Origin of the sequence: Butyrivibrio sp. AC2005, from assembly GCF_000424145.1 — a bacterium.
Classification (GTDB): Bacteria; Bacillota; Clostridia; order Lachnospirales; family Lachnospiraceae; genus Butyrivibrio.
Genome location: NZ_AUJI01000018.1, coordinates 1 through 115,343, shown reverse-complemented (window position 1 = coordinate 115,343; position 115,343 = coordinate 1). Strand labels below are relative to the sequence as shown.

At 38.3% G+C, this 115,343-nt stretch carries 111 protein-coding genes, 3 pseudogenes, 1 CRISPR repeat array and 1 riboswitch (1 of these 116 running past the window's edge); of the genes and pseudogenes, 72 read left to right on the top strand and 42 right to left on the bottom strand.

Annotation, left to right across the window (positions count from 1 at the left end; all coding sequences use genetic code 11):
- The 21 genes from G602_RS30175 to G602_RS28655 all read right to left on the bottom strand — a co-directional run.
- Nucleotides 1–123, bottom strand: partial view of a hypothetical protein gene (locus G602_RS30175; RefSeq protein WP_155829709.1) — the 5' portion only. Its footprint begins 39 nt before the window's first position; the window shows 123 of its 162 coding nt (coding positions 1–123); it begins with the start codon at nucleotides 121–123; the stop codon falls past the left edge of the window.
- A 121-nt stretch (nucleotides 124–244) separates the two neighbouring features.
- The gene (locus G602_RS0106450; RefSeq protein WP_026658257.1) at nucleotides 245–2,401 is read right to left on the bottom strand and encodes a VirD4-like conjugal transfer protein, CD1115 family; all 2,157 of its coding nucleotides are present in this window, start codon (nucleotides 2,399–2,401) and stop codon (nucleotides 245–247) included.
- On the bottom strand, nucleotides 2,401–2,688 hold the full coding sequence (locus tag G602_RS0106445) for a hypothetical protein (RefSeq protein WP_026658256.1): 288 nt from the start codon (nucleotides 2,686–2,688) through the stop codon (nucleotides 2,401–2,403). The genes G602_RS0106450 and G602_RS0106445 overlap by 1 nt, the downstream gene beginning before the upstream one ends.
- A gap of 78 nt (nucleotides 2,689–2,766) precedes the next feature.
- Nucleotides 2,767–3,954: a hypothetical protein gene (locus G602_RS0106440; protein ID WP_026658255.1), complete on the bottom strand. Its 1,188-nt coding sequence runs from the start codon at nucleotides 3,952–3,954 to the stop codon at nucleotides 2,767–2,769.
- A 230-nt stretch (nucleotides 3,955–4,184) separates the two neighbouring features.
- Nucleotides 4,185–4,766 (bottom strand): hypothetical protein, encoded by a 582-nt coding sequence (locus G602_RS0106435; RefSeq protein ID WP_026658254.1) that lies wholly within the window; start codon nucleotides 4,764–4,766, stop codon nucleotides 4,185–4,187.
- Nucleotides 4,767–4,990: 224 nt separating this feature from the next.
- Nucleotides 4,991–7,339 carry a VirB4 family type IV secretion system protein gene (locus tag G602_RS31995; protein WP_081675864.1) on the bottom strand — a complete coding sequence of 783 codons (2,349 nt, stop codon included), beginning with the start codon at nucleotides 7,337–7,339 and terminating at the stop codon, nucleotides 4,991–4,993.
- 202 nt (nucleotides 7,340–7,541) lie between these two features.
- Complete coding sequence (locus G602_RS0106425) at nucleotides 7,542–7,973, bottom strand: hypothetical protein (RefSeq protein ID WP_026658252.1); 432 nt, start codon at nucleotides 7,971–7,973, stop codon at nucleotides 7,542–7,544.
- Between the two features lie 137 nt (nucleotides 7,974–8,110).
- A complete protein-coding gene (locus G602_RS0106420; RefSeq protein WP_026658251.1) occupies nucleotides 8,111–8,794 on the bottom strand; it encodes a hypothetical protein in 684 nt (227 codons plus the stop codon).
- A gap of 8 nt (nucleotides 8,795–8,802) precedes the next feature.
- A complete protein-coding gene (locus tag G602_RS0106415; RefSeq protein ID WP_026658249.1) occupies nucleotides 8,803–11,103 on the bottom strand; it encodes a C39 family peptidase in 2,301 nt (766 codons plus the stop codon).
- On the bottom strand, nucleotides 11,103–14,831 hold the full coding sequence (locus G602_RS0106410; RefSeq protein ID WP_026658248.1) for a hypothetical protein: 3,729 nt from the start codon (nucleotides 14,829–14,831) through the stop codon (nucleotides 11,103–11,105). The genes G602_RS0106415 and G602_RS0106410 overlap by 1 nt, the downstream gene beginning before the upstream one ends.
- Nucleotides 14,832–14,978: 147 nt before the next feature.
- Nucleotides 14,979–15,338 carry a hypothetical protein gene (locus G602_RS0106405; RefSeq protein WP_026658247.1) on the bottom strand — a complete coding sequence of 120 codons (360 nt, stop codon included), beginning with the start codon at nucleotides 15,336–15,338 and terminating at the stop codon, nucleotides 14,979–14,981.
- Nucleotides 15,339–15,503: 165 nt separating this feature from the next.
- Nucleotides 15,504–15,962, bottom strand: coding sequence for a hypothetical protein (locus tag G602_RS0106400; protein ID WP_026658246.1), 459 nt, complete (start codon nucleotides 15,960–15,962; stop codon nucleotides 15,504–15,506).
- A 14-nt stretch (nucleotides 15,963–15,976) separates the two neighbouring features.
- Entirely contained in the window at nucleotides 15,977–16,927 is a 951-nt protein-coding gene (locus tag G602_RS0106395; protein ID WP_026658245.1) for a ParM/StbA family protein, read from the bottom strand.
- Nucleotides 16,928–17,194: 267 nt separating this feature from the next.
- Nucleotides 17,195–18,553: a replication initiation protein gene (locus G602_RS0106385; protein WP_196808603.1), complete on the bottom strand. Its 1,359-nt coding sequence runs from the start codon at nucleotides 18,551–18,553 to the stop codon at nucleotides 17,195–17,197.
- A 1,012-nt stretch (nucleotides 18,554–19,565) separates the two neighbouring features.
- Nucleotides 19,566–20,579, bottom strand: a complete 1,014-nt coding sequence (locus tag G602_RS0106380) for a ParB/RepB/Spo0J family partition protein (RefSeq protein WP_026658243.1) — start codon at nucleotides 20,577–20,579, stop codon at nucleotides 19,566–19,568.
- Nucleotides 20,580–20,632: 53 nt separating this feature from the next.
- Nucleotides 20,633–21,103, bottom strand: coding sequence for a hypothetical protein (locus tag G602_RS0106375; RefSeq protein WP_026658242.1), 471 nt, complete (start codon nucleotides 21,101–21,103; stop codon nucleotides 20,633–20,635).
- Nucleotides 21,096–21,914 (bottom strand): ParA family protein, encoded by an 819-nt coding sequence (locus G602_RS25480; protein WP_049945087.1) that lies wholly within the window; start codon nucleotides 21,912–21,914, stop codon nucleotides 21,096–21,098. Before G602_RS25480 ends, G602_RS0106375 begins: the two co-directional genes overlap by 8 nt.
- Nucleotides 21,915–22,724: 810 nt before the next feature.
- Nucleotides 22,725–23,891 (bottom strand): hypothetical protein, encoded by a 1,167-nt coding sequence (locus tag G602_RS0106365; RefSeq protein ID WP_026658240.1) that lies wholly within the window; start codon nucleotides 23,889–23,891, stop codon nucleotides 22,725–22,727.
- A 236-nt stretch (nucleotides 23,892–24,127) separates the two neighbouring features.
- Nucleotides 24,128–24,634 (bottom strand): hypothetical protein, encoded by a 507-nt coding sequence (locus tag G602_RS0106360; protein WP_026658239.1) that lies wholly within the window; start codon nucleotides 24,632–24,634, stop codon nucleotides 24,128–24,130.
- A 12-nt stretch (nucleotides 24,635–24,646) separates the two neighbouring features.
- Nucleotides 24,647–25,495 (bottom strand): hypothetical protein, encoded by an 849-nt coding sequence (locus G602_RS0106355; protein WP_026658238.1) that lies wholly within the window; start codon nucleotides 25,493–25,495, stop codon nucleotides 24,647–24,649.
- Nucleotides 25,496–25,604: 109 nt separating this feature from the next.
- Nucleotides 25,605–26,369, bottom strand: a complete 765-nt coding sequence (locus G602_RS28655) for a helix-turn-helix domain-containing protein (protein ID WP_049945086.1) — start codon at nucleotides 26,367–26,369, stop codon at nucleotides 25,605–25,607.
- Between the two features lie 266 nt (nucleotides 26,370–26,635).
- Between G602_RS28655 and lepB the strand changes: the two genes are divergently transcribed.
- Nucleotides 26,636–28,624, top strand: a complete 1,989-nt coding sequence (gene lepB / locus G602_RS28650) for a signal peptidase I (protein ID WP_049945085.1) — start codon at nucleotides 26,636–26,638, stop codon at nucleotides 28,622–28,624.
- Between the two features lie 251 nt (nucleotides 28,625–28,875).
- Entirely contained in the window at nucleotides 28,876–30,858 is a 1,983-nt protein-coding gene (locus G602_RS0106340; RefSeq protein WP_081675856.1) for an RsiV family protein, read from the top strand.
- 144 nt (nucleotides 30,859–31,002) lie between these two features.
- On the opposite strand, the gene G602_RS0106335 is transcribed toward G602_RS0106340, so the two are convergent.
- The 5 genes from G602_RS0106335 to G602_RS0106315 form a co-directional block, all read right to left on the bottom strand.
- Complete coding sequence (locus tag G602_RS0106335; RefSeq protein ID WP_026658236.1) at nucleotides 31,003–31,980, bottom strand: hypothetical protein; 978 nt, start codon at nucleotides 31,978–31,980, stop codon at nucleotides 31,003–31,005.
- 39 nt (nucleotides 31,981–32,019) lie between these two features.
- Nucleotides 32,020–33,528: an ATP-dependent DNA helicase gene (locus tag G602_RS0106330; RefSeq protein ID WP_026658235.1), complete on the bottom strand. Its 1,509-nt coding sequence runs from the start codon at nucleotides 33,526–33,528 to the stop codon at nucleotides 32,020–32,022.
- Between the two features lie 61 nt (nucleotides 33,529–33,589).
- On the bottom strand, nucleotides 33,590–34,909 hold the full coding sequence (locus G602_RS0106325; protein WP_026658234.1) for a YqaJ viral recombinase family protein: 1,320 nt from the start codon (nucleotides 34,907–34,909) through the stop codon (nucleotides 33,590–33,592).
- Between the two features lie 185 nt (nucleotides 34,910–35,094).
- The gene (locus tag G602_RS0106320) at nucleotides 35,095–35,670 is read right to left on the bottom strand and encodes a hypothetical protein (RefSeq protein WP_026658233.1); all 576 of its coding nucleotides are present in this window, start codon (nucleotides 35,668–35,670) and stop codon (nucleotides 35,095–35,097) included.
- 55 nt (nucleotides 35,671–35,725) lie between these two features.
- Nucleotides 35,726–36,907, bottom strand: a complete 1,182-nt coding sequence (locus G602_RS0106315) for a DUF3854 domain-containing protein (protein WP_026658231.1) — start codon at nucleotides 36,905–36,907, stop codon at nucleotides 35,726–35,728.
- A gap of 252 nt (nucleotides 36,908–37,159) precedes the next feature.
- Here G602_RS0106315 and G602_RS0106310 point away from each other — a divergent pair, with 252 nt between their 5' ends.
- Entirely contained in the window at nucleotides 37,160–37,876 is a 717-nt protein-coding gene (locus G602_RS0106310) for a DUF6100 family protein (protein ID WP_026658230.1), read from the top strand.
- A gap of 179 nt (nucleotides 37,877–38,055) precedes the next feature.
- On the opposite strand, the gene G602_RS0106305 is transcribed toward G602_RS0106310, so the two are convergent.
- The 3 genes from G602_RS0106305 to G602_RS0106295 form a co-directional block, all read right to left on the bottom strand.
- Nucleotides 38,056–38,301 (bottom strand): hypothetical protein, encoded by a 246-nt coding sequence (locus G602_RS0106305; RefSeq protein ID WP_026658229.1) that lies wholly within the window; start codon nucleotides 38,299–38,301, stop codon nucleotides 38,056–38,058.
- A gap of 59 nt (nucleotides 38,302–38,360) precedes the next feature.
- Nucleotides 38,361–38,627 (bottom strand): hypothetical protein, encoded by a 267-nt coding sequence (locus G602_RS0106300; RefSeq protein ID WP_442855899.1) that lies wholly within the window; start codon nucleotides 38,625–38,627, stop codon nucleotides 38,361–38,363.
- A 228-nt stretch (nucleotides 38,628–38,855) separates the two neighbouring features.
- Nucleotides 38,856–40,454, bottom strand: coding sequence for an AAA-like domain-containing protein (locus G602_RS0106295; protein WP_026658227.1), 1,599 nt, complete (start codon nucleotides 40,452–40,454; stop codon nucleotides 38,856–38,858).
- A gap of 416 nt (nucleotides 40,455–40,870) precedes the next feature.
- On the opposite strand from G602_RS0106295, the gene G602_RS0106290 reads away from it, so the two are divergent.
- From G602_RS0106290 to G602_RS30170, 13 genes and pseudogenes are all read left to right on the top strand, one after another.
- Nucleotides 40,871–41,626 carry a radical SAM protein gene (locus G602_RS0106290; RefSeq protein WP_026658226.1) on the top strand — a complete coding sequence of 252 codons (756 nt, stop codon included), beginning with the start codon at nucleotides 40,871–40,873 and terminating at the stop codon, nucleotides 41,624–41,626.
- Nucleotides 41,627–41,630: 4 nt separating this feature from the next.
- Nucleotides 41,631–41,942, top strand: a complete 312-nt coding sequence (locus G602_RS0106285) for a hypothetical protein (protein WP_026658225.1) — start codon at nucleotides 41,631–41,633, stop codon at nucleotides 41,940–41,942.
- 27 nt (nucleotides 41,943–41,969) lie between these two features.
- Nucleotides 41,970–42,497, top strand: coding sequence for an NUDIX domain-containing protein (locus tag G602_RS0106280; RefSeq protein WP_026658224.1), 528 nt, complete (start codon nucleotides 41,970–41,972; stop codon nucleotides 42,495–42,497).
- The gene (locus G602_RS0106275) at nucleotides 42,494–43,108 is read left to right on the top strand and encodes a pyroglutamyl-peptidase I (protein WP_026658223.1); all 615 of its coding nucleotides are present in this window, start codon (nucleotides 42,494–42,496) and stop codon (nucleotides 43,106–43,108) included. Before G602_RS0106280 ends, G602_RS0106275 begins: the two co-directional genes overlap by 4 nt.
- Entirely contained in the window at nucleotides 43,069–43,938 is an 870-nt protein-coding gene (locus G602_RS0106270) for a hypothetical protein (protein ID WP_155829708.1), read from the top strand. The genes G602_RS0106275 and G602_RS0106270 overlap by 40 nt, the downstream gene beginning before the upstream one ends.
- A gap of 197 nt (nucleotides 43,939–44,135) precedes the next feature.
- A complete protein-coding gene (locus G602_RS0106265) occupies nucleotides 44,136–44,795 on the top strand; it encodes a DUF6796 family protein (RefSeq protein ID WP_026658220.1) in 660 nt (219 codons plus the stop codon).
- A gap of 206 nt (nucleotides 44,796–45,001) precedes the next feature.
- A complete protein-coding gene (locus tag G602_RS0106260) occupies nucleotides 45,002–45,448 on the top strand; it encodes an Hsp20/alpha crystallin family protein (protein ID WP_022762324.1) in 447 nt (148 codons plus the stop codon).
- A 201-nt stretch (nucleotides 45,449–45,649) separates the two neighbouring features.
- The gene (locus G602_RS0106255; RefSeq protein ID WP_026658219.1) at nucleotides 45,650–46,018 is read left to right on the top strand and encodes a hypothetical protein; all 369 of its coding nucleotides are present in this window, start codon (nucleotides 45,650–45,652) and stop codon (nucleotides 46,016–46,018) included.
- A gap of 44 nt (nucleotides 46,019–46,062) precedes the next feature.
- A complete protein-coding gene (locus G602_RS0106250; protein WP_155829707.1) occupies nucleotides 46,063–46,248 on the top strand; it encodes a hypothetical protein in 186 nt (61 codons plus the stop codon).
- A gap of 157 nt (nucleotides 46,249–46,405) precedes the next feature.
- Nucleotides 46,406–46,499: riboswitch (SAM riboswitch) on the top strand.
- Between the two features lie 108 nt (nucleotides 46,500–46,607).
- Complete coding sequence (locus tag G602_RS28645) at nucleotides 46,608–47,360, top strand: N-formylglutamate amidohydrolase (RefSeq protein ID WP_049945084.1); 753 nt, start codon at nucleotides 46,608–46,610, stop codon at nucleotides 47,358–47,360.
- Nucleotides 47,361–47,375: 15 nt separating this feature from the next.
- A complete protein-coding gene (locus tag G602_RS0106240; RefSeq protein WP_026658217.1) occupies nucleotides 47,376–47,861 on the top strand; it encodes a hypothetical protein in 486 nt (161 codons plus the stop codon).
- 139 nt (nucleotides 47,862–48,000) lie between these two features.
- Nucleotides 48,001–48,225 carry a helix-turn-helix domain-containing protein gene (locus G602_RS0106235; protein WP_044931258.1) on the top strand — a complete coding sequence of 75 codons (225 nt, stop codon included), beginning with the start codon at nucleotides 48,001–48,003 and terminating at the stop codon, nucleotides 48,223–48,225.
- A pseudogene (locus G602_RS30170) lies at nucleotides 48,209–48,280 on the top strand (IS200/IS605 family transposase); the annotation flags it as partial. The gene G602_RS0106235 and the pseudogene G602_RS30170, both read left to right, overlap by 17 nt.
- 258 nt (nucleotides 48,281–48,538) lie before the next feature.
- Here the strand turns inward: G602_RS30170 and G602_RS0106230 are convergent.
- Nucleotides 48,539–49,861, bottom strand: a complete 1,323-nt coding sequence (locus tag G602_RS0106230) for a TFIIB-type zinc finger domain-containing protein (RefSeq protein ID WP_026658215.1) — start codon at nucleotides 49,859–49,861, stop codon at nucleotides 48,539–48,541.
- Between the two features lie 568 nt (nucleotides 49,862–50,429).
- On the opposite strand from G602_RS0106230, the gene G602_RS0106220 reads away from it, so the two are divergent.
- The 10 genes from G602_RS0106220 to G602_RS28640 all read left to right on the top strand — a co-directional run bounded on the left by G602_RS0106220 (nucleotide 50,430) and on the right by G602_RS28640 (nucleotide 56,443).
- The gene (locus tag G602_RS0106220; protein ID WP_196808602.1) at nucleotides 50,430–50,984 is read left to right on the top strand and encodes a DNA-directed RNA polymerase subunit alpha C-terminal domain-containing protein; all 555 of its coding nucleotides are present in this window, start codon (nucleotides 50,430–50,432) and stop codon (nucleotides 50,982–50,984) included.
- Between the two features lie 127 nt (nucleotides 50,985–51,111).
- A complete protein-coding gene (locus G602_RS0106215; protein WP_026658212.1) occupies nucleotides 51,112–52,164 on the top strand; it encodes a hypothetical protein in 1,053 nt (350 codons plus the stop codon).
- Nucleotides 52,164–52,613, top strand: coding sequence for a hypothetical protein (locus tag G602_RS0106210; protein ID WP_026658211.1), 450 nt, complete (start codon nucleotides 52,164–52,166; stop codon nucleotides 52,611–52,613). The genes G602_RS0106215 and G602_RS0106210 overlap by 1 nt, the downstream gene beginning before the upstream one ends.
- A 369-nt stretch (nucleotides 52,614–52,982) precedes the next feature.
- Nucleotides 52,983–53,357 carry a hypothetical protein gene (locus G602_RS0106205; protein ID WP_026658210.1) on the top strand — a complete coding sequence of 125 codons (375 nt, stop codon included), beginning with the start codon at nucleotides 52,983–52,985 and terminating at the stop codon, nucleotides 53,355–53,357.
- Nucleotides 53,358–53,389: 32 nt separating this feature from the next.
- The gene (locus G602_RS0106200; RefSeq protein WP_026658209.1) at nucleotides 53,390–53,704 is read left to right on the top strand and encodes a hypothetical protein; all 315 of its coding nucleotides are present in this window, start codon (nucleotides 53,390–53,392) and stop codon (nucleotides 53,702–53,704) included.
- Between the two features lie 10 nt (nucleotides 53,705–53,714).
- A complete protein-coding gene (locus G602_RS0106195) occupies nucleotides 53,715–54,107 on the top strand; it encodes a hypothetical protein (protein WP_026658208.1) in 393 nt (130 codons plus the stop codon).
- Between the two features lie 2 nt (nucleotides 54,108–54,109).
- On the top strand, nucleotides 54,110–54,292 hold the full coding sequence (locus G602_RS0106190) for a hypothetical protein (RefSeq protein ID WP_026658207.1): 183 nt from the start codon (nucleotides 54,110–54,112) through the stop codon (nucleotides 54,290–54,292).
- Nucleotides 54,293–54,308: 16 nt separating this feature from the next.
- Nucleotides 54,309–54,773, top strand: a complete 465-nt coding sequence (locus tag G602_RS0106185) for an HD domain-containing protein (protein WP_026658205.1) — start codon at nucleotides 54,309–54,311, stop codon at nucleotides 54,771–54,773.
- Nucleotides 54,774–55,052: 279 nt separating this feature from the next.
- Nucleotides 55,053–55,523 (top strand): hypothetical protein, encoded by a 471-nt coding sequence (locus tag G602_RS0106180; protein ID WP_196808601.1) that lies wholly within the window; start codon nucleotides 55,053–55,055, stop codon nucleotides 55,521–55,523.
- A 206-nt stretch (nucleotides 55,524–55,729) separates the two neighbouring features.
- Complete coding sequence (locus G602_RS28640; RefSeq protein WP_049945083.1) at nucleotides 55,730–56,443, top strand: helix-turn-helix domain-containing protein; 714 nt, start codon at nucleotides 55,730–55,732, stop codon at nucleotides 56,441–56,443.
- A 378-nt stretch (nucleotides 56,444–56,821) separates the two neighbouring features.
- On the opposite strand, the gene ftsZ is transcribed toward G602_RS28640, so the two are convergent.
- Nucleotides 56,822–58,036, bottom strand: coding sequence for a cell division protein FtsZ (gene ftsZ, locus G602_RS0106170; protein WP_026658203.1), 1,215 nt, complete (start codon nucleotides 58,034–58,036; stop codon nucleotides 56,822–56,824).
- A 167-nt stretch (nucleotides 58,037–58,203) separates the two neighbouring features.
- Here ftsZ and G602_RS28635 point away from each other — a divergent pair, with 167 nt between their 5' ends.
- The 11 genes from G602_RS28635 (at nucleotide 58,204) to G602_RS0106110 (ending at nucleotide 68,729) form a co-directional block, all read left to right on the top strand.
- Nucleotides 58,204–58,647: a helix-turn-helix domain-containing protein gene (locus tag G602_RS28635; RefSeq protein ID WP_026658202.1), complete on the top strand. Its 444-nt coding sequence runs from the start codon at nucleotides 58,204–58,206 to the stop codon at nucleotides 58,645–58,647.
- Nucleotides 58,625–59,050 (top strand): ImmA/IrrE family metallo-endopeptidase, encoded by a 426-nt coding sequence (locus tag G602_RS0106160; RefSeq protein ID WP_026658201.1) that lies wholly within the window; start codon nucleotides 58,625–58,627, stop codon nucleotides 59,048–59,050. The genes G602_RS28635 and G602_RS0106160 overlap by 23 nt, the downstream gene beginning before the upstream one ends.
- Nucleotides 59,051–59,287: 237 nt before the next feature.
- The gene (locus G602_RS0106155; protein WP_026658200.1) at nucleotides 59,288–60,226 is read left to right on the top strand and encodes a zinc ribbon domain-containing protein; all 939 of its coding nucleotides are present in this window, start codon (nucleotides 59,288–59,290) and stop codon (nucleotides 60,224–60,226) included.
- Nucleotides 60,227–60,271: 45 nt separating this feature from the next.
- Nucleotides 60,272–62,656, top strand: coding sequence for an AAA family ATPase (locus G602_RS0106150; RefSeq protein ID WP_026658198.1), 2,385 nt, complete (start codon nucleotides 60,272–60,274; stop codon nucleotides 62,654–62,656).
- Nucleotides 62,656–63,717 carry a 5-methylcytosine-specific restriction endonuclease system specificity protein McrC gene (mcrC, locus tag G602_RS0106145; protein ID WP_026658197.1) on the top strand — a complete coding sequence of 354 codons (1,062 nt, stop codon included), beginning with the start codon at nucleotides 62,656–62,658 and terminating at the stop codon, nucleotides 63,715–63,717. The genes G602_RS0106150 and mcrC overlap by 1 nt, the downstream gene beginning before the upstream one ends.
- An 18-nt stretch (nucleotides 63,718–63,735) precedes the next feature.
- Nucleotides 63,736–64,587, top strand: coding sequence for a GIY-YIG nuclease family protein (locus G602_RS0106140; RefSeq protein ID WP_044931254.1), 852 nt, complete (start codon nucleotides 63,736–63,738; stop codon nucleotides 64,585–64,587).
- A gap of 67 nt (nucleotides 64,588–64,654) precedes the next feature.
- A complete protein-coding gene (locus G602_RS0106135) occupies nucleotides 64,655–65,446 on the top strand; it encodes a hypothetical protein (RefSeq protein ID WP_026658195.1) in 792 nt (263 codons plus the stop codon).
- Between the two features lie 30 nt (nucleotides 65,447–65,476).
- Nucleotides 65,477–66,463 carry a helix-turn-helix transcriptional regulator gene (locus tag G602_RS0106130; protein ID WP_026658194.1) on the top strand — a complete coding sequence of 329 codons (987 nt, stop codon included), beginning with the start codon at nucleotides 65,477–65,479 and terminating at the stop codon, nucleotides 66,461–66,463.
- Nucleotides 66,464–66,571: 108 nt separating this feature from the next.
- Nucleotides 66,572–67,387 carry an ADP-ribosylglycohydrolase family protein gene (locus G602_RS25450; RefSeq protein WP_044931250.1) on the top strand — a complete coding sequence of 272 codons (816 nt, stop codon included), beginning with the start codon at nucleotides 66,572–66,574 and terminating at the stop codon, nucleotides 67,385–67,387.
- A 35-nt stretch (nucleotides 67,388–67,422) separates the two neighbouring features.
- The gene (locus tag G602_RS0106120) at nucleotides 67,423–68,106 is read left to right on the top strand and encodes a tetratricopeptide repeat protein (protein ID WP_026658193.1); all 684 of its coding nucleotides are present in this window, start codon (nucleotides 67,423–67,425) and stop codon (nucleotides 68,104–68,106) included.
- 353 nt (nucleotides 68,107–68,459) lie between these two features.
- Complete coding sequence (locus G602_RS0106110; protein ID WP_026658192.1) at nucleotides 68,460–68,729, top strand: hypothetical protein; 270 nt, start codon at nucleotides 68,460–68,462, stop codon at nucleotides 68,727–68,729.
- 51 nt (nucleotides 68,730–68,780) lie between these two features.
- Here the strand turns inward: G602_RS0106110 and G602_RS0106105 are convergent, their stop codons facing one another.
- Together G602_RS0106105 and G602_RS25445 are read right to left on the bottom strand one after the other, a co-directional pair.
- The gene (locus tag G602_RS0106105; RefSeq protein WP_026658191.1) at nucleotides 68,781–68,972 is read right to left on the bottom strand and encodes a hypothetical protein; all 192 of its coding nucleotides are present in this window, start codon (nucleotides 68,970–68,972) and stop codon (nucleotides 68,781–68,783) included.
- Nucleotides 68,969–69,316, bottom strand: coding sequence for a hypothetical protein (locus tag G602_RS25445; RefSeq protein WP_044931247.1), 348 nt, complete (start codon nucleotides 69,314–69,316; stop codon nucleotides 68,969–68,971). The genes G602_RS0106105 and G602_RS25445 overlap by 4 nt, the downstream gene beginning before the upstream one ends.
- Nucleotides 69,317–69,485: 169 nt before the next feature.
- Between G602_RS25445 and G602_RS0106095 the strand changes: the two genes are divergently transcribed.
- The 3 genes from G602_RS0106095 (at nucleotide 69,486) to G602_RS0106085 (ending at nucleotide 70,737) form a co-directional block, all read left to right on the top strand.
- Complete coding sequence (locus G602_RS0106095) at nucleotides 69,486–69,770, top strand: hypothetical protein (RefSeq protein WP_026658187.1); 285 nt, start codon at nucleotides 69,486–69,488, stop codon at nucleotides 69,768–69,770.
- A 308-nt stretch (nucleotides 69,771–70,078) separates the two neighbouring features.
- Nucleotides 70,079–70,228, top strand: a complete 150-nt coding sequence (locus tag G602_RS30165; protein WP_155829706.1) for a hypothetical protein — start codon at nucleotides 70,079–70,081, stop codon at nucleotides 70,226–70,228.
- 47 nt (nucleotides 70,229–70,275) lie between these two features.
- Nucleotides 70,276–70,737 carry an HD domain-containing protein gene (locus G602_RS0106085; protein WP_026658186.1) on the top strand — a complete coding sequence of 154 codons (462 nt, stop codon included), beginning with the start codon at nucleotides 70,276–70,278 and terminating at the stop codon, nucleotides 70,735–70,737.
- Between the two features lie 342 nt (nucleotides 70,738–71,079).
- Here G602_RS0106085 and G602_RS25440 read toward each other — a convergent pair whose 3' ends face one another.
- Nucleotides 71,080–71,565, bottom strand: coding sequence for a WYL domain-containing protein (locus G602_RS25440; RefSeq protein ID WP_049945082.1), 486 nt, complete (start codon nucleotides 71,563–71,565; stop codon nucleotides 71,080–71,082).
- A gap of 37 nt (nucleotides 71,566–71,602) precedes the next feature.
- On the opposite strand from G602_RS25440, the gene G602_RS0106075 reads away from it, so the two are divergent.
- The 31 genes from G602_RS0106075 (at nucleotide 71,603) to G602_RS0105920 (ending at nucleotide 105,475) form a co-directional block, all read left to right on the top strand.
- A complete protein-coding gene (locus tag G602_RS0106075; protein WP_026658185.1) occupies nucleotides 71,603–72,463 on the top strand; it encodes a DUF7192 family protein in 861 nt (286 codons plus the stop codon).
- Nucleotides 72,464–72,730: 267 nt separating this feature from the next.
- Nucleotides 72,731–72,982: a hypothetical protein gene (locus G602_RS0106070; RefSeq protein WP_026658184.1), complete on the top strand. Its 252-nt coding sequence runs from the start codon at nucleotides 72,731–72,733 to the stop codon at nucleotides 72,980–72,982.
- 29 nt (nucleotides 72,983–73,011) lie between these two features.
- The gene (locus tag G602_RS0106065) at nucleotides 73,012–73,230 is read left to right on the top strand and encodes a hypothetical protein (protein WP_026658183.1); all 219 of its coding nucleotides are present in this window, start codon (nucleotides 73,012–73,014) and stop codon (nucleotides 73,228–73,230) included.
- 53 nt (nucleotides 73,231–73,283) lie between these two features.
- Nucleotides 73,284–73,454: a hypothetical protein gene (locus tag G602_RS30160; RefSeq protein ID WP_155829705.1), complete on the top strand. Its 171-nt coding sequence runs from the start codon at nucleotides 73,284–73,286 to the stop codon at nucleotides 73,452–73,454.
- Between the two features lie 18 nt (nucleotides 73,455–73,472).
- Nucleotides 73,473–73,613: a hypothetical protein gene (locus G602_RS30155; protein WP_155829704.1), complete on the top strand. Its 141-nt coding sequence runs from the start codon at nucleotides 73,473–73,475 to the stop codon at nucleotides 73,611–73,613.
- Nucleotides 73,614–73,669: 56 nt separating this feature from the next.
- Nucleotides 73,670–73,963 (top strand): hypothetical protein, encoded by a 294-nt coding sequence (locus G602_RS0106050; protein ID WP_026658182.1) that lies wholly within the window; start codon nucleotides 73,670–73,672, stop codon nucleotides 73,961–73,963.
- Between the two features lie 351 nt (nucleotides 73,964–74,314).
- Complete coding sequence (locus G602_RS0106045; RefSeq protein ID WP_044931280.1) at nucleotides 74,315–75,409, top strand: RNA-splicing ligase RtcB; 1,095 nt, start codon at nucleotides 74,315–74,317, stop codon at nucleotides 75,407–75,409.
- The gene (gene prfH / locus G602_RS0106040; protein ID WP_026658179.1) at nucleotides 75,410–76,039 is read left to right on the top strand and encodes a peptide chain release factor H; all 630 of its coding nucleotides are present in this window, start codon (nucleotides 75,410–75,412) and stop codon (nucleotides 76,037–76,039) included.
- Nucleotides 76,036–77,121, top strand: a complete 1,086-nt coding sequence (locus tag G602_RS0106035; RefSeq protein ID WP_026658178.1) for an AAA family ATPase — start codon at nucleotides 76,036–76,038, stop codon at nucleotides 77,119–77,121. The genes prfH and G602_RS0106035 overlap by 4 nt, the downstream gene beginning before the upstream one ends.
- Complete coding sequence (locus G602_RS0106030; RefSeq protein WP_026658177.1) at nucleotides 77,105–78,967, top strand: vWA domain-containing protein; 1,863 nt, start codon at nucleotides 77,105–77,107, stop codon at nucleotides 78,965–78,967. Before G602_RS0106035 ends, G602_RS0106030 begins: the two co-directional genes overlap by 17 nt.
- Before the next feature lie 136 nt (nucleotides 78,968–79,103).
- Entirely contained in the window at nucleotides 79,104–80,393 is a 1,290-nt protein-coding gene (locus G602_RS25435; protein WP_081675853.1) for an RtcB family protein, read from the top strand.
- Nucleotides 80,394–80,444: 51 nt separating this feature from the next.
- Nucleotides 80,445–81,041 (top strand): hypothetical protein, encoded by a 597-nt coding sequence (locus tag G602_RS0106020; RefSeq protein ID WP_026658176.1) that lies wholly within the window; start codon nucleotides 80,445–80,447, stop codon nucleotides 81,039–81,041.
- 92 nt (nucleotides 81,042–81,133) lie between these two features.
- The gene (locus tag G602_RS0106015) at nucleotides 81,134–81,355 is read left to right on the top strand and encodes a hypothetical protein (RefSeq protein WP_026658175.1); all 222 of its coding nucleotides are present in this window, start codon (nucleotides 81,134–81,136) and stop codon (nucleotides 81,353–81,355) included.
- A gap of 167 nt (nucleotides 81,356–81,522) precedes the next feature.
- Complete coding sequence (locus G602_RS0106010) at nucleotides 81,523–82,389, top strand: ADP-ribosylglycohydrolase family protein (RefSeq protein ID WP_026658173.1); 867 nt, start codon at nucleotides 81,523–81,525, stop codon at nucleotides 82,387–82,389.
- A 205-nt stretch (nucleotides 82,390–82,594) separates the two neighbouring features.
- A complete protein-coding gene (locus G602_RS0106005; protein ID WP_026658172.1) occupies nucleotides 82,595–84,472 on the top strand; it encodes a hypothetical protein in 1,878 nt (625 codons plus the stop codon).
- A gap of 32 nt (nucleotides 84,473–84,504) precedes the next feature.
- A complete protein-coding gene (locus G602_RS0106000; protein WP_026658171.1) occupies nucleotides 84,505–86,988 on the top strand; it encodes an FtsK/SpoIIIE family DNA translocase in 2,484 nt (827 codons plus the stop codon).
- Nucleotides 86,989–87,014: 26 nt separating this feature from the next.
- Entirely contained in the window at nucleotides 87,015–87,278 is a 264-nt protein-coding gene (locus G602_RS0105995) for a hypothetical protein (RefSeq protein WP_026658170.1), read from the top strand.
- Entirely contained in the window at nucleotides 87,206–88,429 is a 1,224-nt protein-coding gene (locus G602_RS0105990; RefSeq protein ID WP_155829703.1) for a hypothetical protein, read from the top strand. The genes G602_RS0105995 and G602_RS0105990 overlap by 73 nt, the downstream gene beginning before the upstream one ends.
- A gap of 318 nt (nucleotides 88,430–88,747) precedes the next feature.
- Nucleotides 88,748–88,990 carry a hypothetical protein gene (locus G602_RS0105985; protein WP_026658168.1) on the top strand — a complete coding sequence of 81 codons (243 nt, stop codon included), beginning with the start codon at nucleotides 88,748–88,750 and terminating at the stop codon, nucleotides 88,988–88,990.
- Between the two features lie 143 nt (nucleotides 88,991–89,133).
- A complete protein-coding gene (locus tag G602_RS0105980; protein WP_026658167.1) occupies nucleotides 89,134–90,036 on the top strand; it encodes a hypothetical protein in 903 nt (300 codons plus the stop codon).
- Nucleotides 90,037–90,086: 50 nt separating this feature from the next.
- Nucleotides 90,087–91,013: an ADP-ribosylglycohydrolase family protein gene (locus G602_RS25430; protein WP_081675852.1), complete on the top strand. Its 927-nt coding sequence runs from the start codon at nucleotides 90,087–90,089 to the stop codon at nucleotides 91,011–91,013.
- A gap of 124 nt (nucleotides 91,014–91,137) precedes the next feature.
- Nucleotides 91,138–91,731 carry a hypothetical protein gene (locus G602_RS0105970; protein WP_026658166.1) on the top strand — a complete coding sequence of 198 codons (594 nt, stop codon included), beginning with the start codon at nucleotides 91,138–91,140 and terminating at the stop codon, nucleotides 91,729–91,731.
- Nucleotides 91,732–92,172: 441 nt separating this feature from the next.
- On the top strand, nucleotides 92,173–93,123 hold the full coding sequence (locus G602_RS0105960) for a helix-turn-helix transcriptional regulator (protein ID WP_026658163.1): 951 nt from the start codon (nucleotides 92,173–92,175) through the stop codon (nucleotides 93,121–93,123).
- 58 nt (nucleotides 93,124–93,181) lie between these two features.
- Nucleotides 93,182–95,332: a tetratricopeptide repeat protein gene (locus tag G602_RS0105955; RefSeq protein WP_026658162.1), complete on the top strand. Its 2,151-nt coding sequence runs from the start codon at nucleotides 93,182–93,184 to the stop codon at nucleotides 95,330–95,332.
- Nucleotides 95,333–95,345: 13 nt separating this feature from the next.
- Nucleotides 95,346–98,723 (top strand): ATP-binding protein, encoded by a 3,378-nt coding sequence (locus G602_RS31335; RefSeq protein ID WP_049945081.1) that lies wholly within the window; start codon nucleotides 95,346–95,348, stop codon nucleotides 98,721–98,723.
- The gene (locus G602_RS28630; RefSeq protein WP_049945080.1) at nucleotides 98,723–99,559 is read left to right on the top strand and encodes an HNH endonuclease signature motif containing protein; all 837 of its coding nucleotides are present in this window, start codon (nucleotides 98,723–98,725) and stop codon (nucleotides 99,557–99,559) included. Before G602_RS31335 ends, G602_RS28630 begins: the two co-directional genes overlap by 1 nt.
- A 9-nt stretch (nucleotides 99,560–99,568) precedes the next feature.
- Entirely contained in the window at nucleotides 99,569–99,943 is a 375-nt protein-coding gene (locus tag G602_RS0105940; protein WP_026658161.1) for a DUF6985 domain-containing protein, read from the top strand.
- Between the two features lie 57 nt (nucleotides 99,944–100,000).
- Nucleotides 100,001–100,807 (top strand): DUF2971 domain-containing protein, encoded by an 807-nt coding sequence (locus G602_RS0105935; RefSeq protein ID WP_026658160.1) that lies wholly within the window; start codon nucleotides 100,001–100,003, stop codon nucleotides 100,805–100,807.
- Between the two features lie 763 nt (nucleotides 100,808–101,570).
- On the top strand, nucleotides 101,571–103,478 hold the full coding sequence (locus G602_RS0105930) for a tyrosine-type recombinase/integrase (protein WP_026658159.1): 1,908 nt from the start codon (nucleotides 101,571–101,573) through the stop codon (nucleotides 103,476–103,478).
- A complete protein-coding gene (locus tag G602_RS0105925; protein WP_026658157.1) occupies nucleotides 103,471–104,454 on the top strand; it encodes a tyrosine-type recombinase/integrase in 984 nt (327 codons plus the stop codon). The genes G602_RS0105930 and G602_RS0105925 overlap by 8 nt, the downstream gene beginning before the upstream one ends.
- Nucleotides 104,444–105,475, top strand: a complete 1,032-nt coding sequence (locus tag G602_RS0105920) for a tyrosine-type recombinase/integrase (RefSeq protein WP_026658156.1) — start codon at nucleotides 104,444–104,446, stop codon at nucleotides 105,473–105,475. The genes G602_RS0105925 and G602_RS0105920 overlap by 11 nt, the downstream gene beginning before the upstream one ends.
- A 35-nt stretch (nucleotides 105,476–105,510) precedes the next feature.
- Here the strand turns inward: G602_RS0105920 and G602_RS29700 are convergent, their stop codons facing one another.
- The 7 genes from G602_RS29700 to G602_RS30150 all read right to left on the bottom strand — a co-directional run bounded on the left by G602_RS29700 (nucleotide 105,511) and on the right by G602_RS30150 (nucleotide 114,757).
- The gene (locus tag G602_RS29700; RefSeq protein ID WP_242835497.1) at nucleotides 105,511–107,082 is read right to left on the bottom strand and encodes an IS66 family transposase; all 1,572 of its coding nucleotides are present in this window, start codon (nucleotides 107,080–107,082) and stop codon (nucleotides 105,511–105,513) included.
- Between the two features lie 8 nt (nucleotides 107,083–107,090).
- Nucleotides 107,091–107,387 (bottom strand): hypothetical protein, encoded by a 297-nt coding sequence (locus G602_RS25405; protein WP_026658155.1) that lies wholly within the window; start codon nucleotides 107,385–107,387, stop codon nucleotides 107,091–107,093.
- Between the two features lie 581 nt (nucleotides 107,388–107,968).
- Nucleotides 107,969–108,594: direct repeats of the CRISPR family, unit length 36 nt; unit sequence GTTTTCTAATCACTTAATTTCTCTAGGTACTAAAAC.
- A gap of 110 nt (nucleotides 108,595–108,704) precedes the next feature.
- Complete coding sequence (gene csn2-St / locus G602_RS0105900) at nucleotides 108,705–109,691, bottom strand: CRISPR-associated protein Csn2-St (protein WP_026658153.1); 987 nt, start codon at nucleotides 109,689–109,691, stop codon at nucleotides 108,705–108,707.
- A complete protein-coding gene (cas2, locus tag G602_RS0105895) occupies nucleotides 109,688–110,011 on the bottom strand; it encodes a CRISPR-associated endonuclease Cas2 (protein WP_196808600.1) in 324 nt (107 codons plus the stop codon). Before cas2 ends, csn2-St begins: the two co-directional genes overlap by 4 nt.
- A complete protein-coding gene (gene cas1 / locus G602_RS0105890; RefSeq protein WP_026658151.1) occupies nucleotides 110,001–110,912 on the bottom strand; it encodes a type II CRISPR-associated endonuclease Cas1 in 912 nt (303 codons plus the stop codon). The genes cas2 and cas1 overlap by 11 nt, the downstream gene beginning before the upstream one ends.
- 155 nt (nucleotides 110,913–111,067) lie before the next feature.
- Nucleotides 111,068–114,370, bottom strand: a complete 3,303-nt coding sequence (cas9, locus tag G602_RS0105885; RefSeq protein ID WP_026658149.1) for a type II CRISPR RNA-guided endonuclease Cas9 — start codon at nucleotides 114,368–114,370, stop codon at nucleotides 111,068–111,070.
- A 225-nt stretch (nucleotides 114,371–114,595) separates the two neighbouring features.
- On the bottom strand, nucleotides 114,596–114,757 hold the full coding sequence (locus G602_RS30150; protein WP_155829702.1) for a hypothetical protein: 162 nt from the start codon (nucleotides 114,755–114,757) through the stop codon (nucleotides 114,596–114,598).
- Here G602_RS30150 and G602_RS29695 point away from each other — a divergent pair.
- Nucleotides 114,744–114,947, top strand: a pseudogene (locus tag G602_RS29695) (transposase); the annotation flags it as partial. The gene G602_RS30150 and the pseudogene G602_RS29695 overlap by 14 nt on opposite strands.
- A 78-nt stretch (nucleotides 114,948–115,025) precedes the next feature.
- On the opposite strand, the pseudogene G602_RS0105875 reads toward G602_RS29695, so the two are convergent.
- Nucleotides 115,026–115,343 (bottom strand): annotated as a pseudogene (locus G602_RS0105875) (radical SAM mobile pair protein B); the annotation flags it as partial.

Genomic DNA, 115,343 nt, shown 5'->3' with positions numbered 1-115,343 from the left:
TGCATCCGTTATCTTTTCAATGTCTACCTCGCCAAAAAACTCATATCCATCCGGTAGAACCAAAGCCTTGGTCTCCTGGACATTTTTACCCTTAGCTACATCATGATCAAATCTATCGCCCATAAGCTTTACCCTCTTTCAAACACTGACAACGCTTCAGTCACTTGAGCCAGAATTGCCTCCCATTGCCCAAAGCAAAATTACTACACCTATTGCCAAAACTGCTTTAAACATTTTTTCCTCCTTATGCCATTACCTGTGTGAATTTACCTTTTCTCTTGGGTGTTATTTTCCTCGGTCTTTCTTCTGCAGGAACTTCATCCTCTGCAGCTTCAGGAAGACCAGGCGCGTTATTATGTTCTGATTGCTCAGAAGCTTCTACCTCTGCAGCATCAGATGCTTCAGAAGACTCTGTAGCCATATCACCTTCAGACATTACTTTTACTGTCTGTGTATCTACAATATCCATCTCTCCCTCAGACTCATCAGCTACTGCCTGCGAAATGCTGGCACCCTCACTTTCCATATCCTCAGAGGCTTCCCTGTATTGTTTCCTCTGCTTGGCCTTTTCCTTTTCTGCATCTTCCATTCTTTTTCTCCAAAGAGGCTTGTGGCGTCCGGGAACCCTCTCATGCTCCTCACAACCCTCCATGTATGGATTGTACTTGCTAAGGTATTTATTCAGTTTTACCGGTTCAAATCCAAGGATTGTCACAATGAGCTTATTTGCATCAAGCTTCTGTGTGTCGTCTATCGTGACAAGGTCTGCTCCGATAAGACCCTCTGTGATAGTCTCAGAATTATGGGTATGGATCGTTTCACCCAATGTATCAGAATATCTCGCCGCTTTATTAAGTCTTGTCTGTGTTCCGCAAGCCACATTGAAGTATCTGCCGGTATCTTCATCTCCTGCCCTTAAAAGGATCTTTACTGTCATGGACCCGAGGATAGTATTGTATGCTTCTCCCGGATACATATCTTTTAACTGCCCAAGTGTCTGGAGTACGGTTGTAATTCCGACCTTTCTGGATCTGACAGTTGTGATCGTGCCATCGAAGTTATTGATAGCACCAGTTGCCTTGAACTCATCGAGTATATAGTTTACAAAGAGCTGGTCTTCTTTCTGTCTTGTGGTAAGTGAATCTGAATATTCACACTGCTTTATCAGCATCATATTAAAGAAAAGGTTTGCGATGACATTGTAGGTCTTGTTTGTATCAGGAATTACTACAAAGTACATGCACTTTCTTTTCATGGGAAGTATAAGGTCAATCTCATCATGACTCACGATCTGCTGCGCATAGAAATCCGTGAGGAATGACAGCTTTATTCCCATTCCGTTGAGTATCTGTCCCTGAACCTTGGGTTCACAATTAGCAAAGATGTTAAATGCCTGCCTTGCAGGATGAGTCTTTGGAAGGGCATTAAACATGGTCGCAAGTCCTGCCGGAGTATTCTGTGTACAGATGTTATACATCTCTGCCAGGGTATTACGTCCTGTAGCCTTTAATGTCTCACTTGTTGAAATATAAAGGAGAAGCGCCTTATAACCGTTCATCTCATTCTGTGCCCAGTAATCCATATGCCCGTCACCTGTGTTCTCAATGATACAGTTGGCAAGCATCTCCGCTACTGATGTGTCACCATTTTCCAGGTATTTAAGAAGATGGAAGGCGTCTGAATTCCTGAGCTCGTTAGATTTAAGATTAAGGACCTTTACGACATATCCTGCATCCCTGGCTTTCTGTGAAAGTCTCCTATACAGGTCCCCTTTTGAGTCAGTTATTATCGCTGATTCTCCTCTCCTTATGCACTGGAGGATGTCATTTTCAATAATGGCTGCTGACTTACCGGAACCGGGAGTACCAAAGATACATTTATTCCTGTTGATACCCACAAGGTCGTCTCTTAATGTATAGAGCCGTCCTTCATCATCCATTCCAAGAATGTCGCCCAAAAGATCATCTATATTCTTGGATCTGTTAAAGCACTGTTCTCTTTCCTTTTCAGTCTGCCAGTGTGCTGTTCCATGAAGTCCCTGTTTACTTACAAGAAAGTTCCCTTCACGGTCCACATAATAATCCTTCTTAGTCAGCTTATGGAACCTGTATCCTCCCATCAAAAAGAAGATGGTTACCATAAGTGCCAGGATCGTTCCCGGGGTACTTATCCAGGCAAAAAGGATATTTACCAGGTAAATCTTATCCTGTTTTCCAAAAAGCTTTGCCACCAGCTGGCAGAGCCATCCTGATACAAGTATTCCTCCAAGTGGTGAAAAGATGAGCATTGATCTATAGGTTCGCTTGTGCTCTTTGATGTCATAAAGGAAATCGGATATGCCCTGGGATATCTTTCCGCCTTCTTCATTATTGCCTCGTAGTCTGTCAAATATGCTCTCCATTATCCCGCCCTTCCTTTTATCTTTTTCAGGATGATGCAATTGAGATATTCGAGTGGATGCGTGAAGCGATATAGTTTTGAATCCATCCTTTCAAGATCCTTCTTAAATGCATCGTCCTGTTTCTGTTTGTTTCTCTGCCTTATCTGTTCATAGGATGCTCCCTTAAGAATATCCTTTGTGTTCCGTACCCCTTCACTTATCCCTGTTACCACAGCTTTGATCGTCGTATAGATAAGCGAAAGGATTGCCAGCAGTATAAAGAGTTTTATAAGCAGATCTGTTTCCATAAATTTTTCTCCTCCTACGGTCATGCATTTCATATCTGATTCGTGCAAATCTGATTCATGCATATTTGATTCGTGGTATCATCCGACATTCTGGTCTCTGTTTCTAATCTGATTCCATTCATCCATGAAGTCCTTAAATCCACCGGATAAGATATTTGCATGCTTTCCAATTGTGGAGATAACGAACTCTTTTTGGTAATCAAAGCAGATAACCTGAAACTTCTCTTTGGGAAGCTGGGTGAATTTTACCTTTCGGACAAACTGGATATACCGCGAGATATCCGGTACACAGAAAATGAACGTGTAGACATCCCCGTCGTAATAGTCACATACATAATCAAGCCTGCTTGTGTCCTTGTATGGTTCTTCCATGGCATATTCATATAGCCTTGCTTTCCAATCTGATTCGGACATAACCTTTATCATGTCTCTTCCGTTCTGGTCATACGGAAGAACATACAGGTTGTCATAGGTCATACACAGGCCGTCATATCTGTCCTTATACTTACGAGGTGGTGAGATCATCTTTCCAAATATATTCAGATCATAGGTAAAAAGTATTGCACTGTTTAAAAGGCAGCTGTCCTGGTTTATATAATTTGCAAGCATGTTCTGTATATAATGCTTTATCTTATATTCACCTTGAGTTGACCATGTCTGTATGTCTTTTCCAAAATGATATATGTTGTAATTCCCTCCAGCCGTTAGGAGTGTCCCGTTCATTCTTGACGCTATAGCAGTTCTTTCTCCGGCTATGGTCTCTACGTCATCCGTATAGCCAGAGTATTTTTTTATCTCCTTACTCTGATAGTAGACATTATCAGTAAGCATCTTGTTTCTTACGACATATTTCTTATCAGCAGGAAGGGTTGGTATCCCTGCGGCATACATGAGGATTACCGTTTCAGAACACCGTATTATTCTCCGTGCCCTTGACTGCAGCTGGTCTTTTGAATACTTTGCTTTCTTGATCTCTCTAATTCCATACTCTTCAAAAAAAGCTATGTGTTCTTCAGGAATATTTCCGTCAAAGTATTCCTCCAGATTTTCTTTGTAATTTGATAATGACAGTGATTCGAATATCTCAACGTTATTTGTTTTCTCAACAACCCCTTCTTTTTTCATCTTGCACATTGTGTTGGCAATAGATGACTGCGGTTCATTAAGGAGCTTGTATGACCTCGGGGTTATAACGCTGCTGACATGCATAAGGTTCACTATTTTATTCCTCATTGAACCTTCAATATATCTCGGTTTATTATTCATTTTTTGGCCGTCCCATTTACTTATTTGTCTACCCGGAAATGTATTGTCATACTGCAAGTTTAGAGTACCCATCTGATTCTGAGCAGGAACTCTTCAAAAATCAGAAAAACCTTAACCATGCGGTTTGTAGCTGTTCAAAGATGGTATTTTGCACCCCTATGATTTTGAATTGATAAATACCTTCTTTGGAGTGATAAAAATACCTTTTTTCAGCCATATAAATACCGTCTTTAAAGTTTGTAGTACTCTATTTTGGGAACCTCTGTGAGGGAACCTTCTACATAGGCAACCATAAAGGGAACGGTCAGATTCATCTCTGCAAGCATATCCATTACATCCTCATCATTAACAACGAATGTATAGAGCCTATGGCTTTTCTCTTCTTCCCCAGGCTTGCATCCGGTTGATGTATAGAAGGTGTCCTGTATAAGGGAAACCCTGGCAATGCTGTTTTTGTCTATAAACGTGACATATTCAATGGTCGTAGCACTATTGATAAAGCCTACCTCCACGCCATTATCGCAGGGACTTGCGCTCTTTATCTCGTCTGAACGAGCAATATTTTCCTTCTTTATCTTATCCAGCATTACCCACAGGCAGTACAAAGTCTCCGGAGTGTAATTTGGATTATTCTGAAGAACAACATAGTTATCATCAAGAAACTGGATCATTCTGGAATTGCACAAAAAAGCTATCATTGGCTTCGGATTAAACTTGGTTCCTTCAAACATCTTATTTATCTGGTCAATGGTGAGTGCTCCAAACTTCCCAAGCGTATTTACTATTATTCTGGTTTCTTCCTGCAGCTGCATAACGGTCTCCTTTTTATGTTAAAATGTGTGCTTTTTATAATAAAAAATTCGTCTTTATCGTAATGTGACTTTTCTTCTCTGCATGCCCTTACAACAAGGGCCTCATTTTATGGTAAAGAGCATGTTTTTTACCTTAAAATGCTCTTATCCCTTCTATTAAGCGGTATCATTTTTCACGTAAACCGCATTATTTTATTTATAAACGCATCTTTTTTATGGTAAAATCAGCCAGTCTTTTCAGAGAATTTCTTTCTGAGGTTCACATCGGTGGTGTAAGTCTTTAATTCTTCTTCTGAAGATATAAGGTCGATGAGTATCTTATCCTTATCTGACATGAGAAGCGCTCTTCCGTGTGATGGGAATTTCTTGAAATTTGCCCTGTCATTTGCATTAATGTCAACAACCCTTGCAACGTTATTGATCTCCATATCCTCAATCCTTAAGAAGAACTTGATCTTGGAAGCGGCAAGTATCGATTCCCCAAGGCCGTCATTGCTCCTCAGGAAATCTCCGATGTCCTGCGTAGCCAGTACAGTACATGAACCGTAACCACGGATGATCTTTACCATTTCCTTGACCTGTTTTGCACAGTCCTCGTTCTGCATCATGAGCCAGACCTCATCCATGAATATCGCATCCTTATGTTTAAGGCTCTGCTTTGCAAGGTCATAGCAGCAGTCAAAGGCGATGTACATCATTGCCGGCAGATAGTCCTCGCTTATCGATGTCTTATCTACATCAAATACCAGGTACTGTTTTGTAAGGTCTACATTTGTGGGACCATTAAAGTTACTGAACATTCCGCCATACATATACGGACTTAGGGCATCCCGCACCCTTGAAAGGACAGGGTCCTCTTTTAAGGCATCATTAAGATCCTGAAGGATCGGCATCGGCTTTAGCTTTCTCTGAGCCTTGTTCAGCCATATCGAATCGTTATTTGATGTGATTCCATAATTGGCATAGAGCTTTGTGCAAAGGACATTGAATCTGTTCTTCTCAGAAGTGGACAGCTTGTCATCCTGCATGTTCAGCTGAAGGAAAGCACAAAGGGATGCGATCTTCCTGGCAAGGAGTGGTGCATCCATTCCGTCTGCAGAATCCGCATCTTCAAGAAGGTCTCCGCTTACTGTTACCTGTGGTCGTATCTCCATGATATTCACACAGGTCTTTCCCCCGGGAATGAACTTGATATACTCACCGCCCATCTTTTCACATGCGTTGTAATACTCATGCGCCTTGAGCGGTAGGATAAACATGGTCCTTACTCCCATCATCCTCATGCGGCTTGCGAGCATCATTTCAAGAAATGATTTACCGGAACCAGGAGTTCCCATGATGACTATGTTTCCGTTTGAATATAACTGGGTGTTGAAGTTATTGAATGATACAAGAGAGCTTCCAAGGACATTCCTTCCAACAACATAGCCTTCATTGTCAAAGAGCGACATGGATGTAAACGGATATAACTGCGCCATGTTGCGGGTAAGCATGTTATGAGAAAACTTCCTGAAGTATGATTTTGTAACATACATATCAGGTGCGACATTCTTCAGCCATTCGTGCGCAGAAAGGAAAGAAGTCGAAGTATATACAGAAAATCCCTCAAGATGCTTCTGTATGGAATTCTTAAGTTCCCTCATAAGAGCATATGTTTCTGCTCTTACTGTAATGATGATCTCGCAGCTGAACAGGTCTTCATCAAATTTGTTCATGCAGCTTTTGATATACTCTGCATTCTGGATCTCTTTAGAAAGTGCCTCCGCCTTATCATAATTAGTCCTATGGGCGTTGAATGATGAGTATTTGTACTTTCTCATCTGCTTAAGACCGGCCTCAACCGTCCCCCTGTTAAGCCGCTTTGAAATAATGTCTATATCAATTCCATAATCAACAGGGATATTATCAAGCCAGCCTGTCTGCGCTTGCGGCGGAAATGCATTATCCCTTATGACAAGCCATGTATGATACATACCGTCCATAAGAAGCCAGTCTTTTACCGGTCTGCTCGACAAACCTCTTGGGGCAATATAGTCTGCCTCTCTTGGTAAGCCTATTGGATTATTTGTCTTATTAAAATCCATCTGGATCCGGTTAATCCTGTCCTGAAGACATTCATCCTTACAGGACAGAGGATTATAAAACTTATACAAGACCTCACATGCATGATAGTTTTCGTTCTTCGGGGTAATGACAAGATTTCCGCAGCTTGTCATTTTTGAGCGCAGGTCATACTCTATACTCTTCAAGCTCCTGTATATTTCACCAAAATCACGGCTTATCCTGCCGTTTTCTCCCTCATACTGATAAATGATGTAGAACCTCTTATCCACTGTATTGGCATTCTGAAGCGCTGTTATATGAGCTATGTAATGTTCCGCCATTATCTTTAGCTGAGCATTGTTCTCTTTTTTGTAATTCTCACGGATAGTCCGGATTATCACATTTGTATCCGCTTTTTCTGTTCTCATCTTGATATGGAGATTGGCAGGGCATGTCCTAAAGAGCTGCAGGAAAGCATCTGTGATCTTATTCTTTTCTGATGCATCCTTCTGATAATAGTTCAGGGGCATCACTTCGAGTATCTTCACATAGCTTCCATCACCGCAGCATATGATTCCGTTTCTTATCTCTTTCACATTGACAAGCCCCTGTGAATCAAAGCTCAATTTATCAGTCCTGTTAGATGCTGCAGCATCTCCCCTCTGGGGAATAAACTGCCTGATATCTGCTGTTCTATATGGAAATGACAATATGGCATTTTTTTCAGAAGACTCACGCTCTTCTTTCCTTAAATTCGGTGTACTTTGCCTTGATGAAATCTGCGACTTTGTCCGCGGCAGAATCCCCGTTACCAATTCCATTAATGGATTGCGCCACTCTTCCTGATTTGTATCGTTCTTCATTATCTGGTCTCCTTAAGTGATATTCTCCCTTGTTTGCTTTTGCCTGCCTGAAATTCATTACTGCCTCAAAGACACTCTGGTCCTTAATGCCGATCAGATTTAAGAGCAACATAGGACAACACAGACATACCAGGAAAATAAGCTTTACCCTGAAGACAAACGGGATATGTACTACGATAAAACCTACAATTACTGCGCATATGAGTCCTTCTATCCAGTTTCGTGGCCTGAATCCAAATATACGCTTGGATTCAAGCACATTATCGGGAATGTCATACTCATACAGTCTTTCTTCATTCAATGCTTCATCCCTCCTTTAATATATTTATACATATATTATATCTATTTGTATACTATCATCAAAAATGGTATTTTTTCAAGAGATTTGCACTAAAAAAGCCCCTACTGGATTATGCTTCATCCAGTAAGGGCTACTGTTTAATCTGTGTCTATGGCTATTGCATCCGGTGCTGTGTTATCATCTTCTTCCTGTTCAAGTGATGGATCATATTCTATCCAGAAATCTCTGTCCTTTCCTTTTTTCTTTAATGCATCAAGGGAATAATCTCCAAGAAGTGACTTTATCCCGAATGCCCTATAATTCTTATCATATTCGATATAGATTATCATGTCAGGGTACTTATCTACCGTTGCTTCAAATGTGATAAGGGAGGTGTATTCATCTCCTTTAAAGGAGCCTTCCGTGATAGTAACTTCATACATTTCACTTAGATTCCCAGTACAAAGGTTGAAGTAAGTATGCAGATAATATGGTAGTTCATTACATATCTTAAAATCATCGTAATGGGTAAATATTTCCTCATAATTGTTTATAAAGACATGATAAAGTGGAGGCTCTTCATCCACCTCATAGTGGTCAGAGCCTTCGGGCTCAGATTCTGCATCTCTTGCAAGTTCTTCTTCTGTAAAATTCCTTTTATCCGGAAACATGAGTGTTTCTTCGGTCTTTTCTTCCTCAGGAGCTGCCTCTTCATCATACTGTTCTATTGTATCCTCAGAAGCTTTTACTTTTTCATTGTTACGAATGATAAGAATGGTCACGGCAATTGCAAAAAAAGCGAGCAGAAGCCCCCCAAATATGAACTTTGTTCTTTTTTTCATAAACTCTCCTAATTCTGCGTTACACGTCTGTAATACAGATCATTTACATGTGCCCAGTCATTGTAAGATATGTGCCAATTGGCCTTTTTACCGGGATCGTAAACATATAATCCGGTCATGTCATAACCCATTCCTACAAGGAAATGTCCATTTTTCGTTCCGTGAAGTACTCTTCCATCCTCACCTGATGTCCAGAATCCTCTGATATGCAGTATAACAGGCCTGTCAGCCTCTATTTCACTAATGACTCCTTCAATTACACTTGAAGCTATATTTCCACTGGAGCTTAGTCCGAACTCAGCGAGTGCATCTCCTGTACGAAGGCTTCCTTCAGAATTTACATGCTTACTTACTTCTGTGATCGGAATATGATATCTTTTGTAGTACATCGCTATCATTGCCACAGAACAGTCAAGGCATCCAGAAAACGCCACAGTCTCATTGGACTCACCTCTTTTAATGGTGTCATAATCAGCCTGATTTATGTATTCATACATATCAAGGATCTTCCCTCCTTCAGGAATTTCAAAACCTCCAGGTGGTGGTGTTTCTCCAGGGGCTTCCTCCCATTCTATTTCATCAAACTTATCGTTGTATGTGATCTCTATATAGTACCAGGGGCTTCTGCCTTTACCCTGCCATCCCTTTTCCTTAAGCCATTCATTGTCTCTGACATCCTGCCATACAGGACTGCGATTGTTTCTAGGCTTGTTGTAAGAAGGGCCAAGCGGGTCATTTCCATCAGATACTACATAGCCGTCTATCGAATAATTAACCTTATCATCACGCTGATATATCCTAGTCACACGTTCAATATATTCAAGCATATACAGGTTCTGGTGCAGGTAAAAATTCACATGCTTCTGATTGGATGCTGCTACGGGGTCTGTGGTATTGAACGCCATAGCAAAGAGCTCTCTAAGTCCCATTGGCTTAACTGTTACCTTGACATAGTATTCTTCCCAGTAGCATGTAGCGCCATCCCATGTGATGGAATCAGGGGCTCCTTTACACTCTTCCGGCGAATCATACTCATATGGTTCTGCAACAACAGTTTCTATGTAAGTCGTATCATCAGCATCCGTATTTGGATCATTTTCCACCACGACTACTTTCTCTCCCCTGTAGACAGGAACCCATTTAAGTCCAAGCTCATACATGTACTTATAGCATTCCTCTTTTTGGAGATATTCCATAAAGTCACTGTAGTTTACATCTCCCCAGTCAAATCCATAATGTGCTCCATTTGCTACAGTATCCGTCATGCTGAATACTGCAAATATTTCTGCAAAGTTCACATCATCATATCTGGGGTTCCATGTTTCATAGGTATGTCCATAAAACTCTGTGTTCGGAATCAGTACATCACCAATAAGGGGTGTATGGGATTTTGAACTTAAATCATATGGCCATCTGTTCTGATAAAACGAATCCAGTGATCTGTCACTATCGTAGGGATGAATGCCTATACTTCCTGTATGCTTTTCAAGCTGCTTAACAACATTCCAGCAATGCTTTCTTATCGCATTTGAAAAGGTCTTACGGAGTCCTTCCTTTGTGCCATCTCCGTATTTTTCATCACCTTCACCTTTTCCAAACGTATACTGCCAGATGGCATTTTTGAGTGGAAGCTTATTGTTAAACTCCATAAGCACAGTACCATCCTTATACCGTTCACCTGCCGGAGCCATGTTCTTCCCTTCAACGACTGTGTTCTGAAACTCTGTTTCCTGTCCGACCGATACTGTTGAAGCAACTCCTTTTGAAATAAGCGTCCCACATATCGTCGTAAATCCTATTAACAAGATCACAATCACCAGGAATACTGCATTGATTTTCGTTCCATCTGGATCATCCTCATCCAGTGAAATATCGGTTTCTTTCTTTACTGCAGAAGCCAGTGCTATAGCAGCACCAATTATTGCTCCAACGACAATGCCAGCAGGACCACCGGCAGAACCTGCAGCTGCACCTTCAGCAACTGCCCCGCCTGCAGCAACTCCTCCTGCGGCTGCACCACCTGTTGCAGCTCCGCCCGCTGCAGCACTACCTGTTCCGGCTGCAACTGCATTTACCCCGGCTGCACCTGCAGCTCCTGCCGCACTGGCTGTACCAGCTGTCTGCGCAGCTGCCTGGGCTGCAGATTTAGCACCCTGTTCAGCTATATGCTTAGCTATCCTGTTTCCAACCTCATCCTCAATCTTGTCCTTTATCTTATTATCAAGAGGCCTGGCAACGGTTTTAATGTCTTCTTTGGCGTCTTTAGCATCGTTTTCCATATTCTCACGAATACTAAAATCATCTGTCATTATCTTCCACCTTTCCTGCCATTATTTCTTCTGCCTACCTTAGGTTTGGATTTATTTCCATTATTGAAAGTTCTATCTCTGGCTTCATCATTTTGCTGCTGTTCTTCCCCAAATACTGGGTTGTAGGTTCTGTTACTTCCATAATTTTTCTTAGTGGAATCATAGGATTTTCCAAAATTCACATCATATGCGACTCTGTTACCTGAATAATTCTCAGAAACAAACATAGCGCTTCTTGGATCGTCGTTCCTGCTGGATTCTGCATATATTCCCTTATCTGTTGCTGTAATGATTGTCTGTATCTCTCCCTTTGTTGCGGTTGCCTGATATACTCCAGGTTTTCCTTCAATCTCCTCAAAGGCTGAAACAGAATCAAAAGCTCCGTATTTTTCCCTATTACTCAAGATTTCATCTCTGATGCTGTTTCCATATGTGTCATCTTTCGAGCTGTATGCGCTTACATTATTTCCATTTGCATCGCTTATATGAGCGTCATATGTTCCATCACTGTTTCCATCAAATCTGACATGGTAATTACTGCTGCTTCCGTCATCCCCTGTAACCGGAACTGTATAGTCACTGGGGATAAATGCATCGGCTGTTCCTCCACCGGTTATGCTGCTTACCGCTTTCTGGGCTTCTTCTGACATTAAAGCTTCATCATAGGCTATTCCCTGTGGCACATCAAAACTGGTACTTTCCCCTGTGTCTGAATTTGTAAGAGTCGCAGTTGAAGAACCATCAGCGTTATCACTAAATGCTACAGATACCGTGGATGCTGCATATCCGCTATCAGCTGTGGCAAATGCTCCATATTCGGAAGGTGTAAATTCTGTCACTATGTCACTATTAGTTACATTTCCAATAGCTGCTCTTGCTTCATTCGATGACAGGGCGTCTTCATAAGTTGTTCCAACAGATACATCAAAACTTGCTGATTCACCGGTTGAATTATTTGTGATCGTTCCGGTTCCTGAACCATCATCATTTGCTTCAAATGTTGCTGAAAGTGTCGCCCCGGATGGATTCTCATCTAATGAAATAGCGCTGTACTCACTTGGCGTAAAATCAGAAACCTCTGCTCCACCGCTTATACTGCTGATTGCATTCTGGGCTTCCCCTGATGCAAATGCTTCGTCCAGTGTTGCCCCTTCATGTACATTAAATGCCGCTGATTCACCCGTATCCATATTAGTCACTATTCCTGTCGCAGAGCCATCATCATTGCTCTCAAATCTTGCAGAAAGTGAAGATACAGAACCATCTTCGCCAACTGCCTCTGCGCTAAATCCAGTTGGCGTAAACTCGGTAATATTTCCACCCGTTCCAACACTGCTAAGTGCATTCTGTCCTTCTTCTGAAGTAAGGGCATCATCAAAAGTAGCACCTTCAGGAACAGTAAAGCTTGCACTTCGTCCATTTTCTCCTGTTATAGTAGCCGTGCTGGAACCGTCGCCATTAGATTCAACGGTTGCAGTAAGTGACTGCGCTGAATCTGAGTCATAAGCAGTAGCACTATAGGATGTCGGTTCAAAGGAAGATACTTCACCACCACCGCTCACACTGCTTGCTGCATGCTTTGCATCCTCTGAAGATAATGCATCTGAGTATGACGTTCCCTCCGGAACATTAAAAGAAGAACTTTCTCCGGTCGCGCTATTAGTGATTGTTGCTGTGGAAGATCCGTCAGCATTAGTTGAAAACGTAGCAGCCAGATATACATCTTCTCCATTACTGTTCCTGGCAGTTGCTGTATATCCTGTTGCTTTCATGTCTCCAACATCTGCTACCCCGGGCTGGCTTAGTATTTCTTCCTTGGCCTCTGCCTGCCTTAATCCATCACCACTTACGGAGTTTAGATCAGCAGCGGCTGTAAACTCTCCTCCTGCTATTGTGCCTACCTGCTTTCCGTTATCGTAAACATTAAAAGCATCCTGTCCGTTACTGTCCCTTCCATCCTTCTCAAGATATGCATTGTCGCCAAGACCAAGGCCGTTCTCCTGTGCTCTGCCAAGTGCATCAGCAGTACTCTGACCGGCAACATCAGCGGCATCGGATACGTTGCAGGTTTCACCATTCTTAAGTGTATTATCACAGTGAAGTCCCATTGCCATGCTTTCATCACCGATCATCTGACTTGAATCGAATGCCCTCGCATCACTGATGATTCCGTTTACATCATGTGTTTTGGGTTTTCCATTCTTATCAAGTACAGGCATTCCATTACTGTCGAGCTGAGCTTTTTCTCCACTGATCCTGATTCCGGTATGCTGTTTGCCATCAGTTCCTCTGAACTGGCATACGGAAGCGTCATTAACTTTGATTCCATTCTGGGCAGCCATATACTTGGCTCCGGCAAGTATACTGTTATCAGAAAGGCCATTAAGTGCATTCATGGCATCCCTGTTTCCAGGATTCTTTGCTGCAAAGTTCATTATCTGTGCAGCATCCTTGGGTGTTACAAGATCATCAGAAAGCTTCCTGCCCTTTGCACCATTCATTGCTGCCATCTGCATGATTCCACCCTGGCCTGGATTAAGTGCATCAAACGGACCAGCTGCCATCTTGGTTCCAAGTCTGAATATGTCAGGATTATTTGATGCAAGACCTCTCGCCTGAAGAAGACTTCCACCGGCTTTTCTCGCATCATTAGCCAGTCTCATTGCATTGGCTATATTCCGTCCTGCACCTCCTATGGCATTTCCTATCCTGGATCCGCCCGTAGCTACGCCAAGTCCCATGCTTCTTAGCATCCCGTCAAATTTGAGTCCGAAAGCAAGCAGCTCAAGAACAAATATGTACTGGATGAATGTAAACTTATTTCCTCCAAGTACCGCAAAGAAACATCCCTTGAACCAGACCATGTTAAAGATCATTACCAAAAAGCTGCAAAACATTGTTCTTAAATAGGATTTAAATATTGATGAGGTATTATTTGATACTATTGTTCCTCCAAAAGCGGCAAACAACAGCAAAAGCACTATCGTAACGATGTATCTTGAAACCATCTCGCAGTATAGTTTCAAGAACCCTTTGATAAGTTTCCAGATAAGGATGAGCTGAATGATAAGGACTATTAACCCTACTCCCGGGAAAACAAAGTCTAATACTACTTCTTTGCCGAATATTTCCAATTTATCGTCAGCTGTTTTTGCAACTATATTCAGAAACCCTTCCTCTTTCATCATGCTTTTAGATAACGAATAGGTCATGGATGAGAAAACATCATCTATTATTTTTATTATGGTTTCATATATCGGCTTATGCTGGTAACAGATAGCTATCGCAATGCAGTATCTTGCGAAAAGGCTGATAGGAGTGTCTCTGGAATCTGTTATTTTTCCACTTAGAAAATAGATGCAGATGCCAAAACCAAAAATAAGTGTCGCCAGGAACATTCCGGTGAATATGGAAAATCTGTCGATAAAATCTGCAAGTGAGACACTGGCAAAATTTGTATTGTCAGTAAAGGTTTTGAGCTGGGGCCCAAGCGGTTTTAAGATAACATTGAAGAACCAGTCGATCAGTGCCCCTATTGCCTCTCCAAGTGACTGATTTATCGATGTAAATATCTCATCAGTTATGTTGTCTGTAATCTCACCTGCGATCCAGGTGAAGAACCCGCAATTAACCCTATACGATAAGAGCGCCAAAAAAAGCCATGTCAAAAGAATTCCATAGAAGATCTTCTTACTTCTCGGGATTGAATACAGATATTGCTCAATCATGTTCTACACTCCTTTATGAAAATTTATAATATCATTCAAAATATATTTATTATTATATTATATGCAAAATTATATTGTATTGACAAGAAAAAACTCCCACATATCACATATACGGGAGTTTTTCATACCATTCCATTTTGTTCTCTGTTAAGATTTTTTTGCACTGAACAAGTTTTTGATTGTCTGAACAACATCAGCATTTGCAGTGTCACAGAGACAAATAAGTACAAACGCAAGGCAGCATCCGATAAGGATACGCTTTTCTGCATCAAATGTCTTCTGATCCCTGGTGAAGAACATTGCCACTGCGCAGATAACGATTGCAAGCGGGAATAACTTTTCAGCAAGTTCCATCAGCCTTCCTCTGAGATTGTCTGTTACAACCCCTGCCTTGTCAAACGCATCTGTTGAGTAAACAAGGTAGCTTGCCCTTGCCACTGCGATCGCCCCAAAAGCTGATGCCTTCATTGCTGCACTCTTTACAGCTTCATTCATTCTTGAAGTCATGTACAACTCCTCCTTTTTATGTTTTTTGTTTTTGCAGCATATAAAAAGGGCGGTATTTTGCAAAAAAACAAAATACTCGCCCTAATTAACAATCACTACTAAATATAACAATAATAATATAATACCAAAAAATATATTTGTAAACAGTATATTGAATCTTTTGCCTCAGCACACTCCAAATGCTTTCAGTGCATCCTTCATATCTCCAAGGTCTTCTGCTTTGAAAGGTTCTTCATCTTCCTCATCTTGTGGCTCTTCTTCTGCCCTTAAGAGCTGTGGCATAGATGTTATTTTGTCCATCGCCTGGTACGGAACCTGCTGCATCATTACAGGCTGCATCATCATTCCCATCTGGGGTAACGGAGCTGTAATACCGCCTTTAACCTGCTCTTCAAGCAGTCCTATGATCTTTTTGAATCCTTTATCATCAATACATTCCACATTGATTCCGATTTTCTGGACATAGTCATGAACTAAAAGCCCCAAGAACTTTGCCTGCTTATGTCCGCATAGTTCAAGCACTTTATAGCACTCGTTCTGATACGGATCGCTTTCATTCAGATAAATTGTTTTCTGCTTGTAATCTTTTGCAGTCTTATATTTCTTTTTCTTCTCAAAAGGCATAGCATGTTCCTTTCTTATGCTCCAAGGCAAAGAGCATAGGCCTTGGCATTGGCATTCACATCTTCTAGTATCTCAGGGTTCTTAAGCATGTTACTGTTCTCTATCTGTTCTCTCAGAAGGAGTCCTCCACCGCCATAAAATACAACAGGATAGAGAGAAAGCTTTGCACCCTGTTGGATGCATCCATTTATTATCTCCTCAAAATGGGCATCTGCACCCTTTTTGATCAGAGAAATAAATTCATCCGGCAGGCTTGTTTCTTCATCCAGAAGCACATCTTCGACAAGGTTTTCATCAAGGATTTCTCCGAACTGCCTCTGAACCTCTGCACTGATTTTCCTGTACATCACCCTTGTTCCAAGTGGCAATGATACACAGTTGTTTACATCAGGCTGTCCGTTTACTACAGGAACAACGTCTGTCGTTCCCCCTCCGATCCCAACAATGTAATATCTTTTCTTCTTAGAGGTCATGCAGTGCTGGTTCTTGTACACAGCCACAAAATCCTGCGGGAACAGTCTAATGGTCTCAACCTCAAATCTGAATGAATAGTTCTTGTATCTGAATTCATTTACACCCGCGAACTTCTCTTTGTAATAATTCAAGGTCTTTGCAGCATAGGCATTAAAATGTCCTGGCGGAAGTCCGACTCCTAGCCTTATGTGGTCATACTTATCAAGCTCCTGCTGGATATCTCCTTTCCCGACATTTTCTTTTGCTATAAAAAGAAGCTCTTCTGCAATTCCAAGAATCGTAAGGATAAGGCACTGGTCATTCTCGGTCTTATCTGCCACATATGGCTTTCTCTCTGATATCTCCGGAACGAAGTATTTGCCATTGAATTCCAGTATTCTTGTTGCGATTTCAGGTTTGCTTGCGTATTCCCTATAGCCGCTAGGGATTGATGTGTGTGATGTCTTGGTGTCGTAATTGCCTACGTCCACCCCAATGTTGATAGATTTCATTACATCGTTTCTCCTTTCATGTTGATATAATATAACATAGCATATATATATTTATATATCAATGCTTTTATAATAAAATATTCCTTTTTCACTTAAACCACCTTGTTTTAGCATGATAGAGCCTTTTTTTAAGACTAAAGGTCCACCGTGAACCTCATTTTACTTGGGCCATTTTCCAATAAAAAATGCCAATTAAACATGAAACAGCCTTTTTTCACATAAAAAAAGAAGGAGCATCAACTCCTTCCTTCTATATCTCTATATTCTTTAGTTGTCTAATAACTGTTTTTCCAGATCCTCATAGTTATATGAGTTCTGAGTAAAACTGTTAAATTTGTTTCTCTTTACCTGCTCAGACTGATCTTGAAGACCTATCATCTTACACAGGTATTTCAAAGGCTCTTCTACCGGTTCATGGGTCATGTCATCAAGACGTTTTCTGAATGCGACAATAATCTGCATCATGTCCTTTGCATCCTTACCACATCTCTTAGCCTGGTCACAAACACTGACTATCTGTTCATCTGTAAACTGGATGTCCGATGACTCAAGAAAGATCTTCACCTTTGAAAACAGTGGATCATCTGTCTTATCTTCCAGTTTCTTTACTTCGCCCGCTGATGAACCGATGGACTGCTTATTCTTGATAACAAACTGATATCCGACTGTTACACCGTGATTTTTACGCTCTGTATAGTCAAAAGTGAAATCGCATTCCTGAATAGCATTTATGCTCTGCTTTGCAGGCTCCAATGCCCTTCTCTTGATGTCATTTGTCTGATATGACTTCGGTATTGAAAACTGGTATTTGAAATCATCTATTGAGATAGTAAATACTCCTTCAGGTGCTCCCGGATATTCCCTGAATCTCTTCTTTGATTCAAGGAACCAGTATAAAGCGATCGTATATTTACCCTGTAGCTGTGTAGTAACCTCCAGCTTTCCATAAGCACCATGTACTATTCCGGAACAAAGAGCGAGATCCTTGAAAAAATCCGTAGGAACAAATTCAATATACGCTACATCCGTCCCCTTGCTCTTGGCTCCGTGGTAATGAAGTACATCAAACCACGGGACAGTTACTTCATCATCTCCATCAAACTCAAATTCCAAGTGCCTTTTCTTTAACTTTTCCGTACCCTTTTTGAAAATCTTGTAAATATAACTATTGTCGCTGTATTTTACAAATCTCTGGAAAGAAGCAGGTTCAAGCCTGTAAGAATTATTCTCAGGAAATGTTGATATCATTCCAAGAATGGAATCAAATACGATATTCTCCTCCGTGGAAAATTCCATCTTGCAGTGCATAAGAAGTACATCTGTCCTGTAAGCAATGCCGGCTCCTCCTTTTTTTAGAGGATTCTTATTATCCTGCAGTGCAAGGAGCTTGATCAGCGTATCATGCGCATTATCTTTGAATGTTTCTACAAAACTCGAAACAGAAATGGCTTCTTTTATATATTCTTTTAATCGTTCTTCATCCTCTGATACGACAGAAAGACCGTTTGCATCGACAATTTCAGGCTTTAATTCATCCTGATCAATGATCCCACCCTCTGTGGTAAGTGTCGTCTGATGCTCGATCTGTCCCAGAGAATCTATAAGAGGCCGATTTTTGTTTTTCATGGCCATTGTATTCCCCCAACTAATTCCGACAAGAAAAACATATGTCTTTTCTTAATACTATCTGACCGGCATGTGTTTGTCAATAAAAGGCAATTGGAACATTTGTCGGTTTTACTACTGATTCCGACAAAGAGCGCGCTTGTCTGTTTTAGCCCCTAAGCCGCATTATTACTGACTTTTCTATTGGATTATTTGTCGGATAACATCACGTTAACATTCTTCCAGAAGCTAAAATCTGAATGTCTTTTCCATTGGAAAATCTGTCGTTTAACGCCAAAAAACGACATTTTATTTATTTGTCGTACAGATTGGATTTTTTGTCGTTTCTATTTCATCTTCTGATGCTCACATTATACAAAAATGTAGAAAACATCTGCCTTTATAATGAAATACTTCTCTTTTTATTCCAGTCTGAATCCCCAAATAGGTGATTGGATAATTTGTCGTTTTTCGGAAGATATTCTTTATTGGAAAATACGTCGGTTTAATAATAAACGACAAAACATCATAGGAAAATCTGTCGGATTGATAGTAAAAAGCTTGATTTTATAGGAAAATCTGTCGGATTTATAATAAAATACCATTCTTTTATAGGAATTTCTGTCGGAAACCGACATTTAAATCATTTGTCGGAACAGATTGAAAACATACTACTCACACATTTAAAGCATGTAATCTCTTAAAATACCAGCTTTTTATTGTAATATGGACTTATTTTATAGGAAAAAGTGTCGGAAACCGACATTAGGAAGATTTGTCTTTTTTACATTGGATAATCTGTCGTAGTCATAGGATGATTTGTCCGTCTTACTAGGATTATCTGTCGCGGTATTTTGGATAATCTGTCGCTTATTATTGGATTATCTGTCGTGACAGAAGTCTCAGAAACCGCACTATTACTGGGATTATCATTTATCCTTATACTATCTATACTATTTTCTTTACTTTTATTTCTACCTTAGACAGATTAATAAAAATAAAGGAGCCTTTTATGACTCCTTTATAACCCATTTCATAGATTATTTTCAAGATCTTTGATGATCTGTCGTAATTCAGACAGTTTTTCTTTAATTGCTTTTTTGTCTGCATTACTTTTTGCCATGTTTTTATAACTTTCAATCATGATTCTGGCCTGATCAAAGCCTCCAAGATTTATCGATACATACTCTTCTTCATTTGCTACAAGGTCATCAAAGCTTATTGTCTGACCGTCTTCAATACTATCTTCTCTGACTATAAGGGATGAAAGATCCTCGACTTCATACGATGTATCCTCAGAAGGCTCATTCATGGGAAAATCATTGTTTTTATTTTGAATTTCCTTCTTCTGAGCATTTTCTTTAGTCTTAACCATGGTGTTTATTATCTGCTCTACCCTTGTTCTTGAGAAAAGGATCTCGTCCTTATCGACTTCTTCCTCGCTTATATTTTTTTCGTCAGCTTCCAGTCGGATAAGCTTGTTTAAAAGTTCCTTCTGTTCACTTTTGGTAAGACTTGCTGCCTTACTAAGCGATGAATAGGGGAAATTTGGCTTCTTGCAGTATTCCTGTAACTCTGGAATAAGCTTCAGGATTACAGAATACCTAATTACATTGGTCGGAGTAATGCCAAAATACTCTGCAGTAGCAAATTTCTTATTGCCTTTGAAATTTGGATCTCTGTCGAGAATGCCTTTGTAGAACTCTATGGCTCTTGCCATATCAAGCGGTGCAAGCTTTCTGTTTGCTATATTACTGCTAAGGAGTATAAGATCCCTCTGGGTTTCTGATTCTATACCGGATAAGACATCTGCTGGAATTGTCTTTGAGTTTAAAAGCTTCATGGCCTCATAGCGTCTGTGGCCTGAAAGAATTTCGTATCTTCCATCATCCTTTTGATAAACGAGAATCGCGGAAGTAAATCCTTCTTCTTCGATGCGCTTTGCCAGGCTCTCTATTTCATCCATGTTGAAAATGCTTGTATTTTCAGGATTGTAATCTATTTTATCCATACGAATATCGGTGGATTTTCTCTTTATTTCTGGCATATATTTGCTATGCTCCTTTCAAAGCTCAGTATGCATGATAAGCAGTAATCATTTTACTCAAATTCTTTTTCAAATGCTCTTGCTGCATCGAGATATTTCTTGTTTTCTTCAATATCCTTTTCGATAAGGTGTCTTATGTAGGTTGCAAGACCCACGCTTTTTTTGCCGGTCTGCTTTTCATGCCTGCGGCAGAGATATACAAGATCTTCTCTTACACCATCACCAATATTAACTGATATAAAATCACGCTCCATCGGATTTTCACTTGGTTTACGGCCGCGTCTGCTGGTCTGAGGAGGAATATTTTCTTTTTCAGGGACTTCAACTATTACAGGTACCTCCTCTTTAGGTGCTTCTACGATTTTTGCCTCAACAGGTGCTGTTTCTACAACTGTTTCTTTTACCTTTTCTTCTGCAACAGTTTCCTTTACCTTTTTATCTTCAACAGGCTTTTCTGCTTTTACAGTCTTCTTGTTCTGTCCTTTGATATTCAGTTTATCTAATCCTGCAAACATATCATTCATCGCTGATCACCTCCAATAATTCTTTAGCAAATGCCAAATAGTCTTTGGTTCCGTTGTTATTTGCACCGTATTTGAAGATTGAACCCTGTGCATTTAGTATTCTTTCTTCGGATTTGTCTTTAGGGGTGTCAATATTCTTAAAACCATGTACGCTCGGGATTGCGGCAGTATCTCGTATTATTGTATTGAACTTATGGATAATTGTTTCATCGAGATTTTTAAACTGCTCATATGTTTTTCTGTGCGGAGCTTTTTTCTTGTCGTACTTTGTAAGAAGAAGGCCATAGATTTCAAGGTTTGGATTAAGCTCTTCTCTGTCCTCGATAATATTTCCTATAAGTGATACCAGTCCATCAATTGCGAACTGCTCAGGCTCCATGGGAATTACTACTCCGTCTACAGCAGCAAGTACGTTATCCATCATTATTCCGGCTGTCGGGCCAGAATCAATGATTATTACTTCATAGTCGTCTTCTATTTCTGCTATTGCATTTTTGAGCTTGTTTTCACCATTTTTACCAACTACAAGGTCAGCTGAAGCTTTTTTGAAATCATTATTGGATGGAACAAGATCTCCCATTGCATTACCAGTTATAACAACATCTTTTAAAGGCACTTTCTTGATTATGCTGTCATAGATTGTTTTTTCAGGTGTTCCAACGTTAAAAACACTTGTTGTGTTTGCCTGAGGATCAAAGTCGATTATAAGTGTCTTATATCCAATCTGTGTGAATGCATCAGTCAAACAGATTGCAGTTGTTGTTTTCCCGACGCCACCTTTTTGATTAACTATTCCGATTTTTAAGGCCATTTTATTTCCTCCTGATGTGGGATAAATGTAAATATGTAAATATGTGTGACATAAATACATATTTACATTTTTGAATTCATATTTAATGTGTTAATGTCACTGATAATAAATGTAAATAAAAATTATATGAAAACATATTTATATAAAAACAATCACACACAAATACATAATAACATAAAAAAATGAAATAATAAATACATAAAAAAATGAATACAAAGTTACATATAAACATAAAATAATAAAAATATGAATACATAATTAAATAAAAACTATAATACACAAAAACATGAATGAATAAAAACATAGTAACATAATAACATAATATATAAAATACATAAATACATAATACAATTAATACATAAAAACATAAAATATATAATACATAAATACATATAAATATAATAACATAATTACAATTAAACATAAATGCATAAATACATAATTATATAATTACTGTATAGAAATATATATGTTTTGCATAGTGACAATATTTAATATTTATATATTTACATAATTACATAGTGACATAAATATAAATGTAAAAGTACTAATAAATGCAAAATATGATTATGTATTTATGTGTGACATAAATACATAAATACATTATTGCAAATTTTGGCAGAAAAAAGGAAAAGATACGTAAAATAATCGAATAGCCTTATTTGTGAATATTTGGACGAATAGAAGGATTTTTTTTATTTTGGATAATTATATCAAAAAAGATTTTAAAAGCACGTTAAAAGGACAAATATAAAGAGCCGATCATGATACACAAGTGTAATCAGAATCGACTCATTATTTTGACACAAATTAAAATGCCGGCATATCAAATTTTGTAAGACTATAGAAGCATATTCTTGTGATATTCTCGTTTAATTGCATCTGTCGAATATCAGATACGTTTTCATCAGAAACATATGTATCAAGAACATCAAATAATTTCACATAGATGTCTGTACCCTTGCATGAAAATGCAAATTCACTATTAAAATCTTCGTATGCCTCTTTGATGAGTTTTTCCGGAAGGCCAACTTTGTGTCCGATATTGTAGACAGTATCAGCTGGGTTGCTGATCTTAATACGTTCCATTTCATCTAGATGCTCAGAGCATTCCATAAAAGAAGCAAAACAGGAGAGAAGATTGGTTTTAAACTTATCCATGTCAGCGCTGCCGATATGTTCAAGTTTAATAGGTGTACCAATACTTATCTGATTTCCTGTTTTTTCACTTCTGATGAAAGGGTAGATGTTTGCGCCGGAAAGACCAACATCTGAAGTGAGTACCTTTATGTGTGCATTGTAATCGGTAGTGTCAATCCCAATCCTGCCAAATGCATCCAAAAGGTTGCTGTCAGTTTCATTATCCTGGAACAGAAATTCCGCAGATGATGATTCGTGAGAAACAGTCCCTTGTACATAACGTACATATTCGAATTTGTCGCTCAGCTCCTTTTCTGTAATGTCTAAAAGATCTGAGAAAGGAAGTCTTACATAGTCACTTGACAAATCTGCAAGTACAAGCTCGTCACCTACTAGCAAAAGGCTTTTTCCTTTTGTATACTTGGTGAGCATATTGCATATTGCAGCCTTATCAGTAGGGCTGACTTCATTCCTTGACCTTGTTTCTTTTAAGGAAGTAAGCGCAGGACATGTACCTCCGACACGTTCCAAAACACCGCGGTAAGCAGTAGGACCTACAGGATAGCATTTCATATCATGTTCTGAAGGATATTTAAGAGCGAGTTTTGTGTCCTCCATCTGATCTGAGATGGTTTCATCTGTGACATCTTTAGATATCTGAAGGTCATCCCTTATTATCGGGATGCAGATAGGGTTGTCCTCAAGAGGAACATATTCTCCATCAACTGTGTCATATTCCACCCAGCTGTATGACTTTTCCTGAAGAGTGTTAAAGTCCCTGAGTTCTGTAATGCTGCCAAATGTCTTTGTTTCTTCCTTGCTAAGTAATTTTGCCATAATGTGATTCTCCTTTTCTTAAACTTGATTTAGGTTAAGTGCTGTATATGAGCAGGTTGAGCCTGCTACATAAGATTGATTTATATAAAAAGAGCCAGAGCTCTTTGTTTTTAAGAGCACTGACTCCTTGCAAAAATAAAAGCCCTGGAAAAACCAAGGCTCTACAAACAATAATATATAAATAAATACTAAAAATAACATTTATAATATACCATTATCTGTAGTTTTTGTAAATGTTATGATTTCAGGACATGCATGAAGATGGGATTGATTATTGTATAAGTGTTTTGATTTAACTGGCTTATTGATCCGTCATCAGCATATATCCTTACTATGTCTCCGGTTTTATAGCTGGATGAAAAAGCTACAGGCTGTGTGAATTTTAGGCCTTCCTCATTTTCAAGGAGAAGGGTACATGTCTTTGAAGTCGTTGCCTCTTTTGAGAGTGCCCCGAAGAGCTTGTTTTCTTTTCGCTCAAGATCCATGCATTTTGCATCGACTACAAGAACCTGGTTAGATAGTGATTTATATATCTGCCATATCACATAGAGAGCATATCCTGCAGCTATTAAGAAGGCAAACAGGATATAAAGCCATTGCCTTATGAAAACGAAAAAGACAGTGCAGACTATAAATCCAACTGCTGTGAACGCTAATTCTTTTATAAAGTGATACTGATAGGGTGTATCAAGATCTGAAAATGAAAGTTTCGGTCTTTTAGGAATAAACTTAGTTAAATTCATTGGTGCACCTCATCAAATCTGTACGTAGAATATGCAGTATGTTATAAGCCCGGCGATACATACTGCAGAAAGGCTTATTTTCAGAATCACATCCATATGAGATGTTTTAGTGACTTCGTCCAGGATTGCGGGAAGCCTGTCATCATAGTAACCATCGTGGTTTGGATCATAATCGGGTTTTCCTTTTCCAAGTGAGGACTTTGTCTGTGCAATCCGTTTTGTCTTAGGCATCGGGGTAATGGTTTTATTAGAAATATTCCTTTCGCCTTTTATTGTTGGAGCAGCAAGGACTTTTCCTTTTCTTCTGAGCAGAGGAGCGGACTGAACAGGAGAAGGAACTTCTTCTGCAGTGTCTTCATGCTCATCCTCGTAATCCTCGTCGTCATCGTAATCAACTGGTGCTGTTTCAGCTAATGTAGTTTCATCGTCTTCATAATCGTAATCTTCGTAGATTTCCGCATCCTGGAATGCAGATACGTCATCCTCGTCATTTTCGTACTCTTCAAAAAGTTCATTTGATTCAGGCATTGGGTTTTGCTGAACTGGTTTATGCTGAATTGGTGTGGCAGAAACCACAGGATTCTGTCTGACTATTGTGTAGTTCTTCTTTGGGGTGACTTTCCTCTGCATTGAGGAAGGAGCAGCAGTAGAAGGTGCTTTTGATGCAGGTGGTTCCTGTTCAGAAGTGCTTTTGTTCAAGCTGCTCTCGCCTACCTTAGTAAATTTCTTTTTCATCGGTCTGGGAGATTGTGCATCTGCAGACGGCTTATTAGCGTACTCAGGATTTGGAGCTGCACATTCAGGACAGAATTTAAAACTAGAATCATATATACTTCCGCAATTACAAGTGATCTGTGACATGGTTTGATTCCTCCTTATATTTATACATATATTATATTATTATATATATTTATGCAAGAAAAAGGCACATCATTTTGATGTGCCTTGAAAAGGAATAGTAGTAAGGATATTATTTCTTTTTTGCTTTGTTCTGATTTCTTTTTGCCGTTTTCGTTGAACTAAGTGTGGCTTTTCTAATGCCGAGTGCTCTGTAATATACATCCAGTCCTTCATAACTAAGAGTAAGTCCTCTGTCATTTATTAAACAGGTCTTTTCAGGAGTGTGATGGTACCAGCCGCTGACCTGTCCTCGGAGGAATGGATCAAGTGAGATAGATTCGATGTATACTTCATTCATATTCTTGATGTCTTCAAGACCGAGATAGTAATTAGCGCTATCCCTGTTAGTTGCGAGTTCCTGCGGTACTGTTGTGCTGTAGGTGAATCTTGCATCAAGAGCAATTCTTAGGTTGTCATGAGGGCAAGCAAGTACCTTCTGCTTATATAAAAGGATTCCCCACTGGGGTGATATTGAACCGGTAGGACCGCTGATAAACACAGGTTTTCCGTCATAGTCCTTTAATTTATTGAAGGGGATCTTGATCTTCCTGTCCTGGATAGAGGTCACATTATCACCATCTTCATCGCCTCTTTTGTCTGAAAGACCGAGGATATAATCAGAAGTAACGTTGTAAAAAGCGCTTAATTTCATAATGTCGGTGGTGGTGGGGAGCACTCTGCCTGTCTCCCAGTTAGATATAGTCATGGATTTGTATACAGTATTACGTACGGAAAAATCTGAAAACCTTGCACAGAATTCCTTTTGATTAAGACCAGCTTCAACTCTAAGGCTTTTAAGTCTTGAACCTGTTATTTCGTTTCCTATATTTGCCATTATTTTTAAATCCCCTTGTTTACATATATATATATTTGTTTTAGACATAATTATATCTGAATTATATCACATAATATAGAAAATAATAGATGCTAGCGAGATATATATAGCGTAATTCACTTTAAAAATAATAAATTTGGCAAATATAGTAGCGGCATAATTACCATTAAGGTCCACCGTGAACCTTCGCAGAGGAGACGCTTTCGTTGACATTTAATATAATTATATATATAATATATTCAAAAATTTAATTATGGGAGCTAAACATGAAAAGACTGATAAAGATGCTATTCCTTACTGTTATGGTTCTTTTTTTATATGGTTCGCATTTTGGCATAATCTTACATGCTGAGGGCGGTAAAACCATAATGGTTCCGGTCAATAAAAACTACACTTCCGCGAAATTCACCCTTACTTTTGAATACTATGATGATTATGTGGTGGTAATAAAATCACCCTCTGGAAAAGAATATAAGGGTGTTGTCTCATCTGATTCCGCCAATGAGGCTGAATGTGTTGTAAATGATGTTGAGATAGGGCAGTGGGAGGTACATATCGATTATCCGGAAATAATTACAGCTGGTGATACGCCGGATGGTTCTGATGAGGGCGCTGATTCCGGTGAAGGAGAAAATCTTGGTGAGGGAAATGAAGGCATATCAGAAGAGCCTGTGCAGCGAAGGGAAATAAGTCCAGTCAAAGTCCAGCTCCAGGGCTCAACAGAAACTCTTGTAGATGTGAATGAGGATTTAAAGGTAGTAACGGATATTGCAGGACTAAAAAAGTACTTCAAGGATGACAGCTTTGTTGCTGAATGGACAGATACCACATGCGGAACAGTAAATGTTGAAGTAGTAAACGCAAAGAATCTTCAGAAGATTGATACAGCTCGGATCCAGGGAAATTATTACTCATGTCCCCTGGATCCAAGTGTACAGGAGATAATGGTTACAATTGTTCCGGCAGTAAGTTCATCAGTGGAAGGAACCGGAAGTACTTTTTCTTTGAAATTTGACAATAATCCTGATGCTACGGTTACCTATGAAGATCTCACGATCACAAACCACGACACTATAAATGTGTCATGTGAACTTAGGGATAAGTATAGTGTGGAAGTATTAGTAAACGGGAAGGTTGAGGAAAGCACAGAAACACTAGACCCCGGAATATATGAATTCCAGGCACCTATTGAAGTTGGAACTAATGAGATAGTAACTTATATTGTTGATGAAGACGGAAATATGAGATCTACAAAGCATACCGTTGATAAGGATGTTGTAGGTCCTTCCCTTGAACTTGTATCCTCTTATGAAGATATAGTCACAGAAGATCAGAATATAACGATAGAGGGAGCCGTAAGTGATTATAACACCCTGATGATCAACAGTACGGAGGTTGAAGTTGAGGGTGATAATACTTTCAAATATGAGTACAAACTTAAGGAGGGTGTGAATCAGATAGCTGTCATCGCATCTGATGAAGCTGGAAATGATACTGAGTATGACATTGCTGTTGAGAGAGTAATACCTGAGGAAAAGCCGGTTCCATGGCTTAAGATCATTATATGTGCTGCGCTTTTTGGTATTCTTGTCATATATGTATTTGAAGTTATAAGAAGAAGGAATAATCCGGAAACGTATGAAAAAAAGAAGAAGTTAGAGGTCGAGGAACATACAGAATATGATGATGTTGACATCTCAGGCCTTACCAAGAAAGAAAAGAAAGACATTATGAAAGGACCTCATGTAGTATGGGATATTCTTTCATTCGCGGTTCCGCTGCTTGCTGCATATATCATACTTACGTATGTCATAATGGTATCAGTCATACAGAGCGGTTCAATGGAGCCGACACTTGATGTAGGAAATACAGTCTTTTATAACAGGCTTGCTTTTGTAAACCATGAACCTTCCCGTGGAGATGTCATCGTCTTTTACTCGGATGAGTATGCATCTTATTTTGGAAAGAGGATCATAGGACTCCCTGGTGATAAGATCAGATTCCAGGACGGATATGTAGTTGTGAATGACCAGTTCTGTGATGAGACAGCGTATATACCTTCTGAGGCAGAAACAAACTGTTCTAAAGAATTTGAAGTACCGGAAGGGTGCTATTTCCTTCTTGGAGATAACAGGGAAAATTCCAATGACTCAAGGTACTGGCAACAGCCTTATATATCAAGGGACAAGATAATGGGGAAATATATGGGACAGATAGATTTCAGTTTTCAAAGGGATGTCCTTAAGGCGTTTTAAATATGTGTTTTTGAATGTGGAACGAAAACGCATCATATGGTTATTTAGTTAAAGGCGGAAGTGTACTGCAAAAGGCGCTTCCACTTTTTTGTCTGGCATGAGATTCAGATTGCAATCGGTATAATAAAAAGCTGACAATTTTATTGTATTTTTATGTATGCTTTACCAGTATTTAACACTAATAAGTGATAATTAGTATGGTGGATTGTGGCTCTTTATAGAGCTTAGAAGATTAAAACGTGGGGGTATATATGAAAAACAGATTGTCTATCCTGAAAACAGCATTAGCGCTAATACTAGCCATTTCCCTAAGTGGATGCGGAATAGGTAGTAGTGTAGAAGGTTCAATGGAACCGAGAGAATCGAGTGATACAAAGGATGCAGATGCTTTGGAACAAGAAAAAGCAGATGAAGCTGAGGATCCATCCAAAGAGCAGAATAACACCGACTCTTCAGATATATCCGAAGATGATAAGTCTGATTCCCCTGTATATATGATAGCTTCTAAAACAGTCAGCAAAGAATATGATGGGGATAAAAAATTTACAGATCCAGAGCTGGATAATTCCAAGGGCATACTGTTTGAAGGCGAGTATGTCAACGTGATTATGGCGGATGGATATGCCGATAAATATGCAGCCTTGTATGAGGCACTTAAAAGCAGGGCCAAAAAACGAATGGAAGAAGACGATAAACGAGCTTCAGACGTGGCAGAAGATATAAAAACCGAGTATGAACAGGCGATAGATGAAGGATATGGGTTCATAGGACCGTACTGGTATCGGGAAGGAGCAAGAATTGCACGTACGGATGATACGGTATTGAGCATGGTTCTAAGCTCTGATGAGTTCTGGGGCGGATTCCATAATGATTATAACGAAATTGGCTTGACCTACGATGTTGCTAGCGGAAAAGAGCTTAACCTTAATGATGTTGTTAAATGTACAGAGGAAGAGCTTAATAAGATTGTTGCTGAAAAGCTACATGCTTCTGCAGAAGATGATAATCAATTTGGAGACCTTGAAGAGTCGCTTTCGCATTATAAATTTGATCCAAAGCCAGGAGCTGATGATGAGGATTATGAAAAGTCAGAATTTCCATATAACTGGTATCTTGCAGGCGACGGTTTACATATAGTATTTAATGCGTATGATATTGCAGCATATGTTTATGGAGCATCTGATGTATCTATAGGGTATGAGGAATACGATGGCATTATAGATGAAAAGTATTATCCGGATAAAACCAAGGGATATATTCTTCCTTTGCGGACCTTTTTATATAGTGATGAAGACTCAATTGAGGGAGATGGCATAAAACTAAGCTGTTCCTATAATAACGATAATTTGAAAGCAAATAGCCTTACAGTGCATATTGAAGGTAAATCCGCGACCATTGAAAAAACATTCTCTGTCAAGGAAGACTACAATCAGTATTACCGGGTGCATAAGAGTGATGGCAGTGAGTTTTTGTATATAATCATCTGGGAACCTGATGACTGCTATGACCTGTTCATATTTGAAGTGACAGGGGATGTGCCTAAGGCAGTTTCTGTTGAAACATACAAAAGAAACAAAGAAGATTATGAGGATGGGTTCTTCCTGTATAAGGCGTTTACTGACCCTGATATTGAATATGCCGAGCAGACAGGGGACATGCTTATTGATCAGGCGGATGAAAGCATGGAATATGATGGGCAGGATAGTAGCGTGGCAACGGAGGGTGATTATCTTGCACTTTACAACGAACTGTTACAAAAAATGGTTTCCGGCGAGATATTGATGGGTGATGAAGCGGAAGTTTTTGAATATAGCTATGCTCAGAATCCGGGATATGCCATATATGATGCCGATAAAGACGGCAGAGATGAACTGTTTGTCACAGCTTATATAGATAATCAGTGGCATGCATATACTATCTATTATATAAAAGATGGTGAAGTAACTTCTGGAGGTACATATACTGGATACATGCCAAGTGAAAATCTATGGATAAATGGATTTGAGTATGCAGTGGATGCTTATACTTTTGATTCAAAGGAAGGCCAAAAGAGGGTATGGCAGATACTTTATCCAGTTGATGATGATGAAGGGGTAAGTACAATAACCTATGAAGGGCAGGAACCGCAGGAAATATCTGACAGTGAGGAAAGTGCTATTTTTTCAAAAGAAATCCTTGAACCTGCAGATATACAATGGAATAAATTTGACAAAGACACAGACCTTACGAAATAACATATTTCAGAAAAATTCAGAAGTCTTATAGACCTAACAAGTTAGTAACTGTGCGCTTTAATGATATATTTGACCATGGCATTTAAGAAAGGATAGGAAGGGGCTGCCACTTTGTGGCAACCCCTTCTTTTAGATTAGGACTGTTCATGCAAATTTAGTAAGATATAAATCATCACCTTTTTCTGCGACTTCAGCAGTAAATGTTAGTGTCTTTTTAGCTGAAACGCGAGATGTAAGCTGAGACTCGAAAGATGAAAGCTGTTTCTTGTCAGTTATCTTATCCATCAGACAGATAAGCCTTCTTTCAATACCATTATCAGTTACATGGCAGACCTTGATGTTGTTCTTGCCTTTGACAGGTTCGAGAGCACTGGTCGCAACAAGCTTTATGGTCTTCATCTTTGTTTCTGTCACAGCGTTCTTGCTTTTTTTTGTAACATTGTCCGTTCCTACGAATGGCACGTCATCCACAGCATAGGAGTTTGTTACTTCTTCAACTTCGCTGACATCATCTGCAGTATTTTCCTCTGAAGATGCATAAGTATCTTCGCATTTAGGCTGATAGTCAGACTTCATGTTTTCCACGGTATATTTTCTGGACATATAATCTGCCTCAAGAAAGCTCCATTTATATCCAAGTATCTTAAGGTCGTTGTAAGTGCAGGGCACTCTTAAGGATAAAATGGGACTGGAACCCTTTACCTTGATAAAGGCACCGGTATCATTCTTTTCGGCAGGAAATGTATGGGCTGTGAAAAGAACTTCTCCTGATGATGCAGGAGAAATCTCAAAATAACGGGAGATAGGTTTTCCATTATTTCCTGTAGCATTTCCGCCAACTGGAGACTGCCAGACTGCTTTCGGGTACTGGTCTCCTTTAGCCTTCTCTGTCATTATGGCTTTAATGAGTGAGCCATTTCTGATTCCGGCCATAAGGATCGCACCAAATTCCTCAGCTTCCATGTAACAGTCTATGTGGTTTTTGCTGTTGACTTTGTCTACAAATGAAAACTGGATCTTTCCAATCTCAAGGCACTGCTTGATCTTCACAAATGTCTTTTTTCCATAATAAGCTGCCAGTAAGTTCTTTTCTTCGGTCTTTCTTTCTGTTCTTTCGCTCATGATTTTTTCCTCTCTTTACGCTAAATTTGATTTAGGTTGCTACATCAGTTTTAAGAAAAGTTCGTATCTGGATTTCTGATGGTTTATCTCTTCGGAGAGCCGTGTGATACGTTCATAGCCGGTTTCCTTTTTACATGCTTTTTGCGCGGTTTCATCATCTGTGACTACAATGCATTTCTGCTTTGCCCTTGTAACAGCGGTATAGATGGTGTTACGGGACAGCATCTGCAGGTCACCTGAAAGCGCTGAAGTGATCACGCATGGATATTCTGACCCCTGGCTTTTGTGCACAGACATGGCGTAGGAAAGCGCAAGCTGTGACAGCTGGTTTATGCCATAGGTAACAGTGCAGTCTATGAATTTAACTTTTACTTTCTGATGTTCTTTGTCAATTTCACAAACGTTTCCAACATCACCGTTTGCTACTTTTTCCGCATTGACCAATTGCATGACAGGGTCACCGATGCGGAGCTTCTGTTCATATCTGTAGCCATCCTCTTCTTCTGTGGTATAGGTAACACAAAGGCTACCGTTCTTTGGAGGATTGATGATGTCCTGCAGTACAGCGTTAAGCTTAATAGCACATGCATCGCCTTTCCTTCTGTATGGAGTAAGGCAGACTACGTTACTTGTCCCATATTTGTCTGCGGCTTCCAGGAATTCTCTGACCATGATGTCTTTTGTCTCAGAAGTATTTTTTGCCTTTAAAACCTTGAAATCATCTCTTTCTTCGAAGCCGGCATGAAGACCTGACTTAATGCCGGCGATATTTGCAAAAAGACCGCTTTCTGAAGCCTGCCTGAATGTCTTTTCCAGCTTTGTGCAGGGAAGATCTGCATCGATAAGGTCTCTCAAGACTGAGCCATACCCAACGGATGGGAGCTGGTCGATGTCGCCGACCAGGATTAGCTTTGTTTCCGGGCTTGTGGCAGAAAATAGGGCACATGCTGTGACAGTATCGAGCATGGATATCTCGTCTACTATCAAACATGCATTATTCAGTTTTTTGGGAACAGATGTCTCGTCCCTAAGACCAAGGGCTTTAGCAACAGTACAAGCTGGACAGCCAACAGATTCTGTGATCCTTCTGGCAGCTTTTCCTGTTGGTGCTGTAAATACTATGTCCTCGGTTTTCAGGGTCTTTCTTAAGCAGTAGAGAATGCATTTTAGAGTAGCAGTCTTTCCGGTTCCGGGCCCTCCCGTAAGAATGAAGAGATTGTTGTTCACTGCCCGGTAAACGGCATCCTTTTGCCATTCATCAAGGTTTATCCCTTCCTGTTCCTCATATAAGGCTATAAACATATCCAGAAATGATTTTGGATATGTTGTACGGGTATCCTCGTTGTAATGAGTACGGACGACTGCATTCTTGGCAATCTTTTTTTCCTGCCTGCTGATTTCCGGAAGAGAGTAGTACCCGGATTCTTCTACCAGGACTTTTCTCTTAACTCCGCCGTCAAATAAGTGCTTATATTTGGGCTGCGGTTTGTACCAGGTACAACCGGTTTCATCGATGTAATCCTTGACAACTTTTAGTACGTCAATCATCTTTCTCCTTTCCCATGGGACTATGTTTCCATAATCCCGTGTAATCTGGTTGCTTAAGGCATTAAGCCCTCTTTGAATACTTGTATATCTCAATGGAAGGCTGGCCTTTTGGATTAGGCTGCGCAGGGAGAGTGTATTTGGTCTTCATCTCCTTATACTTTTTTCCCAGACCTGTTAAGTCGAGCTGTGTGACTGAAAACTCATCGTAAAGATCCGGATGATCTGTTTTAAAGGTTTCCTCGTCAAAGACTGGTCTTTTCATAGGAGTCTTTAGCTTGATGCCATAGACGGATTCATCATCCATTGCTATCGTCGCATAAGCATTTCTTCCCATGATGGGCTGAATCTCGTTAAATAGAGCAGCACGTCTTGACTTAAGTTCATCAAGGGCTTTTTCCGCCTCTTCAATTTCCGTGTCGAGATCCAGTGCTTTCTCGACTACTTTTCTGCAGTAAGGTGGAAGCTCTATCGGAGTTTTGGAATCTCCTGTAGCTGGGCCATAAAGTCTGTAATAATACTGACTTACAAGCTCCGGATCGCTCTTTGATTCATCAAGTGGAAGTCCGACTTCCATATCGTCAACGAACTGAGCAAGGAAATCCATGAACTCTTCTTCGATTTTCAGGTCCCTTTCAAGGTAGATGACAGCCATATCGGTAATGGTTACGCCCCATATACAGATTATGTAGGCAAAGTCCAGATTCATGACAGCCATGTAAAAAACAAGCTGCCAGTAGTAATATGGCGGTATCTTTCCAAGTTCCCAGTAGTTTCTGATCGAGGCCTTATTAGAAGTGGTTTTTGCCTCAAAGATTCCGGTCTTTTCATTGATCTCTACGAGCCCATCGATATTTGCAAGAGCAAATGAGTATTTTTCCATCCCGCATCTGTACATGGATGAAGGGTTGAGCTTCCATTTTTTCTGAAAACCTTTGATAACCTTATTCATTGCTTTTACAAACGAATCATAGGAATCCTTGTCAGGACATGCATCCTCAAGGTATGGAAGAATGTCCCTCATGCAGTCTTTTATGAGTTTTACCTTTGTCTCAGGGAAATTTATGTGCATGTAGCGCATAAAGTTTATGGCGACAAACGGCTCAAACACATGGCCTGCAGCTTTGCTTTCTTCTGAGAATGCAACATCAAGTACGGCTTTTACGCCCATCTTCTTGTCGCGGTATTCTTCATCTGAAACCCAGGGATTTACCCCTAGTGCAGCAGAAGCTCCTGAGCCTGTGATCGTATAAGGGATGTAATCCTTATCTGTTGGTTTTTCTCCAAGACCATGTTCCCTGATCTTCAGCCATGTTTCATTACTCATGCCTGTAGTATCGATTAGTTCGATTGGGTCTGTTGGTGAATAGGTTGCTTTTGACATCGTTTCGTCCTCCTTTTTTAATTGGGTTTGTGTGCCAATTTGCCATACATACAAAAAGAGCCACTGCTCTCTTGCCTAAGAGCGGTGGCCCCTTGCTGTAAAATAAAAAATCCCCGGAACAATCCGAGGAATACAAGCAATAATATGTTAATGACAAATAACTACTAAACATGATTATTTTATCACTATTTATATATATGGGCAATCATATGAACAAGATCTATTCCTGCATAAAAGCACAAAAAGGATATTGCAAGATAAAGTACCCATATGCCACGCAGCATTATCTTCACATCAGCAAAGCTCATGGATGCATGAATGACTATGGAAAATGTCATATAGATGATAAGTATGAGCATACATGGCGGAAGAGAAGCGTTCTGAATGACATACAAGAGCATGAGAGTAGATGCTGTTCCAAGCAGCACGGGAGCAGTTGATATAAATGTGAACTGAAGGCTTCTTTCCAAAAGTGTGCCCTGGGCTAAGAAATTTACATGACCAAGGCTTCCGGTTCTTTTGTCTGGCCAGAATGGTCTGAACTGTGTAATGTGAGCTCCGGTTATTACTGCAAGGGCAGCATGAGAGAGCTCATGGTGGATGACTCCCGGAACTGTTAGCCAGTTTACTATGATCATAGCTGTCTTCTCAGAAGTAATCTTTGAAATAATGTTGTAAATGATTCTGTTCAGAAGATATATTAAAAGCCCCCAGATGGGGACTATTAGTGTGATGATGAGTCCCGATATTAAATAATTCATGATATATATCCTTCCTTGTGAAATAAGGCTGCCCTCTTGGAAGACAGCCTTTGCTTTATTCTTTAACGATTACAGGTTTTATGCCTCTTTGCTGGAAAGCGAGGTAATCGTCAAGTCCTTTTAGGAAAAACTCATCTCCTTTTTCATCCCTTTGCTTGTACTCCCAGTTCATCAGGTTTTCGCATTTAAGTCCGAGTTCACCTATTAGGACGGTAACCTTTTCCATCGCATCCTGAACATTAGGATTTGATAGATAATCCATGTCAAAAGCAATATTTACGGTCTTAAGACCATACTGTTTCAATGAGAGAAGAGCATCTTTTAATGGATTAAGAGAGTGAACGCCCTGAACGGCTATAAGCGATGCATGGTTGTCTAAAAGACAGGCACAAAGGTCTGCTTTCATTCCGCCCTCTGTGAGAGTGACGATATCTCCGTGAAGAACGGGTTCATAGTGTCCCTTTTCTTTATTGTAGATAAAGTCTGTCGCAATGTGGACGGTTGTATGGGAACAGGCTCCGTGGCAATATCCCTTGGTGGAAAACCAGGCTATTTTAGATTCCAGTTTCTCGTCAAATACTCGCCTCAGGTCATCATCTTTTCGAATCTGGAATCCTTCAATCTGATTATGGATTCCTATTTGCGGGATTATGATTCCGGGTGTGAGGCGGATAAATGTCCATTCATCCTGGTAGTTCTTATAAAAACCAGGGATACCGGAAAGGGTACAGCCTCTTGCAATGAGTCTTCTGCATAGATCTTCAAATGAGGTGTTTTCCACTGATGGGTAGGTCTTATAGCCTTTTGCCACAATATCATCATCTGAAAATCCTCTGGATTTTAAATGATCATAGTTTTTTTGAGACAGTATAAGCTCGTCAAGAAAAGCTCTGTAGGTTTTGTCTCGAACCTCTATGGGAGCGAGATTTTCCTGTTTCTTTTCTTTGAAGACTTTTCTCTCCGGTAGCTTGCCATACTTATCCGGAATATTTAGCCTGCGCTTTATGTCATCTCTTGCGTCATTAAGGGACAGTCCTGTAGCAGCAGCGTAGTAACTTGCTGAATCTGCTGTCGCACAGCACTTAAAGCAGTGTCCAGTGCCCTTTTTTATGTTCATGCCGAATCTTTTTGATCCGCAGAAAGGACACGGAATCATCTGTTCCTCTTTGTCAGGGTTATATCTGACGGATAGTAGTGACAATACATCAGAACAACTCCATGAATATCCTTTGTACATATTTCCTTTTACCTCCTTTTTTATTGGTGTTAAGTGATGATTAAGGTTGCTGTAAGTAGTCGATTAATACAAAAAGGCAGGTAGATAAATAATCTGCCTGCCTGCAACAATAATATAATCTAAACTACTAAACATAGTAATAATACAATAAATACCGCTTTATATCAATGATGAAAGGTGGAATTTGAACATAATAATTTATATAATATAAAAAATAATGTAGTCGTGAATAGAAATCTGGAGGGACTGTCTGTGGCATTTACAAAACTGTCAGATGAAGAAATTGAAGAGTATGTAAAGAACAGTATTTTTGAAGAAACTGAGGGTTCTGATAATAGAAGAGCTGTATCAAAGATGTTCAAAATTCTTGATGTTCATATAGCCTCCTTGAAGGAATCCGCTGACTCTCTGAAGGAAATGATGTTTGAGGATTCTCCAAGCACTTACTTTGTAAATAATGAGCTGGTAAGACTAAACTCCATCATCAAAAAAATAGTAAGCAAAACAGCTGAAATTGGAAGATATTCAGGGTTTACTGGAAAACATGAGATAAACAACATAGTGGGAGAGGAGCTGCAAATAGATATGGATGGAGAACGTCTGCATGTAGTCTTTCCATCTCTTCTTCCAAAGAGGATAGAGAGGCAGAACAACAAGGCTGTTTATACCAATGCGGATATCAGACAGATGTATGAACCGGCATTCTCTAAATTTTTCTCTGGCAGGAAACATACTATCTATTCTAAAAAGGCAGTAATAATATATACTCATTTCTTTTCTTCTGAGAAAGAGTTCAGGGATCATGATAACTTTGAGACAAAGATAATTACAGACCTTATAACAGCAAACATACTTCTCGATGATTCTCCAAGGCACTGTGCGATATTTATGGATTATAAAATGGGAGAATACAGTCATACTGAAGTAGATGTGATTCCTTTTGAAGAACTTAGGGATTTTTTGAAGTAATAAATTTCAAATCTCATGGAATCAGGCAGTTTATGGCATATGTATCGTATATTTGGATAAAAAAAGAAGCGGTGGCAATCCGCTTCTTTTTAGCACTCAACCCGTAAAAAAGGAAAAACAATTTTATACGTCGAGCAACCTTAAATCACTAATTATGATATATCACAGAGAAATAATTGTCAAACCGCGATTCTTCGCCTGTTTACCGATGTGACATCCTCAACTGTGAGCATTGAAAGATTGTAGGAATGACCATTATGTATAACGGTGAAGGCCTGGTTGATTTCGTCAACATACTCAATAAGGGCATTTCTTAAAATACCTACAGATTTGTCTTTGATATCAACCATCTGGCCTTCATAAAACCAGTCGGAAAGATTGATGGTGAATGCTCTTATTTTTTTGGTTGCTACGATGTTGTTCATTGATTGATTCCTCTTTTCGTTTTTTAGTAGTTTTATATATTTTGGGGATTTTGATGTTGTCAGGATTCCTCTTTGTTTTTTTCTTCATTTCCATTTACAAGCCTGTCAAGTGCATGAAGGATAGATATAAATATGCCTTTGGAAATGTCTTTTGTTTCTTCTATGCATTCCTGGCCGTCCGGACTTTTTACTGCTTCTGTAACTGTTCTTCGGACCCAGTCAACGCCGCTAAAATCTATATGACCATGATTAATCATAAATGTAAGAAAGACGAGGATACAGAACAATCCTACAAACTTATCTAAAGCATTTCTCAAATGAATCACCTCCAGAAAACGCAAAAAAGCCGAAATCCTTAAAAATAAGAATTTCGGCTACAAGCGACAACTTCATTAAAATACTTAATTTAACAATAAAAATAATAACATAGCCATAATGATATGTAAATAAATATTTGTAATATATTTATTTATTGATATCGTATATGTAACTGTTCAGACCATTTTCATCTTACAATCTTCTCAAAATCCGCCTTACACATCGTCGTTCTATTGCTATAACATAGCTTCAAACAATACCTTATCTGTATGCACGATCCTCCTTACGCCCTGACTTTTCTTCTTTTTATTGAAATTGAAGCTCAGCATATAACCAACCTTCTCACCAAAGAAATCCAAATATCCAGTCAGCTGTTCTTCTCCTGCTCTGTTATAACTATCACCATGCCATATCTTAAGCTCGATAATATATCTCTGCCCCAAGTAATCAAGTATAATATCTGTCCTCGTCTGATCTCTGGTCTGAGCCTCAATGTAATAATTTCCGGTTCCGTTAATTATTGGTTTCAAATACAGTAAGAACTGTTCTCTTCCATCTTTTTTCTTAAACTTCTCCTCAAGCGGGCCAAATACTTCTGTATATGTACCTATAAATCTTTCCAAAATTAAAGGCATATTAAGCTTATTATCCTCAACAAACATGTTTTTAGCAAGCCCACTTTCCCTCACAAAAACATTGTTTTTCATAATCTCGTCGGAAAGAAAAAGATTATACAGAAATGTCTCAAAAATCCGATTTGAAACAACTACTGTTCCATTCCTATTACTGATAAATCCATGCATCTTCATTTGAGACAGCTCTTCCTGATAATTATTGAATGGAATATTAGTGCCTTCCATCAAAATACTTTTCAATATATCACGCAAGTCCGGATAATTTTCCAACTTCCTTGACAAAGAATCAAACAAAGTACTACTTCCGTACAGTATAGTCTTAACCGCTTCATCTATCCCATTTCTGGACCATGCATCTTGTAAGCTATCAAACTTCTTCGGGAAAAGCCTCTCATCAATTATCTGGCACATTCTACTGACAAGATATGGATACCCATTTGTATAATCAAATATCTCTTTCGCTATAAATTTACTATCAAACTCTAACTGATGATCAGTCCGGTACTCCTCCAGCATACCTGCGATTCCGTCTGCATTCAGGCTCATATCCACATTAAAGTCTGCTTCAATATTCCAAGGACTATTAACCTTATGCTGATCATCAATGCGAATTTTGCCTTTCAGATGATTGACATACGTGACTCCCGCCAAAATAACAGACTTGAAGGTCTTTATCCCTTCTGTATCCCTGAGGATATATCCTTCTCTTAACTGTCCCAAAAAATCAAGAAAAACCTGATTATTGGTAGCACTGTCTACCTCATCAATAAACACGACCACTTCCTTTTCGGATAAAGCGCACCATTCCGTAAAAGTATCAAAAAGTTCTCCGAGCTTAGCTTTATTATCCGTTCTTGAAACATAATCCGACAACTTACCCTCAATAAGTTCCGGCATTGTCAATCCGCTTCGCTTCTTCCCAAGTATAAGTCTCGATAATTCCTGAACAAAAGTCTGCTCTGTCTTGAATCCAGCATTACTTATACCCTGAAAATCCAAGCTTACCACAACATATTCAGACTCTAATGCTTTTCTTAATGCAGTAAGAGTGGTTGTTTTCCCATATTGTCTGGCACGATTTATAGTAAGATACTTGCCAGCAGCAACATATTTCTTAATCTCTTGTATTCTGTTTGTTATGTCTACCATGTAATGCTTTTCCGGAACACATACACCGGTAGTATTAAATGATTTTGGCATATCAATAACCTCAAAATAATAGCAATATTTACCCCAAATGTATTATCAGAATAATGATCACGATATATCATCCCTGTCAATAAGTATCCTCATGACAGTTTTATCTTTATTCATCAGATAAAATTCCATCGTTGTCTCCTGTTACCCTCCAAACTTCCTTTCCAAAACATATGACCTTACCGGTAGCTATATTATACCAATACCGCCGTTATTATTCACATATAGTGAATAACAAGTAATAATATCATTTATACAAAGGTTACTGTTCAGTAACTCGTATATCTAAAAACTTTGTTTTATTCCTGGCTTTTTTCTGATTTGCAGTGCAGATCCATTTGGATTATATAAGAGATGTAGTAATATTTTTTTGTGTAAAGGCGCAATAAATCGATATTTGCAAGGGATGATTTAAGACAGTGAATGATTATTTGAGAAATCTTGAAAAAATAGAGTTTGTAATAACAATGGCGTGTACCGGAAAGTGTAAGCACTGTTCAGAGGGTGACCACGACGGATTCACCGAGCATATCGATGCAGATGTAGCTGCAGAATCGATAAAAGAGATCTGCGCTCATTACGACATCAAAACTGTGATGACATTTGGCGGAGAGCCGCTCCTATACCCTGATGTAGTCTGCACGATCCTTAAGACGGCATCCGATTTGGGAATCGAAAAGAGGCAATTGATCACAAACGGGTATTTTTCTAATAATCCGGAAAGTATAGAAGCCGTTGTAAAAAATCTTAATGACAGTGGAGTTAATGACATTCTTTTGTCAGTAGATGCTTTTCATCAGGAGTACATTCCGCTTGATCCAGTCTTTAATTTTGCCCAAAACGCCGTACAAGTCGGAATCCCAGTACGTTTACAACCTGCGTGGCTTGGTAGTTCTGATGATTTGAATTCATATAATGACAGGACTCGAGAGGTAATTCAGAAATTCGAGCCTTTGCATATCTCTCTCAATCAGGGCAATGTGATCTTTCCATCTGGAAATGCCATTAAATACCTTCACGAGTATTTTGATGAAAAGGCATCGGTGCCAAACCCTTATGAGGAAGATCCCAAAGACATCAAGACTATTTCTTTTGACCCTGATGGAGGAGTTTTGAATGGTAACATTTATCAGACGGATATACTTGAAATAATGGAGAATTATAAGGCGAATTAAGAATATGTTTGACATAATATATGAAATTAACAGGATTGAGGAGAAATATGGTGATGACTTCAACTGGGGCACAGATATAAATCGTGACTATTTTCAGAAACAGCTAGCCAGGGAATCTGATCTGACGCCTTATCAGGAAGTGAAGGTTTTGGCAAAGTGTTATTCCAATGATGATGTATTATTTTTGCTGGATGACAAAGTCTATCGAATATATCATCTTACGTATTTCAATTGTGAGGCAAGGTATATAGAGTTTCAGAATGGGAAAGACGTGGTTGGATACATAGAAAAACAATATATAGATGAATATTTGTAGTAGTGAGAAATAAGGCAGGGATTAACGATGGAATATATTGAAGTGTTTACAAGGGAAGGTAAACCTACAGGGAAAACAATAGAAAAGCATGAGAAGAAGCTTCCCGGGGAATATTTCCGCCATGTTCTTATCATCATGAAGACAGAGGATAGTCCAGCTCCAGGCAAGGGGGAGGGCAGATACGTAGTACAGCAAAGATCCTTAAGAGCAAGATACTATGCGGGTAAATGGGATATGACAGGTGGAGGAGTTAGAGCAGGAGAGACGCCAAGTGAAGCTGCCATAAGGGAACTGTCAGAGGAGCTGGGAATAAAGGTCCAAGCTGAAGACCTTTCGCTTGCATTTGATTATATAAAGGATTGGGATGATGGAACAGGCATGCTTATCGCTGTATTCATGATAAGAGTTGATGTTCCTGAAAATGGTTTTGATTTTGACCGCTACGAAGTAAATGATGTGAGGATCATGCCCTTTAGCGAATTTTACGGACATATCATGGACCACAATGATGAAGAGATGGGCAGAGGAATTAAGGATATTGAGGCTAGACTATGAAAAAGGTAATTGTTTCGGCTTTTGAGCCATTTGATAACGCAAAAACAAATCCCTCTTATGAGGCAGCTAAGCTCCTTAAAGAGAGAATAGGCGAAGCAGAGATTGAAGTGATAAGGCTGCCGGTTGTCTTTGGTGCTGCGGCATCGACACTCGAAAAAAGAATAGATGAAGAGATACCTGATGCAGTTATCATGCTTGGAGTTGCAGGGACAAGGACAAAGATAACTCCAGAAGTCATTGCGGTTAACATCGATGATGCCAGGATTCCGGATAATCAAGGTAATAGTCCAAGGTTTGAAAAGATTGATTCAGAAGGAGCAGATGGCATTTTCTCGACTCTTCCCATAACAAAGATGATAGAGAATATGACAAAAGAGGGAATATCTTCTGAGCTCTCCTATTCAGCTGGGGCTTATGTATGTAATGATCTCTTTTATAGGGTAATGAATCACCTGAAAGCAAAGGCTCTTAATATTCCTGCAGGATTTATCCATGTTCCAAATCCTGCCGAGTCAGATGAAGAAACAAAATCAGAACTGGGCATAGATGAAATTGCCAGGGGAATTCAGATATGCATAGAGGCTGTTCTGAAGGAAATGAACGAATCGTGAGCATGCAGGAAAACATAGACATTAAAAAGAAGATGACACAATGCTGTAAGGAGATAAGGAAATTGTCATATTTAGAGGATCAGTGGAAGATGATTTTGCGGGGGATACGTGCACTAAGGGCATATCCATTTATTGATGACCAGACTGAAATAACAGACGCCTGGGATTTGACAAGAGAGATCATCTCAAGTGGAAAACTGGCAAATGAGGATATATCCGTAAAGAAGATAATTACAGAGAGCATTCTTCAGAATTATTTTTATGATGAGTATGGCCTATGTGATCCCATGAAGGAACTGGTCGATGCCATGTGGGTGACAGATTATGAGAGGAAATGGCTTGCTGAGTATGTCTTTTCTTTAAGAAACAATTACATCAAATCAGTATATGGGGATCTGTGTAGGGAATTTATACAGCCAGAAAAGTATTATGGCTATATTGAAAGTAATCTGACATATGAATATAGATATCCGGTGTATAAGGAACTTATGGATTATTACAAAGAAAAGGATTGGAATAAAGCACTGGAGATAGCAGATATAGCTTATCATAAATGCAGAAGTAACAGGACGGAAGTCCTGATCTACAAACTGCGGATGCTTCTTGACCGGGATGAGTGGGATGATGCAAAGCTGATATTTGGGAATCTTTCGAGAAGGACATATATAAATATAGAGCAGATAAAAAAAGCTTTTCCGCTTGAATATGAGTGGGCAGTCAGGGAATATAAAGAAGAATGCCGCGAGAAAAGGGAAAGACTACGCGAAGAGAGGCGGATGCAGCGTAAGCTTCAGAAGAAGCTTTTAAAAGAAAAGAAGAACAATGCATGATAAATAATCACATAATATGAATCAGTGCAAAAATGACCATTTCTCGTGTGAGGGGTGGTCCTTCACTTTGATTTGGTATAGTAAGATCATACCTTTAGAAGACAATAAAAATGGGGGAAGCAGCTGTATCCCGAGGTGGAGTATCATGTGGATGGTTCAATGGTGTATTTTAAATGCGTGAAATAGGGGGAGATAAAATGCGGTCAAAACGAAGAATTCTGTTTGGATGCTACGCAATGGTATTGGCCATAGTTGGTGACTACCTGCTTGGTTTTGGAACAATAGGAACGAGTTCAGATCCTGATGCATACATGGGGATAGATTGGAACGTAGTGCCGGATTGGAGGTATGCCGTTTCGTCGATTCTTGGTTTTTTATGTGCAGCTATGTTTGCTTATGCTGCCACAGAACTCCTAAGAGTAATGGAAGAAGATTATAAGCTGCAATCTTACATGCTGTATAAGATCTTTAAGGTGGCAAATTGGAGCGGTATTTTGTATTTTGCGTTTATTCATATAGGAATCTGTATGCTTCCGGTTGTATTTAATGCAGGAATGGAGGCAACGGGGGATATTCCTACAGCTGTCGCAATGACAATAAGGGTCCTAAAGAGCATAGCTGTTCCAATGGCAATTGGATTTATAGCTTGCGATCTTTTTGTGACAATCGGATGGATAGGCATGGTTGTAAAAGGACTAATCCCTGTTAAGAAAGTATTTTTGGTATGTTGTCCGATATGTGGAATTATATTTGGACAACTCCTAAACCTCATCGCAGAAGGTTTGGATTCGGGGACAGAATCCTTTGGATGGCTGATCATGTATCTTGTTTGTGCGATATATCTTACAAAGGAGTAAAGCTACGGCAGGTATTTAGAGGCTTTTTTATCAAAGGGAATATTTAAAAAATAATTAGCACTCTACTTGACAGAGTGCTAATTTGGTGTTATACCATATATAGAACAAAGGAACAGAGAAGACCATAAGGACTTAGGTTCCCTAGATCTGAACCCTCCGTCCCAATGCTCAAAAATAAATGTTTTTGATGCAAAGGAGGAAAAACTATGTTAGCACCAAGTATTTTTGAAGAAAATCTTTTTGACAATCTGTTCAATTTCCCGGATTTCAGAGAACTGAACAACATGGAGCGTAAGCTTTACGGTCGTCATGCCGACAGGCTGATGAAGACTGATGTTAAGGAAGAGGACAATCAGTACGAAGTAAGTGTTGATCTTCCCGGTTTTGCCAAAGAGGATATTAACCTCGAACTGAATGACGGATATCTTACTATCAGTGCTTCAAAGAACATGAACAATGATAAGAACGATAAGAAAGGACGCCTGATCAGACAGGAGCGTTATTCCGGCTCGATGCAGAGAAGCTTCTACGTTGGCGACCAGATCACGGAAGAGGACGTAAAGGCAGCCTTCCATCACGGAGTTCTGACCCTTACCATTCCTAAGAAAGAGCAGGAAAAGCTTCCTGAAAAGAAACATATCATGATAGCTTAAGAGCCTATAGGCTCCGCATAATAAAAAACTCCTTAAAGCATCCCGAGGACCTGAGCATCCCCGGGATGTTTTTTGCAGAACAAAAAGCGCATCGTTAGAAGAATATATGCTTTTATTTAGCGTTATCCAATATAAAAATCCAGCGTTTGGTACTATATACTTAACATCGAGGGGAATACTTATATCAAGGAGGGTGTTGGTATGACAAAGAAAAATATTGGATGGGTTCTTGTGATCATCGGATTATTCATGCTGTTCAAGATGGTGAGGGTATCATCGTTTGGATTCTATAGGATCGGAAGGGTGAGTACATCAGCCATAGTACTTGTGCTTCTTATCATTTCCTCAATCTCAGTTGTGGTAAACAAAAACAGATTTACTTTTGGCTGCTTTGTAATGTCCCTGTGCCTACTGGTTGTTGCACTTTTACTCGGTACAGAGTTTTACTTTGCTTATTCATCACTTACAGATATCCTGTTAGTGTTTGTTCCTGTAGTGGTTGGAGCAGGACTAGTCATAAAGAGTGCATTTGAAAGACATAAGCATAAGATGAACAAATATGAATTCTAATCAAATATGGGAGATGAATAATGACATTACGAGAACTAATAGAAGTGCAAACTAAAGATTTAAGTCTTATTAAGGTACACGTTGGTGCAGAGGATAAAGTAAGAGGAGATGGCATGATCATAATTCATGATGGAACTTTAGCAGATGTGCCCGAAAGAATGAAAGATCGAAAGATCATGTCTGTGTCTAATTACAGCGATGGTACACCTCACTATATTGATATTTACTAATGAGCTTTCTTTTGAAGGGAAACTAAGTAATTTGCTGTCGTAACGTTGAAATTAATGTTTTTTCAAAGATTTATCATGTCCGGAAAGTTTATGGAAACTTAATGGATGTGATATTGAACATGTGTCAATCACATGTTATATTCAAGACAAATAAGAAAACCTATGAAGAGTGCGCGAGGGACAAGCCCTATGACCGCACGACAACCTGCCACTATAAGGGTGGTAAGGTGCCAAAGCTTGATCGATGGGTGGTGACTATTTTGTAGTTAAGGCTCATCGAGACGATGGGTCTTTTTTGTTGGATATCCAACGGGAAAGATGTCTTTTGCTGCCTCTTTATAGTAGATAAGGAGGCATGTATGCGTAAAAAATTCCCAATTGTTATCAATGTTCCCCACTCTTCATTGCTGATTCCTGAAGGGGAAATGCAATTCTTTGAAAGGCCAAGACTCATACGAGAGCTGGTGGCTATGACAGATCATTGCTGTGATGATCTGTTTGACACCGGGCATGAAATGCTTGTTTTTCCTGTATCAAGGCTTGTCTGTGACTTTGAGAGATTCCGTGATGATGCGGATGAGATAATGTCACAAAAAGGAATGGGAGCAGTTTACACAAGGTGTTCTGACATGTCTTTGCTCCGGGTTATTGATGTTGAGAACAAGGAGCGGATTCTCAGGACATATTATGACAGATACCATTCATATCTCGAGAGGCTTGTTGAGATGAGACTACTAAGACACGGATGCTGTCTCATAATTGATGGGCATTCGTTCTATGAGTCACCGCTGCCATACGAAAAAGACCAGAATAAAGACAGACCGGATATTTGCATAGGTACCGATGCATTCCATACCCCGGAAATATTAGTTGAAGAGGTCTGGGACTTCTTTGAGAAAAGAGGTTACTCAACAGCGATAAACGCACCATTTGCCGGAGCAATTGTTCCAATGAAGTATTACAAGAGCGATGAGCGTGTCAAATCAATCATGATTGAGATAAACAGAAGGCTCTACATTGGTACGGATGGCACCATAAAACCGGAATACCAAATGATAAAAAACGATATAAACGAAGCGGTTCATATTCTTGAGCGTTCCGTGATGAGTTAAAGGAGGTCGTGAGCTATGATGAACACTCAAAAAGACAGACATACAATAGAATATGAGATAATTCCTGAGTGCATGTATTCAGATAGTGCAGCAGATTTTGTAAATACTATCCTGATTAAGAAACATCATCTGATACTTGAAATGTACAGCAGGTTAAATGGTAATGTCCCGGGGTATGTATGCCCATATACATCCGATGATTTTGATATTGATGCAATTGTTGTTGGAAATATGGCAGGAATCATGAGGATAACGATGCCAAGGATACTTCAGGCTGGAGATATGGTAAGAATATATATCTGCCATGATGAGGTACTTAGCAGGGCACGATTATATACCGTAAGGATAGATGAGGACTTTGATACATGCTTTATGACCTGGGTAGATGATTCACATTATATAGATCATGGAAAGTTTAAGCTTTCTGAGGCGGATGAAATGAAGACTGTAATGAATTTTTACATGAAATATCTATCAGAGAGTGAGCATGCTTCCGAATAATTCCTTTACTCAAGTTAAACTTGAAATCCGGATTGAAACATAAAGGAGTACTCGCTAGAATTAAGGTGGATTCGGCAATATCATTAAGTCATAAGAAAGAGATCTCTGAAACAAATTAGTAAATCTGTGGAGGAAGCCAATGAGCATAGGATCAAATATCAAGAGTCTTAGAGAAGAACGGAAGCTGACCCAGAATCAGGTAGCGGAGGCTCTGGGGATAACCTTTCAGGCGGTATCATCCTGGGAAAGAGATGAATATAAGCCGGATACGGAGAAGCTGATAAAGCTGGCAGAATTCTTCGATGTTTCGGTTTCTGCTATTGCGGAAGAAAAACGTAACACCTTCAAAACAAAGGAAACATGATATAGCAATGGATAAACTGAGTGTGAAAGAGTATGAGGACCCCTTCAAGGGGTAGCCGGTATTACAAGCGCCCTTTCAAGGGCTGCGACGAGTCAAAGGCGTTAGGGCTTGAACAAAGTGAAAGCCAGCGTCTTTAGGCGCTGGCCGGTAACAGCCCCCTTATAGGGGCGAGCAAACCACCCGTTGGACGGGTGGTGCTGATTGAATTCCCTGTCTTTTAGATGTAAGAGCTTGCTTTTAACGAACCCATAAATATAGAAGGAATCCATTTCAACTCATTCATTATGAGCCAAAATGGATTCCTTCTGAAACATCACTCCAGGCCATTGTCCCGAATAATACTATTTATATCATTTTCTACAGTATTTAGCTTATTAGATATATCATCCAAAACTCTACGTGCCATATTTACCTTCTCCTGAGATTCTTTTCTCGGAGTATCAAGGGTTGCGAGTTCTTTTTCTAATGATTCAATCACTGCCTGCTTTCGCAATATCTCCTCTTGTGCTTTTTTCTTACCAAATATCTTTTTTTGAAGTTTTTCGATTTCACGATTGCTAGCGTCTATTTCATCTTGTATTTTTGTGATTTTACTGTTAATAGAATTTAACTCTTTTTCTAAAGAATTAACCTGACCTTCAGCATCTCTTTTAGAAACCTCAAGGTTATTTTTTAAACCTATTTTTGCTGTATACTCATTATTTATTTCCGGATGTTCTATAAAAAACTGTTCCCGTCTTTCTCTTTTCTCTTTTTCTTTCTGCTCGGCTTCTCTTTTAGCTATATTGTTGTCCCATACATCAAACTGACTTCTAACTCTACTGGTGGCGGTTGATAAACGTCTACTTTGCTCTGAAACACTAGATGGAGCATTAACTTTCTTATAAGCATCCTGATACATCAGCCAAAATGAATTAAATTTTACTCCATTGCTTACATTAAGTGTTCCAGCAGAGCTCATTACACCGGCAATTTCTTTTGTTAAGTCAGTTATCTCTTTTGCGTTATTCTTCACAGAATTACGCTCAGCCACATTTAGACAAGCATAAGACTGCTCATCTAATAAATCGAAAGCAAAAATAAACAATTCACTTACAATGCACATTCTCTCATAGAAATTTTGAGCAGCTGTCGGAGATGAAGTAATACTCTGAAGCCCTCCACTTATTGAAGCTCCTCCAAGAGCACCGGCCCATGTAGATATTTCGGACATCATATTGGATACTTCAACCGCTTTCTTATGCGGATCATCACTTGAGATGGCCATTACTTTTTTGGCATTTACTACGCCTCCGATAACCTCCTGCGCATGAAAATCCATCAGATTACCTTTCCACCAACCGTATGATATACCCTTACGATAGATTGAATGATAGTTATTAACATCTATTTCCTGCGCTTTGCAATAATAATTATAAGCTTCCTGCCAATTACTAGCTTTAAAGGCAGAATCAGCCATTTGAAGGTAAGTGTCAAGTTTTCCAGAATCATCTATAGAAACCTGCCCACAAACTTCAACCATCATTTTTCTAGCTTCTTCTACAGAGTACTTTGTTCCACAGGATTGACAAACGTAAAGCCCCTCCTGTTTAACAAGATCTCCACTTCCACACATCTCACATACAAGCTTTTTCATTCCTTTACAACAACCTCCGCCGCTTATCTAAATTATTAAAATGTATAAACTATGTATTCATTTACTCATGAATGCATAAAAAAGACCTAGAATATTATAAAGTAGTGGTTTGCTTCTTTTCAATAATATGTTTGGTATCTATAGAGGGACGCCGCTTAAGATATATGAGGGGTGTCAACCAACCTTTTCATGCAAAAAGCCAATGGTCTGATTTTCTCGGAATTTTATTTGAAAAAAATATTAAATTTTACCAAAATAAAGACTCAAAACCTTGAAAGGCACGGCAAATACTGTACTATTAATATAGTAGAATTCCTATTGGTATCTAAGCGGGACGCTGCTTTAGGATATAAAGTCTGTTAAACAGACTTTCCTTTCACACGTTGACCGAAACCGGAGGACTGTCCCGTCTTCCGGTTTCAATCTTTATGTGGTTCTCATCCTGTATTCCACTTATAATATACATATATTGTTTTAACGCATTATAGAGGTTTCACATATGGAGACAAATCCGCCCCTGCCAACATATCCTTTTCCCCTGAACTTTTACCGGGAATTGTGTTACGAAATGAATATCGAACCTCCGGAAACACTGTCTGAGGACGAAGCCAAGGGCCTGGAATACCTTATAGGCTTTATAAAGTATGATGAATACATGAGCATCCTTATTGAGCGCTTCCAATATGGCAGAGCTTTTAAGAATATTGCCAAGAATCGGGGCTACAACCACTCAAAAGCTTATGCTGTCATGCGTAAAGATCTCACAAGACTGGTAGAATCCTACTATATTGGGCTGATATTTGGATATGAGAAATATGTGATGAATACTTCTTTTGAGGACATCCACCTGTCAAGGAAGGCTATTCGTACCATCATGCGCAACGATATCAATACTATTAATGATATCCGCAAAGCAGGAAGATCTAAGATTAAGGCTCTCCGCTCTATGGGCGAAGAAACCTACAACGAAATCATCTTTAAGACCTGGTTCCTTTGGGACTCCGAATGTCAAGTAAAACTCAGCCCGCAGCACCGCAACAATATCACTGCTGCGCTGACTGAGAAGGGATGGAAGGGGAAGGAGATTAAGGGATTCTTGGAATTTGTTGAGGATAACTATTAGAAAATTGTTCTTATTTCTAAGATATTTTTTAAAAGAACGATTCCTGTTATTTTGCACACATGAGTAAATGAATATATAATACTATATATCAGAAAAACAATCATATTATTGGTATGCAGAGGAAAAAATGAACACATATAACGACTACCATCTAGGCTTTAAAGAACATAATCAAAAAATGATTGAGAGTACCTATAAAAATGAAATGAAGGGAAACAATAAAAGAACACTTGTATTCTCATATGATGATGATGGCGATTGTGTAAACGCCGGTTCTAGAACCGAAGATAATAAAGATATTATTGAAATCAACACAAAAGTCTTACTCGAAATATATAGTATGGCATATACCTTATTCTCACAACCAGTTTTTCTTCCAAATATTGGAAATGCAAATAACGAAAGCCCTGCTTTAATTAGAGCTACATATAATAAAAGCATTGATAAGATACTTCTCACGGGAGAACCCAAAGATGAAAAGCGCGGAGTATTAGCACGATATTTAGGTTTTTCTGGATGCCAATTCATTTTATTGCATGAACTCGGTCATATATTAAATGGGCATACTGAGTTAATGACGTCTCTCGGTCTAGCTGAAAATGGTTTTAACATGATAGCAAAAGCTATACTTGATCAAAAAATAGATTGCTATACCGGATATAGCTTAGATAGACGTACACTAGAGATGGATGCAGACGCATTTGCATATTCTACTACATTTCAAGAAATCCTTGCCATGTTCAGTGATAAGGATGACTTTTATATCAACCATCTAAGTAATCCCATAGACATTTTCTTTTTGTATGGTGTCATGCATATGCTCGTATTTTTATATTTAGAATACGAATTCCCTATTGCTTATGATAAGAAAAACACATATCTTCCTAATTCCTGCAGATATGCTTTAGGTTTTGGTATCTTTGAAAAAATACTACAAGATAATGGCTTCACTCAAGGATACATTAATATTATTCTTCCCAGAATTCTTGGTGGTGGAAAAATCGCTTCCAAGTTCTTTAATATGATATATCATACGGATTACAATTTTTTAGAAATGGCTGTTCATGACAATAATCTTAAAGAATATGTTGACGAAGTAAATACTCATTGGGAAAAAGAAATGAAAAGAAGACTCAAAAAATACCGCATAACTAAACTATTTAATGAGGAAGATAATTAATGATCATTGGTTATTTTAAAAAGAAATATGGCAGATTTGCATTTAGGCCGCAATACAAGATAGCAAATATGATGTGGAATTTCCACAAATATGATGATGACGACAAGCCCTCTGTCCCGCATGGTCATTCATTGGACGGAAAGTATAAGCTCAGCATTTGGGATGGTACTGTCTATGAAATTAAGGACAAAAAGCTAATAAAAGTTGGAACTGCCAAAAAAGCAGATATGAAATCTTTAAACAAAGACAAAAAATTCACAACATTTGTCAAAGAAGAACGCGAATGGTACGGGCAAGAGCATCCATACAAGCCTCTTCCTTCACTTAAAAAAGGTCTTTGGTCTACTTGGAAAAATGATGACCTTGGATTCTCCGGGTATAAACCCCAAAATAATTTTACTATTTGTATTCCCGTAAAAATTAAAGCAAGCAAAGGGGCAACTCTATAGAACGTCCCTTTGCTATGCTAATTAAGCAATTATTCTTTTAGTTTATCCTTAGCTCTCCACTCCTTAATTTTGCCATTTATTTTTCTTCTCAAAATGATTTTTGGTACATGTTATAGGGAAACGCTACTTCTGACAAGGTTTTAAGTGCTGTACACTAAAGCACATGGCTATTTAAAACGCCGTGTTTATGCGAGGCTTTTGTTAAGAAAAATATTTTGACTACAACGAGTTTGTTGTCAGAAACAATACTGTAAACAAAAGCAGTTGGAATCCTTGTAAAAGGGTAGTAGCAGCCTTAAGATTAATATGTGATATCAAGGATTGGTCACAAAATGGAAACACAAATACTGGATAATAGTAGAGGAAACCATGTCTGACAGCAGATATTCAACCATATTCATAAACTATGATAGAGCGGATCATAACATACTTACAACACAGCTTAAGATGCTAAAGGAAAGATTCCGTTCATATGTGGTACTCATTATGACTTCAGATGATGACAGGGATTTTCTTGATAAGAACAGTTTTCTTTTTGAGGAAGTGATATATCCGGAAAAAAGAGACGTCACAGATTATGTGCTTGAGTTTTGCAGTCAAAAGCATATAGATACGGTCGATGCCCTGTACATAGGAAAGCTTGCAGACAATTCCCTCCGCCTTAAGGAATCCGGGTTCGAAATTAAGGATCCATATCAAATGGTGGAATCATATAAAAATGCAATAAAAATGCTCAGAGCATGATAAGCCTATAGTAAAATAATAGGAGATTAGGTATGAGCATATCAGAGAATGATTGGAAACTATTTAAGAACTCTCTTCCTTATTGGCAAGAAAGATATATGGGGAAGCTTGTTGAGGAATATAAGGAAATCCTAAACAGCGATAAGCTCCCGTCTGATAAATACTGGGCACTTGAAGGGCGCCTAAAGGCTGACAAGAGAAATCCCGGAGTTGTGATTACAGATATCAGCAGATCAAATTTTTACGACCATCTCGTATCTCTCTTAAGGTACAAGGTCATAACCATGGATGAACTTAAGGATTTTAGTGATGATACAAATGACATAACAAAACGTATGCTAGGTTGAGGAAGATGGGATGACGGAGAATACTTATTCAAATATCCTTGTATGCTTTGGAGATGCTGACAGGGATATCATTACAAAGCAGATCCGTATGCTGAAGGAAAGATTTCACTCCAGCGTGGTACTTATCATTACTTCCGATGAGGATATAAAGTCGCTTGACGCACACAGCGAGGTATTTGACGAAACTCTGGCATTGGATGCAAATAGTAGCCTTATGGAAGCTGTTATTGAATACTGCAAAGAAAAACACCTTCCTGAAAATGAGACTACTCTTATCGCAGAGATTTCTGATTCAGAGCAGTTACAGAATACACAAATGCAGGTAAAAAGCCCCGGAGCTATGACAGAATCCTATAAGAAGGCACTGGAAATGCTGGGGAGTATGTTAAAACCAAGGATGTGAAAATGTGGAAGATAAAACATATATTTGATGGAGATTTTGGCTGTGAAGAGCTTATGCCGGGTAAGGAACCAAAGCTCTCCATAACGCTGATATCAGATGATGGAAAAGTAAAGTATGTCCAGGCAACAAACAGTTGGCTCACGGAAAAAGGACTTGATGTTGGTTCCATATGGCCTGAAGTTTAGAGGGGGATAAATTAAAATGGGCAGATTAAAAGAGTTAAGAAGATTTGTAGATGAGGTATTAAACAGGATGGAAGATCCTGATAAGAGGACAAGTGCAATTGCACATCTGTATGGTGTTTCGCTTTCTGCAACAATTCTGGCTAATAAAAGGGGATTGGACCCGGAAATAGCAGCCATGGCAGCAATGCTTCATGATCTTCATGCCTATAAGAGTGGTTCCTATGATGACCATGCACACCTTGGGGCTGAGCTGGCAAGGAAAGTATTGAACGAACTGAAGCTTACTTCTCCGGAGGAGACAGATGCCATCTGTTCTGCAATTTATCATCATGATGACAAGCTGGTTGTGGATTCTCCGATGGATGAGCTTTTGAAGGATGCAGATGTTATGGATCATTGCTTTAAGGATATATCGAAACCAGTAAAGGAGAAGGAGCAGGAGAGGTTCTCCAGGTTATGTGAAGAATTTGGAATGAATTAAGGGAAAAACATGTCACAAATCGTTTTCAATTTGTTCACATGGGATTAAGGAAGAGTTAAGGAATTAAAGATATCATATATCTATCAAGAGAGATAAATCTTGTGTAATACTTAAAAATAACTTTTTCATAACTGCAGTCTGGCATGAGCCAGGCTGCATCCTCCCTAAAAATACAGCTGCGATGAGCAGCTTTTTTTCATAGATGTAATTGTAGTGATAACAGAAAAAGAGTTTTAATCAGAAATGGAGTAATACTAATCGGTTATGGAGCAGGAGTTTATGAATAACAAAAAGGAAGCAGCAAGAAAAAAATCCCTTGGTGAACTTGGAGAGTTATTTGCAATAAAAGCATTAGTAGATGCTGAGTATGACAGGATCAGAAATCTTAATGATGTACATATGAATGAAGCATTTGCAGATATTTACTGTGAAAAAGACGGTAAAAAATACGTTATTAGTGTCAAAGCAAGAAATAAATATCAGCTTAATGGGAAGATAAATAACCGCTATAATCTGGGAACAAATGCTTATGAAAAGGCTGCCGTAACAGCAAAGAAGTATGATGCTGAGCCATACTGGATGGCAATACAGTTTGATGAACATTCATATTCAGTGTATATGGGCGCTCTTTCCTGTCTTGAAGGGGCAAGAGCCATTCCGATTGATAAATGCGAAAAAGGACTTATAGGGGAAGTGATGGTCCATGATAAGAGACATTATTTTGATTTCGACTTCTATAAAAATTCATGAATAGAAATGTAAAGTGTTATGGGAATTATGTATGAAAGCGTGCTGTAAGCAGATAAATCCTCTGCAAATTAAGGATAAAACAAAATAGGTTGACTATGAAAGTAAACCATAGTATATTGATAATGTACCAAGGCGATCAAGAAATTTGGTCGCTAAAAATTTACAGTCTAGGTTTACTTTTAAAATCAACCAACGGAGAGAGGAAAATGAATAATTTAAAAGAACTCAGAAAAAAATATGGAATTACAGCATCAGAGATTGCTGAAAAGCTTGGCGTATCAAAGCAGGCAGTTAGTGCCTGGGAAAGAGGAGTCAAGGAGATACCCCAGGAGAGGCTGGAGGAACTTGCCAAAATCTTTGAAATTGAACCTGTTACATTTAAGCATCTTATTGGAACAGATGATATAAAAGAATTAAACAAGGAAAGGGAAAAGCGCCTGATGCAGTATGCAGGTAAAATGAATAGCTTCCCTTTTGAAGAACTCTATAAGCAGATGAAGTATTCGCAAAGCAACATAGAAAGGGCAATACATAAAAGCTTTGATGGACCGAGTGATGCTACTCTTAGTAAGCAGATTAAGTATGTTGAACGGGGCATTTCCCTTTATGGTGAATTCAATATGCTGATTCATCTTTTGCATGAAATGCCATACGAAGAACAGACTCTATATTTTAGCAGAATTATGGAAGCAGTAATAGGTATGCAAAGTGCTATGGGACGGGATATAGATCCCAAAAGGTACAAAGAAAACAAGCCTTTGCTCATCGGTTATAAGAATATAAAAGATATAAGTGATGTGTTCACTGAAAAGATCGATGAATCCAAAAAGGAATTTGAAGAATATAAAACACATGTAGATTATCTGTATGAGGCTATGTTAGATAAATCAGCAGAAGAGCAGGATATGGCAGAGGAGTGAAAAGCAGAACGAAAATGGAGTTAACAATTTCGGGCTGCGAGTTCACTAATTCACGCATGAGCACCGCCTGCAGATTGTCTGAATACCAATTCCCTTATTTGGTCTAAATGCTGTGGTATCAAATTGCTAGTATTTGTAAGGACAAGGACTAAAGCCACCGCCTGAGCGGTTCCTTGACAGATATCATCAAGACCAAACAAGGGATGTGCTATTCCGCGAATTGGTGGTTCCCAAAGCAAATTCAAAGGTGCTCACGCCAATTAGCACCGGTGCTATTATTAATAATCAATAATATGAATCGTGATAAGTTTCAAAATCATATAATCTTCTTAAATTTAATCAGATAGTTCATAAAATCTTTCATCTAATATTGTATATTCATCTGCCTTGCCTATCCCTGTTTTTCAGGAAAGGAGGGATTTCCAGTGTTAAAGGACGAACTTGTGACCGGATTTCCCTTTGGGGTTGTGGCTGAACACCCGCAGCAGAATCGACTCTTTTTAGAATATCAAGATTCACTTCTGTTTCCGAAACTGTATTTTGAGGAACTGGCTTTGGTGTTGGAAGAGGTACTGTCTTAGTTGTTTGAGGCATTGCTTGTGTTGGCTGGGGTACAGGTGGCTTTGCGGCAACAGCTGATTTGACCTGTTTCATACCGGTTGCTATCAGGGTAACTACCACCTCAGATGAGGCAGAATCACTGCCAACAGTTCCCCAGAAGATATTTACATTTTCTCCTGCCTGGTCACGGATATAAGCAACGGCCTTGTTAAGAGCAACAATATCAATCTTTCCACTGGTATTTAGGAGGATATTGGATGCCCCTGTAATGTTTGTTTCCAGAAGAGGGGAACACATGGCTTTTTCAACGGCATCTATTATGGTTTCTTCTTCCCCGGCAATACCAATACCAAATAGTCCATAGCCTTTATCCTTCAGAGTTGACTTAAGATCATTGAAATCAAGGTTGATGGTGCCGTGGTTGAAGATGATATTAGTCATTCCTTCGATTGTATATTTGAGTACAGAATCGGCTAAGGTAAAGGCTTCGTCCATATAGAATGGCTTATCAGTAATGGTAAGAAGTTTGTCATTGGGTATTACAAGCAGGGTATCAACATTCTGCTCAAGCTTCTTAAGCCCTGTCTGTGCAGCTAAGACCCTGGGCTGGCTCTCAAATGAAAAGGGCATTGTTACTACTGCAACCGTGAGGATATTCAGACTTTTGCATATTTGGGCAACAACAGGGATAGCTCCTGTGCCAGTTCCGCCACCCATTCCGCAGGTAAGGATTACCATATTTGCATCCTCTACAAGATTGGAAATTTCTTCTTCACTCTCTTTCGCAGAGGATTCACCGATAACCGGATCTCCACCTGCACCATAACCCTGAGTGAGCTTTGAACCAAGCTGCAGACGTTTATTTGCAGGGCATCTATCGAGTGTCATGGAATCAGTATTGAGAGCAGCATATTCAACATATTCAGATGCATCGGATACCATGCGTGTTACTGCGTTATTACCGCCGCCACCAATACCGATTACCATTACCTTGGGCATTTTTTCATTACCTTTTGCTTTTACTTCCAACATCTTTTTTCCTCCGAAATTTGCATCTGTGCAAATCAATAATTTATAAATTTGCATTTATGCAAGTTGTATTATGTTTTTGAATATAGCGTTTATGCAAATGCTTGTCAACATAAAATTTGCATTTATGCAAGTTATGATGTAATATATAGTAAGTGAGGTAATAGCATATGCAAATTGGAGAACGACTGAAAAAAAGAAGAAAAGAACTGGGATTATCTGCTGAAAATATTGCGGAACAGCTTGGTGTTTCTTATACGACTGTATACAGATATGAGGCATCAAGCATAACAAAGATCCCTGTTGCTACATTCGATAAACTATGTAAGATTCTGGGAGTCACTCCTGCGGAACTGATGGGGAATTCCGAAGAAGTGTCTGAAGAGGATGACGAGCTTTCTAAGCTTCCGAACCACTTTGAGAATCCCCAGGAGGCAATAGAATTTATTTTAAAAACACCAACTTTGGCCGCTTTTGGAGGATATGACCCTGATCAGATGGATGAGGATACTATTGTCGAGTTTGCCAATGAGTTACTTGGACATCTTAAGGTTATGAGTCACAGATATCAGAAAAAGGGGGCATCGGGGGATGAGAAAAGAAGAAATAGTTGAGTTTGCTACAGGATTGAAGAAGACGTATAACACTTCAGATCCTTATGAACTTGCTAGAATATTTGGGATAAGAGTAGAAGAAAATATTCCTTGCATGAAGTGGTTTAAGGCACAGGCAGTTAAGTTTAAGGGATATGCTCCATACATTGTTATAAACAGAGATTATGACGAGCGTTCCAGAAGAATCATGTGTGCTCACGAACTCGGACATATCTTTTTACATGATGATACACTGAACAATTTTGCTAATGTTGGAGGCAAGATCAACATGGAAGCAGAGTATGAGGCGAATCTTTTCGTACTTGCATTATTTGAAGATCAGGAAAATCTTAACATGAATATGGCGGAGATTCCTTCGTATCTGGTACATTCAATCATCGAAAAGAGCATAGAACAGAAATAAAGTGAATGCTAAGAGCTGGTCAATGATGACCGGCTCTTTTTAATTTAGAAACAGAAGCTCTTTTATGGATATATATTTACGTTAATAAGAATAATTTTATCCAGTATTTACATGGTTTTAATTTCTATTTGGAATAATAGAATTAAAAGTATAAGCCTTAAACAAAGCAGAAGCACTTGTAAACTCATACATAAATGATTAAATCTGGTAACTCCAGAAATAAAGGAGATGGATTATATGATTATTAAAATGACATGTCCAAAATGCGGAGAAGAGATGACATTGGATTTAACAAAAGGTTTTAGCTTTTGTAGTAATTGTGGTGAAAAGGTATTTTTGGGAAGTTCATCGGAGACTTCCCAGAATAGTATGCCTATGTCGAGTCAGTATCAACTGGGAACTACATACGGACAACATCCAGGATATTATAATGCTACTGTACAAATGGCGGCTGTGAATCCTGTTCTTAAGTCAAAAGCTCTTGAATTTGTTTCGTCTCCTGTTGCTTTGATCTATGCCATTTTACAGGGGACGCTTGTCATTTTACTTTTAATATTAGCGTTTTATGAACATATTTTATGGGCTATGATTTTTCTAATGATACCGGCAATAGTAGCCACTGTTGAGGCATGGGTAACATTTGGAACAGCAAAATGGGGAAAAACAGGTGTTAAAACTGAAGGGATAACGGTTGGAAAGGTTTTTTCTGTTATATACATGGCTATAACAGCATTGTTCATTTTTGCCGATGTCATAGGTGCAATAATATGGTCCGCTATATGTAGCTGGGCTGGCAGTGAAGTTAGTAAATTACTTATATATATTTTTGGAACGGATTTTGGAGCAAAGGATGGACAATTATTTGCGACAAATCTAGGAATGGTACTGTTTTTGGTTTCTCTTGCACCGCTGATATTTTGGATAGTTTTGCAGGTTTTGTTGAATAAATGCAGAGACAATCTAATCAAAGCTTTCGATGGATATTCTAATTCTGAGATAAAAACAATATTTCCAGCGGTACTTTTGTTCTTTTATGCACTTTCTCCCTTAGCCTTGGGTATTCTGCTTATGAGCCAAAAGGTGTATTTATTAGGAGGCGTGACTTTGCTTCATGCGGGTATTTTTGCATATGCAGCGGTATTGTTAATAATGCTTGAAAACAAGTTAAGAAAATAGAATCCATAAACATATGGAAGGTAAATAAGGAGCAAGAAGTCATTTATGATCAATAAAGAACTGTTATCAAAAGCACTAGAAGCATATAAGCAGAGCTTTTCTACAAGATGGCCAGAGGAAAAGTATAAATGGGAAGCTATCAAGTGGTTCCAGGAGCACTGGGACATCAATGCAGATAATTTCTCGGAGATGTTCTGGAATGCAACCGAAAAAACCATTAATCTGCTTACTTCAGCAAGAAACTTTCCCCGGGGCATGATAAAAGGCTACGCCGAAAAGAAACCTGAGGTCATACGGGGGATGTTCCTGGATCTCTTTGATGAAACAAAAGATACTGGTGAGCGCATTGTCAAATTCCAGAGCGAGGCAGATGCACTTTGTGAAGAACTGTCCCCAGGTAAACAGCATTTCCAGAGACCAATGGCCATTTCTGTCTACTTATGGCTAATGTATCCGGATAAACATGATATTTTCAAATATTCTGTATGCAAAAAGACAGTTCAGTACCTTGAGAGTGATTTTGTGCCCAAAATGGGACATACAACTCAAAATATAGTTGGAAATACACAGCTTATAAATGAGCTGATGTCTGCATTGCAAAGTGATAATGAACTTGTGACAATGTACGAAAACAGTCTTGATGATAACTGCTATCATCCTGAGAGTTTGAGAACGCTTGCTCAGGATTTCTCGTTTTTTATTGCCATCCATTTGGCAGATAAACCAGACCAGGATATTTGGCATGCCGCAGACTACAATCCTGGTATAAGCATGGATGAGTGGATCAAAATACTGGGGGATAAGACACTTGCCTATGAATCTACGCTGGAAATGCTTGCAAGGATGAAGGATTATGGCGGACAGGCGACATGTACGCAGCTTTCTACCAAATACGGAGAGACTCCCAATTTCTATAATATCAATGCTACTTCCTTTGCAAAAAGGCTTATTGATAAGACAGATTATGTCAAGAATTATAACCCCGAGATAGGTCGCTGGCCTGTATTGTTTATAGGAAAAGATGCAAGTAGCGATGATGAAGGTGCTTTTATATGGAAACTCAGAGATGAACTTGATCAGGCACTTGATAAGATAGACTTATCAGAAGTAAGACTATATGCAGATTCAGATGAAGAAGAAGTTAATTACTGGTGGCTGAATGCAAATCCCAAAATCTGGAGTTTTAGCGACCTTGCAGTAGGGGAAGAGCAGGGCTACTCCCTATATAACGATAATGGTAATAAACGCAGGGTATTTCAGAATTTCCTAGATGCCAAGGAAGGGGATCTGGTTATTGGCTATGAATCGACTCCTGTAAAAAAGGTTGTTTCACTTGCAAAAGTATCTCGCGCCAATGATGGAGAACAGCTCTACTTTGAAAAGACAGAAGGCCTTGGTACGCCAATAGATTATCAGATTCTTCATGATATTCCTGAGCTGGAAAAGATGGAGTATTTCCAAAGCCCCCAGGGAAGCCTCTTTAAGCTAACCAAGGGTGAGTATGATCTGATCATGGACATGATCCGTGATGAAAATCCTCTTCCGGAAAATGAGGAAAGCCTTAGAAAATACACAAAAGAAGACTTTATCAGTGAGGTTTATATAAGTGAAGAAAGATATGAGAGCCTAAAGGCACTTCTTCTTAATAAGCAGAACATAATCCTGCAGGGTGCTCCGGGTGTGGGAAAGACTTTCGCAGCCAAAAGGCTCGCTTATTCCATAATGGGTGTAATGGATGAAAACAGGATAGAATTCGTGCAGTTCCATCAGAATTATTCCTATGAGGACTTTATCATGGGATATAAACCAGATGGTGAGGGCTTTGAGCTAAAGAATGGCATATTCTATAGATTCTGCCAAAAAGCTGCCAATAATCCGGATGTACCTTATTTCTTCATAATAGATGAGATTAACCGCGGAAATATGAGTAAGATCTTCGGTGAACTGCTTATGCTCATAGAGAAGGATTACCGGGGAACAAAGGCTACGCTTGCTTATAATGGCTTATCGTTCTCTGTTCCAAAGAATCTCTACATAATAGGAATGATGAATACGGCTGACAGGAGTCTTGCCATGATCGACTATGCCCTTCGCAGGAGATTCAGCTTTTATTCAGTGGAACCCGGCTTTGAAACAGAAGGTTTCAGAAAATATCTAGCAGAGCTTAATGATGACACATTGTATGCACTGATTGACGTGGTAATCAGCCTTAATAAAGCAATCACTGAAGATCCATCGCTAGGAAAGGGCTTCTGTATTGGACACAGCTATTTCTGCGGTCAGAAAAAAACTGATGTGGATGAGCTGGACGGCTGGATGAATTCGGTCGTTGAGTATGACATTATTCCTATGCTTGAAGAATACTGGTTTGATGAACCTGACAAGATAAGGCTTTGGAGAAGCAGACTGCAGGGAGTATTTAATTCATAATGACTAAGGACAAAGGAATTCTTATAAAAAACATATACTACATGCTCACATACGCGTTCCAGATCCTCAGACAGTCGAATTATGATGACATAGCAGCGGAGGACTTTGTAAATATACACGATATGTTTGCAGCAATACTGGGAAAAGGAGTTGCACAGCAGTTAAAGCATGGACTGTATAGGGAGTATATTCTTAAGAATGATACTCTTACCACAATGCGCGGAAAACTCGACCTTAATGAGACCTTCAAGAACAAAATGCAGAAAAAAAGGGTCCTTACCTGTGAATTTGACGAATTATCCGTGAACAATCTCATGAACCAGATTCTGAAGACTACCATGACCTTGCTCATAAGGCAGAGAACTGTAAAGAAAGAGAACAGGGCTTTATTAAAGAAGAATCTGTTGTTTTTTGATGATGTCGCGTACATTGCCCCGGAACTTATCAGATGGGACAGGATAAGATATCAGAGGAACAACCAAAGTTACCGCATGCTTCTTAATGTCAGCAGACTGGTACTTGAAGGGTTACTTTTATCTACTGAAAAGGGCAATGTAAAAATGGCAGCTTTTCTCGATGATCAGCGTATGAGCCATTTATATGAAAAATTCATATTGGAGTATTACAGGTATCACCATCCGGAACTCCACGCTAACCCTGATCAGATCAAATGGAACCTTGATGACGATAATGACATGTGGCTGCCGAGCATGATATCCGATATTACTCTAAAAAAGGGCGACCTTACTCTTATAGTGGATGCGAAGTATTATAGAAAACAAATGCAGGATAATTACAATGTTCAGTCATTCAGAAATGCTAACCTGTATCAGATTTTTACTTATGTAAAGAATCTTGATAAGGAGAATACCGGCATGGTCTCAGGAATGCTCCTGTATGCAAAAACGGATGAGGAATTCCAACCCAAGAACAGATTCAGTATGGGCGGTAATAGTATTGCAGTGGATTCGCTTGATCTGAATCTGCCATTCAGCGATATTTCTGGACAGCTTGAAAAAATTGTAAGTGACTACTTCCCAAGGGAAGCAGTATCCATTTGATAATATGGAGAGCCTATAATGTTGACATTTACAGATATATTAATCAAGGAAAAAATCGATCCCGCTAAAACCAAGCTAATACGTCATTCATTAACGGACAAAAACTTTAAAGAGTGCTATGACTGTCAAAAAGTCTATGAGTACACTTGTCATCAGAAAAATGGTTTCAGCAAAGGATATGAGTACTGGGCAGTGTTCATAAGCGGTAAGGGGACAAAAGCTAAGTTTTACGCTATTTATAAAGTCAATGGTTTTATTCCTGATGACAAATCCAATAGGCCAGAAGGATTACCTAAACTTGAGGCCTCATATTATAATGGCGAAAATGCAATATATGATCTTGAACACATAGATAGCCTTGCTGCATATGAAGATAGACTTACGATCGAGTGGGGAAATTCAGCAAGGATGTGGCATCAAAAAGGAACAACAGAGAAAGAAATAATAAGCATTCAGGCTGACAAAAAGAAGGTGTTTTCCGGATTTGAAGATCTCATAGTTACTTATGATGAGCTCAAAGAGATTATTGAAGATGGAGTAACATATGAAGAGTGGCATACAGCATTGTCTTCTGTATATGCTATTTACCTTATTGTTGATACTGAAACCGGCAAACAATACGTAGGCTCAGCTTATGGCGATGAAGGGGGTCTTCTTGGCAGGTGGGAGTGCTATGTTAGAACCACCCATGGTAATAACAAGCTCATGAAAGAGCTAATTTGTAATTATCCTGACCGATATCATAAGTTCCAGTTTTCTATATTACAGATACTTCCAAAGACATTATCTGCAGATGAAGTAATTAAAGCAGAAACGCGGTATAAGCAGAAAATGAGAAGCTATGAGCCTAACGGTATGAATGCAAACTGATATATCAAAATTTGTGATTTTTTAAGTAGGAGAATTATTTTTTCTGAAGATAAAGAAGGGTAATGATATGGCTGAAAGCAAAGAGTATATCGATGTTTACAAGAAAGCTGAGGAATATCTTCTGACAATCACTCCAGCCGGCGTTGATCTGGAAAAGTATTATATTGGCGATAATAAAGACTACAAGACATTGGATGATATTTTTGTCCGATTCATTCATTCTGCCCAGAATTATCAGAGCATGCCGAATGTTATTGCATTTAAAAAGCGAAAAGAAGAGGTGGGTAAGATTTTGCATGGGTTTGACCATGTGAGAGTCAGCGCAATGAATCCTAAAGAGCTATGTCAGACTTTCAGGGATGCTTTTGGTGTCAAAAGCGCTGATAACAAAAACAACAGCTGGAGTAAATGGAGCCATGCAATAGTTGATTCAGCTAAATTTTTGATGGAGTTTAAGAATCCTGATGATTTCGAGAAATTTGTTAATCTGTTTGGATATAACGTACATACGAGCATGGCGCTTCCGCTGTTGATATCGCATAAGATCAATGGGATTGGATTTGCACTTGCCTGTGACCTTCTTAAGGAACTGGGGTTTACAAGATATCCAAAGCCGGACGTTCATTTAATGGACGTATTCAGTAGTTTTGGCTTATCAGAACACGAACAGATATCAACTTTTGAAGCGATTGTAAGAATGGCTAATTACGTCTATGAGGATGGAGATAAAACTGTTACACCATATAAGGTTGATAAGATCTTCTGGCTGATATGTTCCGGTAAGTTTTATATGGAGGATCCCGTACCACCAATTATCAGTCATAAGAAAGAGTTTATTGATATGATGCTGAACAGATGATTTATATTGCACCTTAGAGAGGTATAAGTAATGTATGGAACTGGCAGCAAGAAAATGCTAAACATGCTCATATTGGAAATCCTGCGAAAATATTCAGATGAAAACCATTCGCTTACTCAGCAGGAGATTTTGCGGTTACTTGAAGCTCATTACGGAATGCCATGTGACAGACGATCAGTCAAGGCAAATGTTCTGGCATTAAAAGAGCTCGGATATGATATTGATATGGATGATGGCTATCGGCTTTTGTCGAGGGAATTTGATGATGCTGAGCTCAGGATACTGATTGATAGTGTCCTGTTTTCAAAATCCATATCCACCAGGCAGGCTAAGAATCTGGTAAATAAGCTTCAGACCCTGGGCAGTAAATATTTTAATGCCAAAGTCTCACATATCAGCAATCTACCAGAATTGGATCGTACAATAAATAAGCAGGCTATGTATGGCCTTGGCACACTAAATGATGCCATTGCAGCGAAGCATAAGGTTAGCTTTGTTTATAATGATATTGGGACGGATCTAAAACTCCATCCTAGGAAACAAGAAGCATATATAGTAAATCCATATCAGATTGTTGCAACAAATGGTCGGTTCTATCTGATCGGAAATTATGATAAATATGATAACGTATCACATTACAGGATTGATAAGATGTCAGATGTGAAGGAGCTTGATTCTAATGTAAAGCCCATGAAAAGTGTTAAGGGCTTAGAACATGGGCTTAATCTTCCCAAGCATATGGCGGAGCATATATACATGTTTAGTGGTGAAAGCGTAAATGTAAAAATGGAGACCACTCCGGACATGTATCCTGAAATATCCGACTGGTTTGGAAAAGGATTGAAAGTTGTTGAAGAAACAGATAAAAAGCTCATTCTCAGAGTTTCTTGCAATGAAGCTGCAATGCGGTATTGGGCATTACAATATGGGCCATCGGTTGAAATATTAGAGCCAGAATCGCTAAGGAATCAGATTATTGCAGATATGCAGGATATGATGAGGAGATATAGTGACTGATATATATTCCTTAAAATGTACAAAATAATGAACATCGCTTTTGGTATTGTAACGGTATCAGAAAGCGATGTTTTTTAATGGAATTATTAGTAAGGAGAGAATGCATATATGTACGGAGCAATTTTAGGAGATATGATCGGAGCCCCTTATGAATTTGACCGTGGAGATAAAACTAAGAATTTTGAGTTGTTTGATAAAAGGAAATGGATCAGATACACCGATGATACAGCCATGACGCTTGCTGTAGCTAAAGCAATTATATGTGCAGGGGAATATGCTGATGAATTGACAATGAAGAGAGCGCTTATTTCCTGCATGCAGGATATAGGTAGCAGGTATGCTCAGGGTGAGTATGGCGGAAAATTTGCAATCTGGTTAAGGACAGAAAACCCACAGCCTTATGGTAGTTGGGGAAATGGTGCAGCTATGAGGGTTTCTTCAGTTGGATGGTTCTTTGACTCAGTAGAACGTACTCGTGAGGTTGCAAGATGGACTGCAGAAATATCACATAACCATCCTGAGGGGATTAAAGGCGCTGAATCCGTTGCTACTGCGATATATATGTTACGGAATGGGATGAGTAAAGAGGATGTAAAGAGCCTGATCACTAAGGAATTTGGCTATGATTTTTCCAAGACCTGTGACGAGATCAGACCGACTTATCATCATGTTGAAAGCTGCCAGGAAACAGTCCCGGAGGCTATGACAGCATTTTTTGAAGGGACCGATTTTGAAGATTGTATCAGGAATGCCGTTTCACTAGGTGGGGACTGCGATACACTGACATGCATTACAGGGAGTCTCGCAGAAGCATATTATGATGTATCCGAAGCATTTAAAAAAGAATGTGAAGCTCGCTTACCGGATGAGTTTTTGGATATACTGCATCAAATCTATAGTAGGCTTGGACGCGTAAATATATGAGAGAACTGTGAGATTAAGTGATAGGAGATTACCAGATGAGTTATGAATGTAAATGTATTGAAAGTCTTATTGCGGCTGCAGATGCAGGGGATATAAGTGCTATGCAGAATTTTGTTGTGGAAACACTGAGTTCTGAAGAGTGGGATGATAATCCTGTAATAATTGAGAAAAGAAATGAATATATTGAAGTTCTTGCCAGAGAAGGCAAACCGGAAGGTTTCATCTTCCTCGGTGATATTTTTTTACAGGGTATAAGCGTTAAAAAAGATGTAGATAAGGCAATCGATTATTACGAGCTGGCTGCGAATTGTGGTGAAACATTTGGATATGAGATCATTGCAGAAATATATATCAAAGGTGAAGATGCTCCCCTAAACTATGAGAAAGCTTATGAACTGCTAGATAGATCTTCTGAGCTTAATAATGGCGTATTACGTTCGGACTCAGGGTATTACTTCATGGGGGAGATGTATTACTTTGGCCTTGGTGTAGCAAAAGACTGGAATAAAGCAAAGAAGAGTTATAAGAAGATCATCAGAAAATATGGTAATACAGGCAGTGACTATTACTGGAAGGCTTGTGCCAGACTTGCAAGTATCTATGAATCAGTCAACGATCCAGATTATAAAGTATATGTGGAGAATTTGAAGAAAGTGACAAAGAAACATACAGAAGGGATGTCAGATGAACAAATCAAAGACTCTCTTGGGAGGTATTAGAAGTAATGAGGGTCAAAAATGAATGCAGCAGAAAGGTAATATGTGAATTGTATCTCCTTCTTAGTAAGAATATTTTGCCACAATCATTATCATATCATAGATGATTCTGGTAGAATGGCATCTTTTCTAAACTTTACGCTAGCTATGTGGATGAAGAATAAAAATGATTCCTGCGGAAGACTTATCAGCTATGATTATAAATGCTCATTATACAATATCGTCTGTCATTTTTATTAGACAGTGGTTTCGCTATATTTTTCTCATGGGATCTCATTGGGGAATGAAAACAGTTGCCGGGGAGTCAAACGATATTCTTATCTTTTGATGAAGAAGTTCTTAGGAGGCAACTATAAATGCACAATAATACAGGCATGAAGAATGCCGATTATAAAACAATTTTTCAGGAAGTATCGAAGAAGATGCATACTCTTATGTGTCTCAGTAACAATCTGCAGCTGTTATCAGATGGTATTGCACTAAGTGAAAACGACCAAGCCAGTAACGCAGTAATGTTCACCGCAGAGATAATGGAACGAGAGCTAAGGGAGCTCAGCGAATACTTGGAGTATATCGAATCGGACTTTTCTAATCTAAACAGTGAAACCGCTACAACAGAAGAATAAGCATTATTGCTGAAAGCTGTCGCCAATTCTAGACTCTGGCGATGGCTTTTTTCATTGAAGGACTCTATCTTCTGTCGTATGAGTGCCTTTTTTCTCGACTTCGCGAAAGCCTCTTACAGTGTATGTCTCGTATTGTCCGTCCTCATTCATAAATCGTATACGCATGGGAATGATGCTGCCGTCCGCCTTGTGCTGGCAGATCACATCAACCTCGTCTATTATCCTTCTCATTGAAGCTCTCATATAGCAACTCCCTGAAGCTTGCCGTCTGAATCCATAAAGGCGTTTCTATCATCAATATAAATATCGCAGGTGATCTTCCGGCTATTGTTGCCGTAAAACTCTACAACTTCAGGCAAATTGTCATTTATCGCATCAAAAGTAAGCCCATAATCCCGGCACCATTTAATGGCATCTGATAGGGGCTTCCCTGCTCTGCATGTCCAGAGAATCAGCTTGTTTCCAGCGGCTTTTTCTTTCAACAAATATTCAATTAGTAAAATATTGGGATCTCCTAGCTCAGGCCATACTGAGTAGCAGAGCGTATTATCAAAATCCACAGCATAAATCGTATAATTCTTTTCCATAAGCAATTCCTCATAATAGCGAATGTATGTTTTCGAACTAATGTTCTTTAATAATAACCCTGAAATGATCTTCTTGCAATAGAACACTTTCTTAAATTTTTGTGATCCGTGTAATTTTCCTTAAATAGCGTTATCCTTTTCTCCTAAAAATATAAGGAGGACCAGAAATATGAACAAAAGTAACACAACAACAGAGAATTTATCAGAAAAGGAGAGGAACCAGAAAATGACAAAGGAACAGACAGTGAAAATCGAAAAGCTGGATGATCTTATAAGCAATCTTTCATGTGTAAAGTGTAATCTGATGATGATCGCATCCGGAATCGAAGAATCAGGATCTGACACGGGAAGATACGCGGTTGAAGCTGCCGCAGGGATGATTGAACGTATAGACAGTGAAATGCAGGATATAGTTAATGATCTCCTTGCTGAAAGTGAAGAATTAGATCGTTAAGTGAAGTATGATTAAATACGCTCTCAGGATAAGTTGTTCATTCAACTGCTTCAATTTGAAACTCAGTTTGGATCTATCTTTCAGTAACAGCTGTTTTTGGTACTTTTGCTGATATAAATCCGAGCTTAGGACATCTTAAAATAATGTTACAGGGAAAGGAACACCTTTACCTACACATAAGAAAACAACAGAGGCCAGGTGGTGCTGAGACGTTCCAGAGCTCAGCATTGTCTGGTCTCGCCTATTAATGAATAAGGGAATATAATAAAAGAGCACTTTGCAACACTTAACCGGCAGGAGATTTATCTGTGGCAAGAGAACTATCTGAAAAAGAGCAGAATGAGTATAACAAAATGATACAGGGAGCTAAGCAACTCAATCTTTTTGGAGAAGAAGAGGAGCTTGATGCAAGGGATTTTATCATAGACCGCCCCTGTGAAACAGAAGATGAAATGTAATAATACCAATTTATTAGAAAAATAATTCATAGCATCCGGAGGTACACATGAGTAGATTAAAAGATTTGAGGACATATATCGACAAGGAACTTGCTAACATTACTGACTTAGACAAAAGGACTAGCGCAACAGCTCATCTTTACGGCGTATCACTTGCGGCAACAATTCTCGCAAAAAAGCGCGGACTTAATGAGGAACTGGCTGCCATGTCAGGAATGCTTCACGATCTTCATGCATATAAGAGTGGTTCATATGATGACCACGCCCATCTCGGAGCAGATCTGGCAAGAAAGATTCTTGAAGAACTTGGCATCACTTCAAAAGAAGAAACAGATATCATTTGCTCTGCCATATACCATCACGATGATAAACTCGTGACAGATTCTCCAATGGATGAACTTCTAAAGGATGCAGATGTTATTGACCACTGTTTTAAAGATTCATCGAAGCCTGTAAAAGAAAAAGAGCAGAAGAGATATGACGCTCTCTGCAAAGAATTGGGGCTGTGATCATTTCATGGAATATATAGATGTATATACAAGGGATGGGATACCTCGCATGGAATGTTAAATGAAATAGGATATTATTCCAACAAGTATGCCACCAATAATAGATATGCACGTAAAGTAGTTGGAATGAATAATAATAATAGAAATATTCAACTGTCGCCGATTTGCAGCAACTTTCAGAATATAGCATGCTAAATTGGCTATGATGATAAGAGGAACTATCCTTATTAAGTATAGTATACTTATACTGGCTACTGACTTGTATACAAGACATAGATTAATCAAAAGTAAAATCATAACTATTGGTAGTAACACAGCCTCAAATCACACATTCAAAATTTATTAATTATCAGCATACACATTTGACGCTTGTTCGTAGAAGCTTCTAAGATTATTCTTAGCAATCTGTGGAAATATGATAACGGCATCTTTTCCAAATCTTTTAAAGTATTCTTCTAATTGAACAAGTGGCCATTCAAAATAATATTTATCCCCATCTACTTTCTCAACAATTGGGCGATTTGTGTATATCATCTTATATTTTCTTTTTCCTTCGTCTGACAATATTACGCAAGATTTTTCAATTGAGTCAAACGAAAACTGTGGACCTTTCTTTACAGCAACATGTATTTTTTTCATTATATCGTCTTGGGGGGCAAATTTCTCAGCTAGCAAAAATACATTTTTCATACGCGATATTCTAAATGAGCGAACTTTACCTGTATCACAGTCACTGCAAAGTAGATAATTATTTTGCTCTTGCTTAGAAGCAGCTACCTCATATGGTTCAACTACATATTTTATGGTTCCTTTGGAAATATTAGCCATGCCTTAAAAGTCCTGGCTGATTCTCGGAGGGAATAACATGATTAGCACTATAAAGAAAATGGATTTGGAAACTGGCCGTTACAGTGTTAATGCTGAAATATATGATTCCTGTTTGGAGATGCTAGATGATTTGAAAAGGAGAAAAATCACGGATCGTCGTTTTCATAATGTTCGAGAGGATAAATTAGATGCGCTGTGGTGTGGTGTAAAAACATATGATCAGGCGCTAGGATTGCTAGCTGAAGGATTTACACCGGCTGTAAAGAAAATATATGAAGAAATCCGAATAAAGAACGGTAGAAAAATCAATGGAACTAATAGGAGTGAAGTTATTATGAACTCCGTGGTGGGATATCAGCCTATAGTTCCTTTGGCTCTATATGGAGTCCCCAATAATATGCTTATCAGAAAGACTGAAAAAATAGAAGCCCGGGTTTTTAATATATTTATAGATACTACCTGTGTTGAATCTACTATGATTCAGGAGTTGATACGTTATGGAATTTTGCTGATAAGGATGATTAATAATTTAGAAATGTGTGGCCATAAGATCAACCTTTATATATGCGAAGCTTTTGCAGGTCAGGCCAGTGCAGATCTGCTCTTTATAAAAACCAAGAACAGTAACAGTCCACTAGATCTGAGAAGAGTATCATTTCCCTTATGCCATACGGCATTCACGAGAGTTATTTGCTTTGATTGGTATTCAAAATTTCCAAAGGGAATATACAGAGATGGATATGGTACTACATTGCAAGGTACGCTAGGAAGGGCAGCTTCAGAAAGCATTATCAAAAAGATTTTTGGACCATCATCTGTTTACATAACCTATGCAGAGCTTAAGCATGGAGGGGAAGAATATTTAAAAAGTGTATTAGGGATAGATAAAGTTGCATAAATACGGATTATTAGGGAAGGACATTTTCTGTCCATAGTGTTTGTTACCATAGAAATATAAACAGAATAGATGGCTTAAGTAGTGGGGGAGAACTAATTGCCAGAAGTTATGAAAGGTAGGTAGACACTATGGAGAGACTGATATTTTGGATTAAAAACTGCATTATTAACAACAATAGAGGATGCAGATCATTTTGTGGGAACTGTCCATATTATAAACAGTGCAGTACTGATGAGAACATTACAACATTATCGGAGGAGGTCTTTGATGATAGCGTTTATGATTCAGAACTTTGAAATAGTCATGTTTATTATTTCTATGATGATTGCTGCAGAATTGCTTTTGCTTATATATATCATATTTCATAGGAAAGGTAAGAAGAACAAGGCAAAAGCTTCTTTAACTGAGGCTGAACACATAACTAAAGAAGAAAAGCCACATGAAAAAGAAGAAGAGTACGGGTTTACTGTAATGGATCTTGATCTGAACGATGATGATTTCGAATTTCATTTCATATAATTGGGAATCCAGGAAGGAGCACGAAGATTATGAAGTTTTTTAATACCATATTTCAGAAAAATTGTAGTAGCGTAGTCAGTCCTTCACGCAAAGAGTTTAATAAGGCATTTAAAGCAGCTTCAAGAGGAATATCCCTCATAGGGAAAGAATATAAAAAGGAAGCTGGTAAGAATGCATTTAAAAGTCCGGACCATTTTAGAAATTGGTTTACATCAAAATATGGAACGGTCGATATAGACAATTTATAAATATACTTACTGATAATGAAGGATAAAGTATGTTGTACATGGAGGAACAACAAATGCCACTGAATAAAAAAGAAAAGATGCGTCTTATTGTAAAACATGCTTCTAAGATACCTGATACTGAAAAACTAAAAAAATTGAATGAGTGCATGTATGAGTTAAAATTTTATCGCCGTCGCCATTGGCGCATAAAACTTAATGAGGCTGCATTTACAGGAAAAATTTAGGATTTATTTGAAGGTGAAATGGTATGCATCAAGGTTTCAGCAATTACCTTTGGATTAAATTCTTTGTGGCTGACAGGTTTCACAAAGGGTAAAGAATCCACAATAAAATACCTTGAAACTATTGATCCTGATGACGAGTATTTACGAAAAAAGCAATAGAGAAGGATATATACTATGAGAAGAGGATTGAGCAAAAGAAAATAAATTATAAAGATATGGCATTATTTAACATATGGATTGTCCCTTGGAGAGCGAGTGATGGATGGGCAGCATTCAGATTTAATTCTATGATAGGTCAATTAGGAGGAAGCAAAAGACCATATAAGGTATTTCCGAATTGGGCGGTTGAAGAGGAACAAAAAGAGTTTTCAGCGTTTTTTAATGGGTTAATTACTGATGAATTCAAAAAATATTGCAAGCAAAATGCTGGTTTTGAAAAGAAGATGTTTTCAATAATCATGGAAGAATGGATGAGTAATAAAGTATTCAATGACCCGATAATTTTTTGAAAAAGTATAAGAATATTTATCAGATGGACTTTATTTGTCCAGTTGATATGATATACTGCTAATTGTAACAATGATATTCAAGTTGCTCGTAATGAGTAGAAAGGAGGACGATCATGAAACACATGACGACTTTTGAAACTATTAACTTTATTAATGACAGAGGCATGATTGTCCGCCGTCTATTTTCCTGATTATTCAATCAGTTTATTCATGGATTAATGACATAGTAGGACAGATATAAGCCTCTGAGGATTCTGGAGGTGTATTTTGCGTGCAAAAAATACGCAAAGGCACTTCTGAGGAGGTTTTATTTTGATACCAGTAAAAGGAATTTATACAGAAGCACATATTATGTGCAACCAGGAGCTTGATGGCTCCAATGTGGATCAGTATGCCCTTGCTCAGGTGCAGATGATCTGTGACAACAAGGCTTCGGAAGGTTCAGTAATAAGGGTTATGCCTGACGTTCATCCGGGGAAAGTGGGGCCGATTGGACTTACCATGACAGTTGGAGAGCGGATTCTTCCTTCACTTGTGGGCATCGATATTGGCTGCGGAATGCTTGCTGTAAAGCTTGGAAAGATCCGTGGTGACTTTCAGAAGTTGGACACAATTATCAGGGATAACGTGCCGGTGGGATTTAAGATAAGAAGCACTGTGCATAGGAGTGCTGATTTTGACCTGGAGTGGCTTCGCTGCTACAAGCACATCCGTAGTGATAAGGCTCTTTTAAGCATAGGTACACTTGGCGGTGGTAATCATTTTATAGAGCTTGATCAGGATGAAAACAAGGAAGTCTATATGATAATCCACTCCGGTAGTAGGCACTTAGGAAAAGAAGTAGCTGAATACTACATTTCTGCAGGTCAGAAGAGCCTTAAAAAGCAGGGAATAACAGATGTTCCACATGAGATGACATATCTTACCGGAGATTTAATGGAAGACTATCTCCATGATCTTGAGATAGTGCAGGAATACGCTGACCTAAACCGCAGGGTTATTGCTTCAGAGATCATAAAAGGTATGAAATGGAAAGAAAAGGAAGTGATTTCCTGCATACACAATTATGTTGATTTCTCAGGTACAGAGCCGGTGCTCAGAAAAGGTGCTATCTCAGCCAAGGAAAATGAGGATGTGATCATGCCCATCAATATGAAAGATGGCGTGATCCTGGGAAAAGGTAAGGGTAATGCAGAATGGAACAATTCAGCGCCACATGGCTCAGGAAGGATTGCATCTAGAGAAGTAACTAACAACACACATACCGTATCTGAGTTCAAGGCATCAATGAAAGGGATTTATTCTACATGCATAAGCAAGGATACATTGGATGAAGCACCTTTTGCATACAGGGGAGTGGACTACATAAAAGAGGCTATAGAGGACACAGTATCTATCAGCAAAATCCTAAAGCCTATTTATAACTACAAAGGGGGAAATAGATAAATGATATTACAGATTAGCTCCGGCATGGGACCTGTAGAATGCAGGGCCGCTGTCGGAGGAATATATAAGGCTCTGGAAAAGGAATTTCCGGATATAGAGATGATAACTGCAGTAAAAGGAGAAGTGGATGGATCTTTTTCATCAATAATCTATTCGTCAGAGCGTGATCTTTCAGAGCTTGAAGGGACAATGCAATGGATCTGCAAGAGTAAGTACAGACCGGGGCATAAACGAAAAAACTGGTTTGTAGATGTCAGTATCATACCGGAAACAGAGGGAATTAGCGAGACGCTAACGGCAGATACGGTAAGGATTGAAAAATTCCATAGTGGTGGTCCCGGAGGACAGAACGTTAACAAGGTTGAAACCGGCGTCAGAATCACGCATCTGCCTACAGGGATCACAGCATCATCAACAAGGGAGCGCTCACAGTTTGCAAACAAGCAAGATGCCATGAAAAAGCTGTCCGCTGTTTTAAGAGAAATGAATATGACAAATAAGGACAGACAGAAGAATGATGCCTGGAGCAAACATGCGCAGATTGTGCGCGGAAATCCTATACGTATATATGAAGGTGAGAATTTCAAGCTTACCTATGTAAAGGAAGAAGAGGAGAACGATAGTTTATGAATTTACCTATAACAGTAAACCAGGAAGAATTACTGGAAATACTACTTAATTTAGCACCGGCACGCCCCGTATTTATCTGGGGTGCACCCGGTATCGGAAAGTCAGCGCTGGTTGAAGAGTTTGCAATGGAGGTTGGGCTTGAGTGTGTATCTCTTCTCGGAAGCCAGCTGGCTCCTGAGGATATCATCGGAATCCCTCAGATAAGGGGAGAGACATCAGAGTTTCTTCCTCCAAAGATGATCGCAAGAAAAGAACCCTATGTACTTTTCCTTGATGAGCTCAATGCCTGTTCACAGGAGGTTCAGAAGGCATTTTACAGCCTCATCTATGAGAGAAGAATTGGAGAATATCATCTTCCGGAGGGAAGTATCGTGGTCGGTGCGGGAAACAGGACACAGGATGCAGCTATTGTTAAGACTATGTCCAGCGCACTTATCAACAGAATGTTTCATGTTCAGCTTAAGCCTGACGTAAAGAACTGGCTTACATGGGCTTATGGAAATGGGATTCACTCTTGGGTTACCGATTATATCAGTCAGAGACCTGACCATCTTTTCGCAGAGCCTCCCAAGACAGAAGAGCCTTTTTCAACACCAAGATCATGGCATATGCTGAGCGATGCGCTTAAGGAATTCGGAGCCGGGGAGAAGGATCTCCCAATGGAGACAATAAGGATGCTTGCATATGGCAGCATTTCAGCCAGCCATGCAGGAATGTTTGCAGCATTTGTAAAGCAGCTTGATAACAAGTATCTTCTTGAGGATATCATCAAGGGTGAAGCAAGATGGCCTGAAAAGCCCGAGGACAGGGATGTTCTTTACTTCCTTGCACAGTCTTTCAGAGCAAGGATCCTTCACGACCTTCCTCAGCAGAAATCTGAGATTGATAAGAAGACACAGTATTTTGCTCACAGGGCAAAGTCTCTTTTAAAGGAACTTGCACAGATCAATTACGAGCTCGCACAGATGGTGGTATCTGATGATGACGGAAAAATCCTTCCTGAGTGGTTCATGATTGAGATTGTAAGGGATCTCCCAAGGCTCGTTTCACAGGAGAAGAACAAGAATGGGAAAACAGCATAAGGAAAAAGAAGATTTCAATTTAATTCAGTTAAACAAAGGAATAGAAATTGTGGAGGGAAACGATGTGTTTAGGCACTTCGTACTCTATAATCTCCGGATTGTAGGAAAAAACGAGCTTGGTAGAAAAACACCTGCATGCTCTAAGGCGGATGGCACTGTTTTAGTTAATAAAAGCGTTTCTCTTCCGCCAAAACACTGGGCTTATGCCATTGCGCATTGCATACTTCACAACTGCTTTGGACATTATGATCTTGATAAAGTACCTGGTTATGTAGAGGAAGATGCTTCCGGAAATAAGGTAAAAAAAGCCAGATTCAATAAGAAGTTATGGAATATTGCTTGCGATATATACGTGGACCGGTTCCTTCATGACATAAAACTTGGAGAAGCACTTAACCAGTCTCCTGTTGGAAATATTCCTTTCAGCATCATGGAAGATGAAAACAAGATCTACGAATATCTTCTTAGAGAACACTGGGATGAGGACAATCATATCTATGGTGTCGGAGCAATGGATTCCATGGATATGGTGGGCCTTGATGCACCTCTTGAATACGGGATAAACAGATGGGGAGAGCAGGAGAAAAACGAGTTTGCAGCTGATTTTGCTTATTATCTTGCAAAGTCAGTTTCGGGAGCTATCAACTATGTAGCAGATCATGAGAATGATGATTCTTTCGGAAGACAGATAGCGGGATGGTTTATCAATGCTTTTCCGCTGTTAGGCGCTATAGCTGCGTCTTTCAAGATCGTTGATGATATCGAAGAATGCAGAAGGTATGACATAAGCATAGCCGCGGTGGATGCATATGAAGGAATCATCTATATAAACACATCAAAGAATCTTTCTGAGAATGAATGGAGATTTATCATGGCTCATGAGTTCCTTCACGCTGCACTTCTCCACCATATTCGTTCTGCAGGAAGGGATCCATATATCTGGAATATAGCCACTGACTACGTGATAAATGGATGGCTTTTCGAGATGCAGATAGGTGTAATGCCTGAAGGTGTCCTCTATGATCCTGCACTTAAGAATAAATCTGCAGAGGAGATCTATGATGAGATAATCCGCGATATGAAAAAGTACCAGAAACTGAATACTTTCAGAGGAAATGGCCGTGGAGACATCATGGGCAGAGGCAATCCCGGAGGATTTGGAACTGCAGGAGGCGGTGTTTCACTGGATGAGTTCTATAGAAATGCTCTTTCTCAGGGACTTGAATATGAAACAGCAAGAAGAGGAAGAGGCTATATCCCTGCGGGACTTGTAGAGGAAATAAGAGCGTTGGCTGTTCCTCCTATTCCCTGGGATGTAAAGCTTTCAGAATGGTTCAATGCTCATATCAGACCGCTTGAAAAGCACAGAAGCTATGCGCATCCCAGCAGAAGACAGAGCTGTACTCCGGATGTTCCGAGGGCAAGATATGTGGTTACAGAATCTGCGGATGCATCAAGGACTTTTGGGGTAATTATAGATACTTCCGGTTCTATGCAGCCTTCAGAAATAGGAAAAGCTCTTGGAGCAATAGCAAGCTATGCCGCTTCCAGGGATGTTCCTGCAGCAAGGGTTATCTTCTGTGATGCAAATGCATATGACGCAGGGTACATGACACCTGATGACATTGCAGGGAAAGTAAAAGTAGTTGGAAGAGGCGGAACTAAGCTTCAACCGGCAGTTGATCTTCTGCAGAATGCTAAGGACTTTCCTAAGGATGGACCTGTGCTCATTATCACGGATGGATGGATTGAGGAGCATTTGGATGTAAAGAGAGCGCATGCTTACATTCTTCCAACAGGTTGTAGATTGCCTTTTAAGCCAAGGGGAGAAGTCTTTTATATGTAATCTTTATGTATTTAAACTAATGGACAAATTATGACCAAGCCATTTTCTATAATTAATATATAAGGATTCACATACATTTATAAAGGAAACTCAAAAATTGTTGGAAACTAATTGATACTAGATCTGGAGAAATAATATGAGGACAGTAACAGGAAAGTATAATACCGCAAAAGTACTCATAGATAATTGCGAAGATACTTGCATAGAGCAAATTAGAATCCTACTGGACCAGGAGCCTTTTCGTGATGCCAAAGTAAGAATAATGCCTGACTGTCATGCCGGAAAAAGCTGTGTTATCGGATTCACCGCAGATCTGGGAGATAGAATTATTCCAAACATTGTTGGCGTAGATATTGGCTGTGGCATGCTGACAGTTGAGCTGGGGAAAGTGGATATAGATTATGCCAGACTTGATGAAGTTATCAGGACATATGTGCCTTCCGGCAGAGAAGTCAATGAAGGAAGACTTATGAGATTTCCCAAGATACAGGAAATGAAATGTTTCAGGGAACTTGAAGATACAAAGAAGATGGAGCGTGCTATAGGCTCCCTTGGTGGCGGTAATCATTTTATTGAGATTGATGCTGACGATGATGGGAATAAATACCTTGTAATCCATACCGGTAGCAGACAGCTTGGTATTCAGGTGTGTGATATTTATCAGAAACAGGCAATTGGCTTGCATACCGGCAAAGAAGCCCTTTGGGATGAAGAAGGACGTATAAAGAAAGAGTATAAAGCTGCAGGTAGGAGATCTGAAATCCATGATGTTCTCATGGAACTTCACAGGAATTTCAGACAGACACCTCCGGATGTTCCTGTTGATCTCTGTTTTCTTACGGGAAAGTATAGTCAGAACTATCTTTACGATATGAAGATATGCCAAGAATTTGCTGATGAGAACAGGCACATGATTGCAAAGCAGATAATTGAGCATTATGGGCTTGATCCGATTGGAGAATTTTCTACAGTTCATAATTATATCGATCATGAATCCAATATCATCCGTAAGGGTGCAGTTTCTGCTAAAAGCGGAGAAAAACTTCTTATTCCTATTAACATGAGGGATGGTTCGCTCATATGTGTAGGTAAGGGTAATGATGATTGGAACTGCTCAGCTCCCCATGGGGCCGGAAGACTTTTTTCCAGAACAGAAGCCTTTAACAGATTTACCGTTGAAGAGTTCGAAAATACCATGAAGGAAGCCGGGATTTTTACTACCTGCGTTAACCATTCTACGCTAGATGAGAGTCCGTTTGCATATAAGGGTATGGATGACATTGTGAACAACATTGAACCAACAGCTGAAATAATCGAAGTGATTCGGCCTTTATATAATTTTAAGGCCAACAGCTCAACTATTAGAAAAACCGAAAAGCAACTTAAAAAAGAAATTGCCTCAACGGAGCTATTGTTTGATGAATAATGCTGCAAAATAGCACTTTTTGTACAGTTTTATAAGAAAAGAGGTATTGATATGGTAGCAAAAGATATTGTAGAAGCTATTGATAATTTTTTAAAAAAGGAAGACTTTCGTTACGAGTATGATGAGGAACGGCTAAGGTTTGATTTTGTTTTTGGTTTGGATGAGACAGTAGCTAAAAGCCTGAGCTGTAATATTGTAGTTGATAAAGATGGTGATGATTGTAGTATCACAGGATATCCTAGTATCGGAGGAATTAAGAGAAACATTACTGATGTTAAGTTATTACTTTTTGAGATCAATTGCCATATGGGGCGCGGAACATGGCAATTAGATTCTGATAACGAGGTTAGATACACGCTAACTATGCCGCTTGAAGGGGATGCAACGATTACAGAAGAGATGCTTGATTGTTTTGTATACATTGTCCCTGGTGCAGTAAAAGAATATGTTGATTCTATCGCCGCTGTGTCTATGGGGTGTTCCACGGTAGAAGATGAAGTAGCAAAGCTATTTAAAAATGATGATGAAGAACCGGAAGCCGGAACTGATGTAGATGAAGGTGTGTCTAAAACCGAACCCAAAACTGCTGAGGATCCAATAGAAAGCATATTATTTATGGTTCAAAACGAACATGATCAAAAAAATTGATACTTATTATGAGATGGACTTATTTTGTTCGTCTCATTTTTTATCATTAAGTTGTAAAAAGAACTAATGGCCCCTACAAGGAGGTGTTTGCAATGAGACGTTTTTATATAGAAATAAAGAATCCTGAAAATTCAGAAGATAAAGTTCAGTTTAGAAAATTGAAAAAGGCGAAAACTATTTTTGTAAAAAAGACAAAAAGCTGTTTCGTAGATCCGTTATTAGTTCCATTAAAAAAAGTGGTTAATAATACAATGCTTGATGACATATTTTTTGATATTCGTAAAACAAACGCGCTGGGACAGAAAAACAACTGATAGGCATAAAATACTCCGCAGCCAGGAATTGTAACCGTATTTAGGGCAGATGGATTTATTCGAATATGAATAAATTCAGTACTATGGGCAATATATGTCCATGTCATTTCTTATAATTAATATATAAGGAACAAGAAGTAACATGGTTTGAATGTGAAAGGAGCATTATGATAGGTGCAATTATTGGTGATATGGTGGGAAGCCTATATGAAAGTGAAAATATAAAAGACAAAAGATTTTTCTTCTTAACAAGGTATAGCCTACCCACAGATGACAGTATCATGACTATAGCAATATCAAGGGCGTTATTTGATTTTGTAGGCACTCCTATCGACAGTGCAGAACGTGAAAAAGAACTATATGATGCCTGTGAAAAGTACATGGTTTTATATGGAAAAAAATATCCTGATGTCGGTTATGGCGGCAGATTCATGAAATGGCTAAAGGATCCTAAAAGAAAGCCTTATGAGAGTTATGGTAACGGATCAGCTATGAGGGTATCGCCGGTTGGATGGTTCTGCGATTCTCTTGAAGATACACTTAAGGTTGCGAAGATTACTGCGTTACCTTCACATAATCATCCGGAAGGCATAAAGGGAGCACAGGCTATTGCAGCAGGTATCTATCTTTTAAGAACCGGAAAAACAAAAGAAGAGGTAAAGCAGTATATATCCTCAACCTTTGGATATGATCTGGATAGAACCATTGATGAAATACGTCCAACATATACATTCCATGTATCATGCCAGAGATCAGTACCGGAAGCTATCATAGCATTTCTTGAAGGTACATCCTATGAGGACGTTGTTAGAAACGCAGTATCAATTGGCGGCGACAGTGACACCATAGCATGCATGGCCGGAGCTCTTGCAGAAGCCATCTATCCTATTCCGGAGGAGATCAGGAATAGTGCCGCGGATAATATATCTAGATATCATCTGATAACAAACAGCGATTTTGTCTACTACAATTCCGTTGTTATGCCAAAGAAAGCCGGTGATTTAGCTGGTCAGTCATTTGAATTGTGGGCATAAACAATAGTATTGTCGTATCACAAGAAAGGAAGGTGCAATATGAAGCTGTTTTTTCAAAGTTCATCAAACTCAAAGCAGATAGAACCAGTAAATATGAAATCGCAGATAATCAAAACAAATATACCATGGACTTATTTGGTCCATCTCATTTTTATAATAATTATATACACGTAAACCAAAGATAGGACTCAGGAGAACCAATACAATGGGAAGAAACAAAAACATACACAATCTGACGGCACTATCAAAAAAGCTATTGAAAAGCAGGCTTATTTTGGGTACATTACCGAATTTTGATATGTATACGCAGGGCTATGAGTTGGTAAAACTCCTTGATCACATTATAAAAAAAGTACCTGCAAGAGCACACCGTTATATAATACAAAGCTTATCCAAAGACGAGATAGCTACACTAATGGTTGCTTTAAGCGATCAGGCTAATCTGCATCTTTGCAAAGAAATGGATAAAATGAACAGATTGGATATTCGCGATAGAATTTGTAAGCTGGGTTACGTAAGAGTGCAGAATATAAATGCTCTTGTTTACAGGGTACTTACTCAATTAGAAAGCGAGAAAGATCAGGATTGGTTACATTATTTAAAGTCCAGACCATTCTATGATTATATTTGCAAACTAGAATACGAGAGTAAAAAACATACTTTTCGCAGTTACTATTGTGAAGAGATAATAAACAAACAAAGACCTAACAAGGATATTTTCGATTCAGAATGCAGATGGTTTTATGAATTTATAATGAAGGCCTTCCCAAGTGATACCAATGCTTACATACATATGAGAGATAGAAAGTGCCAGAGTAATATTCAATGGACCTGCATTAACGGCCCTATCCATGGAAGTGGTGTATATTATACCAAAACAGATTCAGCAGGAAAGATTCTTGAACAGTACACAGTCGATGGACATGTATATAGGGAAAAGAGTAATCTGGATATGTTTTATATTTCATCTCCTAATGATGTCCGGACATATTATTCCCCATTCAATTTTTGGTTAGAGCAGAACAAAATTCTGCGAAATCTGTGTTATAAAAAAATCGATAAGGTATATTCTCCAGATACGGTGGGCGAAGCTCAAAAAAAACTAAATCAGGAACTGGCGATAATTGAAAAAACAAATGAAGCTGGTTATGTAGTCATGTGCTACAGAATCGTTAGAGAGCTTCAAAAAGGAAGGATTATCTTTGCCGACGGTTCGGATTTTACATCAATAGTGCTATATATACTGGGCATTTCAACTATTGACCCCCTGAGGAAAGAAGAAGGTAATTTTTACTGTATTGATAATGAATATCCTCCGAGCATTGTGAATTCTATGCGACTCCTGACCTCTGAAATCCAGGATGATGTGGTACTCGAAACAATTATAAATCTCTGTTCAGGAGAAGTAAAAAAAGATGACCATGATAGATTTTTATTTGTTCCAAAGGGTATGCACATAGATGATTTTAGAAAGGTTCCATCTATAAAGATTATTCCATCAAAAGAGCTTTCTTTATTATTCCTTCTTCAAAGACGTACAGGAACAGGACAACGTGTTATAAAGAAAAATGATATGCAGGTTTTGAAGGTATTTCAGACTGCGGATACAGAAATGATACCTGTCTTTGGCAAAGATAATTCCAAAGAAATTTTAAAGAGTGTAAAAGCTATGAGCTTTTCAGATCTTGTAACCATTTATTCCTGTTTAGTAACCAGGAATACAAGGAAAGGTCAGGAAGAAGAGAATATAGTTACAACACAGTTCCTACAAGGAAAAAGATATCCTGAAGCAATATATACAATCGATGATCTTATGCATTATGTCAGTGAAGATCTTGGCTGCGATTATCATACCCTTATTTGGGCATACCTTTATCAAAAAGACAAAATTCGCACAAACATAAAATGGTTGAGGCGTCATGGTCTGAATGATCATATAGTTCATATCCTAAGGCAGACAGAGAATCTGCCTTATAGAGCAGAAGCCTTAATCCACACAGAAATAGCATGGAAACTTGCATTTTATTATGTGTATTTCCAGGAACAATACAGAGATTGTTATCAGACAGTTTTTAAACAATAAAAAAATATGAAAAAGTTTTGGAGGTATGGGATATGACTGAAGGGAAAAGCAGGGGAACAAAAAATTATAAAAAGCATCCAAATAACAGAAAGCCAGCCATTTCGGCATCGGCAAATCATAAGAGCAAGTTAAACAATGAGGCCGCGCATTATTACAGGGAAATCACTATTGTTCTGCTGATAGCATTCTCTGCTTTTATGTTTTTTAGTACTTTTGGACTATGTGGAAGATTAGGGAATGCTGTCAGTAATGCTATGTTTGGGCTTTTTGGATTACCTGCATATTTTGTACCTATCATATTTGGATTTTCAACCATAAAGCTGACTTCAACAGGTGAAACATCATATACAAATAAAAGGGTATTATCGCTGATTGTTATGCTTTTTTCCATTTCAATGCTGCTTGAACTTATGACGGGTCGCATTGAAGGAATGAAGTATTTTGATGGCATGGTTATATACAATCTTTCAAAGGACGGCAAAAATGGTGGAGGCTTCATAGCTGGAGTAATACTGTATTTTTTATATCACTATCTGTCCACGATAGGATCGTTAATTGTTATTTTAGTGCTCATTTTTGTTTCTACTTGCATTTTTACAAAGAATTCTATCATTTGTTTTATGAAAAAAATAAAAGCTGGCATGATAAGTATTGCAAAACGTGTAGAAAAGAAAAGGCTGTTTCTAATAGAGCAGAGAAGTGATGCCCGGGTTCTCAAAATTGATAATACTGATTCAGATTCAGTAAAGGATACTCACAATGATATTTCTACGGACTACGATGCAAACATCGTTACGGATATCACTACTTATATACCTGATGGAGAAATTCATAATGATATACACGAGATATGCCCTATTTCAGACAAAGAGATAAATGAAGAGGATGACGGGGAAATTGTTTTTTATTCTCAGCAGAATAATGTATCAGATTCTATCAATGCAGTTAGTGAAGAGTCTGGATCCGAAGAACCCCAGAAAAACATGAATAAAAATACAACCAGGAAACGAAACCCAATTACTACTACAGCTACCAATAACTATGAATATCCATCATTAGATTTATTGCACAAAGGAGTAAAAGCAAGAGGCGAAAGTGAGAGTTATCTAAAAAACACAGCCAGGATTTTGGAAGAAACCATGGCCATGTTTAATGTGACCGTTAAGATAACACACATATCGCAGGGACCTTCTGTAACCCGTTATGAATTGCATCCCGAAGCCGGGGTTAAGGTCAGGAAGATTGTTGACCTGGCAGATGATATCAAGATGCACCTGGCTGCGACTGATATAAGAATAGAAGCTCCGATTCCCGGTAAATCCGCTGTGGGAATCGAGGTTCCTAACAAGGAAAACTCTACAGTTGCTCTCAGGAATCTGATCGAGAGTGAAGAGTTCCAGAAGTCAAAGTCCAAGCTTTCAGTTGCTATCGGTAAGGATATTGCCGGTAAGCTTGTGGTTACAGATATTGCCAAGATGCCGCACCTTCTTATTGCAGGTGCCACCGGTTCAGGTAAATCTGTATGTATAAATACAATAATAATGAGCATTATCTATAAGGCTTCTCCTGAGGATGTCCGCCTTATTATGATAGATCCTAAGATCGTTGAGCTCTCTGTTTACAATGGAATACCGCATCTTCTTATTCCTGTTGTTACTGATCCTAAGAAGGCAGCTGCAGCGCTTAACTGGGCGGTTGCTGAGATGACAACCAGATATAAGAAGTTCGCTAATGTCAAGGTGAGAGATCTCAAGGGCTACAATACTATGTGCGAGCATTCAGATGATGAAAGCATGCAGAAGATGCCTGAGATCGTAGTCATAGTCGATGAGCTTGCAGACCTGATGATGCAGTTTAAGAACGAGGTCGAGGATTCCATCGTAAGACTTACACAGCTTGCAAGAGCTGCAGGAATCTACCTGATAATTGCAACACAGAGGCCTTCGGTTGACGTTATTACCGGTCTTATCAAGGCCAATATTCCAAGCCGTATAGCTTTTGCTGTTTCAAGTGGTGTTGACTCCAGAACAATCCTCGACAGTTATGGTGCTGAGAAGCTTATAGGAAAAGGTGATATGCTTTTCTTCCCTCGAGGCTACAACAAGCCCGCAAGAGTTCAGGGATGCTTCGTTTCGGATGATGAGGTTCAGGCTGTTACTGATTTTGTTAAGAATCAGGGCGTTGCAACTAACTATGGCGGTAATGTTTCTGAGGAGATTTCCAGCATGGAGGTTTCTTCTAAGGCTTCAGCTAATGTTCCTGCAGGAGATGCAGCAGATAGCGGTTCTGATGTGGATCCTCTGTTTGCTCAGGCAGGAGCAGCTATTATTGAAAAAGAGAAGGCTTCAATAGGTATGCTGCAGAGACAGTTCAAGATAGGATTCAACAGAGCTGCCCGGATTATGGATCAGTTATGTGATGCTGGTGTGGTTAGTCCTGAGGAAGGTACCAAACCCAGACGAATTCTCGTAACAAAGGAGGAATTTGATCATTTTAAAGATTCTCACAATAAATAATGATTACATGATATGGAGGTGTTGCCATGAAAAGAAAATATATAGAAGTACACTTTCATGATGAAGTGATGCATCCATCTGTTGAAATAAGAAGTAGTGATATAGGAAATGAAAGATTTATAGCAAAGGCAAAATATATTTTTATAGATCCACTCAGAGTATTGCTAAAAGCTGGACAGAAATATAAAAAAAACAGATATAAAAAAGGAGTCCTGACGTGGGAAAAAAGAAAAAAGGTTTTACTTACAAGAACGGGTATCCATCTTGGAAAGGATGCTTTGAAGAATTAAGAAACAGATGTTATACCAGATTACATGAATTATACGGACAGGAAGTTCATCCTGAAATAAAAAAAAGATTAGAAAATGAATTGGTAGCTATAGGCGAAAAACATGCAGGAATATACAGGCTTTGCGAAGATGCTTGTCGCAATATGGATATAGACTGGTATATACCAGAAGGAGGCATGTGTAACTCGTTTGTACTTTATCTCTTAGGAGTAACAGCTGCAGTCAACCCGCTGCCTCCCCATTATAGATGCATGAAATGTAGGTATACTGAATTTATTTCTAAAAGGAAACTGTATTCTGGTTTAGAATTGCCTGAGAAACAATGTCCTATTTGTGGAAAGTACCTGATACGGGACGGGTTTAATTTAGCGGATACATCAAGGTATTACCAAAAAGGAACTGTGATTCCCAATTTCTCATTTGGAATCACAAGAGAAGCAGCATGGAATTCAATTAAGGACTATAAGGAAATAACCTCGCATGATATTTGTATAGATAGCTGGGCAAACGATTGGATAACCCATAATCAGCTCTCGAAAATCATTGATTGCCTAGAAACAATATGCAAAAGCTGGTATTATGACGAATGTTTTGTCAAGATTGATTCAAAATATCATCAAACACAAAATGCAAACAATATTATTTGGAATGTAAAGAACGACAAAGAGAAGAAAAGTATATTGGATTTTGCATTCCAATTCGTTATTAACAAAAATCCCACTAAAGCTGATAAGAAAATAATAAATGATATTTTTAATAGCATTAAACCAGATTCATTCAGTGATATGGTCAGAATATATGGCCTTAGTTCCGGAGACGGAACCTGGACAGATAATGGAAAAAACTTTCTTGATGATGGTAAATCTTTATCAGAAATAATCATTCATAGAGAAGATCTGTATGAATCCTGTCTGAATCAAGGTTTAGACGAAGATGATGCCTATAATATCACTGCCATGGTAAGTAGTGGCAAGAAATTACCTGACCATTTTATAGATTTAATGGTGAAGTCTGGATTTGAGCAATGGTACATTGATTCTTGTTTAAGGATAAGGCATCTTCCTTATAAAGGTGAATCTATTGGATATTGCCGTATGATGTGCCTCTATAAATATAAACTACAAGAAGAGCTTAAACGCTACGAACATTAAACACCTGTGCTGGCAAGGAGTATGGAGAGACTTTCGTGAGCTTTCAAAAGTCAACAGAATAGTTTAAAAAAAGAAAACATATAAGGTTACCGATCCTTTGCGTGTGTTATTTAAAAGAGCACATAATAAATAAGGATCAGTTCTTTCATCATAGTTATTTACGGGCTGTGGTGGATGGTGATTTATCCTCTTTAGAAGCAATTATCAAAATTGAAAATGAAAATGGCGAATTATTATTTTGAGATGGACATTTTTAGTCCATCTCATTATTTATAGTAAACATAACAGATACAAACACTAACAACAAGGAGGTGCATTATGACAGAATTTGAAATCATTGACAATGTTACAAAAAATATAAGATCAGGGAACATAATTGCAGATATGGCAATAAGACTCTGCGTTACAACCGTTGCAGTCATTGCGGGGAATATGATTTATAGCAGGATAACAAAATTCACAAAAAAATCAGAGAATAAGGACGCTATGAACTCCGGAAACACCGTAAATGATCCCTTTGATGGAAATTATATGGAAGTCGGAGGACAAATGGATAATTAAATATTTCTAAAGGTCTGTAGCATGGTCATATTATGACCATGCTATTTTTATAATATTAATAGAGGATGTAAATTAGCATTTCTCAGGGAAGTAAGAATTTGATATGGAACACAAGCTTTTAAGTGTCTAAGGAGTATGTTCATATGAATTTTGATATGTATAAGATTTCAGAATCCGTTAAGAAATACTGGGCTAATATAGGATATGAGCCCACCCCGGAAGAATGGGCGATTTTCATCTGGAACGACAAAGAACTTCCTCTGCAAAAAAGGCTAAGCTTACTTAAAGATATAACACCTATGACAGCTCCTGACTTTAAGGATAAGATCGATACACATTTAGCTGAGGAAAGCGCCTTTATGGATTTCTTTGCAGACAACGATAACGGAAAGTATGTGTTTGCTGTGTTAAAACAGACTGATGATGATCGTTTTGATGAGATATGCATCGCAAAAGATTTCGAAAGTGTTTCTTTATATCTGAAAGAATACATCAAGACATACACTTCCGCAGACAAATGGTATAACCTGCATAGTAAGTTCCGCATAAGGAAAAATAGGCTTTTTACCTCAGGAAATAAAGCATACAAATATGAAAGTGCTTTCATACAATATACTGAAGCCGGGATAATGGAATATCATTACTCTGCCGAAGATCCCCTTATATCAGTCATTTCAATAATGATGTCTGATGAAAAAGATTTATCCCCATATATAGAAATTCCACTCCCATTTAAAGATCTTGATGTTGTCCGTATTGCAGGCGATACCGACCGGAATATGGGACTGATAAGATTATTCCCAAAAACTCCCACCAAAGAATCAGTAATAAGAAAGCAAAATAAAGAATGTGGAACATTTACAGATACATGTGTAACTGTTGAATGGCTTTCCGGTAAAAAAAGACAATCTTTCCAGGAAGAAAAAGTTAACCCTTTGCATTTGGAATATGTAGATGGAAGAATCCCTACAATAGTCCAGGATGCCAAAAGAATAGCTCGTGGAGAAGGAACTCTGAGCAGCCTGCTTAAACGCTACGAACATTAAATACCTGTGTTAACTGATGAAATAGTCTATAGGGATAGGAGGGCATAAAGATGTTAGGTGCAATAATTGGAGATGTATATGGCAGTATATATGAATTCGATAATATAAAGGAAAAAGAACTTGTTAAGCTGACTAAATTCAGTACACCTACCGATGACAGCATAATGACTATAGCCATATCAAAAGCACTTTTATCCTGCTATAAGGATATAAAAGAGAAAAAAGAAGGATATGAAAAAACTCTCTTTGATAAATGCGTTGAAATAATGGTTGCTTATGGAAATACATATCCTCATAAGGGCTATGGCGGCAATTTTAAAAAATGGCTGCGCAATCCTAACCGCAAACCCTATGGAAGTTATGGAAATGGCTCAGCAATGAGAGTTTCTCCTGTTGGATGGGTTTGTGATTCGCTTGAAGATACTCTGCAAATTGCACAGATTACTGCTGAAACAACGCACAATCATCCTGAAGGCATAAAAGGCGCACAGGCAGTTGCAGCTGGCATTTATCTTCTGAGGACAGGTAAGGATAAAGATTACGTTAAACAATATATTACAGATACATTTGATTATGATTTAGACAGAAAACTCGATGAAATTCGTAAGGATTATGTATTCCATGTATCCTGTCAACGCTCAGTACCGGAAGCAATAATAGCTTTTCTTGAGGGCAATTCTTTTGAAGACGTAATACGGAATGCAATATCTATCGGAGGTGACAGCGACACGATAGCGTGCATTGCCGGTTCCCTTGCAGAAGTAGTATATAGTATTCCGGATGATATGAGGAATGGTGTACTGACTAATATCACTAATCAGCATGAACTAAAGCCTAGAGATTTTGAATTCTATAATAAAGTGGTTCTTAAAAAGAAGGACAGAAAGCTCGATGAAGTCCCATTTGTGTTTGAATATGAAGAACTGGATATAAAAAACATGCTAGATCATGTTACAGCTATGATAGGTGGCCTGTGATGGTTTCTATATAAATTACAAAGTATTCATAAAAGATTCCGTGTGTGGGACAAATAATGACCATGTTTAAGAGTAAGATGAGCTTAGAATCAAAGAAATACCTTGTCTGAAAGGAGATTCAAGCATGAAGGTTGATCAAATATTAGAAAGCGTAAATAACTATCTTGAAAAAGAAGAACTACATTTTGACTATGACGAGAACATTATGCGATATGATTATGGATTTAGACTTGATGGTGTTATTTCCAGTATCGGATGTAACTTGGTTGTTGATGAAGATGGTAATGGTTGCACAATAACTGCGTATCCAGAAATTGGAATAGAAAAGAAAACTCGCAGAGAACTGGAACACCTGCTGTTTCTACTCAACTGCAATATTTATAGAGGAACATGGCAGATAGATGATAATAATGAGATTCGCTATGTTAAATATATCTCTCTAGAAGGTGATGATGCTGTATTAACTTATGAGATGCTAGATAATGGAATATATGCAGCGGGAAGTCTAATGCAACGTTATGCTGATTCAATTGTTTCCGCTATTGTCGGAGCATCAACTGCAGATGAAGAAATTGGCAAGTTGTTCAAAACCGACGAAGCTGACACAACAGATAAAGATGAGGATAGTAACGATGATAAGGATAAAGAGTCCTCCAGAGATGACTCAGCTAATTCAGTTTTTATGTGGATAAAGGGCGAGTTTGATAATAAAAGTTAGTGGTAATGCAGCTGATTGATAGAAAGAAGGTGCAATTATGAAGTTATTTTTTCAAAGTAAATCAAGGTCAAAACAGATTCGCTCCGTGCAATTTAGTTCACAGAAAATTTGTACAAATATTCCTTCGGCTCTAATATCTCACGGGTTAAATCTTGAGAAGTTTAAAGTAAGACAATTTAAAACTAATACGGGAGATCTTACATTAATAACAAGAAAGTATAGGAATAAATAAAACGTATCAACGTTTTTAAGTTTATGAAAAATTAATAATTAGTACTCGTGATTTTATGTTGATATAATTTAATGATGCTATAATTGGAACAGGGGATTCCGCATGGAATTCCCTGTTTTTTTTAGAAGCTTCTAGAATAAGAAAAAATTATATAAGGTCATGATGTGTCCAATTAGATTGTTAGACTAAAAACAAAAACGGGTGAGCATATGTTAGAGGAAAGAGAAGGAAAAAGCAGCAGAGCATTATCAATCTATTCAAGACTTATGAATGGCAGGGTTATTTATAAAACAGAGGAAGCTGAGCGCTTTGGAGTATCCGAAAAGAGTATTCAGAGAGATATTGAGCAGATAAGGTTGTTCCTTGACAATCAGGCTGTAACTGACGGAATTCCTAATAACCTGATTTATGACTATTCCATCAAAGGTTACAGGATTGAACAGGCAGATAACCTTAAGCTTTCAAATGATGAGATTCTAGCAATATGTAAGATCATCCTGAGCAGCCGAGCCTTTTCAAAAAAGGAGATGGATAATATCCTGGATCGACTGATCGAGTGCTGTGTTCCACTTAAAAACCAAAAGCTTGTTAATGATCTAATGCGAAATGAACGGTTCCATTATGTTGAACTGACTCATAAGCAAAAGTTTCTGGATAAAATGATGCTTCTTGGTAACGCCATAAATGCACATTATTTAATAGAATTCGACTATCAAGGAATACAAGGGCATACCCCAAAACACAGAATAATAGAACCATTGGCGATCCTTTTTTCTGAGTTTTACTTCTACCTTGCAGGTCGAATCCAGAACATTGACAGAGCAACTGCATTTAAAGAACCAAACGATGCATATCCGACTATTTATCGCATAGACAGAATAAAAAAGCTCAAGGTAACGGAAGAACACTTCTCAACTCCATACAAGGATAAATTTGAGGAAGGGGAATATCGCAAAAGGATTCAGTTTATGTACGGAGGAAAACTAAGAAAAGTCAAGTTTGAGTATTCTGGTTACTCAGTAGATGCGGTTTTAGATAAGATCCCTACTGCAAAAATATTAGGCGAAGATGATGGCAAATACCTTATAGAAGCAGAAGTGTTTGGAGATGGTATAGATATGTGGTTGAGAAGTCAAGGGGATTTGGTAAAGGTTAGATGAAGATCCAAAACAATGTTTTATAACATGGAGTGTCTTTGTAAAAAGGGAGCTTTATAAAATGAGTTTGAAAAAGACGAATGTAGAAATAACTCTTAATTCCAGTGATATTTGCGAAGTAATTGTTGGAGATAGCAAACTTGATATTGATCCTATAAAGGGAAAGGATATTAGCGAATGGTTTACACCAATTAAAGGGCGAGTGACTTGGGCGGGGATAGTCGAAGAAATTAAAAACATGTTGGAAGATGAAGAAGTGGAAATATGCTTTGTCTTTCATGGAAGTGAAAAGGACAAGGCTGTTTTTGAAGAGTGTTTAAAGAAGAATGGGTATTATAACGTAGATATTAAATATTCATTATCTATTGAAGAATTGTACCGTAAGGCAAGAAGATTTGAATATCTTGGAAAGCCAGATGAGGCAAAGAATGTTTATTATTTATTGGCACAAAAAGGTAATGCCGAAGGGCAGTTCAAGTATGCCGAAATTATAGTAAATATGTTGAAGGATCATAATGGAATTTATACAGAACAGGAAGTAAAACAAGCACTTATGTTCTATAAAAAAGCAGCTGAGCAAGGACACGTAAAAGCTATGTTTCATTTAGGAGAGTGTTATAGAGATGGAATTGGCACTAATGTGAGTCCGGAAGAGGCTGTTGTATGGTTTGAGAAAGCAGCTAATGAAGAATGCGCAGAAGCAATGCAGGCTTTGGCTTGCTGTTATCTATGTGGATATGGAGTGGAAAAAAATGTACCAGTAGCGATAAATTATTATAAGGACGCCTCTGATAAAGGGGATGATATATCTTCATTTGAAGTAGGAAGATTATTCCTTTTTGGAGAGGACATAGCTGCGGATCAAGATGAAGCAATAAAATACTTACGTAGGGCTGCTGAGAAGGGGGATGCTGATTCCCAATACTTATTGGGATGTGTACTTAATTCTGACGAGGCAGTGAAATGGCTTGAAAAAGCTGTTGCACAAAACCATGCGTCAGCCCAACGTGTGCTAGGTTCGCGTTACCTTAAAGGGGATGGTGTTCCTAAATATGAGGAATATGGGGTTGAGCTGTTAAAAAAGAGTGCTGATCAAGGAGATTTAGATGCACAGGTCGTACTAGGTTGCTGCTATTTTCGTGGAATTGGGGTTGAAGAAGATATATTTAAAGCAGTAAAAATGCTCGAAACCAGTATATGTAATGGATATGAAAATTCGGAGATGCAAAATGTACTTGGGTTATGTTATTTGAACGGAACAGTAGTAGAAAAAAATAGTGTTCTAGCGGTGCAGTGGTTTGAAAAAGCATCAGATCAAGGTTTTGCAGAAGCGAAAAGAAATTTAGCAGAATGCTATGCAAATGGTGATGGTGTAGAAAAAGATGGAGCTATAGCAGTAAAGCTTTTTAAATGTGCTGCTGAACTAGGAGATATAGAGTCATTTGTCTATTTGGGAGATATATATTTTAATGGAAGAGGTGTAGAAAAAGACGAGAAGGAGGCTAATGCTTGGTTTAAAAAAGCAGCTGAACTAGGGCATTCAGTGGCACAGGTTAATTTGGGTTGCCATTATTTATGTGGAGCTGGTTGTGAGAAGAATGAAGTTTTGGCGGTAAAATGGTTTCAGAAAGCAGCAGCTCAGGAAAACATAGATGGCATGTACTTTTTGGCGGGCTGCTATATGTACGGAATTGGTACAGATAAAAACATAAATAAGGCGTTTGAGACATATAAAACAGCTGCTTTGAAAGGACACGCTTCTGCTCAATATCATTTAGGAGATTGCTATCTTCATGGAATTGGAGTTGAAGCAGATAAAAATAGGGCAATAAAATGGATGCAAAAGTCGGCTGATCAAGGATATCCTCAGGCTCAATTTAGCGTAGCATGTTATTACGGAAATAATGGTGATGTTGAAAATGCATTGCACTGGCTGAAAAAGGCCAGCGAGAACGAAGAAAATGATCCTGAATTATTATATAATGTCGCAAACCTTTATGATTGCTTACTAATGCCAAAAGGGCTGAGAGATAAACTGATGAAGCCTACGCTGTTTAATGTTTTGGGAATAGTAATAGCAGAAAAAAAACATTATAAAGACATTGTTAATACTGTAGCTGGTCAAGAAATGATGCAACTTTACATAAAGGCTTCTGATCATGGGTCGGATAAAGCAAAGGAAATGATAAAGAAAATTCAAAACATGAAATAGGATGTGAGGAAAAATGGGCGAAATAGTTGATAAACGCAATTATGATGAACTTAATAAGTCCTTGATGCTTACAAGGAATACCGTTTATAAAGAATATCTTGACTACTTATCATATTATACCTTGGTTTTTCCAAATGAATTACTTGTTGATGAAGATCCTGGAAGATGTATCAGAATGTTTCAACTAAAACAACTTACCTGCAAAAAAAATGAGGATGTCTTCCAAAAGCTTTCAACTGTTTATAATTCAGCATCTTCGTTAGGATGCAGTGTTTTTCTTGTTATAGATTCAATAGGTATAGATGAAAAGGTTAATATTTATATGGGAGTAAGAGCTCCAAATTATATAGGCGATGATTTAGAGACGGTTTTGAGTACCTCGTATAGAGCATTGAAGGAGGGGTTTATTAGCAATTTCCCTGGAAGCAGATATACAAATGTATCAGCATCTAGCAAGATTCCATCTCTTTTGAATGATATATTTAGGGATAAAGTAAACACTATTTCTTCTGTGTCATGTGTGGCTTCTATTAGGGATAAGAATAAGACTGAAAAGAAAGACTTTGTACAGGGGATTGAAAAACTAATTGATGCAATGCATGGTAAACCATATACAGCTTTATTCATTGCAGAGCCAATTGGTCCACAATCAATGACAGAGATGAGGCTGGGGTATCAGAATATTTACAGTTCGCTTTCATCATTCAAAAAGAGTACATGGACATATAATGAAGGCGAAAGTAGTTCAGTAATGAATAGTATGAGTCATGGTATATCGCAGACGATTACAGAAGGCGTTACACACACAAAAAGTCATACATTGGCCCAAACTAGAGGTACAGCAGATACAATTAACATTAATGCAAATATTGGTGTTAATAGCTCGAAATCGGCTGAAATGGGAAAGAATTCATCGATTAATTCACCAACAAAAAAATCGAAAGCAGGGGAGCTTATTAAAGGAGTCTCTGGGATTGCAGCTTCTATTCCGGTTTCAGCAATATCAATTCCAGGTGTTGGTGCGGTGTTAGGGGTAGTAAAGGCTGCAGGTTTAGTAGGAGGAATAGCGGGTTCTTTAATGCAAGGCAGCACTGCGACAGAGGGGATAGCAGAATCTATTGGCAAGTCTTTAGGGGTTAACGCTGAAATAGGTGGAGGTTATTCGCATGCTGTTAATGAATCTGAAACTGTAACTGACGGATCCACAGATAGTGATAGTTTGAATAAGTCAGATGGAAGAGTAGATACTACTACTGAGGGAACAACAAACACGACACAAAGCGGAAAAGCGTTGCAAGTTGAATTAATAAACAAAAATATCGAGGAAATCTTAAAAAGAATTGATGAACAATTGCAAAGAACTCAGGAATGCGAAGACTATGGAGCATATAGCTGTGGGGCTTATTTTTTGTCTAGTAAGAGGGAAAATTCTCTTTTAGCAGCTAATACATATAAAGCATTGATGATGGGAGAAGGTACATCAATAGAGCGAGGAGCGGTTAACACTTGGAATGATGAAGATATAGTAGTTAGCATGAAAGAATACTTACGACGTTTTGCACATCCTATATTTGCAATGCCTATAGATGAGCAAAACGAGGGTGTGTATATAACGCAAACACCAGGTACTATTGTAAGTGGATTGGAATTGCCATTGCATTTGGGGTTGCCAGTAAAATCTGTAATTGGACTTCCGGTTTTAGACCATGCAGAATTTGGTAGAAATATATGTGAATCTTTATATGCTTTTAATGTAGGAAAACTTTACCATATGGGACAAATAGAAAAAGAAATAGATGTTGTAGTAGATATTAACAGTCTCACTAAGCATACATTTATTACGGGATCTACTGGTTCTGGAAAGTCCAATACTATATATAAATTACTTGAAAATGCAGAAAGCAAGAATATCAGCTATCTTGTGGTTGAACCAGCTAAAGGAGAATATAAAGATATTATAGGTAAACGAAAAGGGGTTGTTGTCTTTGGAACAAATCCGAATATTGAAAATATTCGGATGCTTAGACTTAATCCATTCAGATTCCCAGCACATATACACATTTTAGAGCATTTGGATCGCCTAGTTGAGATTTTTAATGTGTGTTGGCCTATGTATGCAGCAATGCCCGCCATTTTGAAAGATGCGATTGAACGATCATATATAATGGCTGGGTGGGATTTGGAAAAATCAACAAATAAATATGATGAGAAGATTTTTCCTACATTTACTGATGTTGTTAGGCAGATAAGAATAGTTTTAGGCCAAAGTGACTATTCTGCTGAAAACAAAGGTGATTATATAGGATCACTAGTTACTAGGCTTAAGTCATTAACGAACGGAATAAATGGACTGGTATTTACGACAGATGACCTTTCAGATTGTGAATTGTTTGATCAGAAAGCTATCGTTGACTTAAGTAGAGTTGGGGCTTCAGAAACAAAATCTTTAATTATGGGAATTCTTGTGCTAAAGCTGCAGGAGCACAGGATGGAAGAAAGAGCTTTAGGAGCTAATTTAAACGATGAATTAAAGCATATCACTGTTTTGGAAGAAGCTCATAATCTTCTTAAACGCGTATCAACGCAACAAACATCTGACTCATCTAATATGCAGGGTAAAGCCGTGGAAATGTTGGCTAATTCAATAGCTGAGATGAGAAGCTACGGGGAGGGATTTATTATCGCAGACCAAGCCCCGGGATTGCTGGATATGTCAGTAATAAGAAACACTAATACAAAAATAATATTACGATTACCTGATTTTTCTGACCGTGAATTGGTTGGGAAAGCGTCGGGATTAAATGATGATCAGATTATTGAGTTATCTAAACTTGAAACCGGAGTTGCTGCCATTTCTCAAAATGATTGGCTAGAACCAGTATTGTGTAAGGTTGATGCATACGTCGATGATGCTGTAATGAGTGAGGATTCGAAAAACTATCAGAGTATTTCTGTGAATAGTGATATAGTTGGTAAACGTCTGCTTGATAATATAATGCATGAGAATATTTTACTGAAAGGCGAAAAAGGCGATATTATTAAGTTAAAGGAACAAATTCTTAGGTCTAAATTGGATACCTCTGTAAAATGTGATTTTATGAATTATATTAATGCAAGTGACGATATACAGACAAGTGCTTTGCGGACACTTGTTTACGATTATTTTAAAGCAGATCAAGCAATTGAAAAATCTAAGGAAATAAGCGATATCACTGAATGGGTTAAGTCTGTGAAAGAAAACTTAATACCAAATTTGACCAATTATTCACACTGGCAAATTGATAGAATTATGAATCTGATAGTACAGGAACAATCGCTGAGAGATCCAGGCTATAATGATATTCTTTGCCGTTTTAAAGAGCTTATTGTGGATTTAGGAGGTACTTGCTAATGAGTGAAATTCCTGTTAATGAGCTGAAAGAAACATTCAAAATTGAAACAGAAAACTACAAAGACATAAAACCTGAGGGAGAAAGCATTCCTGATGAGGCAAGGAAAGCCCTTGATGATTTTTTTAAACAAGGGAATGATGCTGGTGAAACAGATGCGATAGTTAACCCACATGAAGAAATACAAGATGGTAAGAAGTTTTATTATGATGATAATGGAACTTTGTATAGGGTTAACGATGAGCTGGCTCCAAATGCTGAATATGAATTAGATGGCCAGAAATATATTACTGATGAACGGGGGCGCATTATTTCAGATAAAGATATAACTCATGATAAAATGGGAAATAAGCTTGATATGAATAATGGACTAAATGAGGATCTTCCCAGAACACCATTTAGCAATGGAGAGTGGGAAGGTGAAAGGGGAAATTCTATATGGCATCCAGATAGAGAATACGTGCCTCCGGAAAAGAGCAAGGAAGGGACTAAACCATATAGCAATCCTGAGAATAAAACATGGGGGGAGCTGCTTGATAAATATGGGATTGATGGTATCGAGTTTAAAAATGGCTTCCCTGACTTTAGCGATATTTCCCGAGGGACCGTAGAGATAGAAGGGTTTGAAACAGGAGGCAATGCTGAAAAAAATAGAAATTTCAATAAGGCGTATGTAGCACTTGCTGAGCAGCGAGGATGTTCTCCGTATGATGTTAAAGCGTGGATGAGTGCGAATAATTATACGTGGCATGAGTGCGAAAATAAGCAAACCATGCAAAAAGTACCAAATGAAATACATGCTAATATTCCTCATGATGGAGGCAGATCTCAAGAATAGGAGACTAATATGAACAATAGAGTGTTCGGAGAAGTAAAATTTAATATGGGCTGGGAAACAAGTCTATCATTAGTGATTTTCGGGCTTGGATATAAAATTACAGTAAGTGCGGATTCATTCTATGAAAATGATTTAATTACTGAAGCACAAGAAAATGCATATTCTGATTTCCTTAGAAATAGAGATGAGTGGATTAAAAGAACTGAGGAGGCATTGTTGAATTATGATGGAAATGCTGAGAAAAAATATAAACCAGCTTTATTAAAGATAGATAGAGATGGGACTATGGCAATGCTTTTTGATGATACTGAAAATGTTGAAGATGGAATAGCTATATGTCTTACTCCTAAAATGGAAGCAATTCCGGTAGATGCTTATTTATAATGCCAGAGGCTCTTTTTCTATTGGAGATTAACCAGAAATAATATAGGGGAATATGGTATGGATATAGATGAGATGAAAAGCTGTTATAAATATTTTTCATTGAAAAATGAATACACATACAAGAATATTGAAAACGAGCAAATTGCATTCACATATATACCTAACCTAAACGATCCATGCGAAGCAGTGGTAAGACTGGGCATTTTTGATGAGTGCCAAGATTATTTTGAAAACATTGGGAAGAAAGAAACACTTACTTATATTGAGAATTGTGATGATGTTCGTGATATATTGGTAAAAGAATATAGACTTCTATGTGTGGCTCAATGTTACAAACAACCTTTGATGTGGGCGCATTATGCAGATGGGCATCGCGGGGTATGTATAGAGTATGATATGCAGGATATTAAAAAGAAGATATACACTATTGATACTGTATCGTATGTGCCCGAAATACCAACTATAAGTGATGATATCAAAAATTACCTAACTGAAATTTTAATGTATAAGTCATTAGATTGGGAGTATGAAAGAGAAATCCGTGCTATTTACAAAATAGAGCCGAAAGATCGTATTACAATGACATACCACTGTAAAAATGAGTATGACAGAAAGGAAGAATCTATTCCTGTAAACTATGCATACTATGACGATAGTAGTTATGACGATAATTATGAAATTATATTGGCGAAAAAGGCTGTAGTAATACCTTGCAAAATAAAAAACATTTATCTGGGTATTAATATAGACCAAAAGGATATTGAAAAAATAAAAGAAAAAATAGGTGCAAAGAAAATAGGGCTTTATAAAATGAATTATAAAGACGAGTGTTCATATGAACTAGAAGCTGAAGATTTGAGATAAATTTTTCAGCTTCGGTTTTATGAGACCGCTCTTTCAGAACTCGTCCATTAAACATTTTATAGTTTTTGTTAAACCGACATGTGATAACTATTTCAATTAATGTTAGGCAAAAGTCTAGATAACTTCTTCAATTAATAGTAGGGCGGTTGAATTGGATATCTTAGGCTGGCGTAAAAGAATTGTTTTACACGTATTTAAGATTATTCATTGAATATAATGCATGGATGGACTTGAATGGGAAATAAAATTTCAAAAGGGAGAAATTCATACTTTTTGAGATTTTTCTATTTAAAAGCAGAAAAACGAATTTAGAAGAAATTTATAGATTCTGAAAAAAAAGTAATTATCTAGGTTTACACGTTACAGTTCAGACCCTAGCTTGAGATACGAAGACCGGTAGACTACACTTGATTCATCAAGTCGATCTACCGGCCTTTTGTCTATCGAAGATCTTCGATACACTGTCATATACGCTGGATTCTGAATCCTGTCTTAATGACAGAAGCATGCTCATGCTCTGACAAAGGTAATCAATGCTCGCATCCGAGCGGAAACTCATGACTTGGTGTTGCTTGCGTTTATAGGCACGCAAAAGACGTTCCGCCATTTATGCGGAATTCCGCATAAATGGCGTTATGCGAACCTTTTGTTTATGCGAACTTTCTAAGTTACAGCACAAACTGTCTTATGAAATCATGAAAAAGTTCGCATAAAATGAGAGAATGAAATCACCAGTTTATCCTATTTCGAAGGAGGTGATTTCATGGATGTTTTCCAGACCAATTCTTCTATTGTTTTGAAATATCTGTCAGAGAATAATGCTAGTCCAACTTTATGCTGTCTTTCTCATTCTTGTCTTTCAAAGCTTGGAAAATTCCTGCATGATAATTCAATTTCATATTCATTGGATGTAGCAAAAGAATGGCTTTCTCAATTATCGCTGTGCACCAATACAATCCAGACATATGGCAAAGCAATTCGCCAGCTTGATGATGTTTATAAATATGGGCATGTGAGCTTTGCCAATCGAATACAAAGTATGATACTCTCAGAGCAGTTCAGTGGTGCTGTTTCCGATTACCTGTCCGACATATCCGGCAAATATAGTAAAAAGCATCTGCCAAATATCCGTATCCGGTGCAAATATTTCCTTGAATACATGCAGGTTGAACATCAGCATTCTGAAATAAGCGAAATGACATATACAGATGTTCTTTCGTTTCATGCAACAGCGTTAAAGCGACTCTCCAAAGCCGATTATGGCATGTATAAGGGCACCATTGCAAACTTTCTCAGATGGCTTTCAAAGAAAGGTGCCTGCCCTATTGGCTTTTCAATGCTCCTTTTTATGAACCATGCAGAAAAAGTTTTTATGCTCAGGGATTTTTCCAATAAAACCGCATCATATATCAATGCAATAGGCACTTCATGCCTCACGGATTTTTCTCCGGACGAGTTCTATACTGCATCTTTGGACTTTTGTATGGAATTAGAAAATCTCGGATATGCAGATACAATGAGAACTACAGCCAGAACAGCGCTTGATCTGCTCTATCTGTTCCTTGACATGAATCAGCTTGGGTATGATCCAAAACTTGTAAACGAATGGTTCAATGAAAAAGGTGATTTTTGCTTTAAGAAAAACAAATATATGGCACGCAGGATATTTGCTCTTTTTGAGGTGTTCACTAAAGAAGGAACCATAATCGCAACCCACTATTTCATCCATAGACCCCTTCTTTGTGATGGACTTCCTGACTGGTGCCGAAGAACTCTTGATCAGTTTTTATTACAGAAAGAACGTGACAATCTTGCAGCATCTACTGTCTGTATGTATCGCTCATCGATTACAAGATTCTGTTTTTTTATTGTTGATAATGGTATATCTTCTTTTAGTGAGATTACACCAGAATTATTGAAAAGATTCAATATCTCAGATATCCATTCTACCCCGGAGGGCAAGAATGCTTATAATGTAAGAATTCGAAAATTTCTCTTTTATCTTGCTGATAACTGCTATACTGACAACTACTTTCTTGGAAATGCTCTTCCATGCGTTCATGCACCGTCTACAAAAATCGTAAAAACACTTACCCCTGATGAATCGTATGCTTTAGAAAACTACATAGATGAAGATTATTCTCTCGGCCTAAGAAACCATGCCATTGCATTGATAGGGTTAAAAATGGGTTTAAGAGGCTCTGACATAACCGAACTTACCTTTGAACAGATTAACTGGAGATTAGGAGCAATACGCTTCATACAGAAAAAGACTTCGGTAGAAAGAGTACTGCCAATGCCAGTAGAAGTCGGTAATGCATTATATCGTTACATAACTGAAGGCAGGCCGGATAGCAAGAGTAAATATGTATTTATAGTGCATAAAGCTCCTTATGGCAGGGTAAAAAGAAATATCTGTAGAAGAATAATTCAAAAGGTATTTCCAGAGGGGCGTGATGACGGCTATGGTTTTCACATCACACGCAAAACATATGCAACAGAAAGGTTCAGAAATCATGTGGGATACACTGAAGTAGCCTATCTTATAGGACATACAACAGATGAAACTGTTAAAAAATATATATCCCTGGATGAAGAGCGTATGCGCCTTTGTCCTATTTCTCTTTCAGAATCCGGGATTACCATGAAAGGAGGATTCCGAAATGCATAAGGATTATTTAAGAAAAAGTGTCGTGGCGGATTACATTTCCGGATTATTAGAAGAAAAACGTTCTATGGGATTCAGCTATGTATTTGAAGAATACCTGCTAAATGAATTTGATAATTACTGCATTATCCACGGATTAGAAAATCCATGCTTTGACCGAGATTTCCTTGAGGAATGGTTAAAAACTCTCCCTGATGAAAGTCCGAGTTATCATGGTCAACGAATCTCCTTTATCAGACAGCTGGCTCTTTACATGAACGGACTTGGAATAAATGCATATATACCTGTAGAAAGTGTCAGTAAGGGATATCCTGTACCTCATTTTCTCAGTTCGGAAGAGATAAACGATTTCTTCATTTCCCTGGATAATGATACTCCCAAAGTTACTGCTACTTATGCATGGAGAGCATGGAATGAATACAGGGTTATATTCAGACTGTTATATAGCTGTGGCATGCGTAATTCAGAAGCATGCTGCCTAAGAACCGAACACGTTGCTCTCGATAGAGGCTTCCTTGAAATATATCATTCAAAAGGCAGAAAAGATCGTCTTGTTTATCTTACTGACGATATGCAGGAGCTTCTGATACAATACCAAAAATATCTGTCTGACACTCTTGGTTTTATTCCGGATTGGTTTTTTCCATCACCGGATCCCTCAAAGCACATACACAAATCAACTCTTGATAGTCGCTTCAACAGGGTATGGTCTGGAACTCAGCACGCTGCACGCACTAATAAGAAGCCAACGGTACACAGCCTTCGCCATAGCTTTGTGGTGGACAGAATGAACTCATGGCTTGAGTCCGGCCTGTCGTTTGATGAAATGCTCCCTTATCTAAGTAAATACCTTGGTCATAGTGGTGTTGAAGAATCATTGTATTACTATCATTTAAGTGAAGAAGCTAACATTATCATTCGCAGGAAAGACCGCATTGTCGGCAGGGTACTCCCGGAGGTAAGTAAATATGGGGCATAAGGATATTTTACCGGACAGACTGTTTTTCTCAAGAACCTCTGATTTTTTGGATGTTTATCTTGTAAAACAGTGTGGACGAAGTGAAAAAACAAGGGAATCCTATCGGGATTCACTTACCGTATTCAAAAGATATGTGCTAACAACCGGCAAGGATATTTTAAGCTTTCTATATACTGACTGTACTTATAACTTCCTGCTGGGTTATAAAGAATACTTGTCATCCGAGCTGAAATACGAACCGGCAAGCATAAATCATAGACTTGCGACAATAAAAACATACATAAAGTATTCATACGGATGTGATATCTCTCTACTGCAGACTTATATATCAACTGCATCGGTGCCATTTAGCAAAGTTCCTAAAGTGCAGAGAGACATACTTGATGAAAAGGCGATAAGCTGCCTGCTTGACCAACCACCTGCATCGAAAAAAGGGTTGAGGGATACAATTATCATGTCCCTACTATTTGATGCAGCCATTAGGCTTGAAGAACTTCTGTCTCTGACAAGAGGAGACATTTATCACAATGATGGATTTACATATCTTCTCATACATGGCAAAGGTAACAAAGAAAGAAAAGTTTCGTTGGATCAGAGAACTTCTTCTTTGCTTGAAGCCTACCTGGAACAGTATCATCCTGATAAAAATGACCTGAAAAAACCTCTGATTTATACGACAATCAAGGGAATCACAAAGCCTATGTCTCATAGGAATGTACAGAAGATGATCAAAAAATACGCCGAAAGGCTTTCTGGTAATGATGAGAAATCCATTTCTGTATATCCTCATCTCTTAAGAAGGAGTCGGGCCAGTGGCTTATATCAGAATGGAACCCCTATTGAATTAGTTTCAAGATTTCTCGGACACAGTTCTGTTGAGACTACAAAGGATCATTATGCATTTCCTTCACTTGAGCAGCTACGGAAGGCAATGGAAGCTGGGACACAATCTGATGCTGACAAGAAGCCATTATGGGCTGGACATGAGGATGAATTATCAAAACTGTGTGGGTTAAGATAAAAAAATTTATGCGAACTTTTCTGAATGCAATAAAGTTAGTAATTAGTATCAGCAGAAAAGTTCGCATAAACAAAAGGTTCGCATAACGCCATGTTATTGTTGTGCGGAACTCTTATATCATGTAAAAACAGCAGATGGCTGGACCTATACTTCGCCATGCGTCTGTATAAGTTATAGCCTTCTCTATAGTATTTACTGGGTGGAATGTATTCGTATTCTTCTCGGGCTTCTTCCAGGATGCTGTCATATCTTTCTTCAAATGCCATGACAGTTTTTTTATCAAATCCTGTGGTTTCATCAATACCATTTCGGTAATGAACCATCTCCCGCAGAAGTTTATACATCTTCTTATTCCATTTCCGGTCAGGCTCATTCTGTATACTGTCTTTACAGTATCTCAGGATATGAGCAATACATTCCTGATGGCCACTGCCATAATTATAAAAGGTGGTGTCATGGTCATGGATGAATATCGCTGACTGGTTAAGGTCGACAGGGGTATCTTTTATTCCTGCATGGCCTTTGTTTTCCCTGAAATAATACTGGGCAGTCCCATCCGGAGCAGCAACAATAAATACAAATCGACTGCTTCCATTGCTTCTGGCATTGGTGTTATCTGTATGGAGTACAGGCTTTTGCATCAGTGATGCAAAAAGCTCTTTCTTTTCCTTATCCGTTTTCATGGAGAATTCTTTGGAAAGACCATTGACCATACCTTTTGAAATGCTCAGCTTTCCGTCAGTGAGATCTGAAATAAGCTTTATGGTCTTGTCTATGGAGACACAGCATTCATTATTAAGGATGAATGCAAGTGCTTTGACACTGCCGCCATAGTTTACGTCATTGGCATATCCTTCAGGGAACTGCGCATGGCATCTTTCGCCCGTTTTTGAATTATAGTAGACTTCAGCAGCGTATTCGTTTACATCCAAGAAGAACCTCAGATTTATCATCTGTTTACGGATGACTTTGCCGGTTTTCTTGAAGTCAGGATCTTCGAGTACTTCTTCCGGTGGAGGCAGCATAATAACTGGCTCTGATACAGCCTGCTTTTTCCGGCCGTGGCCTTTGTGCCCAGGCTGACCGCCTGGACGCCTGCCGCTTTTTTCTCTGCTGTTGGATATTTTCTTGTGATTGGGAGACTGGGAGGATGGTTTAGAAGAGTTTTCATAATCTCTGTTGATCTGAGCCGTCAGTTTAAGATTTTTTCCCTGTTCTTCTTCGAGCTTAGTTTTTACTTCATATAATTCACGTCTTTGTTCGGCAACCTTGTCCAGGGCAGCATCTCGCTGCTGCTCCACCAGGATGATGCGCTTCTCGAGCGCTCTGATCCTGGCATCTTTAGCAGCGATTTCTTTCTGATGATCCTTGTAGACATCTTCAATGGTGTCCCACCATTTATTTCTGACATCTATAGTCTGTGCGTGAGCCTTGGACAGCTCAACTTCAAGTTTGTGTATGCGGCATTCTTCAGTATGAAGCATGCTCTTATACTGAGCATCCATCTGCAGATACTTTGATCCATTCTTGAAGGCATCAACCTGTGCCTGAAGATTCTTGACGCGGTACTGTAGAGTTGTAATGAATTCATACTGATAGTTGTTCATAGAAGTGATTACTTAGCCTTTAACTGTTTTATTTCTGCTTTGAGAGATTTGATGAGTACTTCCTGTGCTTCACATTTCTTTTGAAGCTTTTCATACAGCTTTTTATAGTCGGGTTCCTTTTCTTCGGCGCCCTCGGTATTTCTGTGTCTCCCATCAGTGGGGACTATTTCACCGGTTTCAGGATCAATCCTGCCGATCAGTGTTCTTTTTGCCCGACTCTGTTTTTTTTCTTTGTCCCAGTATGCCTTGGATTCATACACGTAAGTGATACCGGTTCGTTTGTCTAACTGCTTGATTATGCCCATGGCGTGCTCCTTTCGAAGATACATCGTTACGTTTATATTATATACCATAACGATGTGAAATGCAATAGAAAAACCCAGAAAAAGTCAGATTTTTTCTGGGCTTGCGACCATTTTAATAGGTGATTTTTAATCGTTAGGGTTGTGTGTCAAGATAGGGTCTGAACTGTAACGTTTACACAATTATTTAGAATAAGCAAACGATTGACTATTACATAGTATATGGTATGGTATTTATACTAATATTGATTCGACCCACTGCTGGATAGCGGAGGGTCCAGAATCTTTTTTTGGAGCTATGCGCTTTTGCGCGTTAATGCGTTACTTCGTTAAAGGAGAATTTAACGAAGTGATATTATGCCAAACTGGTGTTCACTGCTATTTCACTGGCTTTATCACAATTTTTGAAAAACTTAACGCGACTTTTGAGCCCTTGAAAGGGACAAAAAAGTCGCGGTTACTATTTCAATTATTCTATAAAAATCTTATTGTTATGCATATTTAAGCCATTTTCTTGCGTGTCCCCGTAATCAAAATTGGTCTCGATACAAAACCTATCGCTGATATAATTTTCCATAGCTTGTGTTCTCTAATCACTTAATTCCTCTAGGTACTAAAACTTGACGGAATTCTTTTTGTAGCAGGTACAGTTTTCTAATCACTTAATTTCTCTAGGTACTAAAACATTGTGACGGATATATTTATGAGGATTATGGTTTTCTAATCACTTAATTTCTCTAGGTACTAAAACTCGTAACGGATTGTCCGTGTCTCAGGAGCGGTTTTCTAATCACTTAATTTCTCTAGGTACTAAAACTACTACGCCGTTCTCGTCCTTTTCACCGTGTTTTCTAATCACTTAATTTCTCTAGGTACTAAAACGGTGGAGGTTGACATTGAGGAAGGCGAAGGTTTTCTAATCACTTAATTTCTCTAGGTACTAAAACGAAATCAACGCCCTCCCTATGGATATGATTGTTTTCTAATCACTTAATTTCTCTAGGTACTAAAACCCATCTCTGTGTTGGGAATCCAACCATCAGGTTTTTCTAATCACTTAATTTCTCTAGGTACTAAAACCAGTAGCAGACATCGTAGCTGACGGATTTGTTTTCTAATCACTTAATTTCTCTAGGTACTAAAACTCAGCAAGGTATGTAGTCTGCATCTCAGAGTTTTCTAATCACTTAATTTCTCTAGGTACTAAAACACCAAATATAGTATGATAAAATATCACATACAATATATAGAACGTCTTCTATTATTGAACATGAAATTACAGGCATTTCAACACCTCCTACATAAACATTTTACCATATATTAGCTATGCATAAACTCTAATTCTGGATTTTTATGAGCCCTTAACCATTTACTTTTTATTCCCATGGAATCATTAATCATTTTTAATATAATTTGGCTTTCAAGAGGTATTGCTGATTCATTCATCCCAATATATTGAATAATGCTGCATAATATATTTGCTAAATCATTGTTTGAAAAGCTAAATGATATAGGATAGTTTTCATTTATAAATTTCTTCAAGTGTTCATCACCATCAAATGAGAATATTTCATCATTTACAACATTTACATTTTCTATCGATTCATTTGAATAATACAAATATCCCTGCATGCTTGAAGTAAAGAAAAAATAAGCGCTACTCTCATTTGATATTTTTTCGCATTTTTCAACGATATTACGATATTGTTCAATAGTTAGTACATGATCGATATTCTCAAAAACATACATTCTTTTTTCTGGCAGCTTAACCTGATATTTTCTGATCATATTGACTACTTCGTTAACTAATTCATATTGCGATAACTCGTGTATATCTCTTCCATCACATATTTTTACATCGGCCTTTGTAAGTATAGAGAACAATTCTTCTTGCTTATATTGTAATTCTATATTTCCGTCAGCCATTATTTCTTTATTGATCCTACCAAAAATATTCAAGAGCAGATTATCAATTTCATATAGTTCTTTTTGACTCTCAAATTCTAATAACTGCGCCTTGATTATTTTATCCAATACGCTTTTCTTTCCTATCTGCAAAAACATTATATAGTCTTCAATTATAGAAAATTTTGCACACTCCCACTGTTTCCTCCCTGGAAGCTTCCCATTAATTTCTATGTTATCTAAGTACTTTTCTTCATAATCAGCATATTTTTCGGTTGAAAAGAACTTGCAGATAGATTTTACAATATAATTTTTTAGTATAATATTTTGACCACAAACTTGTGTAATTGGTCCATAGTTGATTGTATATTTTGAAATTCCTTCTTTTACTGATAAAATCATATGATTATCATCCTCTCCATTCCAAGCGCTGTTTCAGAAAGCTTTTTACTTCCAACTAAAAGTTTCATATCTTCATATTGTTTTTCAGTTACTGTCAATAACCGTACATTTCCTTCTTTAGGAACGAACTTCTGTATTCGCTTTTCTAACTGATTGGCAAATTCTCTGTTTGGGCATGTTCTTACATATACAGAATACTGAATCATGATGAATCCCTCAGACATAATATCTTTGCGGAATTTTCTGTATGCCCGTTGCTCTTCGGATGTTTCAACGGGAAGGTCAAACATGCATAGCATCTTCATATATTTAGTCACCATCCTTTTCTCCTATGTAATTATCTATTTCAGGGAACACAACATCTTCCTTATTTCCTGACAAAAAAGCAGCGTAGGAAGAAACATATTCTTCCAGCATATTTGCCAAATACATTTTCTGATTCTTATAGAAAACCTTATGATTTAGTAAATTCACCAATTTCCTTCGGTGTTCACAGGTGAAAAACTTTTCATCTTTTAATAATTCATAAGATAACAAGTCCACAAATGGTCTTACCGGCTCCATCAAATCATCAACAAGATTAAATCTGTTAAACTCATTTTTATGATGTATCCCCAATTGACTGTTAAGCCCATACGCAACACATAGCCTTGCTATGTATGCTCTTATAACAGCATATCCATAGTCCAGCCCCGAGTTTAATAAAATGTCATCATTTCCTCTAGAGGGAGAGGTTCCCATGAGAGTATTGAAATATACCTTCGCAGAATGAGCTTCCCTGTTGGAAGGGTCGCCATCAGCCAAATCATTTGACCAATTATTTAGTTTATCTATAGCATCCTGGGAAAAATTGTATTTTTTCAGAACTTGCATTTGATTGCTTATCTTATGAAATATTATCTGCTTCCAAAAAGAATCATAGAACTGCTGATCTTTTCCAATTTGATTTGTCAGCATTTTGGACACTCTGCTATGGTTGTCATAGGAGCAATAAAAACCTATAGGCAGGTGTTCCATGTTGCATATTATCACTCCGATATTATGCTCTGCTAATGTACTCATAAGTCGTACAGTAAATTGGATTTTCAAATTATCAATTACTATTACTGATATATCCTCTAAAGGAATCCAAATATCACCGTCACCCTTGTTAATCAATAAATTATTGTACTTTAGTTGCAAAGAAACTTCGCTTTCTATCATAACCACACGGAAAGCCATAGCACCTCCTAAGCACGAAAAAAGGATGCCCGTCGGCATCCTTTAATCTCGGCATAAAGCCTTATTTTAGTAGGTCTAAAGAAATTAAGTGATTAGAAAAAATCTTCAACCTACAGTTATAATAATCCAATCCGACTTCTATATCAAGTGAATATTTATTTATGTCCCACAACAAAATCGAAATTTTCCATACTATTTAAATAACGATTCCCAAGTATATCCACTCGTATTTTTCTTATTCTGCTAGTCTTAGCTAACCCCACTAAATTTCGTTTTTCAAATTTTGCAGCTTCCAATGGCTTAGTTTCAATATAATTGCTCACTTTTGGCATTGTTCGCGATAAAAATCTTTCTACATATATTTCGCCATCTTTTTCATACTCTATTATCTCATTTTTATAAAATGATAGCTTAAATTCATAACCAAGCTCTGTTAAGTCACTTCTTCCTTTTCCTTCCGGCACTATTTTTTCCTGAACGAGTGCTGCTGCGTATTTATCCTCATCGATTACATAGCTATCACCTTGGCACTTAATGTCTGAATACTTTACACCAACAAAATAATACCTATTGTCCTTAGTGTTATAATATACATCCATTCTGTAAGGGTTTAAAGAATCGAGAATTACCTTTTTACTACCCTTTTTATATCCATACTTATGAGAAATATCGATACAGCTACCAACCTCACCATCTTCATAGCGAAGTTCACATACCTTTGGTCCATTATTCGTTTTTGAAACTTTCTTAATAACATCACCAGTCTCTGATTCATATTGGACAAATGGGTTTTTGGAGTCTGAATAATCCTTATAAATCTGAAGCAGCCATTCAAATGTTTTTGGATCATTCCTATACATCAAAAAGCGTTCTAGTTTACCTTTTTCTACGATCCCTTTAAATTTCTTTATCCCATCATCTGTCCGAATATCAAGTTTGCTGATCTTTACTGTCTTGCCATCCAGATTTCTGGTACCATAAATAGTCTGGTTGCAAAGCCCTCTATTGCTTTTCCTATTTACCTGATACCAGTATTTATTCTTTTCAGCTGCTATTTCTATATTTTTCTTTATAGTCATCCACTTATTTTGATAAGTGGTTTCACGATATGCTACATCATTTTCAATAAGCTTCTCATAGCCTTTCTGATCTACAAATTCGCCATGTTCATAATCAATATACTTCTCTGTAAGTTTATGATATGCATCATACCCCATTTGAGAAAAAGCTATAAGCATAGCATCAACAGCATGATGCACATATGACTCCTCTCTATTCTTTTCTATCTTTAGATTCATTCGCATCTGATGTGTAAAGGTTCCTCTAACAACCTTCACCTTCGTGTCGCACTCTTTTGAACCAAAGAAAGACTGTAATGAATTAAGTATTACCTTTGAAGCATATCTTGTATCATTTATATTTCTGCTAATAAATCCCTGTAAAACATCAATTTTATATATGTCCTCTGAGAATAAAAGATTATCTCTCTTCTTACCATATATTGTTCCCTTATAATTACTAAGAACAAAACTCATGTATTCATGGAAATCCCATTCTCTATTAACATTGGACAGGTATGCCATTGGCGTTCTGTTACCCTTATTCTGATTTTCAGCAGCGTATACCAACACTTTATTGGCTCTACTATCATCAAATGAAATGGATAATGGGATAATATGATCCACCTCAAACATATTAGGATTATTTAAAAGGTCATCAATCTTTATATGTTTCCCTGAGTAAGGACATGTTTCATTCTGTTCATTCCACAACCTAAGTTTAAGTCCAAGTTTACTATGGTTCTTAAAATCCGCATCAGTTATTTCAATACCATATTCTGACTTTACTTTTTTTATTATTCCACCAAGCTCATTCTCATTGTTCTTTTGAAAATCTGCTATGCGCTTTTTCTCTTCTTCTGAGTTTTTATCTCTTGGCATCTCTATAACAACTCTATCCGGATAGCCATATTTCTTAATAAGAGCATTCAAAACTCTGACAGTAATCCTTACAGTTTTAGCAACCACAGGATTATAGATTTCTTCTGTTATTAGATCAGACGGAATCTTATCATACTCAACAAATCTCTCATCCTTAGTTTTAAATACTCCCATATCAGTAAGCAGTTGCATCTGATTCTTAGGCTGCGCATATAATTCAGGAATCAATTCCTTCATGATTCTTATACCAAATGACTGCCATTTGCTAAATAATGAGCCATTTCTTTTCCTGGTTGCGATAAGCACATCCCTGACTTCATCAGGAACTACTATTCTTTTCTCTTGAAGTCCGTTTTGAATTGATTTTCGGTCAGTATTAAGAGTCAACACTTCTCCTATAGCATCCAACTCATCCGTAGACAAAGTCTCTATATCAAAATCTATTTCTTCCAGTGCTTTTCTTAACTTGTTATAAGCCTCAAAAGAATGAAAAATTTCTTTTTCATTCTTATCTATTCTTGCGCCGGTCATATTCATTGAGTTTGCTTTTGTTCCAATGACTTTTGCAATAATGTTCTTCATATTGACGGTTTTAGCATGTTTAACAGCATCAACAATCTGACATTTTTCCTGCTCATCTAGTTTTCTTCCATCAATTACAAGATTATTCAGATCATTTAAAAGATTAAATTCCTGTGCAGTATAAGTAGCCCCGGCAGCTCTTCTCTCATCAGGATATACACTACACTTTCCAATCAATTTATCAAAAAGATTCTGCTCAGTATGATAAGTACCATCTTCATTTTTTTGTGTAGTGTATACACCATAATCTGTTCTGGATTTTTTGTTACCCGGCCCAATATAATATTCTCTTTTTCTTGAAAAGATTTTTAAGTATTCATCAATAAACTTTTTTGTTACTTTCTCATTTGACATAGATTGTACGTCTAATAGCTTCTGAATTTCTTTTTCATACGCACTTGTTGTGAATACATTTCTAAGAGTAAGCGGTTCCCCACCTTCTTGGATAGTAATATTCCCCCTATAAGCACCATATTTCTTATAGCGCTCCCACTGAATCTCACAAGGCAATTTTGTCTTTAATTGATTTTCGTTATAAGCAATGCTTGCAGCATAATCCCCAGATGCATTTTCATCATCTGCATCATCCAAATACGAAATTCCCCTATGTTTCAGGCTATTTAAAAGAACATGATAAAGCTCATCTTCTGATAATTTATCATTCATGCCTTTAATCCTATACTGAAGCACCTCGTTCAATTCATTTGAAGGAACCTCGAAACCACTCTTCTCCCACAGTTTTCTGAAATCACTAATTCTGGTCCTGCGACGCCTTGACAACCTTCTTCCCTGCCTAAAGCCTCGTCTTTCAACATTATTTGCAGATTCTGCTGCAGGAAAAATATTTGAGCATGATTCTAATACCTCATATTCATCATTGACTACAGCCCATCCTAATGAAGCCACACCAAGATCAAGTCCTATTGTATATCCCATATAAAGCCTCCTGCTATTACATTTATAAAAATCATTAAAAAAATTATAATATAACAATCCGAGTATTGCTTTCATTTTCAAATAATTTCTTGAATGAAAGCAAACATATATATGTTTTTCTGCTCTATCCCACTTATATGCTATGGTAACGATGATATTATTTCCTATACTAGCAGAATGTCCCTGCTATTTTTTAATTACATATGAGTTTCATAAAAGTTTTTATCACACATCCAAATGATAAACCAACGCATCAGCATCATTACCAGTTATCTGCTTGAAGGCCCTTATATAAGCATTAAGCTGTGAACTATACTTCTCATCAAGCTCTGTCCCGTCAGCATTTGTAGTACTATACCGATATCGGCATAGTACTACAAACAGCATTGAATCCCTGAATGCTACATACCGTAAGCTCAACCGTCAGCGGAGTGTATTTCCAAGTGATCAGGCCCTTTTAAAAGCGCTATACCTTTCAACATTTGAAGCCACAAAAAAATGGACCATGCCGATCCGAAACTGGGGTAAGGTCTATGGTGAACTTCAAATCATGTATGAAGGAAGACTTCCTGAATAATAAAAAATCTCTCTGACTCTGTTCTTATGGACAGAGCCAGAGAGCCTTAGTGCGATTATCTTCCAATTTATTCTTCCATCAAGGATTATGTATTACATTTCTCTTTCCACTATTGGCAGTTCCTCTTACTTCTTCGTGGTAAAAGTAATCTACGATTGTTGGATGTCCTTTCTCTACTCTCTCATACGGAGTTTCATTATCAACAAACCTGCAATCATACTTTTTAGCCAGCTCTTCTGCTTTCTTTTCCAGCGCTTCAAAATAGCTGCGGTTCTTTTTGTTATAAATTTCGTCATACAGCGGCACCAGATCCGGATGTTTATCGGAAATGTATTTCATGATATCTGCCTTAAAACCTCCGCGAAGATTCAGATTCTCAAGCCATACAAGGTCACA

Coding starts and splice junctions, on each gene's coding strand:
- G602_RS0106450 (WP_026658257.1), bottom strand. CDS start 2,401: ATGGAGAGCATATTTGACAGACTACGAGGCAATAATGAAGAAGGCGGA.
- G602_RS0106445 (WP_026658256.1), bottom strand. CDS start 2,688: ATGGAAACAGATCTGCTTATAAAACTCTTTATACTGCTGGCAATCCTT.
- G602_RS0106440 (WP_026658255.1), bottom strand. CDS start 3,954: ATGAATAATAAACCGAGATATATTGAAGGTTCAATGAGGAATAAAATA.
- G602_RS0106435 (WP_026658254.1), bottom strand. CDS start 4,766: ATGCAGCTGCAGGAAGAAACCAGAATAATAGTAAATACGCTTGGGAAG.
- G602_RS31995 (WP_081675864.1), bottom strand. CDS start 7,339: ATGCCCCTGAACTATTATCAGAAGGATGCATCAGAAAAGAATAAGATC.
- G602_RS0106420 (WP_026658251.1), bottom strand. CDS start 8,794: ATGAAAAAAAGAACAAAGTTCATATTTGGGGGGCTTCTGCTCGCTTTT.
- G602_RS0106415 (WP_026658249.1), bottom strand. CDS start 11,103: ATGACAGATGATTTTAGTATTCGTGAGAATATGGAAAACGATGCTAAA.
- G602_RS0106410 (WP_026658248.1), bottom strand. CDS start 14,831: ATGATTGAGCAATATCTGTATTCAATCCCGAGAAGTAAGAAGATCTTC.
- G602_RS0106405 (WP_026658247.1), bottom strand. CDS start 15,338: ATGACTTCAAGAATGAATGAAGCTGTAAAGAGTGCAGCAATGAAGGCA.
- G602_RS0106400 (WP_026658246.1), bottom strand. CDS start 15,962: ATGCCTTTTGAGAAGAAAAAGAAATATAAGACTGCAAAAGATTACAAG.
- G602_RS0106395 (WP_026658245.1), bottom strand. CDS start 16,927: ATGAAATCTATCAACATTGGGGTGGACGTAGGCAATTACGACACCAAG.
- G602_RS0106385 (WP_196808603.1), bottom strand. CDS start 18,553: ATGAAAAACAAAAATCGGCCTCTTATAGATTCTCTGGGACAGATCGAG.
- G602_RS0106380 (WP_026658243.1), bottom strand. CDS start 20,579: ATGCCAGAAATAAAGAGAAAATCCACCGATATTCGTATGGATAAAATA.
- G602_RS0106375 (WP_026658242.1), bottom strand. CDS start 21,103: ATGAATGATATGTTTGCAGGATTAGATAAACTGAATATCAAAGGACAG.
- G602_RS25480 (WP_049945087.1), bottom strand. CDS start 21,914: ATGGCCTTAAAAATCGGAATAGTTAATCAAAAAGGTGGCGTCGGGAAA.
- G602_RS0106365 (WP_026658240.1), bottom strand. CDS start 23,891: ATGGCAAAATTACTTAGCAAGGAAGAAACAAAGACATTTGGCAGCATT.
- G602_RS0106360 (WP_026658239.1), bottom strand. CDS start 24,634: ATGAATTTAACTAAGTTTATTCCTAAAAGACCGAAACTTTCATTTTCA.
- G602_RS0106355 (WP_026658238.1), bottom strand. CDS start 25,495: ATGTCACAGATCACTTGTAATTGCGGAAGTATATATGATTCTAGTTTT.
- G602_RS28655 (WP_049945086.1), bottom strand. CDS start 26,369: ATGGCAAATATAGGAAACGAAATAACAGGTTCAAGACTTAAAAGCCTT.
- lepB (WP_049945085.1), top strand. CDS start 26,636: ATGAAAAGACTGATAAAGATGCTATTCCTTACTGTTATGGTTCTTTTT.
- G602_RS0106340 (WP_081675856.1), top strand. CDS start 28,876: ATGAAAAACAGATTGTCTATCCTGAAAACAGCATTAGCGCTAATACTA.
- G602_RS0106335 (WP_026658236.1), bottom strand. CDS start 31,980: ATGAGCGAAAGAACAGAAAGAAAGACCGAAGAAAAGAACTTACTGGCA.
- G602_RS0106330 (WP_026658235.1), bottom strand. CDS start 33,528: ATGATTGACGTACTAAAAGTTGTCAAGGATTACATCGATGAAACCGGT.
- G602_RS0106325 (WP_026658234.1), bottom strand. CDS start 34,909: ATGTCAAAAGCAACCTATTCACCAACAGACCCAATCGAACTAATCGAT.
- G602_RS0106320 (WP_026658233.1), bottom strand. CDS start 35,670: ATGAATTATTTAATATCGGGACTCATCATCACACTAATAGTCCCCATC.
- G602_RS0106315 (WP_026658231.1), bottom strand. CDS start 36,907: ATGTACAAAGGATATTCATGGAGTTGTTCTGATGTATTGTCACTACTA.
- G602_RS0106305 (WP_026658229.1), bottom strand. CDS start 38,301: ATGAACAACATCGTAGCAACCAAAAAAATAAGAGCATTCACCATCAAT.
- G602_RS0106295 (WP_026658227.1), bottom strand. CDS start 40,454: ATGCCAAAATCATTTAATACTACCGGTGTATGTGTTCCGGAAAAGCAT.
- G602_RS0106285 (WP_026658225.1), top strand. CDS start 41,631: ATGTTTGACATAATATATGAAATTAACAGGATTGAGGAGAAATATGGT.
- G602_RS0106280 (WP_026658224.1), top strand. CDS start 41,970: ATGGAATATATTGAAGTGTTTACAAGGGAAGGTAAACCTACAGGGAAA.
- G602_RS0106275 (WP_026658223.1), top strand. CDS start 42,494: ATGAAAAAGGTAATTGTTTCGGCTTTTGAGCCATTTGATAACGCAAAA.
- G602_RS0106270 (WP_155829708.1), top strand. CDS start 43,069: ATGCATAGAGGCTGTTCTGAAGGAAATGAACGAATCGTGAGCATGCAG.
- G602_RS0106265 (WP_026658220.1), top strand. CDS start 44,136: ATGCGGTCAAAACGAAGAATTCTGTTTGGATGCTACGCAATGGTATTG.
- G602_RS0106260 (WP_022762324.1), top strand. CDS start 45,002: ATGTTAGCACCAAGTATTTTTGAAGAAAATCTTTTTGACAATCTGTTC.
- G602_RS0106255 (WP_026658219.1), top strand. CDS start 45,650: ATGACAAAGAAAAATATTGGATGGGTTCTTGTGATCATCGGATTATTC.
- G602_RS28645 (WP_049945084.1), top strand. CDS start 46,608: ATGCGTAAAAAATTCCCAATTGTTATCAATGTTCCCCACTCTTCATTG.
- G602_RS0106240 (WP_026658217.1), top strand. CDS start 47,376: ATGATGAACACTCAAAAAGACAGACATACAATAGAATATGAGATAATT.
- G602_RS0106235 (WP_044931258.1), top strand. CDS start 48,001: ATGAGCATAGGATCAAATATCAAGAGTCTTAGAGAAGAACGGAAGCTG.
- G602_RS0106230 (WP_026658215.1), bottom strand. CDS start 49,861: ATGAAAAAGCTTGTATGTGAGATGTGTGGAAGTGGAGATCTTGTTAAA.
- G602_RS0106220 (WP_196808602.1), top strand. CDS start 50,430: ATGAATATCGAACCTCCGGAAACACTGTCTGAGGACGAAGCCAAGGGC.
- G602_RS0106215 (WP_026658212.1), top strand. CDS start 51,112: ATGAACACATATAACGACTACCATCTAGGCTTTAAAGAACATAATCAA.
- G602_RS0106210 (WP_026658211.1), top strand. CDS start 52,164: ATGATCATTGGTTATTTTAAAAAGAAATATGGCAGATTTGCATTTAGG.
- G602_RS0106205 (WP_026658210.1), top strand. CDS start 52,983: ATGTCTGACAGCAGATATTCAACCATATTCATAAACTATGATAGAGCG.
- G602_RS0106200 (WP_026658209.1), top strand. CDS start 53,390: ATGAGCATATCAGAGAATGATTGGAAACTATTTAAGAACTCTCTTCCT.
- G602_RS0106195 (WP_026658208.1), top strand. CDS start 53,715: ATGACGGAGAATACTTATTCAAATATCCTTGTATGCTTTGGAGATGCT.
- G602_RS0106190 (WP_026658207.1), top strand. CDS start 54,110: ATGTGGAAGATAAAACATATATTTGATGGAGATTTTGGCTGTGAAGAG.
- G602_RS0106185 (WP_026658205.1), top strand. CDS start 54,309: ATGGGCAGATTAAAAGAGTTAAGAAGATTTGTAGATGAGGTATTAAAC.
- G602_RS0106180 (WP_196808601.1), top strand. CDS start 55,053: ATGAATAACAAAAAGGAAGCAGCAAGAAAAAAATCCCTTGGTGAACTT.
- G602_RS28640 (WP_049945083.1), top strand. CDS start 55,730: ATGAATAATTTAAAAGAACTCAGAAAAAAATATGGAATTACAGCATCA.
- ftsZ (WP_026658203.1), bottom strand. CDS start 58,036: ATGTTGGAAGTAAAAGCAAAAGGTAATGAAAAAATGCCCAAGGTAATG.
- G602_RS28635 (WP_026658202.1), top strand. CDS start 58,204: ATGCAAATTGGAGAACGACTGAAAAAAAGAAGAAAAGAACTGGGATTA.
- G602_RS0106160 (WP_026658201.1), top strand. CDS start 58,625: ATGAGAAAAGAAGAAATAGTTGAGTTTGCTACAGGATTGAAGAAGACG.
- G602_RS0106155 (WP_026658200.1), top strand. CDS start 59,288: ATGATTATTAAAATGACATGTCCAAAATGCGGAGAAGAGATGACATTG.
- G602_RS0106150 (WP_026658198.1), top strand. CDS start 60,272: ATGATCAATAAAGAACTGTTATCAAAAGCACTAGAAGCATATAAGCAG.
- mcrC (WP_026658197.1), top strand. CDS start 62,656: ATGACTAAGGACAAAGGAATTCTTATAAAAAACATATACTACATGCTC.
- G602_RS0106140 (WP_044931254.1), top strand. CDS start 63,736: ATGTTGACATTTACAGATATATTAATCAAGGAAAAAATCGATCCCGCT.
- G602_RS0106135 (WP_026658195.1), top strand. CDS start 64,655: ATGGCTGAAAGCAAAGAGTATATCGATGTTTACAAGAAAGCTGAGGAA.
- G602_RS0106130 (WP_026658194.1), top strand. CDS start 65,477: ATGTATGGAACTGGCAGCAAGAAAATGCTAAACATGCTCATATTGGAA.
- G602_RS25450 (WP_044931250.1), top strand. CDS start 66,572: ATGTACGGAGCAATTTTAGGAGATATGATCGGAGCCCCTTATGAATTT.
- G602_RS0106120 (WP_026658193.1), top strand. CDS start 67,423: ATGAGTTATGAATGTAAATGTATTGAAAGTCTTATTGCGGCTGCAGAT.
- G602_RS0106110 (WP_026658192.1), top strand. CDS start 68,460: ATGCACAATAATACAGGCATGAAGAATGCCGATTATAAAACAATTTTT.
- G602_RS0106105 (WP_026658191.1), bottom strand. CDS start 68,972: ATGAGAGCTTCAATGAGAAGGATAATAGACGAGGTTGATGTGATCTGC.
- G602_RS25445 (WP_044931247.1), bottom strand. CDS start 69,316: ATGGAAAAGAATTATACGATTTATGCTGTGGATTTTGATAATACGCTC.
- G602_RS0106095 (WP_026658187.1), top strand. CDS start 69,486: ATGAACAAAAGTAACACAACAACAGAGAATTTATCAGAAAAGGAGAGG.
- G602_RS0106085 (WP_026658186.1), top strand. CDS start 70,276: ATGAGTAGATTAAAAGATTTGAGGACATATATCGACAAGGAACTTGCT.
- G602_RS25440 (WP_049945082.1), bottom strand. CDS start 71,565: ATGGCTAATATTTCCAAAGGAACCATAAAATATGTAGTTGAACCATAT.
- G602_RS0106075 (WP_026658185.1), top strand. CDS start 71,603: ATGATTAGCACTATAAAGAAAATGGATTTGGAAACTGGCCGTTACAGT.
- G602_RS0106070 (WP_026658184.1), top strand. CDS start 72,731: ATGATAGCGTTTATGATTCAGAACTTTGAAATAGTCATGTTTATTATT.
- G602_RS0106065 (WP_026658183.1), top strand. CDS start 73,012: ATGAAGTTTTTTAATACCATATTTCAGAAAAATTGTAGTAGCGTAGTC.
- G602_RS30160 (WP_155829705.1), top strand. CDS start 73,284: ATGCCACTGAATAAAAAAGAAAAGATGCGTCTTATTGTAAAACATGCT.
- G602_RS30155 (WP_155829704.1), top strand. CDS start 73,473: ATGGTATGCATCAAGGTTTCAGCAATTACCTTTGGATTAAATTCTTTG.
- G602_RS0106050 (WP_026658182.1), top strand. CDS start 73,670: ATGGCATTATTTAACATATGGATTGTCCCTTGGAGAGCGAGTGATGGA.
- G602_RS0106045 (WP_044931280.1), top strand. CDS start 74,315: ATGTGCAACCAGGAGCTTGATGGCTCCAATGTGGATCAGTATGCCCTT.
- prfH (WP_026658179.1), top strand. CDS start 75,410: ATGATATTACAGATTAGCTCCGGCATGGGACCTGTAGAATGCAGGGCC.
- G602_RS0106035 (WP_026658178.1), top strand. CDS start 76,036: ATGAATTTACCTATAACAGTAAACCAGGAAGAATTACTGGAAATACTA.
- G602_RS0106030 (WP_026658177.1), top strand. CDS start 77,105: ATGGGAAAACAGCATAAGGAAAAAGAAGATTTCAATTTAATTCAGTTA.
- G602_RS25435 (WP_081675853.1), top strand. CDS start 79,104: ATGAGGACAGTAACAGGAAAGTATAATACCGCAAAAGTACTCATAGAT.
- G602_RS0106020 (WP_026658176.1), top strand. CDS start 80,445: ATGGTAGCAAAAGATATTGTAGAAGCTATTGATAATTTTTTAAAAAAG.
- G602_RS0106015 (WP_026658175.1), top strand. CDS start 81,134: ATGAGACGTTTTTATATAGAAATAAAGAATCCTGAAAATTCAGAAGAT.
- G602_RS0106010 (WP_026658173.1), top strand. CDS start 81,523: ATGATAGGTGCAATTATTGGTGATATGGTGGGAAGCCTATATGAAAGT.
- G602_RS0106005 (WP_026658172.1), top strand. CDS start 82,595: ATGGGAAGAAACAAAAACATACACAATCTGACGGCACTATCAAAAAAG.
- G602_RS0106000 (WP_026658171.1), top strand. CDS start 84,505: ATGACTGAAGGGAAAAGCAGGGGAACAAAAAATTATAAAAAGCATCCA.
- G602_RS0105995 (WP_026658170.1), top strand. CDS start 87,015: ATGAAAAGAAAATATATAGAAGTACACTTTCATGATGAAGTGATGCAT.
- G602_RS0105985 (WP_026658168.1), top strand. CDS start 88,748: ATGACAGAATTTGAAATCATTGACAATGTTACAAAAAATATAAGATCA.
- G602_RS0105980 (WP_026658167.1), top strand. CDS start 89,134: ATGAATTTTGATATGTATAAGATTTCAGAATCCGTTAAGAAATACTGG.
- G602_RS25430 (WP_081675852.1), top strand. CDS start 90,087: ATGTTAGGTGCAATAATTGGAGATGTATATGGCAGTATATATGAATTC.
- G602_RS0105970 (WP_026658166.1), top strand. CDS start 91,138: ATGAAGGTTGATCAAATATTAGAAAGCGTAAATAACTATCTTGAAAAA.
- G602_RS0105960 (WP_026658163.1), top strand. CDS start 92,173: ATGTTAGAGGAAAGAGAAGGAAAAAGCAGCAGAGCATTATCAATCTAT.
- G602_RS0105955 (WP_026658162.1), top strand. CDS start 93,182: ATGAGTTTGAAAAAGACGAATGTAGAAATAACTCTTAATTCCAGTGAT.
- G602_RS31335 (WP_049945081.1), top strand. CDS start 95,346: ATGGGCGAAATAGTTGATAAACGCAATTATGATGAACTTAATAAGTCC.
- G602_RS28630 (WP_049945080.1), top strand. CDS start 98,723: ATGAGTGAAATTCCTGTTAATGAGCTGAAAGAAACATTCAAAATTGAA.
- G602_RS0105940 (WP_026658161.1), top strand. CDS start 99,569: ATGAACAATAGAGTGTTCGGAGAAGTAAAATTTAATATGGGCTGGGAA.
- G602_RS0105935 (WP_026658160.1), top strand. CDS start 100,001: ATGGATATAGATGAGATGAAAAGCTGTTATAAATATTTTTCATTGAAA.
- G602_RS0105930 (WP_026658159.1), top strand. CDS start 101,571: ATGGATGTTTTCCAGACCAATTCTTCTATTGTTTTGAAATATCTGTCA.
- G602_RS0105925 (WP_026658157.1), top strand. CDS start 103,471: ATGCATAAGGATTATTTAAGAAAAAGTGTCGTGGCGGATTACATTTCC.
- G602_RS0105920 (WP_026658156.1), top strand. CDS start 104,444: ATGGGGCATAAGGATATTTTACCGGACAGACTGTTTTTCTCAAGAACC.
- G602_RS29700 (WP_242835497.1), bottom strand. CDS start 107,082: ATGAACAACTATCAGTATGAATTCATTACAACTCTACAGTACCGCGTC.
- G602_RS25405 (WP_026658155.1), bottom strand. CDS start 107,387: ATGGGCATAATCAAGCAGTTAGACAAACGAACCGGTATCACTTACGTG.
- csn2-St (WP_026658153.1), bottom strand. CDS start 109,691: ATGATTTTATCAGTAAAAGAAGGAATTTCAAAATATACAATCAACTAT.
- cas2 (WP_196808600.1), bottom strand. CDS start 110,011: ATGGTGACTAAATATATGAAGATGCTATGCATGTTTGACCTTCCCGTT.
- cas1 (WP_026658151.1), bottom strand. CDS start 110,912: ATGGCTTTCCGTGTGGTTATGATAGAAAGCGAAGTTTCTTTGCAACTA.
- cas9 (WP_026658149.1), bottom strand. CDS start 114,370: ATGGGATATACAATAGGACTTGATCTTGGTGTGGCTTCATTAGGATGG.
- G602_RS30150 (WP_155829702.1), bottom strand. CDS start 114,757: ATGCTGTTTGTAGTACTATGCCGATATCGGTATAGTACTACAAATGCT.